Raw genomic sequence first — 115,343 nt, 5'->3', positions numbered from 1 at the left:
TCTAAGATCTGATACTCAGCACCATCACGATGTCCGATCAATGCTTTGTCGCGAATCTCTGTACCTGTATAGAATGCCATCAGGGCAGCCAGTGAAAATGTCAGGTGTGTCGGAAGTTTTCCTTCGTTCTTAATGTACTCTAAGAAGCTCGGCATACATCTTGCGCGCCATTTTGAAACAGAGTTCAGGGAAATGGATAATAATGCATGTTTTACATATGGGTTGTTAAATCTTGTAATAACTGCCTCTGCAAAATCGATCAGATCCTGTTTCGGAAGTGTTAATGTAGGAATAACTTCATCAAAGATCGTTGCTTTCATAAAGTTGAAGATCAATTCATCCTGCATGGACTCTAACACGATATCATTACCACAGAGATAAGATGCCAGTACAAAAGAAGTATGTGCACCATTTAAGATACGTACTTTTCTCTGTTTATAAGGTTTCTGATTGTCAGTAAAGATAACCGGGAGTCCTGCATCCGGAAGTGCAAATTCTTTGCTGATATCTTTTGCACTCTCGATAACCCAGAGAGCAAATGGTTCACCTGTTACAATCAGGTTATCCTGATATCCGAACTCTTTGCAAAGTTCCTCAGCCTCATCTCTTGGGTAACCGGTTACAATACGGTCAACTAATGTGGATGTAAATACACATGCCTCATCTAACCATTTCTTAAATCCTTCTTCTAAATTCCAGAGTACTGCAAGTTTCTCTACACACTCTTTTAAATGGATACCATTATCATCGATCAGCTCAACCGGAAGCATCACAAGACCTTTGTCCATTGCTCCGTTAAAATGTTTATATCTTTCATATAAGAATTTGGTCAATTTACCCGGATAGCTCTTCGGCGGCTCCATCTCTAATCTGTCTGTATCATCATAAACGATACCTGCTTCTGTTGTATTAGAAACAATGTAACGTAAGCTGTCAAGTTTTGCATAATCTGCATATTTCTGATATTCACCATAAGCATCTACTGCATCTGCAACGCTGGTTACGATACGGTTAATACGCTTCGGCTCTCCATCCACGATTCCTCTTAACTGTACTGTATACTGGCACTCCTGATCGTGAAATCTGTCAAGACTTCCGAACTCAATCGGTTTTACAAGTACGATGTCTCCGTTAAATTTTCCCTGCTCATTTGCAATGTCGATCATGTAGTCAACAAACGCACGAAGGAAATTTCCTTCTCCAAACTGTAATACTTTAACTGGTCTTTCTACTTTTCCTGTTTTTTTTCTGTTTAATAAATCCATGATTTCCTCCTGATTATCAGATCATTACTGCACCTTGTCATTTTGTAAGCGTTTACAATTTGTATTCTTACACCTTTTTACCGTTTCGTCAATATGTAATTTTGCACAATTTAGTGATTTTTATTATTTTTCTTTAAAATCGTCACTTTTTCTTCTACATTTTTTCTATATTTTACAAAATCTGATATTGCTTTCTTTTTTTTGTTATTGTATAATCAGACCAGTAGCAATGAAACTGCTTTCATTTTCTTTTACATTTCTTTATAAGATGTAATACAGGAAGCGATTTTAACATATTAAAGGGATTTTATTTATGACAATATACGACATTTCGAAAAAAGCCGGTGTATCCATCGCGACTGTTTCCCGTGTATTAAACGGCAGCGACAAAGTCCGACCTTCTACAAAGAAAAAAGTCATGGATATCATTGAAAAATATGATTATACACCAAACGCTTTTGCACGCGGCATGGGACTTCACTCCCTGCAGACGATCGGTATTCTCTGTGCAGATTCCTCTGATCTTTTTCTTGCAAAGGCGGTTTATTATTTAGAACAGGAACTGCAGGCAAATGGTTATGAGTCACTGCTCTGCTGTACCGGTTATAATTTAGAGATCAAACAGAATTACCTGAATTTGATCCTTTCCAAAAAAGTAGACAGTATCATTCTTGTCGGTTCTAACTTCATCGGTACTACCGAAGATGAAAACCAGTACATTAAGGATATTTCCTCACAGGTACCGATCATGCTGTTAAACGCTTCTTTCGATTATCCAAACGTTTACAGCACTTTATGTGATGACTATACGACCATGTTTGAGGCAACAGAATCTATGTTGGATTCCGGGATTGCCGATCCAGTCTATATTTATAATTCCATTTCATACAGTGGTCGCAAAAAATTAAACGGTTTCAAAGATGCTTTAAAAAAACATGGCATCTCTGATATAGAAAACAGAATCCACAAATACGACGGAGATTCCCAGCAGTTTAACGAAATTGCTGACTTTATGGATCAGGTTGCAAAAGAGGCCCCTCCTTTTCATGGAGTGATCGCTGCCGACGATGTACTCGCCGTCGGTGTAGTCAAATATGCGCAGCGCAATCATATTTCCGTACCCGATGATCTATCCATCATGGGGTACAACAATTCCATGCTGACAACCTGCTGTATTCCGGAACTTACTTCCGTGGACAACCGCCTGGAAACACAGACACATCAGTTAGTGCAGACCTTAGTGGGAGTTCTTTCTGGTGAAGAAATGCCGAAAAAATCTATTTTTTCCGGCAAATTAATTAAACGTGGAACTACCTTATTCTAAAACAAACATAATGGAGGAAAAACAATGAAACAATTTATGGACGAAAACTTCTTGCTTCAGAGCGAGACCGCACAGAAACTTTACCATTCTTACGCAGCAGATGCGCCGATCTTAGATTACCACTGCCACATCAATCCGCAGGAAATCTATGAAGACCGCCAGTTTGAGAATATTACCCAGGTATGGTTAGGCGGCGATCATTACAAATGGCGCTTTATGCGTTCCTGTGGTGTAGACGAGAAATATATCACCGGCGATGCCTCTGACAAGGAAAAATTCTTAAAATGGGCAGAAGTTCTCGGAAAAGCCATCGGTAACCCGCTCTTCCACTGGAGTCATCTGGAGTTAAAAAAATATTTCGGCTACAATGGTGTTTTAAATAAGAAAACCGCTGAGGAAGTATGGGAATTATGTAATAAGAGACTTGCAGAGAAAGATATGTCTGTCCGCAACATTATCAGACAATCCAATGTTACATTAATCTGCACCACAGATGATCCTGTTGATTCCTTAGAGTGGCATAAAAAAATCGCTGAGGATGATTCCTTTGATGTACAGGTACTTCCTGCATGGCGTCCTGACAAGGCAATGAACATTGAAAAAGTTACTTATTTAGATTATATCTCCCAGTTATCTGAAGTTTCCGGTATCAAGATAGATACGTTTGCGGCTTTAAAGAAAGCTCTTTCAAACCGCATGGATTTCTTTGCTTCCATGGGATGCAGCGTATCTGACCATGCTCTGGAATATGTAATGTATGCTCCTGCTTCTGATGATGAGATCGAGGCTATTTTTGCAAAACGTCTTTCCGGCGAAGGTGTTACACGCGCAGAAGAATTAAAATTCAAAACCGCATTTATGTTATTTGTCGGCACAGAATATACAAAACGCAACTGGGTAATGCAGCTTCATTATGGATGCAAACGTGACAACAATACTCCGATGTTTGACCGCCTTGGACCGGATACCGGTTATGACTGCATCAACAACTATGCTCCGTCTTCCGAAATGGCAGATTTCTTAAACTCTTTAAATAAGAATGGCAATCTTCCAAAGACAATCATTTACAGCTTAAACCCGAACGACAACCAGGCAATCGGCACTATCTTAGGATGCTTCCAGGATTCCACCGCTGTTGCAAAGATCCAGCAGGGTTCCGCATGGTGGTTCAACGATCACAAGACCGGTATGCAGGATCAGATGATCTCCCTTGCAAACCTCGGAAATCTTTCCGGTTTTGTCGGCATGCTGACTGACTCAAGAAGTTTCTTATCCTATACACGCCATGATTACTTCCGCAGAATCCTCTGCAACCTCATTGGTGAGTGGGTAGAAAACGGTGAGTTCCCGGCAGATTATGATACATTAGAGGAGATTATCAAAGGTATCTGCTACAACAACTCCGTAAATTATTTCGGATTCAATTTAAAAACCTGTTAATCAGAAAGCCAATCTGTTATGCGCACCGAAATGCGCAGGAAAGGAACATTTTATGGAACTTCGTACTGCAGCATCTCCAAGAGATGTCAAACATTACACAACCGAACGTTTAAGAGAGGAATTTTTAATTGACGACCTGTTTCAGCCGGAAATCATCAAACTTGTATACAGCCATATCGACCGTATCATCACAGGATCTGCTGTTCCGGTAAAAGAGACTTTAAAATTAACCGCCGGCGATGAGCTGCGTGCACAGTATTTCTGCGAACGCCGTGAGCTCGGTGTGATCAATATCGGTGGTGCCGGTGTGATCACGATCGATGGAAAAGAATACAAAGTTGCCCATAAAGAAGGCATGTATATCGGCATGGGTTCAAAGGATATTTCTTTTGCAAGTGAAAACGCAGATTCCCCTGCAAAATTTTACTTAAACAGCGCTCCTGCCCATATGACTTATCCTACCGTACTGATCAAACCGGAGGGTACACCGGAAGACGGTGTTGTCATTGTAAAGGACTGTAACAAAGTTGAGCTCGGTTCTTTAGAGACAGCCAACCACAGAACGATCTGCAAATATATTCTTCCGGGACAGGTAGAAAGCTGTCAGCTTGAAATGGGTATGACAAAACTTGAACCGGGCAGCGTATGGAACACAATGCCATGCCACACACATGACAGACGTATGGAAGTTTATCTGTACTTTGATATGCCAAAAGATGCACTTGTAATGCATTACATGGGCGAACCGACCGAGACAAGACACATCGTTATGCGCAACGAACAGGCTGTTATCTCTCCGAGCTGGTCCATTCACTCCGGATGCGGTACACAGGCATACACTTTCATCTGGGGAATGGTTGGCGAGAATCAGGACTTTGATGATATGGATGATGTTGCAATGAAAGATTTAATGTAATAACCTATCGTATATTTACAGATATACATTTTTAAGAACCAGATATAATGCCGGAATACGGACGTACTGCCAGTATTCCGGCAAAACAATATACCAGCAGTACAGAAATGAGGATATTCATGAAAATTGCATTAATCAACGAAAACAGCCAGGCAGCAAAAAATGAAATGATCTGTGCTACTTTAAAATCTGTCGTAGAACCAATGGGACATGAGGTATTCAACTACGGCATGTATTCTGCAGAAGATACACACCACCTTACTTATGTGCAGAATGGTATTCTTGCAGCAGTTTTATTAAACTCCGGTGCCGCTGATTTTGTCATCACAGGCTGCGGAACCGGCGAGGGCGCTATGCTTGCATGCAACGCTTTCCCACAGGTACTCTGCGGACATATCGAGTCCCCACTTGACGCTTATCTGTTCTCACAGGTCAATGACGGAAACTGCATTGCTCTCCCATTCGCCGAGAATTTTGGCTGGGGTGGAGAATTAAATCTTACCTATATCTTTGAAAAACTGTTCTGTGCTCCGGGTGGCGGCGGATATCCAAAGGAACGTGTCGTACCGGAACAGCGCAATAAAAAAATCTTAGACGAGGTTAAAAAAGTAACTCATCGTGATCTTGTATCTATTTTAAAAGAACTTGACCGCGACCTTGTCATTGGCGCTTTAAGTGGCGATCATTTCAGCGAGTATTTCTTTGCAAACTGTAAAGACGAAGCAATCGCTGCCTGCGTAAAGGAACTGATCGGCTAGCAATCATCACAGCAGAACAGATAATACCCTGCCAGCATACATAAAATCATGAGAACAAACCCACAGAAACGGTTGTGAATCACGATCATCACAAGCATTCCCATTGCAAAGCAAAACAGTGCGAATCCAAGCATCCGTTTCATGGCAGACTCCAATAAAGAAACGCATATATTACTGATAATATATGCGTTTCTTCTTGTTTTTTATACTGTTTTAAAAACTTTTTATGACCATCCACCATTTATGAAACATGAAACCTGTGATTCCTATTTATTCACAGAATCCTTTAAGATATCTTCCATCTCTTTTCCAGCTGCTGCCTTTGCAGCAGCATCTGTCTGATTCTCAGTAACATTCTCAGAAGATGCATCATTTTTTGAAGTAAATTTGTTTACAAAATCCGGCACCATATCAAGCACTTTTGTGATTCCGTCCTGATTCTTAATATTTACCAGTTTGGTTGTACCATTCTGGATCACAAGAACTGCGCTTGGCATGATCTTTCCACCCATACCACCGGCACCGTTATTTTTCTTTTCCTGTGAAAAAGCACCAGCTGCAACACCAAACGAAACATCAACCAGTGGAAGAATGATCGTATCCCCAATATGGATCGCATCCCCTACTACCGTCTTGGTTGTGATAAAACTGTCCATCCCTTTAAATAAAGATTCTACTGTTGTATGAAAACTATTGTCTGCCATAATGAAACCCTGCCTTTCTTTCTGCTATTTTATTTAAAAACTTTCTTTATCAAATTCCGGATATCACGCTCTTTTAACAGGCGGATACCGGATATAAGTACATGTATCAGACGTATATGTCCTTTTACGAAAAAAGTACCTTCCACATACGCTTTATCTGCTTCAAAATCCGGATAGATTCCAACATCATATTGATAAACTGCCGGAAACATTGCGAGGACTCCAAGTGCCTGTCCAGTCGCTGATGGTTCCCATAATGCAAAATTCAATTCTGTATTGATCTTTCGAAAGCGAGAATGTTTCAACAGATATTTAATCTCTCTCCAAACTACAGAAACACTATTACGGTTATGTTCATCGGTCAATACATCTTTTATCTTTCCTGCCCGGTCGGACAGATTTTCCCATTTTCTACGAACACCTTTGATTTTCTCAATGGCACTGTGAAATTTACCGGTTATCTTCTGTCCAGGCGATATCTTTCCAGAAGATGTCTTTTCTGTATTTCTTTGTGCTGCGGAATCCAGCTCCGTTGTCTGTGTGTCATCTTTTGAGTCTTTCTGTTGCAACTCTGCTGTATTTTTCGATTCAGCATCCTGCTGTTGCTTTTTTATATCTGAAAAAATTCCGTTTTCATCCTCTGTTTTTTTCTCATGAACTGCCACGTCTGTGCTGTCTGCAATCGTTTCTTCCGCTTCGTCCTCCATTTTCTCACCCAGAGAAATATTCCTTCCAAACAACTTCAGCTTATAAGAAAGTCCTTCTTCATTATAGGAATACATAAAGGATAAAATATGAAGCATCCAGTGTACTTTTCCCTCTATCCGGACATTTTCTTCAATGATTCCCTCCATCCGGTAACGAACCGGCACCAAAAGCACGAGAAGAACGATCAGTAGAAAAAACGTAAGCAGTGTCAGCAGAATCCATCCGATTATTTTTAATATGAGCAATACAACCGACATTTCAAGCTCCTTAACCCTGTTTTTCTGCAAGATATGTGCGGACGGCAAATGTACCTGTGCTACGGTACACCTCATCTATAATGGATGCTGCGACCTCAACTGCTTCATCGTAACCCTTTGCCAATCCCACGATTACCATATCTTTTTTAGGATATTCCTTTTGCATCAGTTCATATGATGGTATGATATCAAGCAGATTCTGTCTGTTAGAGGCCAATGTGATCACATAAATCCCGATCTGTCCGGCATTGTGCATAATCTTCCACTTGACTTTCTTTGTCTTATGTACAATACTCTCCCCCACATACAAATCCTTATACCATATCATACATCCTGCTCCATCTTTCTGATGTGTTTTGTTTATTCATACCTGTGGCTGCCCCACAGATTATTCTTCTTTAATTCCTGATATTCCTCATACGCTCTCTCTAACATCTGTTTCTCATTCGGAAACTTCAAAAGATGATACGCCTCATGGTATTTGTAATAACCGGAATCGACAAAATACTCTTCACGCTGCGGTTTGCTGTAATAACTGTCTGCCATCATCAGATACCAGTGCACCGTCTTCTCTACAACATCCTCCGGTACTGTAAATGAATACTGGCTTTTTCCGATATATTTCATCAGAGTCGCTTTCACACCAGTCTCTTCATATACTTCCCTCATCGCTGTATCTTTATATTCTTCTCCTGCTTCCACAGTTCCTTTTGGAAGTACCCATCCCTCGTATTTATTTTTGTAATTTTTGTACAAGAGCAATATTTTGCCGCGAAATATTACCACACCACCACAACTTGTTGCCTCGATCATCGCAATACCTCCTGATGTGGTCTTTTATAATACTATCATGTTTATAAGTATAATACTTTTCAAAAGCACATGCAACATTTCATTCATTATAATATGCATCAAAGACCTCTTTTGCAATCGGTACGGCATATTCACTTCCGACACCTGCTTTTTCCACGATTACGGCAATCGCAATATCCGATTTATCTTCCCTGTGTGCATATCCTACAAACCAGGAATGTGAAGAATCTGCTCCGGTAGAATACTCTGCTGATCCTGTCTTTCCTGCCGCCTCGTAACTTTGACCGCTCAATTTCTTACCGGTACCAGTCTCGACCACATAACTCATATAATCCTTTAAAATCGCAGCTTCATCCGTTGACATAAGCGTGCCATATTCTTCCGGCTCGTATTGCTCCACTAAAACTCCGTCGCTGCTTTCTACATGATCTAACACATACGGTTTCATCAGAATGCCGTCATTGTTGATCGCACTTACGATCAGCGCCATATGAAACGGTGTCACAAGCGTCTGTCCCTGTCCAATGGAAGTTGCCATAATTGCAGAAGCTCCATCTGTCTTTTCTAATACAAAACTGCTCTTAGATGCCTGCAGATCCGTCGGCAGACTGGTATTAAACAACATTTTATCACACAACTGTCCAAACCTGTCTACATCAAGCTCCATTCCGAGTGATGCATAAAATGCATTACAGGAGTTGGCAAATGCCTGACGCAGATTCTGGGTTCCGTGGCTCTTATTTCCATAACAGTGAATCGTATGATCTCCCACTGTATAGCTGCCTGTACAGGTATAACTGTAATTTTCATAGTCCGCATGTTCCTGGATATACTCTAAAGTTGTCAGGATCTTAAATGTCGATCCCGGCGGATAAAGTCCCTGTGTTGCACGGTTTAACAGTGCTGCATCTGTGTTATCGTCCGCCGTCAGGTTATCCCAGTCTGCAGCGATCGTGTTTGGATCAAAATCCGGTTTTGATACCATTGCAAGAATCTTGCCGGTAGAAGGCTCTAATACAACGATTGCTCCCTTATAGTATCCTAACGCATCATATGCCGTTGCCTGCAGTCCATAATCTAACGTCGTGACTACATTATCTCCCGGACTTTTCTCACCCTGCATCTCATCTCCGACCTTATCTAAAAAAGCTGTATTGGAACGCAGCAGGTTAAAGTTCGCAAGTGACTCAATTCCTGACTTTCCCTTGGTAGAATACCCGACTATGTGTGAAAATATACTGCCGTATGGATATCTCCTTGTCTCATTTCCCTCATTGTCCGTCACCGTCTCCGCAAGCACCTGACCATCATTTGTCAGGATCTGACCGCGTACGATTTTCTGGGCAAATGTCTCCTGTCTGGTATTGTAAGGATTATTGATAAATTCCTCACTCTTAAAAAATTGAAAGTAGGAAAAATACCCCATCAGGCAGATAAACAATGCCAGAAACGAATACGTGATAACCGCAAATTCCCGGTTTTTTGTATTTTTTTTCTTTTTACCTGTCTTAATAGAGTTCTTCGACCTGTTGTCTCTCATATCCGGTCTTTCGCTGTTTTTTTCTCGCATTGTTCTCTCCTTCATCCTGCCTCAAAATATACAATCCCTGAATCACCGCAAACAGCATCATGGTTGCCAGCAGAGAACTTCCTCCATAGCTTACTAACGGCAGTGTTACTCCGGTTGACGGAATAAATTTTGTCACACCGCCAATGGTAAGGAATACCTGAAACGCATACACTGTTCCAAGTCCTAACGCTACAAGTTTATAAAACTGTTCTTTCATCTGCATTGCAATATTTAAAAACATCAGAAAGCAGCTGATGCACACCATGATCAGGCAGATTGCAAAAATACCTCCTAATTCTTCTGATATTGCAGAAAAAATAAAATCCTGCTCAACAACCGGTATTTTATTTGGTGTTCCCTGATACAATCCTGTGCCAAACCATCCACCGGTTCCGATCGCAAACAGGGACTGGCATATCTGATACCCCTCATTATCAATAACACTGAGCGGATCGCGCCATGCCACAACCCTGACGCGGACATGTGAAAATAATCCATAGGCAGCAACAGCGGCGATGCATCCGACCAGAAGACCGCCGGCAAAATAAAACAATTTTCTGGTCGCAACATAAAGCATAACCAGATAGGTAACAAAAAAGATCAATGCACCTCCAAGATCTCTTGATGCCACTAAGATCAACACATGTACTGCCGCCACGATCGTTGTGATACAGACGGTTTTAAAATCTGTGTTTTTATAAAGCATTCCTGCCACAAAAAACACGAATAGAATTTTCACGAACTCAGATGGCTGTATCGAAAACAGTCCACCGATCGTAACCGAGATCTTCGCACCATAACTGGTAGAACCAAATATGGTAACTGCAGCAAGTCCAATAATACCGATCATTGCATACAGCCACGTCAGTCTTCGTAATGACTGCACTTTCCGTATCAGTACCGGTATCACGATCGTAATGACCGACGCACAGATCGCGATCGCATACTGTCTTATCGCCTTCTCATAAGAAAGCCTTGTCAGCATGATAAAACCGATCATTAAAAGCATGCACATATTATTTGTCACAAGCCTGGATGCCTTAGGATACAATAACTGATAATTAACGATCACGATCGTCACTAAAATTACCTGAAGGAAATAAAGAATGATAAGATTAATTTCATCGGTAACTGTATAGAGCACTAAAAACGCGTCCAGATGGATCAGATACATAAAAAATATCTGCCGGTCAAATATATGATTTCTCTTTTCTGTACTGATTCTGCTGCGGAATGCCGAAAAACACTCATACGCATAACACGCAAACAATATGATCATCAGATATTTTGAAACTTCTACGATAAGATTTTCCATACCGTTATTCTACTCCTCGTTTATAATGTCCACCGGTATATTCTCCCATATACAGTTCCTGCAGACTGTTTTTCCCATTTAAAAAGACTGTTTTATATAAATTTAATATCTGTTTTACCTGTGATTCCTGCTCCGTTGTAAAGCTGATCCTGTATGCATGGATTCCCATTTTTTCCAGTTCATCACGATAAGGGAATAAAATCAGCGGAGCTGTATTATAAATCGTATTGTAACATTCCGTACAATTATTTTTTACCGGAAAATATTTCCCATAACGATCTTTCAGATAGGTGACAGTCCGAACCTTATCACACCCCCGGTCTGCCCCGGCATTGGCATGTACACACTGCGCAGATATCATCAGCGGCAGATTGCCATAAAAAACTATTTCACTCTGTGTATTATCCCTGTTTTGTAATTCTTTCCGGTTAAGTTCAAATGGAACCGTATCACGAACCGGCTGCATATCCCAGAGCTGCCTTTTTGCATAAGAATTCCAGATATAAAGATTGTGATCTAAAATAATATCCGTATCCGGAAGATTTTTCCTGATAAATGCAAGTTCATCATAACTTTTTACTACAAATCCATCTATCCCGGTCTGTTTCATTTCCGACAGATTTTTTTCATAGAAAGAAAGCGTAGGAAAACGAAATACTGCCGGCATAATATAATAAACTTTTTTCCCTGACAAATGAATACGGACTGTATCTTCTTTTAATGCTGCAAACAGGTTTTCTCTTGTATAACAACTGCTGTCAAGATATATGGAATCCACACAGGACTCATCAAGCAGTTTTTTTATAAAACCCCGGTTTTCAATGGAAACCGAAAGCTGTGATTTTCCATTCCCGGATGCTGCATTTTTCTCATTTTGTACAGATACCAATTTCACTGGTCGATCTTCACCCGATATTTTTTCATCTGCCCCGGCTTTATCCCTTCGTGCAGGTGCAGTCAGTGTTTCACTCAGCAATTCCAATGCATTTCTCCGCAATACATTTAAGGCCTGCACCGGGAGGAAAATATCATCATCCATATCTATATCAAGTTTTTCAAACTCATACGGCGTATTCCCGGTCTTTTTTATGCTTGCAGACACTTTTTCTTCTGTAAGCGGCTGTTTTAATGCAGCCTGTACCACATCTCCATCCGCAGAGATCCGGACATCATTCCATGTAATTTCCAGTTTAGCAGGAAAATCTTTTTTTAATCTTAAGGTTCCATTGATTTTTTCTTTTTTTTCAGACCGGACATAACGCTCTTTTATTTCTTCCCAGAGTGCTTCATTTCCTTTTGTATGCGATGGCTTATCAAATGTGATCATCTCTCTGCCATTATGTCTTTTATAGTACCCATCTGTAAATCCACTACGGTTTCCAAAATCATAAAGATGCTGCATATCTTCTTTCGTTACTTTAAAGTCTTTCTTTGCAGTCACCTCATCCGTGCGCAGACATGCATTGATATAACGATCTATGTATTTACGGTAAACAGATACCACACCAGCAGCATATTCTGCCTTTTTCATTCTTCCCTCGATTTTAAAGGAATCAACACCATTTTCGATCAGATCCGGGATCATTGATACGGTACAGAGATCCTTCGGGCTTAAAATATAGATATCACGCTCTTTTTTCCCTGTCTTTACCGGATGCTTCTTTTCATCAAAAACCTCATAGGAAAGACGGCACGGCTGGGCACATCTGCCACGGTTTCCGCTTCGTCCTCCCAGCATACTGCTGAGCAGACACTGACCGGAATAACAGTAACAAAGTGCCCCATGAACAAAGCTTTCGATTTCAATATCCACATGATCTCTGATATCACGTATTTCCGTAAGTGACATCTCACGCGCTGTCACTACACGGTCAGCCCCCATCTCCTTCATCATTGCGGCACCGTAGCGGTTTGTCACTGTCATCTGTGTACTCGTATGTATGGATAATCCAGGGAAAGCCTCTCTCACCATCTGAAAAGCTCCCATATCCTGGATGATAACCGCATCCAGTCCCTGTTTATAATAAGGCAGCAGATATGAATATAAGTCTTCGGTCAGTTCTCGTTCCTTAAACAGGGTATTTACCGTGAGATATACTTTTCTCCCATGGATATGCGCATAATCGATTGCCGAAAGCAGTTCTTCCTCGGTAAAATTATCAGCATAGGCACGTGCCCCGAATCTTCCTCCACCGAGATATACTGCATCTGCACCGGCATTTATTACTGCACGAAAGGTTTCCATGGAGCCTGCTGGTGCTAACAATTCTATATTCTGATATCGTTTATTACTGTTCATTCTGATTCTCTCCATCAAAAACATAAAAGGACGAAAATAATCTCTCCGTCCCCTCACTTTTTCCTGTATGACAGATTTCTGCTGCAGGCATCCATCTGTTATTAATCAGTTGTATCTTTCTGTTCTGTTTCATCTTCATCTGACGCATCTTCTTCGATCTTTCCAAGAAGAGACTCCTCTAATGACGATTCTAAACGCGCCTTATTCAATAGCAATTCACGGTTTTCTGTATCTAAACGCTTAATCTCTTTCTTATCATTTTCGGACTGGATCTGTTCTGCGATCAGATCGTGTTTCAGATCATAAATCTCTTTTTCTTTTGCCTCAATCTCACGTTCTAACTTCTCAGCCTGGGTTTTTGCTTTAAAATAATCATCTGCAATATTAAGCTCTAACAAGGTTGCTTTCATGTCGGCTGGAAATCTCTGATATCCCTCTATACTGTCAAATTCATTTATCTTTCCATTGATATAGACTGCAACCTTCTGAAGATATTCTTCGCTTTCGTATCCGCTTAATGTGTACACTTTTCCGCCGATCACAACTTCTGCACTTGTTTTCTCTGCCATTTATCTTCTCCTCCGGTCTGCTGTACAATATATGGTATATTATAATGACATTCAATGCTAAAATCAACTATTTTGTCAATCCGAAATGCTGATACGCAAAATCAGTTACCACACGTCCTTTGGGTGTGCGGTTGATAAATCCGTTTTTCACCAGATACGGCTCATATACATCTTCGATCGTTCCGGAATCCTCACCGATCGCCGCCGCTAACGTATCAAGTCCCACCGGTCCACCAGAGAACTTTTCAATCATGATCTTTAAAATATTACGGTCGTTCTGATCGAGTCCCATCTTATCAACCTCTAAGAGATCCAGCGCAAAGGCCGCAACTTCCTTTGATATCTTTCCGTCATATTTCACCTCTGCGAAATCCCTGACACGCTTTAACAGACGGTTTGCCAGTCGTGGTGTTCCACGCGAACGTCTTGCAAGCTCAAATGCACCTTCCTCATCAATTTCAACACCCAGTGTTTTTGCAGAATGAAGAATGATCGTCTTTAGTTCCTCCACCGTATAAAATTCCAGATGATGCACCACGCCAAAACGGTCACGGAGCGGTGCTGACAAAAGCCCCGCTCTCGTAGTTGCACCGACTAGCGTAAATTTTGGCAGATCCAGACGGATTGCACGCGCAGTTGCCCCTTTCCCGATCATAATATCGATCACATAGTCTTCCATTGCCGGATAAAGAACTTCTTCCACCTGGCGGTTTAACCTGTGTATCTCATCCACAAACAGGACATCCCCCTCCTGCAGATTGCTTAAGATAGCTGCCATCTCTCCCGGTTTTCCGATTGCAGGGCCACTTGTCACCTTAAGATGTGTTCCCATCTCATTTGCAATGATCCCTGCAAGCGTCGTTTTTCCAAGTCCGGGAGGACCGTAAAAAAGCACATGATCTAAGGACTCTCCCCTTTGTTTTGCCGCCTCAATATATATTTTTAAATTTTCCTTTGCTTTCTGCTGTCCGATATAATCATCAAGCGTCTGCGGACGCAGGCTTTTTTCAATTTTGATATCCTCTTCCTGCACCTGCGTGGAAATGACTCTTTTTTCCATTTAAATTTTCACCACATTTCTATAAAAATGCCATCTTCTTCAATGCCATCTTTAATATTTCTTCCACATCCGTCTCTTCCGTGATCTCAATACCGTTTAATGCCCGAAGAGCTTCGGAAGACGAATAGCCAAGCGCAACCAGAGCCTGTACCGCCTCATTCTTAGTGCCACTGGCATGATTTTCTGTGGACTCACCTGTCTTTTCAAATTTCTGTTCAAATGCATCTTCCAGACTCAGTTTGTCTTTTAATTCAAGAATCAGTCTCTGGGCTGTCTTTGCACCTACTCCCGGTGCCTTAGCGATTGCTTTCGCATCATCACCGAGAACTGCAAACCTGAGATCATCCGTCGTCATCACGGATAAGATCGCAAGTGCTCCTTTCGGTCCGATTCCACTGACACCTAACAGTAACTTATAAATTTTTAATTCGTCCTTTGTCAGAAATCCAAAAAGCAGCATGGCATCTTCCCTGACATGCAGATAAGTATATACTTTTACTTCTTCCCCGACAGAAGGAAGATACCGGAATGTCTGTCCTGTCGTGTAAATATGATAACCGATCCCACCGGTCTCCACCACGATACTCTCCTCGTCCATATCCGTCAAAACACCTTTGATGTATGAATACATGCTAAAATCCTCCTGTTACACCATCCGTTTTCCGATCCGTTTTATCATTTCCTGTGCCGCAATACCGACCAAAAATCCAGTCAGTGCACCGGCGATCAGCAGCACCGGCATATAATAAAAAATATTATAATTTTCCACAACATAAGCAGCCACAACAAGCTGACCTACATTGTGAAAGATTCCGCCACTCACACTGACAGGCAGAACACCAAACCATTTTGTTTTTTTCAGCAGATACATCACAAGAAAACTAAGCAGTCCGCCTGCAAGACTATATAAAATACTGAACATATTTCCAAACAGGAAACCGGAAAGTACAATACGCAGTGCAGACACTGCCAGTGCTTCTTTCGTTCCCACGCAGTAAAGCATCAGAACCACAACTATATTTGTTAGTCCAAGTTTTACACCTGGTATTCCAAAATAAAACGGAATCAGTGATTCCACATAGCTGCAGATGAGTGCCAGTGCCAGGTAAACACCTAAATATGCTGTTTTTTTCTTATCTCGCAATGGAATCCAACTCACTTTCTCCGGCACCGATCACCTGCACCACTACTTTGTTCGGGAGACAGACGATCGTCTCATTTGTTTTTGAAATAGCTTTCTGATGCACACAGAGTTTGTCCGGGCAGTCAGCTTCCGTCACATCAGCTTTTCCATCCTTTATCACAAGCAGATTCGTTGTTTTCCCATCTTTCCGGATTGGAATCTCATCATCCTCATCAAGCGGGTAAGTACCATAAACCTTTCCATCTACCGTAACCTCCACACTTGCACCGGTATTCTGATGTGTCAGGTAAAACCCTGCCGCAAACCCTGCCAGACAAATAAAAATAACACTTAAAAAAATGATATCTCTTTTCTTCATAAAATTTTACACTTACACTGTCTCCCCCATATAGTAGAAGCCAAAGGCTTCTTCTCAGAATTTTATACACACTCCCCCATATAGTAGAAGCCGAAGGCTTCTTCTCAGGATTTTATACACACTCCCCCATATAGTAGAAGCCTTTGCATTCCAGAAGTTTCACATCCACGATTTTTCCTATCATATCCTCTGTTCCCGGCAGATGTACTACCGAGTTATTGCTAAGTCTGCCAGTCACAAGAGCTGCATCCTGCTCATTTTTTTCTTCGATCAGAACCGGAAGTGTCTGTCCGGTCAGCGCTCCGGCTTTTTCTGCGGAAATAGTCTGCACTTCTTTTAACAAACGGTCAAAACGTGCTTTGATCACGTCATCCGGAATCTGATCGTCCATCACAGCTGCCGGGGTGCCGGTACGTTTTGAATAAATAAATGTAAATGCACTGTCATAACGCACTTTACGTACCACGTCCATGGTTTCCTCAAAATCTTCCTCTGTCTCTCCAGGGAATCCGACAATAATATCCGTTGTAAGTGCAATATCAGGCACTGCGGCACGGATCTTATCTACCAGTTCTAAATAATGTTCCTTGTCATAGCGGCGGTTCATCAGTTTTAAAATACGGCTGCTTCCTGACTGTAATGGAAGATGCAGATGTTTACAGATCTTTTTGGAATTTTTCATAACTTCGATCAGATCATCGGAAAGGTCCTTTGGATGGGAAGTCATAAAACGGATACGCTCAATGCCATCTACCTTTTCGATCTCCTGCAAAAGCTGTGCAAACGTCATTGGCTGCTCTAAATTTTTGCCATAAGAATTGACATTCTGTCCCAGGAGCATAATTTCCACAACTCCGTCAGCCGCAAGGCGTTCCACCTCACGGATGATTTCTTTGGGCTCTCTGCTCCGCTCCCTGCCGCGCACATACGGTACGATACAATAACTACAGAAGTTGTTGCATCCAAACATAATATTAACACCTGATTTAAAGGAGTATTTTCTTTCAACCGGAAGATCCTCAACGATCTTATCGGTATCTTTCCAGATATCGATCGTCATGGATGTACCATGACCTGCCGCATGCTCTGAATAACTGTTTTCCAATGCGGTAACGATCAGCTCTGCAAATTTATAGATATTATGTGTTCCAAAGATCAGGTTTACAAAACGGTAACTCTGTTTAATCTTTTCTACCACTGTCGGTTCCTGCATCATACAACCGCACAGTCCGATCATCATAAATGGATTTTTCTTCTGAAAGCCGTTTAAGTATCCCAGTCGTCCGTATACTTTATTGTTTGCATTCTCACGAACTGTACAGGTGTTATAAATAACAAAATCTGCTTCCTCGGAATCTTCCTCCACATAGCCGATCTTTTCCAGAATACCGACTAATTTTTCGGAGTCCCTTGCATTCATCTGGCATCCGAATGTGGATACATGAAAAGTCAGCGGACTTCCTTTTTCCTCGGAAAGCTGTCTTAAATACTCTTTTGCAATATCCATAAAGTAATACTGACGTTCCGGTTCCGTTGCCGGAATCTGGTTTTTGTCTGCGATGCGCAATGTCGGGCGCACTCCCGTTGTAACTTTCTGACTCATAAAACTGTTAAATCCTCACTATTTCTATTGCTTTTTCTTATGGTCTTACCTGACCATTTCCATAAATGATATATTTTGTGCTGGTTAATGCTTCTAAACCCATCGGACCTCTCGCATGAAGTTTCTGCGTGCTGATACCGATCTCCGCGCCAAAACCAAACTCAAAACCATCCGAAAACCGTGTGGATGCATTGACATAGACACAGGCAGCATCCACTTCATCTAAAAACTTCTGTGCATTGGTATAATTTTCCGTAATGATTGCCTCGGAATGTCCTGTATTATAGCGGTTGATATGGGCGATCGCCTCATCCACGGAAGTTACCGTCTTTGCAGAGATCGTATAATCTAAATATTCCCTGCCCCAGTCTTCTTCCACCGCCGGTTTGATCAGTTCTTTATTCAATGCAGCATCGGCTTCTGCTGCCGCAAAACTTCTCTCATCTGCATGCACCTCCACGTTTTTTTTCTGAAGTGCCTCTGTCAGTTTCGGCATAAACGCATCCACGATCTTTTCATGAATGACAAGCGACTCGCAGGCATTACAGACACCAATCCTCTGGGTTTTGGCATTCAGAATGATATTTACCGCCATGTCAAAATCAGCAGACTCATCCACAAAAATATGACAGTTTCCGGTTCCTGTCTCGATCACAGGTATCGTTGCCTGATTCACAACTGCACGGATCAGTCCTGCTCCACCACGTGGAATCAGAACGTCGACATACTGGTTCATTTTCATGAATGCTGTCGCAGTATCCCTTGACGTATCTTCGATCAGAGATGCTGCTTCTTTTGGAATACCAAGCTGCTCTAATGTCTTCCGGATAACCGAAACGATCGCGATATTCGAATAGATCGCATCACTTCCCCCCTTTAAGATCACAGCATTCCCGGTCTTAAAACAAAGCCCGAAGGCATCAACGGTCACATTCGGCCTTGCCTCATAGATCATGCCGACCACACCGAGCGGTACACGTTTTTTTCCGATCATCAGACCGTTCGGACGTTTTTTCATGGAAAGGACTTCCCCGATCGGATCATCTAAAGCTGCTACCTGCTGCAGACCTTCCGCAATCTGTGCGATTCTCGCTTCATTTAGCATCAGACGGTCTAAGAGTCCTTCCGGCATATGATTATTCCTGCCATTTTCAAGATCTTTTTCATTTGCGGCAATGATATCAGCAGATGCAGCAATAAGTGCATCTGCCACTGCGATAAGAGCCTGATTTTTCTCATTGGTGCCTAACGTGGCAAGGGTGCGGGATGCAGCTTTGGCTCCCTGGCATATTTGTTCTAGTTCCATGATGATACCTTTCCTTTCTGTGAAATGTTTATATGGTGTTGCGGCGATTTGGCGAAACTCTGCAATGATTGTATATATTATGGCGATACCTGGGGCGAAACTCTGCGATAGGCTGTGGTTGTCGTGAACCGGGCACCTGTTTAACGAAGGCACGCTCTCGCTGCGTGTCGCTCGTAGCGGTACTAAGCGACCAAAATACGGTCGCTAAGTGCCGACGGCTCCCCAGCACCTTCTTTTAAACAGGTGCCCGGTTCACAACAGTCGAAGGTTTTTGGAGCGTTTCGCTTTGGGTAGCCTCAAATTATCTTATATTCATTTTCTTCAGTATAAATACGATCCATTTTTACATCTGTGTCAAGTGTTTCAAGTTCCGATACAAGCTGGTTCTCGTAAGCTAATGCAAAGCGTTTTAGCTTTGCATATCTTGCAAAATAGCGGTCATAAAAACCTTTGCCGTAGCCGTAACGGCTGCCGGTGGGGGCAAAGACGACACCCGGGACTAAAACTGCAATCTGCTGGTCGTATAAATCCATGGGATTTATACGGCGGCATTCCACAGTTGGTTCCATGACATGAAATGCACCCTCCGATGTCTGTGCGAAAGATGTGATCTCGTAAAATTCCATGGTACAGTCTGTTCCTGTCCGTGGCAGCGCGACATGTTTTCCATCATGTAACGCCTGTCTGAGAAACGTCAGGCAGTCTGCTTCTTTTCCAAGCGGATAATATCCAAAAATCCAGTCTGTTTTGGCATACCAGTCCGATTTTAACAGATTATCACAGATTTTTCTGCTCTTTTCATGTTTTTCAGGTTCTGACATTGCATTTCGGATGGCAAGATGTTTTTTCCGGATTTCTTTTTTATCAGGAAAGCTTTTTCTTATTTCCATATTCTTCGCCAAGGTTTGTGACCGTACCGTCCGGATTTTGCATATCAATGTTATTTAACTGTGCTACAAGATTGCGTTTTACATCCGCAACATAAGCCTTTCGCAGCATTGCCTGTTCTTCTTTTTCCGCCTCGGTAAGCCCTTCTGCCTGTGATTTGCGGTAAAGTGCGTTGATTCTGTCAATCTGTTCCTGTTTCATTAAAATCTCCATTCCTGCGCATGAAAAATTTATTATTCACACAAATCTTTTTCTATCCGATTGTTTCTAATATGAAATCTTCAATACGGAATGTTTCTTTCTTCTGTGCCTTAAAAATGGTTCCCCTAAAGCTGTCATCAAAAATATGATGCAGTACACAGACATCTGCTCCGTTTGCAATGATCATATCTGTCCCGGAAAGTGTCGCGATCTTTGCCGCGGTCAGCTTGGTCGCCATGCCGCCGGTTCCGACATCGCTTCCGGTCGTACTCTTTGCCATTCCAAGAATGTCTGAATCCATCTTTTCGACCACTTCGATCAATTTTGCATCCGGATTCTTATGCGGATCATCCGTAAATAATCCGTCAATATCGGATAACAAAATCAAAAGATCTGCTCCAATCAGGGAAGCAACGATCGCAGAAAGCGTGTCATTGTCACCAAACTGCATCTCATAGGTAGATACCGTGTCATTTTCATTGACAATCGGGATCGCACCTAAACGGAACAATTCATCAAATGTATTTTTGGCATTTTCTCTGGAAACTGGGTTGACCATGGTATTTTTGGTCATAAGCACCTGACCTGCCACCTGGTTATATTCTGCAAACAGCTTCTGGTAGATCATCATCAGTCTTGCCTGTCCGACTGCTGCACATGCCTGTTTTGTAGAGAGTTCCCGTGGCCGCTCTGTCATGCCAAGCGACTGTCTTCCAACTGCGATCGCACCGGAACTGACTAAGCAGACATCCATCCCCCTGTTTCTTAAGTTGCAAAGCTCGCGCACTAAGTGCTCTAGTTTTGTAAAATTCAGACTGCCGGTCTCCTCATAATTTAACGAAGAAGAACCGATCTTAACAACAACTCTTTTTTTCTCATGAAAGTGAAAACTACTCTGGTCCATTTTCCCAACGAATCCCCTTTTATTTCTAATTATGCTGTTTCGAACATATGCACTGTATTATACTCTATCATATCTAATACAAAATATCAAAGGAAAAAAAGAGAATATCTGTTCTGCATTGGCACATCTACAACGAATTGCAGTAAAAATAATATATTATGGTATACTTGTGGCATTTTTATTTTTATGCTAAAGTGTTGTTCGGACAACTCAAGTTGTTTTCCTTGAAAATCAGGTAAAAATGGAGAATTTTATGAAACGAAACTATCGATTATTTTTATGTATACTGCTGTCTATGCCGGTTTTACTGCTATCCGGCTGTGATCTGCCATCCCGGCTCAATTTTGGCAAAACTTCCGGCTCCGGCGAATCGATCTCCAAATCGGGTTTTTATTTTAATACCGTCATTACTGTCACCTTATACGGAACAAAAGACGAATCCCTGCTCGATGATTGTTTTTCTCTCGCAGACACTTATGAAAATTATTTTTCCAATACAATTGCGGACAGTGATGTGTCAAAGATCAATGCAGCAGGCGGTGCACCTGTCACCGTGCATGAAGAGACCGCAGAACTGATCAAAAAAGGTCTTTATTATGGAGATCTGAGCAATGGAAAATTTGATATTACGATTGGAAAATTATCGGATCTGTGGGATGTTTCTACCAAGGCTTTATTAGAGAAAACAGATGCCTCTATGATTCCATCTGATGATGAGATCAAAAAGGCTTTAACGACAGTAGACTATCAGAATGTAGTTGTAGATGGCAATACCGTCACCTTAAAAGATCCGTCCGCTAAAATTGATCTCGGCGGAATTGCCAAAGGATATATTGCAGACCGCATGAAAGATTACCTGAATCAAAAAGGAGCCGCCTGTGGCTATATCAACCTCGGCGGCAATGTGCTCTGTCTTGGTGCAAAACCGGACGGTTCTTCCTATAATATTGGCATCCAGCGTCCGTTTGACGATGAGGGCGCTGCAATGCTCGCTGTATCCGTGACCGACCAGACCATTGTGTCTTCCGGTGTTTATGAGCGCTATTTTGAGGTGGACGGCAAACGCTATCATCACATTTTAGATACTGCTACCGGATATCCCTATGATAACGGACTGCTGGGTGTTTCGATCATCACGGACGAATCCGTGGACGGTGATGGACTCTCCACCACCTGTTTTGCACTGGGTTTAGCTGACGGGATGGCGCTTGTGGAAAGTCTGGATAATACAGAAGCCGTTTTTATTACGGAGGATTATGAATTGCATTTTAGTTCGGGGATGGGGACTAAAATTCCGTATCAGGTGATGGAGTGATGATCTGCCATGGTATGGATTTTATAACTGTATGATCTGATTATTTTCTTCCGTAAAGTTTCCACCATCCATATTCTTTCTCACAAAAGGAACTCCCTTGCGAACATAAAATATATTATCTGTAAGCAGTGCATCCGGGTTTTCGGACGGGCTGATGGTTCCACCTAAATCATCATAACTGACGTTATTACGAAATGTGTTATGAATGGCCTCCTGCATACAAAACATCACACAACCGCCTTCATTTTGCCTGCTGTAATTATACTCATACACCGTTCCATCCCCGGAATCTGCATCGTAAGCCATCCCGTCCTGATTCAGCCGTGTGTCTGCCACTTCATTATAACGAAACAACGCATCTTTACATTTCCATGGCCAGATTGCCGCAGCAACCTTTCCACCACGGTTGCCCGGATTGCAATAAATACGGTCATTGATCTCACATGCCACAGAATCGGTCATATTATGTTCCACAAACGGGCGCAGTGCATACATGACCGTTATTCCATCTCCACCTGCCATTTTCACATAATTATCCCGTATCACAATATTCTCATGACCATATTTCAAAAACCTTTTTTTATCCAGTTCTGCACCCGCAAATTTCTCATGTGCATAACTATACCCGACTGCGATCCCCCAACGGCTCACACGATATACATAGCATCCCTCCACCAGGATATCTGAAAATCTTGCCACTCCTGTCATTGCTTCTTCCGCTGGCTGTAATGCTGTCATATAGATGCCGCCATTATTCATATGCTTGTCATAAACATTTCCATGAACATCATGGATTTTAAGATTTCGAAGTGTGATTCCACATCTTAAACCTTTCTCTTTTGCAACGACTGCAACACCTGTACGCTCCATTTTATCTGCCTGTGAATAATTTTCGCCGATCACTTTATCCGCACTGTTTGTAATCTCAATATCCTGTATGATAATATACTCGGCATCAAATAGAAGTACTGCCGAGGAAACATAACCATGGTAAACATGCGTCGGCGAATCCAGTTCTTTTCCATAATCCTGATACCAGATTCCCTGTCCGTCTGTCTTTATCAGAGGATCTTCACCACATCCATAACTTCCAATTACAATCGGCATCTGCTTTGTTCCGCTGTCACGAATCTGTAAAAACTGTTTTTCAAAAACACTTCCACACGCAAGCAATATGTGATCCCCCGGTTTTAGTGCAAGCCTATTGACGGCAAAAAGACTTGCGAATGCACTGTTTTCACTCAAACCGTCATTGGTATCATTTCCGTTTATCGAATCGACATAATATTTCCTGCACAAGTCTGTCATACACTTCCTCCCGCAATCTTTTTTCAATGATCTGCTCTACCTCTTCATAAGAAAAAAGATCTCCAAAATATCTTCCAAATAAATCTTTATTCCGCTCATAGAAAGCTTTTTTCTGATTTTCTGTAATCTCCGGACTGATTCCTGATTTTCTAATATTTTCTGTCGGCTGTACGAAATCCAACCGGAAACGCGTCAATTCATACTGTAGATACATCGGCAATGAATATCTGCGCGGTCCGTAAAATACCTTTTTCTCCATTTCAAGCCTGGCATTCTCTTCATTTTTTTCTGCACATCTTTTTTCCAACACCTCTATATCGGCGTTTTCAATCAACCCCAGCTTTTCTGCAAGAACAAGTTCGGCTTTCGCATATGCCCACTCTTCTGGTGTAAGGCAGTATCTTTTTCCTATCATTTAACAGCCCCCGTAATTCCATTTGCAAAACTTTTCTGCAGACATAAGAAAATAATCGCCGTCGGAAGTGTACAGATCAGTACACCGAGCATCAACATCCCATAATCAACACTGTAGCCGCTTTTTAAGTTTGCCACAAGCATTGGCATTGTGATGGAATCATTATTTTGAAAGACAATCTTTGGCCACAGATAACTATTCCATGCGTTCATAAAAGTAACCGTCATTGCAGCTCCATATGTTGATTTCATAACAGGCACAAACATCCGGAAAAAAATCTGTATTTCACTTAGCCCCTCCAGACGAGCCGCCTCTATAATATCATGAGGGAAAGACCGCGCCGCCTGACGGAACATCATAATCATAAATGGCGTTGAAATAGACGGCAAAACAAATGCAATCCAGCTATTGACCAGATTCCAGGAAGAGATCATTTTAAAAAGCGGGATCATTATTGCAACAAATGGCAGCATCATGGCTAACAACAATACACTCATCAATATGTCTTTTCCCTTATCATGATAAATTTCAAATCCATAACCTGCAATTGAACAGACCAATAATGTGATAATCGTCATAAGAATCGCATTTCGAAATGAATTGATCATTGCCAGCCCCAGATTCTGATTGGCAATCAATGCCTTAAAATTTTCGACTAAATATGTTCCAGGAAGCAGTTTTCCCCTGACCACATCAATACTTTGATTGGTTGCACCACAAACCATGTAATATAGTGGAAATACAGACAAAAAACTTGCAAAAATCAATACAATATGTGATATACATAATTTTCCTTTACTCACGTTTGTCACCTACTTTCATTTGAATTGCAGACAAAATTGCCACTATAATAAGGATAAACACTGAAAGTGCTGCCGCATAATTAAATTTTGGTGTCTCCACAAAAGAAATGTTATAAATATAATGCGTCAATGTCATTGTTGACTTTCCCGGTCCACCAGCCGTTAAATTTACAGACTCGTCAAACAACTGCAGTGTTCCAGACGTTGACATAATAGCCGTCAGTAATATGGTAGGCTTTAACAGTGGAATGGTGATCTTTGTAAACTGTTGAAACGGTGATGCCCCATCAATACGACTCGCCTCATAGACGGAATAATCAATATTCTGCAGCCCTGCAAGATAAAACACCATATTGTAACCGGTCCATCTCCAGACCAACGCGATTATAATTACAAATCTTGCAGCCCATGCATTCTGAAACCAGTCTACGGTCGGAAGTCCAATCGCAGAAATAACGTGATTTACCAGACCATCCTGCGCAAACAGTGACTTAAAAATCATAGAATACGATACCAGTGATGTTGCACATGGCAGGAAAATCATAGTTCGATAGATTCCTTTTCCCTTTATATTCGGATTGTTCAGTAATTGAGCAAGAACAAGGGCAATGATCAACATGACTGGAACCTGTATGATAAAATAAAATACTGTATTGAAAAGGCACTGCAAAAATGTTTTGTCCTTCAGTATCCTGACATAGTTTGCAAAGCCAACCCACCTTACAGAATCTCCCATACCATTCTTAAATGACAGCATAAGCGCCTGTATCATGGGATAAAAACAAAATACAAAAATCAATATAGCTGCCGGAAGCAAAAACGCCCAACCAGTGAGGTTATGTTTTCTTTCCAGACTTAATTTTCTTTTTTTCTCCATATATTTTCTCCTAATGTAATACCGGGAACATAAAATTTGTTCCCGGTACAAACCACTTTACATATTTAATTTTCAATATTAAATTCTAATGTTTCCTGTGCATTATTCATTTCACCGTCAATATCAGCATTATTCTGAACAACATTTGTGATTGCATCTGTCAATGCACTTCTTATGTCCGAATAGTATGCACCACAGTCAAATGCTGGAACCGAACCTGCATATCCAACGATATCTTTATATACTGCCTGTCCACCATAAAAATCTGATGCCTGATTATATACATCAGACTGTGCAGCCGGAATGTAGCTTGCAATCGCACCTGCATTCGGCAACAGATCATCATATAATTCCACACTGCTTCCAAATGTAGATTTTAAGAAATCAAATGCAAGTTCTGTATTCTTACAGTTAGAAGATACTGCCCAGCTTGCACCACCACAATTTGCATAATTTGTGGCTCCATCAACTCCATCCAGTTTTGGCATGTTTACAATTGCCCATTTTCCTGACTGATCCTCTGCCGCCTGAATGGATGACATGATCCAGCATCCATTGATCACTCCTGCTGTTTTTCCGTCATTCATAGAGGCAATATACTGATCCCAGTCCGTATACTCGGCAATAATACCCTCATCAACTAATTTTTTATAAACTTCCATTGTCTTTTTTAACGCTTCATTGTCTGCAATATGAACCTTTCCGTCAACAATTGGTGAGGCTCCTGCCGACTGCAGCATTTCCATAAGTAATTCGGATCCCCCGGAGGAAGCGATCATTGGCACTCCATTCGCCTCTACTACTTTTTTTGCAAGTTCCTCAAACTGTGACCATGTAGTATCCTTAAAATCGTCAACCGTAAGACCTGCCGCTTCTACCATATCCGAACGAATTGCCATAATCGTTGCACCATTATCAAAAGGAAGTCCATAATTTTTTCCCTCTGCCGTGGAATCTGCAAGTTTTCCCTCTGTAAACTGTGAAAAATCAATTCCGGAATCTGTTAATTCTGTAAAAATTCCAGGAAAATTGGCAATATTTTTATGGAATGAATAATCCTGCATCAGAAAAATATCCGGTAAAGTACTGTAATCTCCTGACGTTGCAGCTGTAATCAGCTTTGTCTCAATATCATTATAAACATTTTCCTGAATATCCAGTTTAAAATCTGGATGGTCTTTCTGATAAATCTTTTCTGCCTGTTCCATGGCATAAATATTAAAAGTGGGATCCCAGCACCATACCGTAAGTGTTTCATCTCCATTTTCATTTGTTTCTGCGGAAACACTCTGCGTATCCTCATTACTGTTCGTAACATTTTCTTTTTCGTTCGTGTTTCCTTCATTTTGGTTCCCACCACATCCGGCAAGCACAGATACTGTCATAGTTGCTGCCAACATGAATCCCAATGCTTTTTTCTTCATAAAAAATACCTCCCTGCAAAAATTATTATTTTTTTATTTTATAAAATATGACGGTATGATACCACTCATAAATTATCAATAGTTACATTGTCTCATTCAACCACCGCATTTCTCCTGGTTCTAGTGTCAACCTTACGATAAAATCGCCATTGATATACAGATCTGTCTGACATTCTTTTCCTGAATTATTTATGACAGCTATTTTTTGCGTTTTCTGAAAAACAGTGACCTCAGTATCTACATTTGTTACGTAATATCGTTTCATCTCCTGTTCCATTCCCGCTGCATAATAGATTGCACGAAGCAGAATACGGCAGTTCTGAGGGGAATACGGCAGTCCTGCAAAGTAAACACCGTGACCTTTTCCGTATTGATTAACAACCAGCTGGCTGTATTCTCCATCCATTGCAAGAATCTGATAATGATCTCCCTGCGCATAAATGCGGGTCGTACCTTCTCCGAAATCAATATCCCCTTCAATATCTTCCAAGATAAAATGCTGCGGATTTTTCTCGTTATATTTATCTGTACTTAGTGAAAAACCCATCTCACGATCTACACCAAGCACATCCGCCAGCTGGAAAAATCTTCCCTGATGCTGATATGCTGTCGGTTCTCCTACTCCGATAAATCCACCACCTTCATCCACAAACTGTCTTAACGTTGTTACAACTGCTTCATCAATCCAATTTTCAGCTCCACTGAATGACGTATATGCATCTCCAACATTGATGATCACCCTGATATCTTTTGGGATTCCTTTTTTCACATCATCAAAAGAGATAAATTCTACATCAAACGGCATTCCACTCAGACATTCCAGCACTCCCTCTGCAGAATAAGTTTCTCTGTGCCATATTGCATGATGCACCTGGTTTGACATCCATTTTCGCAAACCTCCCCAACAGTTTAAAACTGCTACTTTAAATGGTGCAACATAAGATTTCGTCCCGTTCATATTTTCATGTATCTGTCTGAATTCCCCGACAACACTTTGAATCTCTTCTATAAATCCCGGCCATTCACTGGCCAATTTTAAATATCCGCCATATCCGATGCGGTCAAGCGGAGAACGTAAAATTGCCCTTCTCGCTTTCATCCAGTTGTCCTTTGCCTCCCCTATGGGATCTCCGCCTTCTCCAAACACGTCGGGGAAAAAATATGGCAAAAGCCTTCCTTCTGTATATTTAACCCCTTTTATATCTGAAATCATACGGAGTGTCACACCACTGCCAACAGAACCAACTACTGCATCCAGACCAATTTCTGCAAAATATTTTCCGTATGGTTCCGTCCCTATCCAATGATCTCCCAAAAACATCATCGCTTCTTTTCCATAGGAATGAACAATATCTACAAGTTCCTTGGCAAGCGCACAAACTTCCTGCTGCTGGAATTCAATAAAATCCTTAAACTCACGACTTGGCACACGGAACATGCTGTTGTGATATCCCTGATCCACAATAAATTCCGGTCTGAATTTATACCCTGCCCACTTTTCAAATTTCTCTAATATGTATGGACTTACACTTGCACTATATCCAAACCATTCTACAAATTTTTCACGTTTTTTATCATCAAAGGTAAGTGTAAACTGGTGAAAAAAAGTCGTAAATCTTACCACGTCGATCTGCGGGTTTTCTTCACACCAGCGTTTTAATTTTTCTTTTACGTACTTCTGGGTTTTCGGCTGCCGCACATCATATGTCAGTTGATGTGGTGTATCTTTCCAATCATTTGTAATAAAGTTATACATATGTACAGGATCCCATATTAAAAACGCCAGAAAACTTACCGTATATTCATGATAAGGAATGGTTTTTATTTCAACTTCTTCCCGTTCTTTTTTAAATTTCCAGTCATCGACAGAAACCACTTCACCCGTTGTGCGATCAATTACTTCCCACCATCTTTTGGGATCATCCAACGTATTGACTTTTAACTGCTGTGTATGAAATCCTTCCATCAATCTTATACATAGTTTTTCACTTCTTGCAGTTACACGATTGCTGATCAGGTATTCCTGTTGAATCTCTTCTGGATTTTGCTCGGCCCAGGCATTATCCTTTCTGGTCGTATAATACGTTGCATATTTCTTTACCGGCTCATTCAATAACGCATCCGGCATCTCCGTTCCGTCACAGTCACGCAATGCATCTGCTCCAAGAAGATTTTTCAATCGTATTGTTTCCTCGACAATGTCTGCATCGGTCGGCAATGTCAGTCTGCCTGTTTGTTTTGTCATTCCCGTCTTCTCCTTTCTTGTCTCATCACCTGATGTTTTAAGTATATCTGTCTGCATCAACTGCTTCAATTTTTATGTTGCTCTAATTTTTATATATCTTGCTTTATGCTCAATAAAATATTTGCATTTATCATAAATTACTGTATACTTGCAATAAGAAACCCTATTTAATTGCTATTTTATTCATCAGTTTCACAACATTATTTTAGTAATATTGCGGTTTTAATCTATAAGATATAAAATTTGATACAACAGGAAGATAATACAAATGAGTAATGAATTAATTAATTTTGAGTACAAAGGAGTACCCGATCCGGATTTTAAACTTCGTTATATTTCTATTTCTAAATACGAAGGGGATTGGCAAAGCCACCCTCACACCCATCAGTTTTCTGAACTTTTCTATGTTATCAGTGGAAAAGGTGTATTTTACATTGAAAATGATACGGTTTCTGTATGTGCAGACGATCTGATAATCATAAATCCACATATTGAACATACGGAAAAAACGATGTCAAACGATCCTATGACCTATATTGTATTTGGTGTAGAAGGGCTCGCTTTCTATTTTAATTCCCAAAACGCTGCTAACCCAAAAGGATACAGCTACTATAATTATGGTTCCGCCAAAACACACTTTATTAATTTTTCCCAGATTATGATAAAAGAATTTAATGCAAGAAAGCCAGGTTTTGAAGCAATCTGTCATGGTCTCCTACAGGTTTTGCTTGTTTATATTACACGCGAACAGCATCTTTCTGTCATATCTGATACCACTTTGCAAATATCAAAGGAATGTTTTGTTGCGAAAAAATATATTGATGCCAATTATGCAAAAAATATTACTTTAGATCTGCTCGCTGAAATCACCCATATCAACAAATTTTATTTATCACATTCTTTTACGGAGTATGTTGGAACATCCCCCATCAATTACCTGATGGAAACCAGACTCGCTGCAAGCAAAGAACTATTGCTCAGCTCCAGTCGCTCGATTGCAGAAGTTGCATCCAGCACAGGCTTTTCATCACAGTCGTATTTTTCGCAGATTTTCCGAAAGAATACAGGTATGTCACCCCTGCAATACCGTAAACTGAAACAAACAGATTCGAAAACCATGCAGGATGATTCCTATTATATTTGAAAATTTTATAGAAACATATAGACTTAATTGATCATTTCATGCACAAAATGATACACATTTTCTTTATTACGACAAAACTAAAAAAATCCGCCAAAGCCCCACTGCATAGAAATGCAGTCCCGGTCTTTGACGGATTTTCTTATTCATTTTATTTCTGGTTAATATAGTTGACCAGTCCCTCACAGTCAATAATTTTCTGCATGAACGGCGGGAACGCCTGGCCCTGATATGAGGTACCCTTTGTCACATCCGTGATCACTCCTGTGTCAAAGTTGACTTCCACTTCGTCTCCGGCTTCGATCTCTTTTGCTGCCTGCGGACATTCAATGATCGGTAGTCCGATGTTGATCGAATTGCGGTAAAAAATACGCGCAAATGTCTCTGCGATGACACAGCTCACACCAGCTGCCTTGATAGCGATCGGCGCATGCTCTCTGGATGAACCGCATCCAAAGTTTTTATTTGCCACCATGATATCTCCTGCTTTGACATTCTTTACGAAATCTTTATCGATATCTTCCATGCAATGCAATGCCAGTTCCTTCGGATCAGAAGAATTTAAGTATCTTGCCGGAATGATGACATCGGTATCTACGTTGTCTCCGTATTTGAATACATGACCTTTTGCTGCTTTCATGTTTACTCTCCTTTTTCTTAAACCTATGCTACTTCATCCGGTCCGGAAAGTTTTCCGGTGATCGCACTTGCTGCCGCTACTGCCGGGCTGGCAAGATAAATCTCAGACTCCACATGTCCCATTCTTCCTACGAAGTTACGATTTGTGGTGGAAACGCAGCGCTCATGCTCTGCAAGGATTCCCATATAACCACCAAGGCAAGGTCCGCAGGTCGGTGTGCTCACAACTGCACCAGCCTCAATAAAAATCTTAAGCAGTCCTTCTTCCATTGCATCGAGGTAGATCTTCTGTGTTGCCGGGATCACGATCACACGCAGTCCTTTTGCTACTTTTTTGCCTTTTAAGATAGAAGCTGCCACACGCAGATCATCCATCCTTCCGTTTGTACAGGAACCGATCACTACCTGGTCGATCTTGATATCGCCGACCTCGTCGATCGTCTTTGTGTTCTCCGGAAGGTGCGGGAATGCAACGGTAGGTTTTAAAGTACTGAGGTCGATCGTATAAGTCTCCTCGTACTCTGCATCCTCATCTGCCTCATAGACAACATATGGACGTTTGGAATGTGCTTCCATATATTCTTTTGCAAGATCATCTACCGGGAAAATACCATTTTTTCCGCCTGCTTCGATTGCCATGTTTGCGATCGTAAAACGGTCATCCATTGAAAGGTAAGAAATGCCATCTCCAACAAATTCCATTGATTTGTAGAGTGCACCATCCACACCGATCATTCCAATGATATGTAAAATGATGTCTTTTCCGCTGATCCATTTTGCCGGTTTGCCGGTCAGGACAAATTTGATCGCTGCCGGAACTTTAAACCATGCTTTTCCAGTCGCCATACCAGCCGCCATATCGGTACTGCCGACTCCGGTGGAAAATGCACCCAGCGCACCATAGGTACAGGTGTGGGAATCCGCACCGATAATGACATCGCCTGCCACGGTAAGACCTTTCTCCGGCAGCAGTGCATGCTCTATTCCCATCTCTCCTACATCAAAATAATTTGTAATATCATGCCGGCAGGCAAACTCTCTGACGCATTTGCAATGCTGTGCAGATTTGATATCTTTATTTGGCACAAAATGATCTAACACAAGTGCGATCTTATCCTTATCAAAGACACCGTCCACCTTCATTTTATCCATTTCATGAATCGCCACCGGTGAAGTAATGTCATTGCCTAAAACCAGATCCAAATCTGCCTCAATAAGCTGTCCGGCACTGACTGATGGAAGTCCTGCATGTGCTGCAAGGATTTTCTGTGTCATCGTCATCCCCATGGGTATATCCTCCTAAAAAATTAAAATCTGTGTCAGGAATGGTGTGTGCCCGTTCCTTTTTTGTGTGATGTGTGTGTAGAACAACACTCGCTGTCCTATCTGTATGTTATTCTAACACAGGTGTTACTATAATAAAAATACATATTAAATATATTTACCATAACTAAACTTCATGGTATAATGAGAAAAATTATCGATGTATCCAGTATCAGAAAGGAATTTTATCATGAACCAGAATTTATCATCTTACCGGATTTTTTATACCGTTGCAAATACCGGCAACATTTCAAAGGCTGCCAAAGAACTCTACATCAGCCAGCCTGCCATCAGTAAATCCATCCAGAAATTAGAGGAAAGTGTCGGCTGCAAGCTGTTTTCCAGAAGTTCCCGCGGTGTTGTCTTAACCGATGAGGGAAAACTGCTCTACGACCATGTGAGCAGCGCCTTTGAGACTTTAACCCTCGGTGAGGAAAAATTAAAACGCTCCATTGAACTCGGTGTCGGCCACTTAAAGATCGGCGTCAGCGCAACCCTCTGTAAATATCTGCTGCTCCCTTATCTGCAGGAGTTCATACGCCAGAACCCGCACGTCTCTATCTCCATCACCTGCCAGTCTACAAATGAGACACTTGAGCTGCTTGAAGACAATAAAATTGATATCGGTCTGGTAGGAAAACCGGATAATTTAAAAAATATCCATTTTGATTTTCTCGAGGAGATCGAAGATATCTTTGTCTGCACCAAAGACTATCTGCGGAATTTGCGCGCGCGCGGCGTCCACAAGGATCAGATTCTGACAAACTCAACACTGATGCTGCTCGATAAAAACAATATGACACGCCAGTATATCGACGACTATCTTTCCGACAACCAGATTCAGGTCAAAGAATCCATCGATATCTCCAGCATGGATCTTCTGATCGACTTTGCCCGTATCGGTGTCGGCGTTGCCTGCGTCATCAAAAGTTTTGTAAAAGAGGATCTCGCCTCCGGCGCCTTAGTGGAGATTCCGCTTGGCATCCCAATCCATAAGCGTGAGGTCGGTTTTGCCTATAAGACAACAACAAAACCTTCCAAAACACTCGCCGAATTTATCCGGTTTTATAAAAACTTTTAACAGATACAATATAATAGAATGCACGCTCCGCGAACATTCTATTATCATGAACTATACAGCCAGGTTGGCAAAGCGAATTGGCACAACAAACTCTACTTTTTCTCAAAACTATACAGCCATATTCGCAAAGCGAATTGGCGCAACAAACTTTACTTTTTCTCAAAACTATACAGCCAGTTGGCTTTTAAGAAGTAAATCAAAAAGATCACCGAACTGATTGACCAGGTCAATGGGTATGCCCAGAAGATGACCTGGATCTTCGGAATAAAATGCACAGTAACCGTGATGTATGTGATCCTTATGATGCACCAGGATGCAAGCATGACGAACATCGGCACGGCAGATTTTCCCGCACCGCGCATGATACCTGCAATGCAGTGGGAAAATGCTAGGAAACAATAGAAAAAAGCCTCTATATGTGCCTGTTTGGTTGCAAATTCAACGACCTGTGTTTCACTGTTGAACGCTGCAGCAAGCTGCGGTATCGTAAAAAATACGATCACACCAACCACTTCCGCAAGCAGTGTCGAACAGGTAATGCCAAAATACGCACCTTTTTTTGCTCTGTCGTACTGCCTCGCGCCAAGATTCTGTCCGATGAATGTTGTAAGTGACATAGCAAAACAGGTGATCGGCAGAAATGCAAAGCCTTCTATTTTTGAATAAACACCACATCCTGCAACCGCCATCACTCCAAATTTGTTAATATTCGTCTGTACAATAATATTTGCAAATGAAATGATGGAATTCTGCATACCGGACGGCAGTCCGATCCCTATGATCTGTCCTAACATTCCCTTATGAAAACGTATCTGCGAGATCTGCACCTGATAAACATCTTTGGTCCGCATCAGACGCATCATACATAAAAATGCACTGGAAAACTGTGAAATAATCGTTGCAAGTGCTGCAGCACCGACACCAAATCCTAACAATCCGACAAATAATAAATCCAGTATAATATTAACGATGGATGAAAAAATCAGATAATAAAGCGGATGTCTGCTGTCTCCGACTGCCTGCAAAATCCCCATCACGATATTGTACATAACAAAAGCGATCGATCCGGCAAAATATACCCTGAAGTATACAATAGAATTTGGCAGTACCGACTCCGGCGTTCCCATCAGAACAAGGATCTGGGGAGCTAGGATCATCCCGATCGCGGTCAGAATACAGCCGGACACCAGACCAAATGCAATATTGGTATGTACCGCTTTTTTCAATCCTTCATAATCTGCTGCTCCAAAATATTTCGAAATGACAACGCCGGCACCAACTGCAATTCCATTAAAAAAACCGACCATCAGAAATATCAGACTACCGGAAGAACTGACAGCTGCAAGAGCATCACTGCCAAGAAAATTACCGACGATCAGAGAATCGGCGGTATTATATAACTGCTGAAACAGGTTTCCTAAAAAGAGGGGGATTGCAAATGACACAATCCCCTTCCAGATGGAACCCTCTAATAAGTTTGTTCCTTTTTTCATCTTATTTCATTACAATATTGACAATTCTTCCCGGAACGTAAATCTCTTTTACAATGTTTCCAGTCAGCTTATCTGCAATTGATTCTTTTGCTTTTGCAATAACATCATCTTTTGCGTCATTTCTGCCGATTGCCAATGTTCCTTTCGTTTTTCCATTGATCTGTACTGCGATCTCAACCGTATTTTCAACTGTTTTTGCCTCGTCAAATTCCGGCCATTTCTGCTGGTATACATAACCTGTTCCGCCAATGATCTGCCAGAGTTCCTCTGTGATATGCGGAGCAACCGGGTTTAACAGAATTAAGAGTGTCTCATACTCGCCCTTAGTCACAGCATTTTTCTTATAGAACTCGTTAATCAAAGCCATCATTGCAGCGATCGCGGTATTGTATTTCAGATTCTCATAATCGCTGCTGACTTTCTTGATGGTCTGATGCATCTTTGTCTCAAGTTCTTTGGAATATCCGGTTTCATCTGTCATGATGTCCTGTAACTTCCATACACGCTCTAAGAAACGACGGCAGCCTTTTACACCATCCTCAGACCAGGATGCACTTAAATCAAATGCTCCGATAAACATTTCATATGTTCTTAATGTATCTGCACCATACTCTCTTACGATATCATCCGGATTTACGACATTTCCTCTGGATTTTGACATCTTCTCTCCGTTCTCACCAAGGATCATACCATGGGATGTACGTTTCTGGTAAGGCTCCGGACATGGAACTACTTTCTCATCATACAGGAATTTGTGCCAGAATCTGGAATATAACAGATGAAGTGTTGTATGCTCCATACCTCCATTGTACCAGTCAACCGGCATCCAGTATTTTAATGCTTCCGGACTTGCAAGCGCCTCATCATTATGCGGATCGGTATATCTTAAGAAATACCAGGAAGATCCAGCCCACTGCGGCATGGTATCTGTCTCTCTCTTTGCAGGACCACCACAGCAAGGACAGGTTGTATTTACCCAGTCTGTCATCGCAGCAAGTGGAGACTCTCCATTATCCGTCGGCATATAACTTTCTACCTCTGGAAGCATCAATGGCAGTTCACTCTCATCGATCGGCACATAACCACATTTATCACAGTGAACGATCGGAATCGGCTCACCCCAGTAACGCTGACGTGAGAATACCCAGTCTCTTAATTTATAGTTGGTCTTTGCTGTACCAATGCCTTTTTCCTCTAAAAATGCAATCATTTTTGCCTTTGCATCTTTTACTTCCAGTCCGTTTAAGAACTCAGAATTGATCAGAACACCGGTTGCAACATCTGTAAATGCCGCTTCGTTGATGTCAACTTCCTCACCATTTTTTGCAACAACCTGTACCATTGGAATATTGAACTTTTTGGCAAATTCCCAGTCTCTCTCATCATGTGCCGGTACTGCCATGATCGCGCCTGTTCCGTAAGACATTAATACATAATCGGAAATCCAGATCGGGATTTCTTTTCCGGTTACCGGATTGACTGCCATAAGACCGTCAATCTCCACACCCGTCTTATCTTTTGCAAGTTCTGAACGTTCAAAATCGGATTTCTTTGCAGCTTCCTCACGGTATGCAGCAATCGCATCCCAGTTCTTTAACTCGTCTTTATATTTATCAATGATCGGATGCTCCGGGGATACAACCATGTAAGTAGCACCAAATAATGTATCACAACGTGTCGTATAAACACGGAGTTTGTCCTCTTTTCCGGCGATCGCAAAATCTACCTCTGCACCCTGTGATTTACCGATCCAGTTTTTCTGGGAAACCTTGACACGCTCGATATAATCTACATCATTTAAGCCCTCTAACAGTTTCTCAGCATAATCAGTGATCTTTAACATCCACTCACTCTTTACTTTGCGGACAACCGGAGCACCACAACGCTCGCAGACACCGTTCACAACTTCCTCGTTTGCCAGGCCTACTTTACAGGAAGTACACCAGTTGATCGGCATCTCTTTTTTGTAAGCAAGTCCTGCTTTAAATAGTTTTAAGAAAATCCACTGTGTCCATTTGTAATAACTCGGATCTGTAGTGTTGATCTCTCTGTCCCAGTCGAATGAATAGCCTAAAGAATGAAGCTGCTCTTTGAAACGTTTTACATTGTTTTCAGTTACGATCTTCGGATGAATCTTATTTTTGATCGCATAGTTCTCAGTCGGAAGTCCGAATGCGTCCCATCCCATCGGATAAAGTACGTTATAGCCCTGCATTCTGCGCTTTCTTGCAACAATATCAAGTGCTGTATAAGGTCTCGGATGACCTACATGAAGTCCCTGTCCTGACGGATACGGAAATTCTACCAATGCGTAATATTTTGGTTTGCTGTAGTCGTCTGTCGCAGCAAAAGCCTTATTATCATCCCAGACTTTCTGCCATTTTTTCTCAACGACTTTGTGATTGTAAAGTTCTGACATATAATCCTCCTTGTTTTCCGAAGGAAAATGCGAGTTCTCTGACGAGCAGAGGATTTTCCTCCTTGTTTTGCGAAAAAAAACTTCGTCTCGGAAGATATTTTCAAATAAAAATATCTTTAGAGACGAAGTCTGTCTTACTCCGTGGTACCACTCTAATTCGTATTCTTATGATTTCATAGAAAATAAAAATACGCTCTTATGATCCTTAACGCGGACAACACGCTTTTGCTTACTCACTGTAACTGGCAGCTTGGGCAAAAGGACTCAAAGGTGAGTTGGGAATTTCACTTTACTGCCTCACAGCATCCGGCAGCTCTCTGAGAAAGCAAAAAATTCTTACTATTCCTTATCAAAGTCTGATGTATTTTATTCACAACATGATTTATTTTATCATATACCCTGTTTTTGTCAAGTATTGAAACAAAAAAGAGCCACCACAAACAGTAACTATGTGATGACTCTTTCAATCGATTCAAAATTAGTTGTTGATTAATTTATCTTCTTCATTGTTCCAGCTATACAGTTTACGGATCTCTTTACCAACCTGCTCTGATGGATGCTCTGCAGCTTTCTTTCTCATAGCTTTGAAGTGAACCTGACGTCCTGCCGGAGACATATCCAGTAAGAAGTCTTTTGCAAATGTACCATCCTGAATATCGGAAAGGATCTGTTTCATTGCCTTCTTTGTATCCTCTGTGATGATCTTCGGTCCTGTAATGTAATCACCATACTCTGCTGTGTTGGAGATAGAATATCTCATTCCCTCGAAACCTGACTGGTAGATTAAGTCTACGATCAGTTTCATCTCATGGATACACTCGAAGTATGCATTTCTTGGATCATAACCAGCTTCGCATAATGTCTCGAAACCTGCCTGCATTAATGCACAGACACCACCGCAAAGAACTGCCTGCTCACCAAAAAGGTCTGTCTCTGTCTCGGTACGGAATGTTGTCTCAAGAACACCGGCTCTTGCTCCACCGATACCAAGTGCATATGCTAATGCAAGATCCTGTGCTTTTCCTGTTGCATCCTGCTCAACAGCGATCAGACAAGGTGTTCCTTTTCCAGCCTGATACTCAGAACGTACTGTATGTCCCGGAGCTTTCGGAGCGATCATAGTAACATCTACATCCTTTGGAGGTACGATACATCCGAAATGGATATTGAAACCATGTGCAAACATTAACATATTGCCTGCCTCAAGGTTTGGCTCGATATCTTTTTTGTACATATCTGCCTGTTTTTCATCGTTGATCAGTATCATGATGATATCAGCTTTCTTTGCTGCCTCTGCTGTTGTATATACTTCAAATCCCTGCTTCTCAGCTTTTGCCCAGGATTTGCTTCCTTCATAAAGACCAATGATAACATGGCATCCGGAATCTTTTAAGTTCAATGCATGTGCATGTCCCTGACTGCCGTAGCCGATAATTGCGATCGTCTTTCCGTCTAAAAGTGAAAGGTTACAGTCTTCCTGATAAAATATTTTTGCTGCCATAATTAATTTCCTCCAGTTTTGGTTTCTTAATAAAAAATATGCATTTGCATATTCTTATCTGCTTATTTTGTTATAATGATACTCTTTTGCCGTCTTCGTCTAACATAACGACATCGGAAATGCCTCTCGACAATCCGGTCAGTCCGGTACGTGCAAGCTCTAATATCTCATATCCGGACAAAAGATCAAGGAAAGCATCTAACTTATCCTGATGTCCTGTCAGCTCGATCACCATCGAATCATGGGTCACATCTACAACTTTTCCATGAAAGATCTCCGTTACATTTAAGATTGGCTGGCGTTCTGTATCTTTCGCACGAATCTTAACCAAGATCAGTTCTCTTGTCACTGACGAGCCATTTTCAAGTTTTTTGATATCAACAACATCTTCCAACTTTGCAAGCTGTTTCTCAATCTGCTCTAAGATCTGCTCATCACCGGTCGCAACGATCGTAATCCTTGTATATCTCGGATCTGCGGTCACACCGGAAGAAAAACTGTCAATGTTGTAACCTCTTCTGCTGAAAAGTCCTGAAATATGACTTGTCACACCCGGGTTATTCTCCACTAATAGAGATAATACCTGTTTTCTCATTCTGCATCTCCAATAGTTTAATACTTTAATCACACATCACACTAAAGCTATGATATCACATCGAAATTTTTTGTCAATAAACAATTTTTTTGTCCAGTCAAAAACATAGTCTCATTTTCAGATAAATTTTGCGGTAATGATCCATATAACCGCAGCAGCAACAAACCAGACACCAATCTGTCTGATCCGCTTTTCGGCATTCAGATCACCCCTCTGGTCTTTTCTTGTACATACTCCTGGCACGATTGCCATAAGAAGTCCTGTAAAAAGTAATACCATCCGAATCAATAACATTTTTTACTCCCTATATCTTATATCACAAAACTTTAGATTGCAGTGCACGTCCGAAAAATCAATGATTTTCCGGACTGACGGGCATTTGCCCTATCACATGAAAATAAAGCAAAAAAATGTCTGCAAGCAGCCATTTTTTGCTTTACTTTCATGTGGCACTGCTCATTGCTTACTCATATCATAATCTCTGTATTTTCTTTGCTCTTCTCAATGATATGGTTCAATTTGCGGAACGGTATCGCTACAAGAAGTCCAATGACCAGTGAAATAACCAGATAAATTGCAAGTTTTCCGACATAGATCCAGTAATTCATCTGATAGATTCCGCCAATTGTCTCTCTCATGGCATTCATTCCATATGGGAACGGCAGGTATTTATAAAGCGACTGGTAAACCTGCGGCAGCGTCTCAATCGGGAATGTTCCACCCGCACCGGCTACCTGAATAACCATGACAACAATCGCAAGTGCCTCACCGACATTTCCAAATGCAACCGTGAGTGAATAGATAAACAGTGTGAAAACAAAACTGCTGACTGCGGCAGCAACCCAGAATAAAAACGGATTATGACACTGTATCCTTACATAAAACAGATCTCCAAGTACTGTGATCAGCGTCTGCACCTGCCCTACCAGGAAAAAGAGAATATAACGCCCGAAATATGCCTGGTATGGTTTGATATCTGTGATTCCTTCTTCCGGTTCTACTTTTACATGAATGATCGCCACCAGGATCAGAGCCCCTACCCACAGTGCCAGTATCGTATAAAATGGAGCCATGGCAGATCCATAATTTTCAATCTCATAAATTCCAACCGTATCAAGGTTTACCGGAGATGAGATAAAGTTTCCAAGCTGCTGCGGATCTGTCTCGAGTATCTCCATAAACTGTTTGTACTGTTCATCCTGACGCAGTGTCGTAAAATCTGTGATGATCTGCGTAAGTTTATTAAATAATTCCTGTGCCATTTCCAGTGATTCATACAAATCTGCACTTCCGTTTGCAAGTGTATCTTCGTATTTTGAAAGTACTTTTTCCACATCACCAAAATCTGCATTGATACCATTTAAAATCGATGTTGTCGCAATCATGGAATTCTGCATTGCATTCATTGTAGAGTCAAGTTGCGGTTTTACAGAATACTCAAATGCATGCTTCAATGCATCCAGCGCTGTCTTACAGTTTTCGATCTCTGTTGTTATCTGACTCTTTAAGGTACTGATATCTTCCGCTGTTGCAGTTCCATTTTCTGCAAGTCCGTTCAGTTCAAGTTCGATCATCTTTAACCTGTCACGGACATTCTGAATCTGCATCCTCGTTTCATCATCAGCTGTGCCCTCCCAGCTCGAAACTGAATCATTAAACATTTTTTCCAGATAAGGTACCACGGATATTGTTGCATTCAGTCCGTTTCCTGCTGCATCCTCGTATTTTTGCAGTTTTTCCATGTCATTTAACACAACCATTGACACATTGTTTAAGCTGTTCTCAACCAGATCAAAACTGTATGTAACCATCTGCGTCACCGTATCTGTCGTCGCATTTCCGGCAAGGATCAGACTTTCCATGCTGTTTACTGTATCCTGACCGGTGGAAACCATTGAATCAAGTCCCGGAAGCATGACCTGACTGGTCGCAACAATACTCTGTGCAGAATTTAAAATACTTGCAAATGAATTCAGGATATTAATGTAACTCTGCAGATCACCACTTACGTCATTCAGCCGTTGCGTAATCGTATCTGCAAGAGAACCTCCGTCAACATCCGTCCCTGCAACTGCATCCCCAACCTGCATCATTGCCTCTGCAAGTGTGCTCACAAAACTTGAATTCACCTGTTCCTGAACCGAAGTTTTTGCTTTTGATGTAATTTTAGGAGCTATTGCATTTTTCTTTTCATTTTCGTAATAGATGATGTCCGGATGTTCAATCTGCCCGCCAAGAAAACTGATCATTTCCTCAGTAAAGTCGTCCGGGATAACAAGAGCTGCATAATATTCGCCACTGTAAACGCCATCTACCGCCTCATCAGATGTGTCGGTAAATACCCAGCCCATAGCTTTGTTTTCCTGTAACGCTTCGACAACAGATGAACCAATGTTGACAGAAATACCAGCCACACTCACACCTTCATCTTCGGATACCACTGCAACTTTCAGGTTTGAAGTTGCACTTGGTCCGTATGGATCCCAGTTTGAAAGTATATTAAACCATGCATAAAGGCATGGAATCACACAAAGTCCCATGATAACCACAACAGCAACCACGTTCTGAAAGATCCTTTTCATATCGGAGATAAAGATTTTAAATATATTTTTCATTCCGTTTTCTCCTCGTTCTCTGCTATCTTCTGAATCTCTGCCTCAGAATTAAACTTTTCGTCCAATTTCTGAATGGCATTTTTAATATTTTCCTCAACTTCATCAAGCTGTTTTCCCATAAGAACATCCACAGATTTATCCTCTTCATCCCGCAGCTCATTTAATTTTTCCTGCAGGTTATAATCTACATACTCGACAAGGATCAGATAAGTTGCAAGTGCAAATAATGATACGATCCATAAGATCAGGAAAACTACCTTGTTACTGTCTGTCCAGAATAAAAGGATCAAAAATATAGGCGGAATGATTGCAATACATTTAAGACCGATCTTGATCCGTTTTTGATTCTGTAAATGGATATTCTGTTCGTACGCAACGAGTTTTCCGTACATTTCCTCGTATCTGCTTTTTTCTTCCATTCTTTTTTCTCCAATTCTGCTATCTATAACAAAATTATTTTTCGTTATGCTTCTGTTACATCATTTTTGTATCTTCCATTCGTTTTTCCACAAAATGATTCAGTTTCACAAATGGAATACGGATCACCAGTCCGATCAAGAGACCTACGACGGCAAAGATCATCAATTCTGACAGATTCTTCATATAGTCGCTGCCATACATACCACCGATCGTTTCACGCATCGCATTGATTGCATACGGGAACGGGAAAAATATGTATATATTCCGGTAAACCGCCGGCAAAAGTTCAATTGGGAATGTTCCTCCTGAACCCGCGATCTGGATTACCATGATCACAACCGCAAGGGCTTTTCCCACATCACCAAACGAAAGTGCAAGGGAATAGATCAGTAATGTAAACGTAACACTGGCAAGTGAAGCAACCAGCCAGAACCATCCCGGATACAAAATCTGACAGTGCAGGATATAGATATCTCCTAATACTATGATCAGCGCCTGTAACTGTCCCATCACAAAAAACAACAGATATCTTCCGAAAAAGAGCTGATATGATTTTACATTCTCTAAATCTTTTGGTTCTGCTTTTACCTTGATCAGGGCAACAAGGATTGTTCCTCCAACCCAGATTGCAAGAATTGAGTAAAACGGTGTCATTGCTGAACCATAATTTGGAATCGGATAAACTTCCTCCGTTGTAACCAGCACCGGCTGTGAGAAGAATTCTCCATAGCCTTCCGGGTCACCCTTCATAAACTCGATAAACGCCTGTACCTTTTCGTCATCCTCAACCGAATTCAGACGTTCTAACAATTTCGTTAATTTTTCACTTACCCCGTCAATAACAGTCTGAATCTGCTCTAAACTGTCATTTGCACCTGTCACAGTTGTCTCAATTCCGGAAAATACAGAATTCATATCTCCTAAAGTGTCATCTAATCTGGTCAGAATATCTGATACATTATTTAACATCTGACTCATACTGTCGATCACATTATTTAACTGTGGGACAAGACTTGTCGTATACATCTCCTGCATATTTGCGATTGCCTGGGAACAGGTAGTTAAAACCTGTGTCATATCCGACAAAGACTGATTGATCGCATCTGCAACCATACTTCCTGACACCTGCGTATTGATCGCATCCGTCTGGGAATCTCCTGAAAATCCCATTGCGATCTGGTTAATGCTGCTGATTGCCTTCTCAATATCCGTTGCGCCACCATTGATCGACTCTATCGTCTCAATGATCTTCTGAATGACAGCACGGTCATCATCCGACACGCTCTCCTCAACAATCACCTTTTTTAAATGTTCCTGCAGACGGTTCAGTTCCCGTTGCAATTCCACTGCGTCCAATGCCGCCTGATTCAGACTGTCCGCCGTCTGCTGTGCATCTCCTGCAAGATTCGTTGCATTAATGCTGTCCCGAATCCTGTTCATAGAGTCATTGATACTTGTCATTGTCTGATTTACATTTTCACTGAACGAATTTAATGACGTTTTTGTATCATCCAGACTGCTTCTTGCCGTACCAAAACTCTTTGCGCCATCTGATACTTTATTACTGAGACCCGGAATACTGCCTTTTGCCTCTGCAACTGCCTGTGAAAGTTCTCCGTTGCCGGCAATAAATGTGTCGATCATCTTACTGTACCCGATCAGATTTTCATTCAGGTTCTCTAGTTTACTCTGAAAATAGGCAAACTTATCATTTTCTTCCATCTGTTCTGAAATATGATTTGTCTGCTCAAATATATTGCTTGCAAGCACTTCTATAAACTGTTCATTGATACTCTGTTTTAAGGTTGATACTGCAGAATCCGTGATCTTTGTTGCTACGGCATTCTTTTTTTCGTTCTCATAATAAGAAATAGTCGGCCCCTTAAAATCTTCCCGGAACACGTTATACATACTATATGTAAAATCAGAACTGATGATGACTGCCGCATAATATTCGCCACTATAGACGCCTTCTAAAGCCGCATCTTTCGTGTCTGTAAATACCCATCCGATCTTATCATTTTCCTTTAAGCTCTCAATGACCGAATCACCCATATTCACAGTGGTTCCATCATCCATCTGATATCCTGCATCTTCCGTAGCTACCGCAATTTTGATATTTTTTGTATTCGCATACGGATCCCAGTTCGAGTAAATATTAAACCATGCATATAGCGATGGTATGATACAAAGACCTATTGCGATTATCAGTGCAAAAGGATTGCGCACCAGTCTCTTCATATCCCCGCTAAAAATATGCCATATATTTTTCATGCCTCACAAGCTCCTTAACTTTTCCATATTCTTCTTCAATAGCGCAAAAGTCCCTATTATCGGGAAATTATACCATCCGGAATATCGATTGTCAAATTTACCGCTCTTATCCCTTCACTCTGCATCTTTAAATATTTCACCGTCTATTTCAAAAATAAATTGCAGGGGAACTTCCGTTCTATCCTCAAATATAAGTCTGTGATGACAGGTATCTATTTTCCGCACTCTGCCACAGTGTGTAACATAGGCCCCGCCGTCTTTCTTTTCATCCGGCACAAAATAAGTAAGCGTAATCTCCGGTTTTTCCGTAAAATGTTCCAGTAAACAGCGCATTTTTTCATCAAGCTGTTCTTTTTTATCCTCATCAAGTTCTAAAAAATCTTCTGTCCGTCTTGCCGTCTCACGGATTGAATCCTCATGTCCTGTCAGTGCTGCAAAAGGAGAAAATTGCGCTGCTCTGTCTAACAATGCCATCTGCGGATGTTTTACAGAAACATGGTGTGGCAGATGGATGATATCATCATATTTGTGTGTTTCTTTTTCTTTAAACAGATTTTGTTCCCTCATGCTTTGTGTCCCCCGATCTGCCTGTTACGTTCTATGCTTGTAGCGCCTTCCTGAAGATTCATCCCCTTTAACATGGCATTTTTCCCATATTTCTTTTTTACACTGAGAACTGCCTCCTGAAGTTTTCTCTCTTTTTCCATTTTTTCCTTTTCCGCCTGCTTTTTTTCTTCTAATGCCGCATAATCCGTAAACAGATCCAACTGTTCAAATGTATCATCCTGTCTTGCTGAAGTTTCATCCGACAGCCTGCAGGCGACAACATAAATCCGGCGGATCAGAAGATCTGGATCTACGATACGGTCATATAACTCCATAACAGCATCCATAATCTGTTTGGTCGATGAAGTCCGGCTTTTCAGATTGATCGTACCGTGAGCGTGTTTTGGCACTTTTCTTCCATAACGGTCAATGGTCACTTCCCCATGATATGCATTTTTACGCTTCGGATCAGTCAGATTATCGATATCATAACCGATGGTAAGTACCATCTGATCTGTAACCAGATGTTTGTCCACAAGATCCAGTACAAGCAGATCCGTCATTTCCCGGACGATCAGCTTTCCCTTTTCAAATTCATATGGACACTGTAATACCTGCCCGGAACTAATGCTGTTTGTCTCCGGCTTGTACGCCTTGATCAGATCGATCGTGGTCGGCTCATACCCCCATGCATGATCGATCAGAAGTTCTGCATTGATGCCAAACATCCTGTATAGCAGATCTTCGTTATAAAAATCCTGTTCCCTCCCCAATGAACAGCGGGCAACATCTCCCATTGTATACAGTCCTGCCGCCTCTAATTTTTTCCGGTATCCACCGCCAACCCTCCAGAAATCTGTCAGCGGTCTGTGATCCCACAGCAGCCGGCGGTAACTCATCTCATCAAGCTCTGCGATCCGCACTCCATTTGCATCCGGTGTCACATGTTTTGCAACAACATCCATCGCAACCTTGCACAGATAAAGATTCGTACCGATACCGGCGGTTGCCGTAACACCGGTTTCTTTTAAAACATCCTGAATCATTTTCTCTGCAAGCTCCCTTGCACTCATCTGATATGTTTTCAGATAATGCGTTACATCCATAAATACTTCATCCACGGAATAAACATGCATATCTTCCGGTGCTACATATTTTAAATAAATATCATAGATCCGGTTACTTTCTTCCATATAAAGCGCCATGCGCGGTGGTGCTGTAATATAAGTCAGTTCCAGTGCCGGATTATTTTTCAGTTCCTTGTCATCTGCTGATTTTCCTGTAAACATTCCACCGGCAATCCGGCTTCTCCGCTCCTTATTGACCTGTTTTACTTTCTGCACCACTTCAAATAATCTTGCACGTCCCGGAATACCGTATGCCTTTAATGACGGTGATACCGCAAGGCAGATCGTTTTCTCCGTTCTGCTCTCGTCTGCCACGACAAGATTTGTCGTCAGCGGATCATATCCTAATTTTACACATTCTACAGATGCATAAAAAGATTTCAGATCGATTGCAATATAAATATGGGATGAATCATTCATGTCCGGACGCCGCCTCTCTTTCTGCTTCTGGTTATAGATATTATTATAGCAGAAAATATGTTCGATTATCACCCTGTTTTGGAAAAAATTGAAAATATCGGACTATATTAAAATAATGGTACTGATTCTAATAAATCATCCAAAAATAGCCACCTGGATAGTTAGTCCAAATGGCTTATAAAAAATATATCACTTTAATCTATAGATAATCTTTTTCTACAAAATACCCCTCTTCGAAACGTCCTATCAGGCTTTAAAACTGTCTTCTTCCTGCATTCCCTTTTCAAAATACTCTTCTGCTATCATTTTAAATTTATAAAAAACATCATAATACACTGTTGTTATCTTTTCAAAATTTTCTCTTGCAACTGCACCATCATAATCATGAGCAAGCAGATTTCTTGTTCTCAACATTTGCAGCCAAACATCATCATCAATCAATTTGTTTGAAAATGCCGCCTGTAAATTCGCTCTTGGCGATCCAAGCGCTATATCATTAATACCCAATACTTTGACTAAAATATCCTTCATCACTTTCCATGATAAATCAAATGTTAAATTATAATTTTGAGCAGTACCTTCTAACACAAAATCAGCATCCGGGTCTGCTGTTTTACTTTTTTTTAAATTATTCAAACTTCTGCAAAAATTTTTATATCTGTTAATATATTTGTTTTCCATACTTTGCGATATCCTCCAAAAGATACTGGTTTCGAATTGTTTTATATTCCAAAATATCTATCTTACGTAAAGTTTCTATTTTTTCTAGATCCTGTTCAAGTTTATCCATATCCACATCACCATAAACTACAAAATCAATATCACTATATGGAGTTGCTGTATCTGTTGCGAATGAACCTATAAGAACCAATTTTTTTACACCATTTTTTTTACATATTTCTGCAACTTTTGTAATTAATATATTTACGGGCATTACATTCATGATTCTAAACTAACCCTCCCGTTTCTCAAAACATTTAGAATTCTGATAAAAGTATAAATCATATTCAAATAAATTTATACAGAAAAAGAAACGGGATTCTTGCAAATACAAAAATCTCGTTTCTTTCTATGCTTTAAATTTATCTTAGAACTTACCAGCCTTATGAGCTTCCTCAACGGAAACTGCAACAGCAACTGTAGCACCAACCATAGGGTTGTTACCCATTCCGATCAGACCCATCATCTCAACGTGAGCCGGTACGGAAGAAGAACCTGCGAACTGTGCATCAGAGTGCATACGTCCCATGGTATCTGTCATACCGTAGGAAGCAGGACCTGCTGCCATGTTGTCCGGGTGAAGTGTACGTCCTGTACCACCGCCGGAAGCAACTGAGAAGTATTTCTTACCCTGCTCGATACATTCTTTTTTGTATGTACCTGCAACCGGATGCTGGAAACGTGTTGGGTTTGTAGAGTTACCAGTGATGGAAACACCTACGTTCTCATGATGCATGATCGCAACACCTTCCTGAACGTCATCTGCACCATAGCATTTTACAGTTGCACGAAGTCCGTTAGAATATGCTTTCTCATATACAACATTTAATTTTGCAGCTTTGTAATCATACTGTGTTTCAACAAATGTAAATCCGTTGATACGGGAGATGATCTGTGCAGCATCTTTTCCAAGTCCGTTTAAGATAACACGTAATGGTTTCTGACGTACTTTGTTTGCTTTCTCAGCGATACCGATCGCACCCTCAGCAGCTGCGAATGACTCATGTCCTGCTAAGAAGCAGAAGCACTCTGTCTCTTCCTCTAATAACATTTTACCAAGGTTACCATGTCCAAGACCTACTTTTCTGTGGTCTGCAACAGAACCCGGAATACAGAATGCCTGAAGTCCCTCACCGATTGCTGCAGCAGCATCAGCAGCTCTTGTACATCCTTTTTTGATTGCGATTGCAGCACCTACAGTGTAAGCCCAGCAAGCGTTCTCAAAACAGATTGGCTGGATTTTCTTTACCTGATCATATACATCAAGTCCAGCATCTTTTGTAATTTTTTCAGCTTCTTCAATAGAGCTGATACCATAGCTGTTTAACACAGCGTTGATCTGGTCAATTCTTCTTTCATATCCTTCAAATAATGCCATTTTCGTCCGTCTCCTTTCCTACTCTTCTCTCGGGTCGATGATTTTAACAGCATCTGCCACACGGCCGTACTGTCCTTTTGCTTTTTCCCATGCAGTGTTAGGATCATCGCCTTTTTTAATGAAGTCAGTCATTTTTCCAAGAGAAACGAACTGATATCCGATAACTTCGTTATTCTCATCAAGAGCAATACCGGTTACATAACCTTCTGCCATCTCTAAGTAACGAACACCTTTCTCTTTGGTAGCGTACATTGTACCAACCTGGGAACGAAGTCCTTTACCTAAATCCTCAAGACCAGCACCGATTGCAAGACCGTCATCAGAGAATGCACTCTGTGTACGACCATAAACGATCTGTAAGAATAACTCTCTCATTGCTGTATTGATTGCATCACAAACAAGGTCTGTGTTTAATGCTTCAAGAATTGTTTTGCCCTGTAATACCTCTGCTGCCATAGCTGCGGAATGTGTCATACCAGAGCATCCGATTGTCTCAACTAAAGCTTCTTCGATTACACCATTTTTTACATTTAATGAAAGCTTGCAGGCACCCTGCTGAGGAGCACACCAGCCAACACCGTGTGTAAAACCTGAAATATCTTCAATTTTTTTAGAATGAACCCATTTGCCTTCTTCCGGAATTGGAGCTGGTTCATGTTTTGCGCCCTTTGCTACAGGACACATGTTTTCGACTTCCTTAGTGTAAATCATTTTAAGACTCCTTTCACTTAATAGAACTGTATGTATCAGACTTTGTTATACATTTAACATACCTTACTTATTTTCGCACATTTTGTTGAAATCTACAAGTCCTAATCGAAAAAAATTATCTTTATTCCGTGTATTTGTTTTTATACACTAGTCAAAGTAATTTAACTCCGAAAAAACTTCCGTGCCGGGTCTGCCGACGTTGCTGACATTTTCACCATCCACATGGATGTACCCTTCTGTTCCGTCTTTTGCACGCACATAGATCCATTCCTTTGCATCAGAGCTGATAAAGAACACATCCTGCCCGGACGAAACCGTTACCTGTTCCGAATTCTGATCCATAGCTTTCCACAACGGAAGATCCACATATAATCTGTGCGGTGTGAAATACTTGTATTGATGCATACCGCCATCCATATATTCCAGTTTCCGTGCATTGCTGTCATACCACCAGTATCCATTAAGATATGCGGTTTCAAGAATATCTGTACGGATTGTTCCATTGATTCCGTTTTGCCCGGTAAAACCATTGATTCCGCCATTCTGCTCCTTAAAAGGGAAACCATCCACTTCCCCGATAAACGCCAGCGCACTTCCGTCATACCGGTAAAAATAAGTCGCATAATCGGCACTTGGTCCATCGTCTAATACCGCGATTTCCAGAGAATTATCATATTCATCCATGTCTGTAACATAAAAGCTTTCCGTTTCTGGTGTCACCATAGCTGCATATTCACACAGTTCATATGCTGTTCCATTAACCGTAAGGACACAGGAATAACCTGAATAATCACTACTCTCTTTCACATCATAACGGATCTCTTCTTCGCTGCCATCTCCATTAAGATCCACCATAATATTCTGTCCTGTTTTATATTCTTTCGGATACGGATGCTCCTGTTCATATGCTGTTTCAGCTTCCTGTATTACCTTTAAGTTGTCTTTTTCTGTCTGGCTCAGCACAGATTCATCAAATGCATCTGCTTCTTCACTTTTTTCATACCAGGAACATGCATTAAAATAACTCTGCAGATATTCATTGGTAAAACCCCGTCCATGTCTTGCATAGATTTCATTGCGTGCTAACCATAAATCATTGTCCGACATATTGATAAGACTGTCTGCCGAAATTGTCTGTGTCATACTGACCGGAATGATATACTGGTCAGCATCTTTGTGCAGGTTCTGTGTATCAATGACCGCATTCTGTACTACCGTATCTGACTGCTGCATCATCCCTTGATATTCATTTAAAGTATCCTCATTTTCCACATCGCAGCTCACATCCGTAGGCCTCACAACCTCATATAACACTCCATCATCGGTATATCCTAAAATACTTACACCGGCAGCATCCGGATACCATTCCGTGTCTTTGGTAATTCCAAAAAGAAACCCCGTCCCACTTTCTTTCTCATAGGATTTTTTCTGAAAAACAGAAAAACCGGTATCATCTTCTAAAATTACATACTTATCTTCCCAGCTCTCCGGGAACTGCAGCGTGATCTCTTTCCAGATATATTTTTCTTCGGCTGCTTCCATTTTTTCAGACGCACTGCTGTCTATTTCGGATTCTGTTTCATCTGTATCTGAAATTCCTGCTGTTTTCTGCTCATTGCTGTTTATTTTATTTTGTGCCATATCTGGCTCACCACACCCTGCTGTAAAAAGCAAAAGTGCGGCTGTAAACAACCACACTTTATTTTTCATATAATTATGCATTCCTTTCTGTCAGTGCAAAAACTTTTTTATATCATCTGCCGTACTGTGAATTTTCTCTACCGCATTCTGAACCTGTTTTGCAACATCAAGGTTTTCTTCACTGAGTGTATGTACCTGTTCTGCACTCGCCGTAACTTCCTCAGTCGCTGCCGAAAGCTGCGAGCAGTTTACCACAATCTTATTGTTGGAATCTGAAAGTCCGCTTACCTTTTTATTGACCTCTTCAATATGGGCAACCAGCTCACCTATATTTTTATTAAGCAGATTAAATGTTTCTGACGCAGCAAGAATCTTTTCTTTCTGATCTTCCGTTGCCTGTACAGAACCTTCTACTGATACAACCACATCATTTGCATTTGCATTCAGTTCGTTTGTAATTCTCGTGATCTCTTCCGTCGAATTTTTTGTCTGTTCCGCAAGCTGTCTGATCTGCTCTGCTACAACCGCAAAACCTCTTCCGGCTTCTCCGGCACGTGCACTCTCAATAGATGCATTTAACGCCAGCAGGTTTGTCTGACTTGAAATATTTAAGATCATACCTGCAATCTCTTCTACTTCTTTTGTCTTATCCTGAAGTTTGGTCATTGCCTCAGTAACATCATGATTTGTATTTGTGATCTGCTCTGCCTGATCTTTCAACGCATCCATCACACGCATATTTTCCTGAATGCTGTCATTTGAATTCATTGCGATATCCACCATCTGTTTTGATCGCTCACTTGTTTCCTCGATCGCATCCTGGATCGTTGCAGTCATGGTATTCTGTTCTTCGATGCTGTTTGCATTCATTCCGGAAGCCGTTGTAATCTCCTGCATACTGCCAGTTACAGAATTGGTCGTCTCGACCAGTTTTCCGATCAGGCTGCTGCTCTTAACTGATTCTTCCTGAACAGTTTTGGAAATCTCAAGCACTCCCTGTAAAATTTCATTCTGCTTTTTGTGTTCCTCATCTATGGATCCAAGTGCATCTGCGTTAAACAATAATGTGATCTTTCCAATTCTTGAAACCATAAATAAAACGCCAAGCACGCCGACCACAGAACATATTGTATCCACGTTCAATACAGTAATACCCTTTATTCCCTGAACAATCGTAACGATCACGTAGAGAATACTCACTCCCACACAGGTTCTTTTTAATCCACCTTCATCATAGTACGGAATCTGTAACGCAACTAAAACGATCAGTACATACGTAATAAAATGTGCATCTGTCTGTACTCCGACTAACAGATACTCTAATCCCATCTCAAGCGTAGCAATCACTTTTAATTTTGCTGTTACATGATCTTTATGATAAATAATCGTGTTCAAAACTGATGCGCCTATTATTAATGCAGTATTCCCATATACTACTGCATTTACCAGATTCTGATTTGCCATGCGGAGCCACAGATACAGTAAAAACAATATTCCAAGAAATATGGTTGCACCTATATAGAACCGGTTCATCTTTCTGATCCGTTCCGCTTTATCATTATAAATATATTTCTTTTCTTCTTCCATATATTTTATCTCCCTGTACTTAAAATATGATCAATATTTTCTGCCATAACTTATCCGACCTGTCCGGATCTTAAGTTTAAGAATATCATGCTTCTTTTTTCTGTACAACCTCGCCCGGTTTCTTAAAAATTGAGTTTGCCGGGATCACTCCCCTGACACTTGAAAGCGGATATACATTTGTATGTCTGCCGATCACCGTTCCAGGATTTAATACAGAATTGCATCCAACTTCAACAAAATCTCCAAGCATTGCACCAAATTTCTTTAATCCGGTTTCAATTTTTTCATCACCATCTTTTACCACAACCAGTGTCTTATCTGATTTCACATTTGATGTGATTGATCCTGCACCCATGTGTGACTTATAACCCAGAATAGAATCACCAACATAATTGTAATGCGGCACCTGAACGGAATTGAAAATAATATCATTTTTCAGTTCTGTGGAATTGCCGACAACAGAACCCTTTCCTACGATCGCACTGCCGCGGACAAATGCGCAGTGACGGATTTCTGCATCCTCATCAATGATCAGCGGACCGTTTAAACATGCTGTCGGTGCCACTTTTGCACTCTTTGCAACCCAGATATCCTCGCCTCTTTTTTCAAACTTTTCCGGATCTAATGTTGGTCCAAGCTTTTTTATGAACTCACTGATCCCTTTTAAAGCCTCCCATGGATATGTAAACTGTTCTAAATATTCTTTTGCGATTGTTTCATCCAAATCATATAAATTGCTGATTTTTGCGTTTTCCATCTTTTCCTCCATCCCAGAATGTCTCTGTCACATGGATATGAATCCAGTGTGATCCTTGCATTTCTGTTTGCATACTGGTTCTATTGTAAAACGTTTTCACAGATCTGTCAAAATAATATTCGAACACTGCAAAAAAATCTCCGGACAGACAAGAATTTCTGTCTGCCGGAGATCGCTTACGGCATAAACTCATCTAAAAAATTGCTTCCTGCGATCCATTCCTGCTCTTCTTCCTCCTGGAACGCCGCAGCCTCATTTGCCATAGCGGCATAGAAATCATCTGCACCATCCGGTTCAGAGTCCGTCCGTTGTGACTGCTGTGTCTCTGTGCCACCCTGTTCTGCCTGCTGCATCTGCTGTGCCCCATTCTCCTGCACAGCCGTCTGCACTTCTGACTGCCCCTCTGTCTCCTGTTTTTGCAGAGACTGGCTTCCCGGATTGTCAAAATCAAAACTGATCCGCTCATCCTCATATTTTAAACATGCATCAAATACATTTCCTGCTTTCGAGTTAAATCCAGTCACTTTTTCCTTTGTCTTTCCGGTTTCCAACAGTTCTTTTATGATTGCTTCCGAAAGCGGCACTTTCGCAACCGTATGCCCTACCTTAAAACCGCAGTCACACTCATAATACCATTGGCTTTTCTTTAAGAGTTCCCCACATTTCGGACACTTTACCGTCGTCTCGACCGGCTTTGGTTTCTCCGGGAAATCAAAGGTGATCTGCCCCTCTTTGGTCAGTTTTAACGGCGCATCAAATTTCATTCCGGTCTTTGCGATAAATCCTTCGATCACACCGGTTTTTCCATTGGTTAAAAGTTCTTTGACCTGTGCTTCTTTTAATTTTACTCCTGCGATCTGTCCAACCGAAAAACGACAGCTTTCCGGATCATCTTTTTTATAATTCGCACAGCCATAGCCGAACGGCGTTTTTACCATATCCCCACCGCAGACCGGACATTTCACATCTTTTAATTTTGGCGCTTCCACATCCGAGAAATCGTATTTCAGTCCGATCACCTTGCCGGATTCGTCTCTATTTAAAGCAATCCTTGCATCAAACTTCTTTCCTGTCTTTGACTTAAAACCGCGAATCGTTGCTGTCCGGCCTTCTGTCAGAAGCTGTTTCACCTGTGCCTCATTTAACGTTTTTTCTCCCATCTTTCCAATGGAAAAACGGCAGCTTTCCGGGTCATCTTTTTTATAATTCGCACATCCGTAGCCAAACGCTGTCTGTACGATATCACCACCGCAGAGCGGGCAGACTACATCTTTTATCTTCTTTGCCTCCACATGGTCAAAGTCAAATTTTAAATACTTCCGACCGGTTTCATCCGTCTCTAACGCCACACAGGCATCAAATTTTTTCCCGGTCTTCGACTTAAAACCGCGGATTGTCTCCGTTCTGCCGTCGGTCAGAAGTGCTTTCACCTGAGTCTCTGTCAGGTCACGTCCCGCAAGTGTACCGATGGCAAAGCGGCAGCTCTGCGGATTTTGCTGGTCGTAATTCATACAGCCATAACCAAATGATGTTTTCTGGATCTGTCCGCCGCACATCGGGCAGACTACATCTTCTAATATCTCTGCCTCATTCTTTGAAAAATCAAATTCGACTGTTTTTCTGCCATCCTCTCCTGTTTTCAAAAGCAATGCCGCCGAAAACTTCTTTTTATTTTTTGCGGTAAACCCTTTTAAGACCTCCGTCTCTCCTTTTTGCAGCAGATCAGTCAGGTCATCCACACTAAGGGATTTTCCCGCGATTTTTCCAATGGAGAAATAACAGCTTTTCGGATCTTCACGGTGTTTCACACAACTGTAACCAAAAGAAGTGATTTCCATATCAGAACCGCAGACCGGACATTTCACCCCTTCTAATATTTCAGGTTCATTTTTGGAAAAGTCAAAATTGACTGATGCTTTTCCATTCTCATCTTTTTCAAGTACCAGTGCAGCAGAAAAGCGTTTTCTGGACTTTGAGATAAAGCCGGACAATACCTCTGTGTGTCCTTTGGTCAGAAGCTCCACCACTTCGTCTTTCTCTAAGTCTCTTCCTGCTATGGTTCCGATGGCAAACTTGCATCCGCTTCCATCTTTTTTATAATTACTGCATCCATAACCGAATGGTGTCGTTTCCATATCCCCGCCGCAGACCGGACAGACCGCCTCTATTTTTTTTCTGGCTGCAAGTCCTCTTCCACCTTTTCCGACAAATGGATGTATCCTTGCAGCAAGATTTCCGGTCAGATCATGCTCGATCATGGAAACCGTTTCTTTCCGGATAAAATCCTCCAGTTTCCCGCGATAATCTTCCATAACGACTGTTCCGCGCGTAATACCGTCAAGTCCTTTTTCCCAGGAAGCTGTCATTTTCGGATTCAAAAGCGCAGGCACAGTCATACTTACCACCTCAAACACCATCTCACCGATTGCTTCCGGACTTAATACCTGTGTCTTTTTATTCAGGTTAAGATACCCGATGCGCACCAGTTTACGGATGATCTCAGCTCTTGTCGCAGACGTTCCAATCCCTGATCCCTTGATCTGTTCTCTTAACTCTTCCTCCTCAATAAGCTGTCCGGCATTTTCCATTGCAAGCACCATGGAACCGGACGTGTAACGTTTTGGCGGTGCCGTTTTCCCCTCTTTGATCTCGTAACCATCCACATTCAGCGGATCGCCGGTCTTTAACTGTCCCGCCAGTTTTAAAAGTCCCGCACTCTCTTCTTCCTTATTGTCTTCATTTGCCGGTCTTCCCATAATTTCAAGGAATCCCGGATTTTTAAGTGCCTTTGCAGATGCAAAAAACTGCTCTGCTTCCACCTGTACCACAAGTTTGACTGTCTCATACTCTGCCGCCGGATAAAAAATACTTAAAAAGCGGCGTACGATAAGATCGTATACTCTTCGCTGCAGGTCATTTAACGAATGAAGTTCCGTAAGCTGCCCGGTCGGAATGATCGCATAGTGGTCTGTGATCTTTGAGTCGTCGGTATACTGTGTACGTGCAATATTCCGGTAGCTGCCTTCTTTTAGAATATGTTCCGTATAAGTTTTGGTCGGCTCATAAGTTTTCAGGCGGTTTAAATTTTTACCGATTTCCTTTGCTACCGCTGTTGACAGAACTCTCGCATCTGTTCTTGGATAAGTCGTGAGTTTTCTCTCATATAAATCCTGTGCCACCTGCAATGTCTCGTCCGGACTGATCTTGTATCGTTTGGAGCACTCTGCCTGCAACTCTGCAAGATTAAATAACAGTGGTGCTTTCTTTCTGGATGTACCGCGCTCCATAGATTTTACAAACGCCATTTTCCCGTCAAGTTCACCGATCAGTTTTTCTGCACTCTCACGCTTTTTGAATCCATTTTCCTTATATAAAAGCGGCGATTCAAAATATCCAGAACCCTCAACCGCTTTCCACTCTGCAGCAACTGACACCTCATTTTCAGCACCTTCCGGTAAAAAGTCTCCCACCACACGATAAAATGGAGTCTCAGTAAAATTGCGTATCTCACGCTCACGGATCACAACCATCCCAAGTACACACGTCATGACACGTCCCACAGCGATCGCTGTGTAACTCTTTGTCGCCGCGGCATCATTTAATAATTTCCCGTATTTTACCGACATGGCTCTGGAAAAATTGATTCCCATCGCATAATCTTCAATCGTACGCATGATACCGGATTTTGCCAGATTGTCATACTCTGACATCGGCTTTGCCTCGCGGATTCCGCGCAGGATTTCTTCCTCGGTCTGGGAATCGATCCAGACACGAAGTTCTTTCATTCCTTCCCTGACACCACCGAAACGTCTGATATTCTCCTCGATCGTCTGTCCTTCTTTTCCGGCATCACCTGCCCAGTAGACGGTCTCTATATCCTCTCTGAAAAGCATTCTGTGCACGGTATCATACTGCTTGCTGACATCTGGTATTACATTATATTTATATTCTTCCGGCAGAAATGGCAGATCCTCCAACCGCCATCTTTTGTACTTTTCATCATATGCTTCCGGATAGACCATTTCCACTAAATGTCCGACGCACCATGTGATGACATAGTCATCATTTTCAATGTATCCGTCTTTTCTCCCGTTCACGCCAAGAATCCTTGCAAACTCCTGCGCCACGCTTGGTTTCTCCGTTATTATCAAAGACTTTGCCACTAAAATATTTCTCCGTTTCTGATTACTTAACCTTTATTTCGCATAAGAGAAATTATAACATTTTTAAATTTTTTAGGCAATATAAAACGCCATCGGAAATCCTCCGATGACGTTTCTATCATCCATGTTTTATTTATTTCTTTGTAATATATCCCTGTGCTTTCAGCAGTTCTGCGCAAAGTACTGCACCGCCTGCTGCACCACGGACTGTGTTATGGGAAAGTCCGACAAATTTCCAGTCGTATACGGTATCCTCTCTTAATCTGCCGACTGAGATACCCATTCCGTTCTCGTAATTAACATCTAAGGAGACCTGCGGTCTGTTGTCTTCCTCTAAGTACTGGATAAACTGCTTTGGTGCGCTCGGAAGACCTAACTCCTGCGGAACACCGCTGAAGTTCTTCAAAGCCTCGATCAGCTGCTCTTTTGTCGGGTTTTTCTTAAATTTAACAAATACTGCTGCTGTATGTCCGTTTAATACCGGAACACGGATACACTGACAGGTAATGACCGGTGATTCTGCCGGAACGATCGCTTTTTTCTCGTCATCAACATAACCCCAGATACGAAGCGGCTCTTTCTCAGATTTTTCTTCCTCACCACCGATGTAAGGAATGATGTTTCCTACCATCTCAGGCCAGTCTTTAAATGTCTTTCCGGCACCTGAGATTGCCTGATAGGTTGTAGCAACCACTTCATACGGCTCGAACTCTTTCCATGCAGTAAGTACCGGTGCATAGCTCTGGATGGAGCAGTTTGGTTTTACAGCAACGAAACCGCGTTTTGTACCAAGACGCTCTTTCTGGTACTTGATGACTTCCATATGCTCCGGGTTTACTTCCGGCACTACCATAGGAACATCCGGTGTCCAGCGGTGTGCACTGTTATTGGAAACAACAGGTGTCTCTGTCTTTGCGTAATCTTCCTCGATCTTTTTGATCTCCTCTTTGGTCATATCCACTGCGGAAAATACGAAATCAACCTCTGCTGCTACCTTCTCCACTTCATTGACATTCATGACAACGATATTTTTTACTGCCTCCGGCATCGGTGTATCCATTTTCCAACGTTCACCAACTGCCTGCTCATAAGTCTTTCCGGCGCTTCTAGGACTTGCTGCAATGGTTGTCACCTCAAACCATGGGTGATTTTCCAGAAGAGAGATAAATCTCTGTCCTACCATACCTGTTCCGCCAAGAATACCAACTTTTAACTTTTCGCTCATTTTGCTCTAATCTCCTCGTCCCTTATTCTCTGTTTGTCCGTCTGTCGCAAACATGTGTCTTTCATAGTAAATATATTATGCTATTTTCCCGAAAAAAGCAATGCTTATTTTGTCAAAGTTTCCTGTATTTTTAGCAAAAACTTGTACATTTGTCACAACAACACGTCAGTGTACAAAAGTGTTACATCCATTCTTTGCTCAGATATTCGCGCTCTTTTTCAATGACTTTCTCCATTGCTTCCCTGCCAGGTGCGCCAATCGTCAGACGTTTATTGACACATGTTTCCATGGAGATCGCATCATAGATGTCCTCCTCGAATACCGGACTGATCGCTTTTAATTCTTCCAGACTCATGTCATCGATCGGAATCTTTTTATCAAGGCAGTAAAGTACGATACGACCAACGATTCCATGTGCATCACGGAATGGAACGCCATGATTTACCAGATAATCTGCTGCATCTGTTGCGTTTGTAAATCCATGATTTGCAGACTGACGCATTCTTTCTTTATTAAAACGCATGGTTGCAAGCATTCCATTGAATAATGCAACACATCCCTTTACTGTGTCCATCGCATCAAAAGAAAGCTCCTTATCTTCCTGCATATCTTTATTGTATGCAAGCGGGATTCCTTTCATTGTCGTAAACAAAGACATCAGCGCACCATAGACACGTCCGGTCTTACCACGAACCAGTTCTGCGATATCCGGGTTTTTCTTCTGTGGCATGATACTGCTTCCGGTACTGTACGCATCATCGATTTCAACAAACTGATATTCGTTGGAGTTCCAGATGATCACTTCCTCAGAAAAACGGGAAAGATGCATCATGATCGTTGCACACGCAGATAAAAACTCGATCAGATAATCGCGGTCTGAAACGCCGTCCATACTGTTTAAAGTTGGTCCATAAAAGCCAAGCAGTTCCGCAGTATACTCGCGGTCTAACGGATAAGTTGTACCGGCAAGCGCCCCGGAACCGAGCGGGCAGTAATTCATACGCTCGTAAATATCATGCAGACGCAGACGGTCACGCTTGAACATTTCAAAATAAGCACCCATATGATGTGCCAGCGTGATCGGCTGTGCTTTCTGCAAATGGGTAAAGCCCGGCATGATCGTCTCTGTATTTTCTTCCATAATATGTAAGATCGTGGTCAGAAGTTCTTTTAACAGTCCATCCACTGCGAGCACCTCGTCTCTGGTGTAAAGACGCATATCAAGTGCCACCTGGTCATTACGGCTGCGTCCGGTATGAAGCTTTTTACCGGTATCACCGAGACGGTCGATTAAATTTGCCTCCACAAAACTGTGAATATCTTCGTATTCTGATGTGATCTCTAATTTTCCGCTCTCCACATCTTCTTTGATCTCCTGCAGTGTCGTGACGATATCGTTCATTTCCTGTTCTGTTAAAATACCCTGTTTTCCAAGCATTTTTACATGTGCGATACTGCCCTCGATATCCTGTTTATAAAATTTCTGATCAAATGCGATAGACGCATTGAAATTATATACAAGCTGATCTGTTGCCTTTGTGAAACGTCCTCCCCATAACTGTGCCATATCTAAATCCTCACTTTCGTTGTCATAATTACATTTCATTCTACATGAAGTGCTGCATCCCTGCAAGTCCCTGTTGTATTTTTATGCACCGGCTATACATGCTGTCATGCATGCTTCTCCGCTTCCTTCGCCGCGATCTGCGCATCCCTTTCCTTTTTTGAAAAAACACAGCCGCAGTAATACTGGCGGTACATGCCATATTCTTCGGAAAGCTCCACGGAACGCTTGTATCCGTTTTTCTTTTTAAAATCAGAATTTAAGTATGAAATCCCATATTCCTCAGATAAACGATCCCCGATCTCATTTAATTTTTCTGCATTTTTAAGCGGACTGATGGATAATGTCGTTGTAAAATAATCCATATGAAGTTTATTTGCAATCTCTGCCGATTCCCGGAGCCGCAGTTCATAGCAGCGGAAACACCTCTCACCGCCCTCTTTCACGTCCTCTAGTCCCTGCGCCATCTGATAAAAACGTTCTTTATCATAATTTCCTTCCACAAAGGAAACCGGATATTTTGCCGGCAGTCTCTCGATAAAGCGCTGCTGCTCTTTTACACGCTTGAAATATTCCTCTTCCGGATAAATATTCGGATTATAATAAAAAACCGTGATTTTAAAATACTGTGACAGATACTCTAAGCAGTAAGAACTGCAGGGTGCACAACAACTGTGTAACAGCAGGGTGGGCACTTTGTTCTCACTCTGGTTTTTCGCTATGGTCTCCTCAAGCATTTTCTGATAATTCTGTTTCAATTTTCTGCCTCCCATGACAATATTTCTTCTGCCCGCGCCCTCCAGGTATGCCCGGTACAGAATGTCTGATATGCATTGTCCCGGATCTTTTCCCGAAGTCTGTCATTTTCCATCAGTTCTCCGGCAGCTTCCGACAGCGAACCTATTTCTGACAGCGAATAAAACATCAGATCCTCCCTGTTTTTAAAATGCGAACTCCTGTACGGATTCTCGTCTGTCAGCACCACAGTACGGTTTGCCATCCCGGCGATCGCCCTGTCATGGATGCCCCGGTTAAAAATCGGCGAAACATCAAGCATGATCTGGTCTCTTGCAATTTTCTCAAAAGAAAGATCAAAGGTAACCGGCTTTTCGATCGTCAGATATTTCTCATAGGGAGTCTGATATTTTTCCCATCCCTCACCGACTAACCGTACCGGTATCTTTCTTTTTAAAAGCTCATCAAGTGCCGCTTTCCTGAAATAATCCCTGATATAGGCATCCGATGCATACATCGTATTCATAAAAAGAGCAAACTGCGCACTGTCAAGTTCCATGTCATTTTCTTTCAGACATGCCCGAAATGCTTCCTCCATCGGAAGTTCCGGCGTCCCGATCCGCATTTCTATGATCCTTTTCATCATTCCGCAAAAAGGCTCCGGTGCTGCATTCACAATATCATATACCTTATCCGGTGCATCATAAGTTCCTATAAAAAGGATCCGATCCGCAGGATTTTTTTCCCCGTCAAATAATGCAACCGTCGCTCCAAGCGGGAGCATATGCACGCTCTTTACATTTGGATGATATTTTCTGACATAATCAGCCTGTCCTTCATCCAGCACGATTACATGAAAATTTTTTGCCTGTGTCATCAGACAGTTATAATGAAATAATGGATGATCCAAAATATAATCGTAAAATGGACCATCGATCAGGTCTGTCACCGGTGTCCCGTCATCCATCGCAAGTCTTGGAAGCAAAGAGTTAAAGTCAAAAACTGCACGATATTTTTTTCCAAAAAATGGAGAAAGTACCTTATCAAGATCATCTTTGGATGTAAACTCACATACTGTCGTCTCATAGCCTGCTTCTTCAAACGCACCTGCAAGCTGATGGGCAAAAAAGTTTCCCGACAAATAACAGATTTCCCTGGAACAGAATACTAAAATCTTTTCCTGTGCTTTCATCCGTTTTTCCTCCCGTAAAATACAAACGGACTCCTGCTAAAAGTCTCCCCAAAGCAAAAGTCCGTTTTCATTCTCATTCCTTACTCTCTTACATAACGCAGGCACAAAATTCCAACTAAATATTCTACCACGCAAAGCACCATAAAAACAGTTGCTCCGGCGAAAACCCCTGCTACGATCTGAGCGATCACAGCAATCGCATGCAGCCAGACCGGTACATCATGCAGGCAGCAGGCAATCCCTGCTTCTAACAATACGATCAGACAAACCGGAACAACCGGCATATGCAGAGCAATAATTCCTGCCAGAATAACCGCAAGTGCTGCAACAATGACTGCAAACAGCATCAGCATACTCTGATTCTCTGCAAATAACGTTCCAAGGATACCCCCTATACTCTTTTTTCTGCGCTGCTTTATGGATACGCGTGGCTCCTCTTTTTTTACATAATTTTCAGGTTCACTCATACCTTAATACCTCTCCTCTTTCTGCTATAATGTCATCCGGTCAAATGATCTGCTTACCGGAAAACACGTCATCTTTCTGCATTATATCAATTTATATAAAAAAGAACAAGTAGTTTTCACTTTACCCTCTTTCAAAAAGGATGTATACTGATACAACGAAAATAATTATCTGACAGAAATGGAGAACCCGATGAATCATACAACGATCAACAAACCTGATACATGGTGTTCCATGTGGGGAAATGCAGTTTCAATCGCAGAACACCGGCCGGAAAGCTATGCAAAAGATATTACACTCCGCTATCCGGTCTATGCGCCATTTGACGGAACATCTTTAAGATTTACCTTTGACAATTACTGTGGAAGCGAACCTGTCTCTATCACAAAGGCAACCGTCTCCGTCGCGGACTTCAATACCAACAGCGATTCTGCCCCCAAAATTAATCTGTCCTGCCCGCAGAAGAAATCGACAACAACACAGATTACTTTTTGGGGCAATCCTTCTGTGACACTTGATGCACACAAGCGTATTGTAAGCGATGAAGTTTCCTTTCAGGTTCAGGCAGGACAGACACTTTGTGTCAATCTTTATTTTGCAGACTTTACGCTGATGCAGTCCGCTGTTCTGATCACAGGTCCTCTCTCGAAAGGATTTTTCTCACTGGGTGATCAGACATTAACAGAAGAGCTTCCTCTTGATACAAGCAAAACGACAAGCTGGTTTTATTTTTTAAGCAATATCGATATTTTAACATCATCCGACAACCATGCTGTGATCTGCTATGGTGACTCCATTACCGCACAGGCATGGCCGGATGAACTAACGCTACGTTTAAGACGTGAGGGCAGAAAACACACTTCCATCATCCGACGCGCTGCAAGCGGTACCAGAATCCTGCGCCAGTATGACTGCATTACCTATGATTCCTACGGTTTAAAAGGAAGCAACCGCTTTTTGCATGAAATACCGACCGCCGGTGCCGATACTATCATTATCCAGCAGGGGATCAATGATATCATTCACCCGGTTGGAACAGATATCAATCCGTTCCGTCCCATGAGCGATCTTCCAACAGCAGAAGAACTCATAGACGGTCTCAAATGGTACACTGACCAGGCACACTCTCTTGGATTGTCTGTCTATATCGGAACACTGCTTCCGATCGAAGGCTGGCGTACCTATGCCCCGTTCCGTGAAGAACTGAAAAACAAAGTCAATGAATGGATCCGCCAGGCGGACGGCTTTGAAGGCTGCATTGATTTTGACCTTGCCGTACGTGACAGCACCAATCCTGCTGCATTCAAAGCAGGCTATGACAGTGGCGACCATCTTCACCCAAGCAGTGCCGGTTACAAGGCAATGGCTGATGCTGTATCTTTACGCTTCCTCTAAATGCTTTCTTACTCTCTGGATCAGCATCTCCAATGCAACCGCATTTTCGCCACCCTCCGGGATTATGATATCTGCACGGCGTTTACTCGGTTCCACAAACTGTTCATGCATCGGTTTTACAGTCGTTAAATACTGATTTATGACACTGTCTAAGGAGCGTCCACGGTCTTTTACATCTCTTACGATCCTTCTTAGAATACGCACATCCGCATCCGTATCTACAAATACACGGATATCCATCAGTTCACACAAGGCCGGCTCGGCAAAGATCAAAATACCCTCAAGTACGATCACCGGTGCCGGCTCCACAAGGATTGTCCTGTCGGAACGGTTGTGAACCGTATAATCATAGACCGGCATCTGCACGGCATTGCCCTTTTTCAGCTCTTTGATATGTTCACATAACAGTTCTGTATCAAATGCATCCGGATGATCATAATTTAACTTTGAGCGGTCTTCATAACTCATCTCATCATGGCGTTTATAATAATTATCATGACGCAGAATACTGACTTCATCACGTCCAAAGCTGTCAACCACTTTATCTGCCAGCGTCGTTTTCCCGCTTCCTGTTCCTCCTGCAATTCCAATTAAAATCGTATTTTTCTCTGCCATAATACCGTTTCCTTTCACATTCTGATATATAAAAAAGAATTTTCCTATTACAAAAAAAGCAAGCGGAACTTTTCAGAAACCACTTGCTCTTATCTGTCCGGACTTCCGGAAGTTATAAGCCAATAGTCGGACTCGAACCGACGACCTACGCATTACGAATGCGTTGCTCTACCAACTGAGCCATATTGGCAATTAATGTGGACTGTCTTTTGACTTGCGCCACACTCGACTAGTATATACATATATTATAAAAAATGCAATACCTTTTTTATATTTTTTTCTAAATTTTTGCAATATTTTATTTTCTATTGACTTTTCCTATGAAATGCATAAAATAATCTTGTTTACTTATTGTAAACAAAACATATATTTTTACAGTTACTATAAAACATCGCAGAAATGAGGATTATTATGGATATCGGAAAGCGTATGAAAGAACTGCGTATCCAGTATGGCCTGACACAGCAGGAACTCGCCGACCGCTCCGAACTGACCAAGGGATTTATTTCCCAGTTGGAACGTAACCAGAACTCTCCGTCTATTGGTACACTGCTCGATATCATACAGTGTCTCGGCACAACACCTGCCGAATTCTTTACGGACGAAGAACCGGAACAGATCGTATTTGAAAAAGATGACTATTTTGAAAAAATCAGTGAAGATGGAAATAAAATGATCGAATGGATCATTCCAAATGCACAGAAAAACAGTATGGAACCGGTACGCCTTACCTTAAAACCCGGCGGCTCCTCCGACACACACCTGCCACATACAGGGGAAGAATTTGGCTATGTATTAAAAGGAACTGTGCGTGTACTATATGGTGGAAGGGCTTATACCGTCCGCGCTGGCGAATCTTTTTATTTCCAGGCCGGTAAAAAACATCGTCTGGAAAATAATGGAAACCGCGATGCCATCTTAATCTGGGTATCTACGCCGCCGAGTTTTTAATTTTATCATGTAACCACTTAGAAAGGGATCATGTTTCTTCTGCTACCAATTAAGAAACGTTTTGAACACAAATGAGCAAAAAACTAATTAATCTGACAGGTATTTCAAAATCTTACGGCGACCATGTCGTATTAGATGATTTAAATTTATATATCCGTGAAAATGAATTTATCACACTTCTCGGTCCATCCGGCTGTGGAAAAACAACCACCCTTCGTATCATCGGCGGTTTTGAGACACCGGATGCCGGCAGTGTCATTTTTGACGGCAAAGATATCACATCATTACCTCCAAATGAGCGCAATTTAAATACTGTTTTCCAGAAATACGCACTTTTCCCGCATATGTCGATTGCAGAAAATATTGCATTCGGACTGCGTATTAAGAAAAAAAGCAAAGAATATATCAATGATAAGATCCGTTACGCCTTGAAGCTGGTAAATCTTGAAGGATTTGAAAACCGCTCTATCGACTCATTAAGCGGCGGTCAGCAGCAGCGTATCGCGATCGCGCGTGCCATTGTAAATGAGCCAAAAGTTCTTCTTTTAGATGAACCGCTCGGTGCTCTCGACCTAAAGCTCCGTCAGGACATGCAGTACGAACTGATCCGTCTGAAAAATGAGCTTGGCATTACATTCGTATTTGTTACCCACGATCAGGAAGAAGCACTTACCATATCTGATACGATTGTCGTTATGAATCAGGGTTACATCCAGCAGATCGGCACCCCCGAAATGATCTACAACGAACCTGTCAATGCATTTGTGGCTGATTTTATCGGTGACAGCAACATTATAAACGGAACCATGATCAAAGATAAGGTCGTGGAAATTTTAGGTGTAAAGATTCCATGTGTTGACGAAGGTTTCGGATGCAATACTCCGGTTGATGTCGTGATCCGTCCGGAAGATGTTGAGATCACGGAACCTGGCGCCGGTTTTATGGATGGTGACATTGTCTCTATTATATTTAAAGGTGTACACTATGAGATCAGTATCATGGCAAATGGTTATGAATGGCTTGTCCACACGACGAAAATGTATCCGGTCGGCACACATGTCGGCATCAACGTAATCCCGTTTAATATCCAGATCATGAACAAACCGGAATCTGAGGACGAGGAGGCTGTAGAGATCGATGCGTAAATTAGGCAGACAGCTTTTAGCAGGACCTTATCTTGTATGGATGATCGGATTTATCCTGCTGCCGATCGTTATTATCTTATATTATGCTTTTACAAACGCTTCCGGTACATTTACCTGGGATAATATTGCAGCGATCGCAGATCCGGTGCATGTAAAATCCATCCTGCTTTCCCTGAAACTCGGATTTTTCTGTACAATAGTCTGCCTGCTGCTTGCCTATCCGCTCGCCATGATCCTAAACAGTTTTCATTTTAAGCATCAGAGTTTCGTTGTATTTTTATTTGTACTTCCAATGTGGATGAACTTTATGCTGCGCATCCTTGCCTGGAGACTTTTACTTTCTAACAACGGTATCGTAAATGCCCTGTTTGGTTTCTTCGGTTTCGGTCCGGTAAAAATGTTAAACACACCGACTGCCGTTGTTTTCGGTATGGTATACGATTTTCTGCCGTTTATGATCCTGCCGATCTATAACTCCATGGTGCGCATCAAACCGGATGTCATTGAAGCTGCAAAAGACTTAGGAGCTGATTCAAAAATCGTACTGCTCCGTATTATTTTTCCGCTGACTCTCTCTGGTGTCATCAGTGGGATCGTAATGGTCTTTGTTCCGGCTCTCACATCTTTCGTGATCTCCGATCTGCTCGGTGGCGGTAAAGTGCTCTTGATCGGAAATGTCATTGAACAGGAATTTATGCAGGGAAGTAACTGGAACTTAGGTTCCGGGCTTTCCGTAGTACTTATGATTTTCGTCATCGCAAGTATGGCGGTCATGAATATCTTCGATAAAGATCAGGGAGGAACTGCTGTATGGTAAAGAAGGCTGCATCCCGCATTTATCTTGCGGTCATCTTTTTATTTTTATATCTTCCGATTCTTGTTTTGGTCATTTTGTCTTTCAATAATTCCAAATCAAGAGTTGTATGGGGTGGATTCACTTTAAAATGGTACGCTTCCTGTTTTACAGACGAAACGATCATGAATGCACTGACCATGACACTTCAGATCACATTCACTGCCGCAGTACTCTCAACCCTGATCGGCACACTTGCTGCCATCGGGATCAGTGCCATGAAAAAACGTGGCACAACCCTGATGCTCGGTGCAACCAATATCCCGCTGTTAAACGCAGACATTGTGACCGGAATATCCCTCATGCTGCTTTTTGTAAAATTTTTAAATCTTGGATTTGTGACAGTACTCATCGCACATATTACATTTGATATTCCATATGTAATTTTGAATGTACTTCCAAAATTAAAGCAGATAAACAGAAACACATATGAAGCTGCCTTAGATCTTGGTGCCTCCCCGCTTTATGCCTTTTATAAAGTAACCTGGCCTGACATCAAATCCGGTGTATTTTCCGGATTTTTAATGGCAGTTACCATGTCGCTGGATGATTTTTCCATCACCTTTTTCACGAAAGGAGCCGGTGTAAATACGCTTTCTACTATGCTCTATACAGAACTTCGGAAAGGTGTACGTCCGGAACTTTATGCACTTTCCACACTGTTGTTTTTTGCTGCATTTCTGCTGCTTCTTATTATGAACCGCAGATCTGATAAGACAAACTGATATCTTTTTGGTGTGGCAATCTCTGCAAATATATTTTATTACTGATACGCCGTATTATCCGGCAGAACGCGAGGCTTTCATGAAAAAATATATTATTTTTCCGTTATTATTTTTGAGCACCCTTTTTATGGCAGGATGTGGAAATAAAGACACCACTGATGACAATTCGCTGGTTGTTTTAAATTATGGAAAATATATGGACAGTTCTGTTTTAAAATTGTTCGAACAGGAAACAGGCATTCACGTCAAATTAGAGGAATACGAAAGTCCGGAAGAAATGTATACCAAATATAAAGCCGGTTCCATCGGTTATGACTTAATCTGCACTTCCGACTACATGGTAGAACGTCTGATCTCCGAAGGAGAGGCAAACAAAATCGACTTTGATCACTTTTCTTATTACCAGAATATAGATCCGTCGATCATTAATGCTGCAAGGATTTTTGACCCGGATGCATCCTATTCCATGCCATATTTTTATGGAACTCTTGGTATCCTCTACAATACCACAATGGTCACAGATGACGAAGTATCGTCCTGGAACATTCTGTGGGATGAAAAGTACAAAGATTCCATTATCATGCAGAATTCTGTCCGCGATTCGTTTGTACCGGCTCTTCGTCTGTTAAATTATGACATCAACACAGAAAATGAAACGGAACTAAATAACGCAGTAGATCTTTTGATCAGGCAAAAACCGCTTGTCTACGCCTACTACGTAGATGAGACCGCTGATGAGATGGCCGCCGGCAATGCAGCAATGGCGCTGGTTTATTCCGGGGAAGCTGCCACTGCGATGGAATTAAACGATGATCTCTCCTATACAGTTCCAAAAGAGGGTTCAAACCTATGGATCGATTCCTGGTTTATGCCAAAGAGCTGCAAGAATCAGGAAAATGCCGAAAAATTTCTTGATTTTCTGTGCCGCGAGGATGTAGCTATGACTAATTTTGATTATGTCTGCTATGCCACACCCAATCTCGCCGTGATTGATGCGCTAGATGATGAAACCTTAAGTGATACCACGATTTTTCCACCACAGGAAACTTTAGATAACTGTACTGTGTACAAACAGTTTGACGAATCTACAATCTCTCTTTACAGTTATCTCTGGAAAAAATTAAAATCCGAATAATTTTTCTTGCATTTGTAGTATGTATATGATATAGTAAGTCCACGCAGTTTTTTGCGTGGACTTTCCCCATTTATAGGCAGTAATATCTTCTCCTGCACCACAGGTATATCTCATATAACTCAGACATATCTGTATTTACAGGAGGTCATTATGACATATCAGACATTTAAACAGCAGATCAGACAATCTTTACAGGACGCATTCGGTTCTGATGTTTCCATTATCCTGCAGGATATTTTAAAAAATAACAATACCCACTTAGACGGTCTGACCGTTTTAACTCCGGGCTGTAATATTTCACCAACCATTTATCTGAATGACTACTTCCGCGAATATGAAAAAGGCCGATCTTTTCCTGATATCTGCGCCGAAATTCAAACGATCTATCAACAGAACAAGCCTTCCCACAGTGTTGACATTTCCTTTTTCACATGCTATGAGAAAGTACAGTCCCGCATTATCTTTAAGCTGATCAATTACGAGCGCAACAAAGCACTGTTATCTGACGTTCCCCATTTCCGCTTTCTCGATTTAGCGATCGTGTTCAGCTGTCTGATCAGTATTTATCCCGACGATATCATCGAGTCTTTTTCGGAAGAAAATAACCCTGCCACTGACTCTTTCACACACGCAGGGAGCTCTGCCACGATTCTGATCCACAACCATCATCTTTCTTTCTGGAATATCACAAAAGATGATCTTTATGCACTCGCATGTAAAAATACACCGGATCTTTTGCATTATGAACTTCGAAATATGAGTGACGTACTAAAAGAACTTCTTTCCGGTGACGACAGTGCTGCTCTCCTCGCTCCGCCGGCGCCTTTTCCCATGTATGTGCTTTCCAACCATACAAAATTAAACGGCTCTGCCTGCATTCTGTATCAGGATCTGTTAAAAAACTTCGCAGACCGCTTAAGAAGTGATCTCTACATCCTTCCAAGCAGTATCCACGAAGTTCTTATCATTCCTGTCAGTTCTTTTTCCTTACCATCTGATCCTCTGCTTTCATCCGGGAATAAAACCAGGGATACCACACAGGAATCCTACCGGGAGCTTTCGGAAATGGTATGTGAGGTCAATTCCACCCAGCTATCTGTGGAAGATATTCTCTCTGACCATGTATATTATTATTCAAGAGAAAGCAGCCGTATTACCATGTAAATTTCGTCATCAGACCATCATATAGTTTTTCATACTCTACAACCGATGCATTCCAGGAGAAATCCTGACTCATGCCATGTTTTACCAGTATATCCCAGTCGTTTTTATGCTGATAAAATACAGATATCGCATAGCGGATCGTTTCTAACATCTCGTGCGCATTATAATTTGCAAAAGAAAATCCTGTTCCCTCTTTTGTATATTCATTGTACGGAATGACGGTATCCTTAAGTCCTCCCGTTTCACGTACGATAGGAACAGTACCATAACGAAGACTCATTAACTGGCTTAAACCACACGGTTCAAACAAGGACGGCATCAAAAATGCATCACAGGAGGCATAAATCTGATGTGCGAGTTCTTCTGAATATCCGATATGTACTTTCATCTTATCCGGATATTTTCCTGCGAAATAAGACAGCATATCCTGATAGCGTGCCTCCCCGGTCCCCGCCACAACAAACTGAACACGCTCCGTACTGAGCAGCTCATCCATGATATATGCGATCAGATCAAAGCCTTTCTGATCTGTCATACGCGATACCATGCCGATCAGAAATACATCTCCATCCACAGGTAAGGAGTCATTTTTCTGCAGACGCGCCTTGTTGAGCGCTTTTCCTTCTTTATAATTCATTTCATTATAATGATTGGACAGATAGATATCTTTCTGTGGATCATACTCAGTATAGTCAAGACCATTCAATATGCCGGAAAGTTTGTTTCTGCACGCATACATAAGCCCTTCTAATCCTTCGCCTCCCTCCGGTGTAGTGATCTCATAGGCATAGGTCGGACTGACGGTAGTGACCGCATCTGCATAGACCACACCGCCTTTTAAGTAATTTGCCTCACCGTAAGACTCTAACTTATCCGATGTAAAAATCTGCTCCGGCAATCCGGTAATATCCATAACAGCAGGCAGTTTCCATCTTCCCTGAAACTTCAGATTATGAATCGAAAATACCGTCTTTATACCTGTATAGTATTCCTCATCCCCATATAAAGTCCGCAAAAATACCGGAATCAGTCCTGTCTGCCAGTCATGACAATGTATGACATCCGGACAGAAATCCAGATACGGCAATGCCTCCAACACTGCCTTTGAGAAAAATGCAAACTTTTCTACATCCTCATAAATATTGTTATATGGTGCATTTCCGGCAAAATAAAATTCATTGTCTACCAGATAATAGGTAATTCCATCGTACGTTGTTTCAAAAATGCCGACATATTGTTTTCTCCAGCTTAAATTCACATAAAAATGGCATAAAAAATGAAGCTGTCCTTTCCACCGTTCATCCATGCAGACATATTTTGGAAGAATAACCCTTACATCATAATTCGTCTTATCAAAATATTTCGGCAATGAGCCTGTTACATCTGCAAGTCCACCGGTTTTCATAAAAGGCACAGCTTCTGAAGCCGTAAATAATATTTTTTTCATGTCATAAACCCTCCAGCCCCAAAAATTTATTTTTCTATAAACTTTTGAAAATCTAAAGAATATTATAACTCTTTTTCGCTTTTCTGAAAAGTATTAATACATTTTATGTTCCAGTCTGATACGATCCGTGATCAGTGCAATAAACTCTGAATTGGTCGGTTTTCCCTTTCCATTGTGGATCGTATAGCCAAACATCTCATCAATTGTATCCATTTTCCCCCTGCTCCATGCAACTTCAATCGCATGGCGGATTGCTCTCTCCACTCTGCTTGACGTCGTCTGATACTTCTTTGCAATGGTCGGATAAAGGATCTTTGTGATAGAATTCAGCATCTCCATATCATTTACGGACATAACGATAGCATCCCTTAAATACTGATATCCTTTGATATGTGCCGGAACACCGATCTCATGGATGATCTCCGTTACGTCTGCTTCAAGACTGCGTTCACTGACCGGTTCTGCTTTCTCATATGCGTTTATCTTGCGTTTTTCCATTCCCGGTACACTGCGGTTTTTGATCCGTTTGATCCGGTCAATGATCATATCATTGTCAAATGGCTTCATAATGTAATAAGATGCCCCCATATTGATCGCATCTTCCGTGATACGATCCTGTCCGATCGCACTGATCATGATAAATGCAGGGTGTTTTTTTATTGTTTTATCCTTGTTCACACGGCTAAGTACTCCAAGTCCATCCAACTTTGGCATCACAATATCGAGAAGTACGATATCAGGTTCTTTTGTTTTTATCACACGATAAGCTTCCTCACCGTCTTTTGCTGTCCCCACCACATTCAATTCGTCATCACTTTCGATAATATCTCCTAATAACTGTAACATTATCTCATTATCATCAGCAATTGCTACACTTAATTTTTCCATTTCAAGCCCTCCTGTGACAAAAATCATAAATTATTTGCAATTTGATGATACTTATTTCCGGTCAGATTATTTGTCGAATGTAGTCGTCAAGCGCAAAAAACACATAAAATATGGATTATTCTACAATAATACGGAATCCATCTCTTCCATTTTCTTTTACTTCATACAATGCTTTATCTGCATGTTCGATCAGGCTGTTCCTGTTCTCCTGTTTGTCCGGCAAAAAGCTGGCATATCCCTGGGAAATCGTGACCGTCACCTGTCTGCCTGAACCCTTATCTTCTATATGTAACTGTTGTAAATTTTCTTTGATCGTCCGGGCAATTCCTGTAATTGCATCTTCCTCGCCATTCTGGATCATTAAGACAAACTCATCTCCGCCATATCTGTATGCCTTCCCACATCCTGCCACGGCTGCTTTCAATACATCTGCAACCAGCTGCAGACAACGATCCCCCTGAATATGTCCATATGTATCATTGTGCTGTTTAAAACAATCAATGTCAAGTATGCCTACCGCAATCTTTTTGCCTGTCTTTATTGCCTGACCGATCACATCCACAGCATCTTTCTCTAACATGTACCGGTTGCCCAGTCCGGTCAGCGCATCCTGATTCGAACGTATCTCTGCATGTCTACGCTGTTCTTCTTTTTCCTGAAGTTCAATCTTTAAATCGATCGCGCGTGCACGTTCCTCATTATCCGCTTTTTTCTGCTGCTGTGACACTTCTACGTAATGAATACACAGCTTCACATATTGCTCTGTGTCACCGAGTTCTTTATAGTACTCTAACCACATTTCTGTAAGCAGCATTTCATAATAAACGCTGTGCTGCTTTTTAACATACTGTTCAAACACCAGAATAACTTTCTTCCACTTGTCAAACTCACGCATATCCTTTAACAATGCACACAAATCACTCATGTCTTCAATATAATCTGCTGCATTTGAATCATCAATGCCGCCTTTGATCAATTCGTCCAGATGCTCATATACATATTCTTTTCTTCCAATGCTCCAGTAAAGTCTTGATTTCAATGTCAGATACGAGTAATAATACATCCCATCCATAACATCTTTGCTGCATTTTTCTAATTTAACAAGCTCCTCACATGCATCATCCAGCCTGTCAAGCTCTCCATATGATTTCATCAGATTCATATGTGTAATCAGATATCTTATCTGAAAATTTTCATTCTCCGTATCCGTAACTTTTTCAAGTTCATCAGCAGACTTTTCAAAATAATCAATCGCTTTCCCATGCTGCTGCAGTTCCTGATATCTCGATCCTATGTTATTATAGGCTAATGCCAGAACTGACGTTACGCCATGTCTTTTCGAACATTCCAGTACTTCCAGATAACAATCCATTGCTGCTGATTCATTGCCAAGCGAAATATAGATAACGCCCATCATATTCTGCGCATATGCGTACTGTTCGTAATTCTTTTCTGTCCGATATATATCAATCGCATTCTGCGTTAACGCTGCTGCCTTATTTAATTCTTTTGAAAAGAAGGCAGTCCGGCCTTTTTCCATATATTCTGCTGCTAATTTCTCTGTTTCACTCTCTGAATACATGTGTTCACCTACTTATGCAAACTGTTAATTTGCTTTAATAATATCATATTTAATTATGATAGGAAAGCATTTTCTCAACGAATATCCCATATCCCCTGGTCGGATCATTCACGAGCACATGAGTCACTGCTCCGATCAGTTTTCCATCCTGTATGATCGGGCTTCCACTCATTCCCTGTACGATTCCTCCCGTCAATTCCAATAGCACAGGATCCGTAACCCGGATCAGAATTCCTTTATTTTCATCATTCCCCTTATAATCAACGCTTTCCACCATTACTTCATACTTTTTACTTTCCCCGGAAACAGATGATACAATAAATGCGCTTCCAATCCTGATATCCTGTTTATAACGCACTTCATAGCACTCACCTGTTTCTAACCACTTCAAGTTTCCATTCAGGATGCCATGAATGCCAAGATCTGTATTTTGCATGATCGATCCTATTTTTGTATTGTCTCCATACTGGATAATACCGGAAAGTTCTCCGGGAGTTCCCACCTTTCCCTTTTTTATGCCTACAATGTCCGTATGGTAAAGATATCCCTCCGACATATTCATGATCGTTCCGGTATCACTGTCACTTACCGCATGTCCAAGTGCCGCATAAGTTCCATCCGGCTTATAATACGTAAGTGTACCCACTCCCGCAAGATCATCCCTGACCCAGATACCAAGCATGTATTTTCCGCTGACACTTTTAACCGGATCTAAGGAAACTTCAATGTATTCTTCGCCACGCATGATTCCAAGAACATCTTTTCCCCCACCTGCCTCATTCACTGCTGCTGCAAGATCTTCCTTCTCATTAACTGCCTTTCCGTTTACACTTACAATATAATCCCCGCTTTTTACAAGATTTTCTGATGGTTTTACCTCACGTCCATCTATCTTTTCAACTTCTCCATTTCCTATTACAAGAACACCCTTTGTTTTTGCATAAATCCCAACCGGCATTCCACTTGCATAAACGGTTTCCGGCTCCACCAGCATGACCGTGATATCCTTAACAGGAAAAATTCCAAATAATCTACAGTTCACACGATACGTAAGCGTTGAATCTTCTGTCAGATAATCAAATACCTCCGTGCCATCCTGCTTTAATACAATGCTGACCGGTACTTTAAAATCATATGATACTGTTTCTCCTGCCCTCACATATATCTCATCCGGAACAGCATTCTGAAATGATCTCACAGCAAAAATCAGCGTCAAAAAGAATCCCATACAGGTAAGATTTTGTATAATTTTATAATAAACACTTATTTTTTTCATTTTTTCTCTCCTGTTTTACCCATATTTCGCAAAAAAAGAAGATATCCTGTTTTTGATATCTCCTTTTTATTATATGTGCTTTTTTCTTTTTCACGCTGTTATTTATCCAAACTGTACTGCCACTTCTTTACAATCCAGCCTCTTTTTGGAATTTTTATTTTTTCTTTTTTAAAGCAAGCTCTTTCATTTCTTTCGCACTCTCTCTTACCTTATCCGTGATCTCGACACCTCCAAGCATACGTGAGAGTTCATCCACGGTCTCTGCAGGATCAAGCATTCTGATCTTCGATACTGTTGAACCGTTTGAGACAGCTTTTTCGATCAGATAATGTGCATCTGCCATCGCGGCGATCTGCGGAAGATGTGTGATACAGATGATCTGGTGTGTACGTCCTAAAAGGTTCATCTTCTCAGAAACCATCTGTGCAGTACGCCCGCTGATCCCGCTGTCAATCTCATCAAAGATCAGTGTCTCAACCTCATCCTGATCGGCAAGCACTGTTTTTATTGCGAGCATGATCCTCGAAAGTTCTCCACCGGATGCTACTTTTCCGAGAGGACGCACCGGCTCACCCGGATTGGTAGAGATCATAAACTCTGCGTCATCATACCCGTTGGCAGTATAACTTGATAACACACCAAACCGCATTTCAAACACAACATCCAAAAAATTCAGATCTTTCAATGCGTCTGTCACTGCAGCAACCAGTTTATCTGCATGTTTTTTACGGACAGCAGACACTGTCTCACATTTTTTCTGCAGATTTTTCTCTGCACTTTTTACTTTTTCTTTCAGATCAGCCAGATAAGTATCATAATCCTTTAAATGAAGCAGACGTTCCTGTTTTGCTTCGTATGCGTTTAAGATTTCCTCAATGGAACTGCCATATTTTGACTTTAAATGGTTGATCTCATCTAAACGCTTTTCCAGCTGATAAAATGTTTCTTCGTCAAAATCCGTATCTTCCAGATAATCTGCGATCTCACGGTTAAAATCGTTGAGCAGATTGTCGATCTGTGTCAGCATCTCTTCCATATCAGCAATTTTATCATCATATGCAGATACACCTGAAAGCTCTCTTAGTGCCCGTCCGGTCAGTTCCGATGCCTGATCATTTCCTCCGGTATACTGATATGCCTGATTCAGTGCTTCCACGATCTTTTTTCCATTGATGAAACGCTTATACTGTGTCTCTAATTCTTCATCTTCGCCTATGGTAAGCCCTGCTTCTTCAATCTCACCAACTTCATATTCCAGAAAAGAGACCTCCCTTAAGCGTTCTTCTTCATCCACATCCGCTTCGTTTAACTCTGCTACAAGTCTTTTATATTCCTTGTACGCGTCTGCAAGCTCCTTTTTCGGCCGTTCGATCTCTTCCTTTGCATAACTGTCAAGAATCTCTAAATGCTTTTTTTTCGATAAAAGAGACTGGTGCTCGTGCTGTCCATGAATATCGATCAGAACTGAGGCGATCTCTTTTACTTTTGAAACAGGCACACTTTCTCCATTAATCTTTGAAACACCTCGTCCACCAGTGATCTTACGGCTTAAGATAACCTCATCGTCCTCAATCTCCACCTCAAGCTGTTCTAAAAGCATTTTCTGTTTTTCTGTAACAGAAAAAATAAGCTCCACAAGTGCTGTTTTTTCCGGATCACGCAGCATCTCTTTTGAAACCTTTCCTCCAAGTGCAAGATTGATCGATCCGATGATAATGGACTTTCCGGCTCCCGTCTCACCGGATAAAATATTTAACCCCTCTTCAAAATCGACCTCCGATTCATCAATCAGTGCTAAATTTTTCACATGTAGATTTTGTAACATAGAATCTCCTTCCTGCGCTCTCACGCGCATTCTCTCCCGGAAGTATCTCCTTTTTTCTGATAGCCTGTTATTCTTCTACAATCTTGCGCAACCGTCCCATTACTTCAACAGTTTCCTGTACACTTCTGACTGCACACATAATCGTATCATCCCCTGCGATGCATCCCACCACTTCATGCAGATGCATAGCGTCTAATGCCGCAGCCACCGCCATTGCCATTCCTGAAACAGTCTTTATCACAAGGATATTCTGTGCCATATCCATGGAAACAAATCCATCTCGGAATACCCTTGTAAATTTCTCGGACAGATCTTCATTTGCCTCCATCAGCGCAACATACTTCTGCCTGCCCCCGTTGATTGCGACTTTCGTCAGCTTTAACTCCCGAATATCCCTTGAAACCGTTGCCTGGGTTACCTGATACCCTTCTCTCTCTAAGTAATCTGATAATTCCTCCTGGGTTTCAATGTTATTCTTTTTTATCAGTTCAAGTATTTTTTCCTGTCTTTTTGTCTTCATACTTTCTCCTGTTCTAAAGATAGATCCACTATTATGTATAAGCACTCATCTTTCTGCGCAGTATTTCAAGAAAACTCTCACTGCTTAATTTGCAGATCTTAGCCGTATCTTCTGCCCTGCGCACCACAAAACGGTCACCAACTTCCAAACGCACTTTGCTGTCTCCGTCAAAGCTGACTTCTACCATCTCGTCTTTCTGCGACCGGCGCTTTCCAAGTTCTACGGTAACCTCCTCATCTGCACTGATCACAATACTTTTTGAACTTAGATTATGATCATTGATCGGTGTGATCAGCATCATCTGTGCCTTCGGATCCACGATCGGACCACCCGCAGACATATTATACCCGGTTGAACCGGTCGGCGTCGATATAATAATTCCATCAGCGCGGAATGTATTCAGATACTCCCCATTGACATAAACGATCAAATTTACTACCGAGAGTGCCCCGGTTCGGTGAATTACCACATCATTGAGTGCAATATCCGCAGACAGGATCTCTCCGTTTTTGATTCCATATCCACCAAGCATCATCCGCTCCTCGACCATGTAATCATCTTTCATGAGTTTGTCAACTGCCTCAAATACATCCTTTTCTTCAAGTTCGCACAAATATCCTAATGTTCCAAGATTGACACCGATCAAAGGCAGCCTGCTCTTTACCAAAGCTGCTGCAGCCCGGATCAGCGTGCCATCCCCGCCAAGCACTAAAACGCCCTGTGTGTCCGCAGGAATGTTTTCTTTATGTGGTGCCGCCTCCCCCGGTGTCTCTCCATTACTGAAAAAAACACTGCAGAAACCACCTTTATTTTCGATATATTCTTTGATGCGGTTCGTCAGTCTTGCCTCTGCGTCCTTATAATAGTTTGTAATGATCAGAAAATTTTTCATTTATTTATCCAGTTCCCCATGTGCAGCTTCTACCACTTTTTGTACATCGACGTTTTCTTCCATGCCTGCCTGTTCCACATCCTGTTCTTTCTTTAAATGCACCAGATATTCAATATTTCCCTCCGGTCCCTTGATCGGCGAATATTCAAGATGAAGAACCAAAAATCCGATTGAAATGGCAAACAAAATAACCTTATCGATTACTTCCTCATGAACGGATTTGTCACGTACAACACCTTTTTTTCCTACTTTTTCTCTTCCTGCTTCAAACTGTGGTTTGATAAGACAGACCATCTCACCGCCATCTGCAAGCAGTTCTCTTGCCGGTCCAAGCACCTTTGTCAGTGAAATAAATGAGACATCAACCGATGCAAAATCCAGCACATCATCAATATCCTGTGGTGTCACATAACGGATATTTGTTTTTTCCATACAGACTACTCTCGGATCCTGCCTTAACTTCCATGCAAACTGACCATATCCGACATCAACAGAATATACCTTTTTTGCGCCATTTTGAAGCATACAGTCTGTAAATCCTCCGGTCGATGCCCCGATGTCCATACAGACCTTATCATTTAACTCTATATCAAAATGTGTCATTGCTTTTTCAAGTTTCAGACCACCTCTGCTCACATACTTTAACGTATTTCCTTTTATCTCGATCTTTGCTTCCGTATCAAACATGGAACCAGCCTTGTCCTCGCGCTCATTCTCTACGAACACATTGCCTTCCATAATCATTGTCTTCGCTTTCTCCCTGGACGGTGCCAGTCCTCTGTTTACCAACAGTAAATCCAATCTTTCTTTCAATGAATCTGTATCCTTTCTGCCTTATAATGGATGATAAACTTCTTTGATCCGTTTTAATATAGTATCCGCATCAATACAAACTTCGTGGTAGAGAATATCAACATTTCCATGCTCCACATACTCATCCGGAATCGCAATGTTGAGTACATTCACATAAATCCCCTGTTCATTATAGAACCTTGTAATATGTTCTCCAAAGCCGCCATTTATGACATTCTCTTCCATAGTGACTATAAGTGTATGTTTTGATGCAGCTTCCATTAACATCTGTGTATCTAATGGTTTCGCAAAACGGGCATTGATAAGACTTGCCGGAATCCCTTCTTCCTTTAATGCCGCATGCACAGTCTCGGCCGTCTTAACCATTGATCCTAACGCCACAAGTGCAATCTCCGATTCGCGGTAAATCCATTCGCTTCTGCCAACGGATATCGGCTGCCTGTATTCTTTCAGTCCGTCATATGCCTCTCCCCGCGGATATCTTACCGCAACCGGCGTTGGAAAATCAACGGCATATTTGATCATATCAGAAAGCTCCCATTTGTTTTTTGGCGCCATGATCGTCATATTCGGAATCGTAGACAGGTAAGATATATCAAAAATACCCTGATGCGTCTCTCCATCACTGCCTACAAGCCCTGCCCGGTCAATTGCAAAAACAACCGGCAGATTCTGAATACACACATCATGCAGAATCTGATCATAGGCACGCTGCAGGAAAGATGAATATACCGCAAATATCGGTTTCAATCCCGCTGCTGCAAGTCCGGCAGCAAATGTGACTGCATGCTCCTCCGCAATTCCAACATCAAAGAAACGATCCGGGAACATATTATGAAACCGTTTCAGACCCGTACCATCCGTCATTGCCGCCGTAATAGCTACTACTTTTTCATCGCGGTCACCGAGTTTGCGCATCACAGTCGAAAAAATATCTGTGTAATTTGCTTTTACTCTCGGCTTACTCGGCAATCCGGTTTCAATATCAAACGGCTCTGTCCCATGAAATCTTGCCGGATGACGTTCTGCCGGCAGATACCCTGCACCTTTATGCGTCAGGACATGCACCATAACCGGTCCTTCAATATTAGATGCTTCTTTCAGCAGCCGCAATATTCCCTTCATATCACTGCCATCAACAGGGCCTAAATAAATAATTCCCATCTCTTCAAAAAGCATGCCCGGAATAAGCAGTTGTTTGATCCCGCTTTTCGTCTTCCGGATTCTCTCTACCATTTTATTTCCATAAACCGGAATCTTATTCAGGGAATTCATGACACCCATTTTCAGATCCAGATAAGCGTCTGCTGTACGGAAACCGGATAAATAGGTTGAAAGTCCTCCAACATTTTCAGAAATAGACATATTGTTGTCATTCAGCACAATAATAAAATTTGATTTTAGCTGTGCTGCATTATTTAAAGCCTCAAAAGCCATACCTCCGGTCAGTGCTCCGTCTCCGATCACAGATACTACTTTGTAGTCCTCGCCCGAAATTTCTCTGGCGTGGGCATAGCCAAGTCCTGCCGAAATCGAAGTAGAACTGTGTCCCGTATCAAAACAGTCACAGTCACTCTCTTTTCTTTTTGGGAAACCGCTCATCCCGCCATATTTGCGGAGTGTATCAAAGTTATCCTTCCTCCCTGTCAGAAGTTTATGCGTATAAGACTGATGACCAACATCCCAGATCAGCTTGTCCTTTGGCAGATCTAAAAACAGATGAAGTGCCATGGTAAGCTCTACAACCCCCAGATTCGATGCTAAATGTCCACCGGTAACCGATATTTTCTGAATTAAAAATTCGCGGATCTCATCCGCTAATATCGCCAACTCTTCCTCGCTGAGTTCTTTGATATCATTTTCTTTTTTTATTTTTTCCAATATCATACTGACTTCCTCTGTTTCCCGGTTCTCTTTTCGTACCGACTATTATTCATGACAATAGAATGTTCACAGAGCGGACATTCTATTATTTCTCACGCGAGATCAGATAACGCAATAATTCTGTCAGGAATTCATTTTTTACAACAAGTGTTTCCATCTGTGCAATCGCCTGTTCTGAAAGGTCTGCAACGTCCCTTCCTGCTTTCTCGATACCCTCATACGTCACATACGTACTCTTGTGATTTTTTTCATCACTGCCGATCGGTTTTCCAAGTACTTCCATCGTACTTGTCACATCAAGAATATCGTCCTGTATCTGAAATGCCAGACCGACTTTAGATGCCACTTCTTCCACGATCTTTTGCTCATTTCCGGTTGCTCCCGCAAGAACGGCTCCGATCATCATAGATGCCTCGATCAGTGCACTCGTCTTGAGACGATAGATAAAATCAAGTTTCTCTTTTGTCATATCGCAGGTGTTTTCCGACTCTACATCCACAGTCTGACCGCCAACCATTCCATAAATTCCCGCTTTTGCAGATAAAATACGGATTGCTTTTCCAATTCCCGGATTCTGCGGTTCGATGTCAAGTGCCTTTGTTGCTGTCTCAAATGCATATGTTAAAAGGGCATCCCCGGCGAGGATCGCCATCGCCTCCCCATACACCACATGTGTTGTCTTCTTGCCGCGGCGGTATTCGTCATTGTCCATCGCCGGCAGATCATCATGCACCAGTGAATATGTATGTATCATCTCGATCGCTGCCATAAACGGCTCGATCACTTTTGACCTTCCGCCAAACAGCCGGTAAGTCTCTAACATCAGAATCGGCCGTAATCTTTTTCCTCCTGCAAGAAAACTGTAATTCATAGCTTCGATCACCGTTTTCTGATATCCTTCCTCTTTTGGCAGATAGGAACTTATGATCTGTTCTGCCTCATCCGTATGTCTGCCTATTTCCGCTTTGATATCCATATCTGCTCCTCCATATGCACCGTCTGTATTTAAAAATCTGCCAGTTCACCTTTTGCGTTTAAAATCTGCATCTTTTTCTCTACAGTGTCTAACATCACATTACATTCTTTTAATTTCTCCACACCGCTCTGATACAGTAAAAATGACTGTTCCAATGAAATTTCCGGCTGTTCCATCTGTTTTAAAATATCCTCAAGCTCTGCAAAATTATCTTCGAGTGCAGGCTTGTTTTTTGTCTCATCACTCATGCAAAACCTCCGTTACCTCTGCTTCTAATGCACCTTTTAAAAGACGGATCTTTACGTGATCACCTGTTTTTATACCTTCTGTATCTGTCAGCGTATGCCCATCTTCATCCGTCACATAAGAATATCCCTGTGCAAGTTTTTTGACCGGCGATACGCCTTCTAATCTTTCTGAAAGTAATGCCAGTCTGTGCCTGCGCAGTTCGATCATATGTTCCATACAGTTTCTTAACTGTTCTTCCAGATCCATGGCATATTTTCGTTTTTCACGCAGCTGCCCCTCCGGGCTCAGATAAGAAAGTCTGTCTGATGCATGTTTTAATTCTTTTCGCATCTGCTGCACACGCTGCATATTTAAAAGGAACATTCTGTCTTTTATTTCATCCAGCCTTCCTGCCACTGCTGCATAGTCAAACACCGCAAGTTCTGCAGCCGCTGACGGTGTCGGTGCACGAAGATCTGCCACAAAGTCTGCGATCGTCCAGTCTGTCTCATGACCAACCGCTGAGATAATTGGTGTTTTACACTCAAAGATAGCACGCGCCACCTCTTCCTCATTGAATGCCCACAGATCCTCAATCGAGCCACCGCCCCTGCCGACGATCATAACATCCACACCAAGTGCATCTAAGGCATGGATGCCATTTATAATGCTTTCGGCTGCACCATCTCCCTGCACCAGTGCAGGATATAAAATAAGCTGAACGAACGGGTTGCGCCTCGCAGAAATATTGCGGATATCCTGCACGGCTGCACCGGTCGGTGCTGTCACCACACCGATCTTCATTGCGTATGATGGGATTGGCTGTTTATATTCGGCAGCAAACATTCCCATCTCTTCTAATTCCTGTTTTAATGCTTCAAACTTCTGATAAAGGTTTCCGGCTCCATCCAGTTTGATCTCTCTAGCATAGATCTGATACTTTCCATCGCGTTCATACACTTCCACCGAACCGGTCACTACAACCTGGTCGCCCTCTTTCATCTGAAACTTCAGACCTTTTCTGCTTCCTGCAAACATTACCGCATTCAGTGTTCCAGCTGCGTCCTTGATCGTAAAATAAATGTGCCCGGAGGTATGATATTTGCAATTCGACACCTCACCTTTTACACTAATCCTCTGTAACATAAAATCCTGGGCAAACATATTCTTGATATATGTATTGACCTGCCCTACGGAATATACGTTTTTCATCATACCAGTTTTGCCAGTACACCGTTTACAAATGAAGGTGAATTATCTGTACCATACATTTTTGCAAGTTCCACAGCCTCATTGATCGCAACTTTTGCAGGAACATCTTCCTCATACAGCATCTCATACACAGCAAGACGGATCAGTGTCAGATCTACTTTCCCCATTCTTCCTGTCTTCCAGCCTTCGGAGACCTCATTGATCTTTGCATCGATCTCCCCGATCTTTTCGGAAATCTTTTCTACTTTATCAAAAATATATGTCTTGTCTTTTTCTTTCCAGTCACAGGCATCATCCTCGCACAGCGAAAGCTGCTCTGACATTTCCTCCTGATTATAAAATTCCACACGGAACAGCATTTTAAAAACCTGCTCTCTTATCTCTCTTCTGGTCATATTGTTTTCTTCTGTCATCCTTTCTAATTATAATTTTTACGCATAAGGAAAAAGGATGTCGCTTAAGACACCCTCTTTTCCTTAGAATAGCATTATTTATTATTGCCCATGTCCACGCTTGCGATACGGATGTTCACTACGGATACTTCAAGTCCTGTCATATTTTCAATCGCATTTTTTACTCTGTCCTGTACTTTGGCTGATACTTCCGGAATTGAATAACCATAAGAGATATTCAGCGCAACGTCTACATTGACGGTTCCCTCAAGCACCTCTACGCGAATGCCTTTGGAAAGATTCTTCATGCCAAGCTTACTAACAAGTTCATTTGTAATGTTGCCAGCCATGGAACCTACCCCTTCAACCTCAGTAGCGGCAAGCCCTGCAATGATGGCAACTACCTCATCTGCTATCTTCACTTCTCCCAAATTACCATCCTTTATTTTAAATGTTTTTCTATCCTCACCCATCGCTAATTGCCTCCTAAGTGATATTATGAGTCTATTATAACAGACTATTCTTATTTTGGAAACTAAAATTTGTATAAAACTGTGGAGTGAACTGTGAAGTAGTTTTATCAGCCTCTCCTTCATTTAAATCAGTTTGATATATGCATCTAGCTGCTCTTCTTCCAATTCAGCCACTAAATCTGTGAATCGTTCAAGTTCTCCCTGTACCGCATAAACTTCTAAAGCGTTATAATAATCCAATCGATTTTCTTTTGCTATAGATACTGGCAAAAACCCTGCCGACATAAGCTGATAAATCATCAGCAACCTTGAAATTCTGCCATTTCCGTCAATAAATGGATGAATGCGCACAAATTCCGCATGTGTCCATGCTGCATATTCAACAGGATTCAATGCATCCTTTTTCCGTCCTAAATCATCATAAAAATTTTTAATTTGAATAAACATATCATTTCCAACTGGTGGAACGTGACCCGCACCACTGATCCGTACCTCCTGATTCCGGTAAATGCCGCCCACTATAATATTTTCTGTCAAAATTGCATGAATATCCTTTACAATATGCTCATCCAAGACTTTTCCTTCTGCTATACACTTTTTAACATACTGATATGCCTTCTTATGATTGACAACCTCATATATTTCCCGCAGTTCTTTTCCACCTACAGCAATTCCATCTTCTAAGACTACCTTTGTTTCCATCAACGTCAATGTATTTCCTTCTATAGCCGTGGAATTATGCGTAAAAGTCAGTTCAAAGTCCTTTTCATAGGAAGATAATGTGACTGTGTCTATCTTATCTTTTCCCTGACTATATATTTTTTGTTTTTCTAAAATTCTATTCAGATTCATAATAGACCTCTTTGATTTGCGTTCATGCATTTCTCATATATATTATTGTATCGCAAACTAATTTTTACATTTCATCATAGTCATCTCCAAGATTTTTCATTTTTCCAAAAAATAAAACACCTCAATATAATAATTATACCAACGCCCCTGCCTTTTGTAAAATCAAAGTTTCGTATTCAAAAATACTGTTAAATTTTAAAACTCCCTTTTCGGAAATGTGTTCCATATGTTTGCCAAATAATGTAACAGCTCCTTATTTACTCACAAATAAAACAAATCCTATAATTATATGAATCCTGTACAATATATCGCACAAAAAAGGCGGAAAATAAGGCATATCAGATAACCTAATATCTAATATGCCCTAACTGCCTGATTTGTATCATTTTATACAATTTTATAATTTTCTGAAACCCAGGTAAAATCAGCGTGAAGCCAGTATTTCCGCCGTATCAATAAACTCATACGGTGTCGTCTGGTACACATAATAATTCAGCCAGTTTGAATAGAGGGTATTTCCATGTGACCGCCACTCTAATCTAGGTTTCTTCGTATCATCATCATCCGGATAATAGTTGACCGGGAGATCGATCGGCAGTCCCTTTGCTTTATCACGTTTGTATTCCTTATCAAGTGTGACACGGTCATATTCCGGATGTCCCATGACAAAAATACGTCTGCCTTCATCTGCGATTGCAAGGAAAACGCCTGCTTCATCTGACTCAGCAAGGATCGTCAGATCCGGTATTTTCCGGATATCTTCTGCACGGACTTCCGTGTGTCTTGAATGAGGCGCCATAAAATAATCATCAAAGCCACGGACTAACGGCACTTTACGGTTCATGACATGATGTTCAAACACACCAAATACTTTTTTATCCAGCAGATGCTTTTTTAGTCCATAATGATAATAAAGTCCTGCCTGTGCACCCCAGCACAGATGCATTGTGGATGTTACATGTGTCTTTGTCCATTCAAAAATATCACACATTTCCTTCCAGTAATCCACTTCCTCAAACTCCATCTGTTCCACCGGAGCACCTGTAATGATCAGTCCATCAAAATAACGGTTCTTCACTCCATCAAATGTCTCATAAAACTTGTTTAAATGACTCATGGATGTATTTTTTGACTCATGGGATGATACCGTAATAAATGTCACATTGATCTGTAACGGTGTGTTAGACAATGAACGCAGAAGCTGCAGCTCTGTGTCTTCTTTTAACGGCATTAAATTCAGGATTCCGATCTCAATGACACGGATATCCTGGTGTGTTGCACGACTTTCATCCATAACAAATATATTTTCCTTTTCCAATATCTCTTTTGCCGGTAAATCACTCTGTGTCTTAATTGGCATAATTATACTCCATTCTCTGAGCAATTTGTTGGGAAGCGGCGACGCAAATGTCAGATTTGTGTCTGCCATAAAAAGTATTTGTTTTGCCCAGAAACAAATACCTGTGTGATAAATAAGCTATCGAACTTATTTATCGCACTGTACTCCCATTCTCTGTATTAATTCCAAGCAGGGCAAACAGTTCTGCTTCCGTAAGCACGGTTATTCCAAGTTCCTGTGCTTTTGTCAGTTTACTGCCCGCACTTTCTCCCGCAACAACATAATCTGTCTTTTTTGATACGGAACCGGATACTTTTCCGCCGTATTTTTCCACCAGCTCTGCTGCTTCTTTTCTTCCCAGTGTCGGCAAAGTACCTGTAATAACTACTGTTTTTCCGCTGACTGCCGAATCGATCGTCTCTGTTTCTTCCGCTTCCATATTTACACCTAACGACTTTAAACGATTGATCATCGCTCTGTTTTTTTCGTCATGGAAGAAACGGAAAATGCAGTCTGCACTCACTTCTCCGACATCATCCACCTCCATTAGAGTTTCCCGATCGGCTTCCTCTAAATCTGTGATCGAGGAAAAACGTTTCATGATCGTCTTTGCTGCCGCTTTCCCAACATTTGGAATACCAAATCCGGTAAGAAGCATATACGCATCATTTTCCTTTGCCTTTTCGATCGTATCTAAAAGTTTGTCCGTATTCTTTTCTTTTCCGATAATTCCCTGTTCGATCAGTTCTTCTCTGTGATCTTTCAGTTCAAATATGTCAGCAATATCTCTAATATACCCCAAACGCACAAGTTCTTCAATATAAACCGTACCAAATCCCTTGATATCCATGGCATCTCTGCCGACAAAGTTAATGATATGACGTTCTAACTGCGCCGGGCAGTTTGGCGACGTACATTTGATATCTGCTGTATCTTTTTCGCGTTCCGTCTTTGCACCGCAGACCGGACAGACATCCGGAATCATAAAACGCTTCCAGCCGTCCGGTCTTTTTTCCTTGCGGACTTCTTTGACCTTTGGAATGATCTCTCCGGACTTATAAACAACGATCGTATCACCAATTCCCACATCAAGATCATCAATAAAATCCTGATTATGCAATGTTGCTCTTGAAACAGAAGTTCCACACAGGCGCACCGGTTCAAAAACCGCTGTCGGCGTGATTCTTCCTGTTCTTCCAACGGAAAGCTCAATATCAAGCAGTTTCGTTTCTTTTTCTTCCGGCGGATATTTGTATGCGATCGCCCATTTCGGGACTTTCGAGGTATTTCCCAGCAGTTCCCTGTCTGAATAACGGTTGATCTTAATGACTGCCCCGTCAATATCATAGCCAAGATTTCCACGATTCTCTCCGATTGCCGTGATGGCATCCCAGACTTCGTCTGCAGTCTTACATACTTTGTAATCTTCGATGATCGGAATCCCCTGTTTCTTTAAAAATTCATATCCTTCGGTATGCGTTGCAATCTCCATGCCACGCACCTGCTGGATATTAAATACAAACATGGACAGTTTTCTTTCTTTTGTCACACGGCTGTCAAGCTGGCGCAGCGTTCCTGCAGCGCAGTTTCTTGGATTTGCAAAAATCTTTTTACCGAGCAGTTCCTGTTGTTCATTGACTCTGTCAAAGTCCTCATTTTTCATATAGACTTCACCACGGATCTCCAGATATTCCGGGTGGTCTTTCAGTTTCTTTTTAACATCTGAGATCACTTTTGCATTTGCTGTCACATCTTCGCCAAAGTTCACCCCATCACCACGCGTCAGCGCAAGGGCAAGTTCGCCATTTTCGTAGCGGAGTGCCATAGATAATCCGTCAATCTTATATTCCACCACAAACTCAGGATCATCTAACTGCTCTTTCATCTGCTCCACAAAATCAACGACTTCCTCCTTCGAAAATACATCCTGAAGACTTAACATCGGGACATTATGGTGCACCAGAATACCTGCTGTACGCTTTGCCGTACCACCGACATGCTGTGTCGGCGAGTCTTCAGTTACAAGCTCCGGATGTTCTTTTTCCAGCCGTTTTAACTGCTGCATCAACATGTCAAATTCATAATCTGAGATTTCAGGATTATCCTGATTATAATATCTGTCGCTATGATAATTGATCTTATCTCTTAATTCTTTGATCTGTTCTTCCGGTGTCATCTGTCTCCTCCATCCCGTCTGTGAATCACTGTCGTGTTTGATGAATCTTTTACAAGCCGCATCAGTTCATCATATTCCTGTGATGTTACTTCGCGGTAATTCCCGGCTTTTAAATCTCCCAGTTCGATATTCATAATACGGGTTCTTACCAGTTTTTCCACTCTGTATCCAAAATATTCGCACATACGGCGGATCTGCCGGTTCAATCCCTGTGTCAGGATGATGCCAAACTGCCTTTTTCCTGTCCGCCAGACTTTACATTTACGTGTGGTAACATTCAATTCCACCAGCGGCACGCCACCTGCAAGTCCCCGCAGAAAACCGTCCGTCACAGGTTTATTAACGGTAACAATATATTCTTTTTCATGCATATTTCCGGCACGCATAATGCGGTTTACAATATCACCATTGTTTGTCATAAGCAATAATCCTTCGGAATCTTTGTCCAGTCTTCCGATTGGATAGATCCGTTTGGGATAGTTGATATAATCCACCACATTATTTTTTTCTCTCTTTTCTGCAGTACATACGACTCCTGTCGGTTTATGAAATGCCAGAAGTATCATTTCATCTTCTTTTTTTACCGGCTTTCCACAAAAAAGAACCGTCTGTCCCGGCAATACTTTTGCCCCCATGGATGCAGCCACACCGTCTATTGTCACATTTCCGGCTTCCACCTGGCGGTCTGCCTCTCTTCTGGAACACACTCCTGCCTCGCTGAGATATTTATTGATTCTGACTGCCTCCTGCATTTTTCACCTTTCTCTTTCTGCACAAAAGCGGAGACTTCTTTTTAAAGTCTCCGCCATTTTTACTATGACAACAAGTCTGTTGCTGGAATCCTGCTACACATCATATATTCAGCAGTTACTGCAACAGGGAAGTTTTAATATATCCGGTCTGACCATTCCATGTCACCTTTGTCCAGCCTTCTGCATAACTCATGACCACCGTTACTTTCTCGCCTGTAAATGCGGTTCCTATCTTGCTGTCTGACTCACTCATTCCAGAACGTACATTTACAGAATCCTTTAATGTAATAACTGTTCCCTCTGCTATGAAATCACCTGCAGATGTCTGTTCATCATTACCACCATTATCTGTTTGTCCATTGTCTGCTTCAGAATCAGCATTCTTTGTAGTCAGATATTCTGTTTTGATATATCCGGTCTGACCGTTATAATTAACAATACTCCACTCACCATCTGTACCTGTTCTTGTAAGTGCTGTACCCTGCTCTAACGTACCAAGTTTTTCTGATTCGGTATCTGCTGCTGCCCTTACATTTACCGTATCTACTGCATAAACTGTATCCGGTTCGCTCTGCGTCGGTCCATTTTCCTCAGGCTGGTCTGTATTCTCTTCCGGCGTTTCAGTCTGCTCTGCCTCCGTTGTTTCTTCCGGTACCTGCTCAGTACTTTCTGTTTCGGTATTCTGGCTTACAATCGTACCTGCCCACTCAGTGATCGCATTCGGAATTGTCGTCTGGATCATCTCGCTCAGCTTATCATCTGACGCAACTGCCGTGTCATATTTGTCCTGGACTTCTTTCTGGAGTGAATTGACATCTTCACTTCCCTCATACTCACTGATCAGGTTCTGGATGCTTGTATCTAACGCATTTTCTTTTATCTTTAAATTGTACTGGCTGTAAAGGTTATCAATATATACACTGCCATCATCATTCGTGCGCACATAGAAGAAATCCAGTCCCGGTGCAACTGTATCTACATCCTTAAATTTTACTTCCACATAAACAGACACAAGATATGAAGATGCATCAAGCCCCTGTTTGGTATAACATTTGATATTCTGGTATGCATCAACATACTGACTGAATACAGAAATATAGCTTTTCTCATTTTCTGACAATGGAGTGGCGATTGTCTGAAGAGTATCCGTATCTCCTGCTGCATATGCGGTGTAATACTGGTTGATTAATGTATTTACATCCTCATGTGCATCCACTTCAAATTCCTGCACTGCATCATTCGATGCCTCTGACGTAACTTCTGTTGCCGCAACATCCTGTCCGTTCTGTGACTGTTTCGGTGATCCGGCTTTCACTAAAATAAGCACAAGTGCAAGGAATAATACACCTGCTGTGATATACCGGACATTCTGTTTTATGAACATAAGGATCTTATTTGTCCCACTATTTTCTGTTTTATTACCTGTCTCTTTATTTTCTGTATCATTTTTTAATTTATCATCAACATTCGAAGAAGCCATTGTATTTTCCATCCCTTTCCATTTGTTATATAAAACTTCACAAAAATATGTAACAGGCGAAACATATAGTATGCCGCCTGCTATCTGACTGTCAAAATGCACCCGGCGGGAATCGAACCCGCATTGCCGGAGTCGGAGTCCGGTGTTCTATCCATTAGACTACGGTTGCCTGCTCTTACTATTCATATAAGGGATCTACAACGCAAAAACACTTTTTCACGCACGTTTTATCATAACAGACCCTAAAATAATTGTCAACAAAAAATGCCGGCACAGGTTACCGTGTCATTCCGCACGCTTGTATTTTCCTGTTCTCCGGCATTTCTTAAAATTTAATGAAGATCTTTTAATATACGATTCAGAAGATCCTTTTTTTCACTATCCGATTCTTTTCCTATCATAACTGCCACCCAGACGGCAGTCCCCGATATTTTTTCTTTTTTCAGGAAACAGATATCCTCTGTGCTCTGACTGTCTTCGCGGTACCTGCTTACAATCCGGTTTAATTCTGAGAAAATTTCTATCAGCCTGTCGAAATCATTTTCCCTCTCCAGGATCATTGTTTCTCCATGGCACCTTTCCTCCCCTGCGGTTGCAATGATCTGCATACAAAGATGCAATTCACCTGTGATATCCGACGCCTCCATCAATACATCCGGCCGCATTTCTCTTGTTTCCAGAAAAATCTTTTTTGCCAGATCAACATCACGTTTTCTGAAACATTCGGCAAGTCTTTGTTTTAATTCACCTGTTTCTGCCTTTTCTCCAAGCATTCCCACCTTACATTCATACACACGCAATTTCTTAACGGTAGCCCAAACAAGCAATAGAAATTCAGAAATAAATCCAAATACTCTTTTATGGTAGGCATCTTCTCCCGTCTCCAGTTCAATCCGCTCTGCCACTTCAAAAAAAATGGAAAACAGCCAGGACGCATATTCATCAAATAATTTTTTTGATGTGACAAGAATATTTCCAAAATAAGTCTGTCTGCCATTTACCAGCGTGTCAAACGCATCTGCATATTCCGGGTATTTCTCTGCTATGACTTTTCCTGTCATTTCAAGCGCCCGTATATTATGATTTGCCGAAAATCCATCATAGTAAGAATTATTTAACTGAACCTTTTTCGTTGTGACCAGGTCATATTTCTTTAACAGTTCCCGGTATTCCGCCTCCGTATAAATCTGTTCCTTTTCATTGATCAGATATCTTCTGTAATGGCAGGTACCGACATAATCCACATCATGACAATTTTTCCAGATCCAGTAAAATCCTGTCAGTTCACTGTAATAACAGTTCAATGCCGAGATCTGTTCTCCTGTATCATCTCCCTGATATCCAAAATCTTCCCCACATGCCCTTCCGACATGGAGCGGTACATACAGTTTATCCGACAGCGGCGTGAATTTTTTGTGTGTCATGGTATATATGCGCATGGACATGATATGTCCCTCCTCTTTTGTGTTGTGCTCTGCATAAATAAACTATAACACAATTATCCTTCTTTTTTAACCGATCCCATGTTCTTTTTTTATCATCTCTTTCATTTCATTCAAAATGTCTGCCGAATTTTTTAACTGGATTTTTTCTTCATCATCCAGCGAGATCGGTATCACATCCTCCACTCCGTCTTTTCCAACAATGGCAGGCATACTGATCACGACGTCCTCCATCCCATAAATGCCACGCATCATGGATGATACCGGCAGGATCGACTGTTCATTTCTTATGATACATTCACAGATCCTCTTTACCGCCATTGCGATTCCATAATACGTGGCGTGTTTCCGTTCAATGATCTCGTAAGCACTGTTTCTTACTTTTTCATAGATACGGTTTTCTGATTCTTCATGCATAAAATGTCCCCGCATTTCACAGAAATCGCTAAGTCTCACGCCTGAAATATTTGCATTTGACCATGCTGCAAGTTCACTGTCTCCATGTTCGCCGATGATAAACGCATGTACACTGCGGTTGTCCACCCCTAAATGCTCCCCGATCAGATATTTTAACCGGGCAGTATCAAGCACCGTTCCCGAGCCGATCACACGGTGTTCCGGAAAACCAGAGAGCTTTAATGCCGTATAGGTAAGAATGTCTACCGGATTTGACACGATAAGGAGGATTCCCTCACAGTCTCTCTTTGCAATTTCCGGAATGATCTGTTTATAAATTTCTACATTTTTATGGATCAGATCAAGCCTCGTCTCATCCGGCTTCTGGTTTGCTCCTGCCGTGATGATAATGATCCCGGCATCTGTGATATCATCATAATCCCCGGCATATATTTTTACCGGTCTTGCAAATGGAAGTCCATGGCTTAAATCCATCGCTTCTCCCTCTGCCTTTGCATGATCTGCATCGATCATAACCATTTCTGAAAAAATACCGCTCTGCATCAGCGCAAATGCCGATGATGCACCTACAAATCCGCAACCGATCATCGCTGCTTTTCTGATATTCATTTTTCCCATATGATTTTCCTGCTTTCTGCCATGTAAACATGGCTTTTTTTATAATATTTCCTGATCGCAGAAAAATTTATACATAAAAAGGGATGCCGCCATATGACGACATCCCTTTATGATCCATGACAATAAAATGTTTACGGATCATTCATTCTATTATTTCAGGCAACAACATCCTCAAACTGTGAATTATAAAGATTTGCATAAAATCCGTTTTTCGCAAGCAGTTCTTCATGATTTCCCTGTTCCACGATATCCCCATCCTTCATGACAAGGATCAGATCTGCATTACGGATCGTTGATAATCTGTGTGCAATGACAAAACTGGTTCTGCCACGCATTAGGTTATCCATTGCCTTCTGGATCGTAACCTCAGTTCTCGTATCAACCGAAGAAGTTGCCTCATCGAGGATCAAAATCTTATTATCTGCAAGAATTGCCCTTGCGATCGTAAGGAGCTGTTTCTGTCCCTGTGAAACATTGCTTGCATCCTCATTTAATTCCATCTGATAACCACCCGGAAGCGTCTTGATAAAGTGATCGGCATGTGCTGCTTTTGCTGCTGCGATCACTTCCTCATCCGTGGCATCTAAACGTCCGTAACGGATATTTTCCATGATCGTTCCTTTAAACAGCCATGTATCCTGCAATACCATTCCAAACGCATCCCTTAATTCCCTGCGGTTAAACTCTCTTACATCATGACCGTCTAATTTGATAGAACCGCTGTTTACATCATAAAAACGCATTAAAAGTTTTACCATCGTGGTCTTTCCTGCTCCGGTCGGACCTACAATAGCGATCTTCTGTCCCGGTTTTACATGAGCACTGAAATCTTTGATGATCGTCTGATCCGGATTATAGCCAAACTGTACATGATCAAAATCAACCGTTCCTGTCACTGTACTCACATCTGCCGGATTTTCTGCAGTCTGATCTTCCTCTTCCTCATTTAAAAAATCAAACACACGCTCGGATGCTGCCGCCATCGACTGCACCTGGTTGATGACCTGTGCGATCTGCTGGATCGGCTGCGTAAAGTTTTTTACATACTGGATAAATGCCTGGATATCACCGATTGTGATCGTTCCACGGATCGCAAACAGTCCACCGGATAATGCCACGGCTGCATAGCCAAGGTTTCCGACAAACATCATGATCGGCTGCATCATTCCGGACAAAAACTGGGATTTCCATGCTGACTGATACAGAATTTCATTTGTACGGTTAAATTCATCGATCGTATCTTTTTCACGGTTAAATGCTTTGATAACTAAATGTCCGCCATAAACTTCCTCGACCTGTCCGTTGATGTGACCTAAATATTCCTGCTGGTCTTTGAAGTATTTCTGGGATTTCTTAACCACAAATGAGATCAGTGCCATGGAGATTGGCAGGATCACGATCGCGATCAGTGTCATCAGCGGAGAAATACTGAGCATCATGATCAGTACACCGATCAAAGTAGCAACCGATGTAATGATCGTTGTGATACTCTGGTTTAATCCCTGACCTAAAGTATCGACATCATTGGTGATCCTTGATAAAACCTCTCCATAAGTACGGCTCTCAAAATATTTCATCGGCATGCGGTTGATCTTTTCAGAGATTTCTTTACGCATCCGGTAACAGATCTTCTGTGTCACACCTGTCATGATCCAGCCCTGGATAAAGTTAAAAGCTGCACTACACACATAAAGTCCAAGCACAAACAAAAGAATCTGTCCGATATAAGTAAAATCAATGCCTCCAGTGCCCTGAATCTTTGCCATCAGTCCTTCAGAAAGCGCTGTTGTTGCTTTTCCTAGAATTTTAGGGCCGATTACATTAAATACCGTAGAAGCTGCCGCAAAAATCATGACCACAATAATCGCTGCTTTAAAACTTCCAATATAAGATAACAGTTTTCCTAAAGAACCTTTTAAATCTTTTGGTTTTTCTCCCGGCTGCATGCCATGTCCCATCGGTCCTCTGCCACGGCGCTGCATTCCTGTTCTTTCTCTTTCATTACTCATTGACAGACACCTCACTTTCCTCGATTCCAAGTTCTTTTGCAGAAAGCTGTGAACGTGCGATCTGCCGATAGGTCTCACAATTTTTCAGCAATTCCTCATGTGTACCTTTTCCGACGATTCTGCCATCATCCAGTACAAGGATCTGTTCTGCATGCAGGATCGTACTGATTCTCTGTGCCACAATGATTACCGTACTGTCCTTAACTTTTGATGCAAGTGCCTTTCGAAGTGCTGCATCCGTCTTTAGATCAAGTGCAGAAAAACTGTCGTCAAACACATAGATCTTTGGCTGTTTTGCAATCGCACGTGCAATGGCAAGACGCTGTTTCTGTCCTCCGGAGACATTGCTTCCACCCTGTGCGATATCGCTGTCATATTTTTCCTGTTTTTCTTCGATAAAATCTGTTGCCTGCGCGATTGCTGCTGCTTCTTTGATTTCCTCATCCGTAGCATCCCGCTTTCCAAAACGCAGGTTCGAAGCAATCGTACCGGAAAACAATACACCTTTCTGCGGTACAAAACCAATCTCTTCTCTCAAATCTTCCATGCGGATATTCCGGATATCCTGACCATCTAGTGTAACACTTCCGTCCGTAACATCATAAAGCCGCGGGATCAGATTGACCAGTGTAGATTTTCCGCATCCGGTACTTCCAATGATCGCCGTTGTCTTACCTGGCTCTGCAGTAAAATCAATATCTTCAAGTACATCTGCCTCTGCACCCGGATAACGGAAGCTGACATGTGAAAAACGGATCACTCCTTTATGTTCTTTTAACTCTTCCGGAGTCTCTGCATCTTCTATGGAAGATTCTGTATTGATAACCTCATCGATGCGCTCTGCTGCGACTGCTGCACGCGGAAGCATGATAGACATTGCTGTCAGCATCAAAAATGCCATAACGATCATCATCGCATACGTAATAAATGCTGTCATCGATCCAACCTGCATAGAACCTGCATCAATCTTATGAGCTCCTACCCATACGATACCTACGGTCAGAAGATTCATGATCAGCATCATTCCAGGCATCATAAATGTCATGACACGGTTCGTAAACAGCATTGTTTTTGTCAGGTCTTTATTCGCATCATCAAAACGCTTTTCTTCCTCTGTCTCCCTACCGAATGCACGGATAACAGAAAGTCCTGTCAAAATCTCCCTTGATACCAGATTGATCTTATCCACAAGTTTCTGCATCAGTTTAAAACGAGGCATCGTAACTGCCATCAATACCATAACATATCCGAGGATCACAAGGATTGCAAGAATAATGATCCATCCCATTCCTGCTCCCGTCTGGATGATTTTTAAGACACCACCGATACCAAGGATCGGCGCATATGCAACCATACGGATCATCACGGCAGAAACCATCTGGATCTGCTGGATATCATTGGTACTTCTTGTGATCAGGGATGCCGTGGAAAAACGATCCATCTCCGCATTCGAAAAACGTACCACACGTCCGAATATTTTTCCTCTGAGGTCACGTCCGATCCCTGCACCGATACGTGCACCAACAAATCCTACCAGAACCGTTGCAACCCCCATAAGCAGCGCCATCGCAACCATTCTTACTCCGGCTGACCAGAGGTAAGATGTCTGTATCTTATCAATATCCAACCCTGCCTGCGTATCGCAGTTAACCGCATAAGCAATTCCCATTGATTTTACCAGAGAACTTCCCATCGTATCAATCGTATCGGAAACGGTATCACGCATAGATAAGATCTGGTCTTCTGTCATTGCCCCGGATGCTTTCATGGCTAAAAAAATCGTGCGCATATCCACGCAATTTGTGGCTACGGTATTTCCATCATCATCCTCTATCTCTTTTTCAAAAGAAGTAAGCGGCACGCCCATGGACTCCCCGATCTGTTCAATGCTCATATTATCAAGCATTGCCTGATCCATTCCGGTCTGTTTTGCCACACTCTCTTTAAAGGTCTGCTCATCCACCGATGACATCTGATAATTCATCAGGAGTGGTAAAAGCAGTGTATCATCCAGCTCCTCTAACTGTTTTTTATCTGTAACAGTCAGACGGTAAACCTCTCCATCCTGTTCGTAGCTGTTCTCCCAGCTTTCTTTTTCCTCATCTGTCATAAAAAGCTGTACTAATGTAAATTCATCTTCTGTTACTGCTTCCGGCAGTACATGCTCCACACCTTTGTTCTGGATACCGACATCAATAATATCCGATGTATATGCCGGAAGTGACAGATCACACCATGCCTGAACAATCAACAGCGCGATTACTATGATCAATCCCTTCCAGTATGGGAGCATATTTTTAAATATTTTGCTCATATTCTACTCTCCTTTTTGTCTCATTTTCCGGTCTGCAATTTCTTCTTTGGCTGCCTCATACAGTTCGTTCAGACAGTCTATCATACCTTCCATATCATCCCTGTCCATTTTTGAAATAACCGCATGTGCAAAATTACTCATGATCTGCTCGCACTCCTCTGTTTTCTTTTTCCCGGAATCTGTCAGTTTCACATACGTATTTCGTCTGTCCGCCTTATTGACATCACGCTCAATATATCCTTTATCCTCTAATGTCTTTAAGGTACGTGAAACTGCGGGTCCCTTCGCTTTCAACTTCGCAGTCAGTTCAGATACCGTCAGTTCTTCCTTTCCCATTTCCCCGTTGCAATGCCTGATCGCCAACATCGTCATACCTTCAATTTTGGTGATATCCGGCACAAGATCGCCCATATGCAGTTTATGGAACTGATACAGTGCAGAGAAAAATCTTGTAAATAAATCATCCATTTTTGTTTTTCTCACCTCGTTATTTAATATTGTTATATATTCTCTTTGTTATGTATTCTCTTTGTTATTTATTTACAGTGGCATATATTAACACAGGGAAGATACTACGTCAAGTATCTTCCCTGCACTTTATCCATTCTTTATATTTTCTTTATATTCTTTTTTTATTTTTACTCACACACCTGATGCATCATATCAATTGTCCGTCTCATTTCTTCGAGATCAAACTGCCCCGGTGCACTTTTCTTTTTATGTGATGCAAACGTCACGCAGGAGCCAAATGTCTCCCCGCTTACTCTGCTGATCTCACCTAATTTTCCCATTGCCACAGTGATAATCGGAGTTTCTTTGTTTTCACAGTGAAATTCAGATGTGACCGCAAGAAGTCTTAAAACATCCTCCGGCGTTTTGGGAGTTACAACCAGTTTGACAATATCCGCTCCGCCTTCACACATACGGTCCAGCAGCATCCGCATAACTTCCATCTGTGGTGTTCCTTCCAGGTCATGATGTGATGCTACGATTTTCTTCCCTTTTTTCTGAATTTTCCGGATCTGCCTTGCAGTGTGTTCCTCCTCAAAAAATTCCAGATCGATCAGATCCACACATTCTGATTCTGTCGCAAGATCATGCAGATCTGTTAATGTTTCCCGGTCAACCGATGCCATTCCACCCTGTCTTGCAGTACGAAATGTATATAAAAACAATTTTTTCTTTAGCAAAGGCGCTGCCTGCTGCAATATCTCCCGCACTTCATTATAATCCGTAAAATGTTCAAATGCATCCAGCCGCCATTCGATCATGTCTGCAGCGGATTCTGCAAGATATTCTATTTCATTTATAACTTCCTCTTTTGTTTTTTCAAGCACCGGAACACAGACCAGCGGACGCCCCGTTCCAACTTCGGTTTCTCTTATTTTCATGCCTGACACCTCCCATTACCTCTTACGTCATTGCTATAATTTTCATTATAACCATCACTTCTCTGTTATGCAAATATTTGACATCTTCTGCTATATCATTTAATATATTTTTGATTTTATCAAATACAAGCGACAGCGCATGTACTTTGGCGCTTAGAATGGAGTTTTATTATGAGTTTTACATTTTTAAACCAGCTTCCTTCTCCGGCAGAGATCAAACGTGATTTTCCGCTGTCAGAAGAATTAAAACAGTTAAAAAAAGAACGCGATGCCATGATCTCTGACGTCATCACAGGAAAAGATGACCGGTTTTTAGTTATCATCGGACCTTGTTCTGCTGACAGGGAAGACGCAGTCTGCGATTATGTCAGCCGCCTCACAAAAATTCAGGAGGATGTTGCTGACCGCCTGATCATCATTCCACGCGTTTATACAAATAAGCCCCGTACTACCGGCGAAGGCTACAAAGGTATCGCATCCCAGCCAGATCCTGAAAAAGCACCGGATATGATCGAAGGTCTGATCGCCATGCGAAAAATGCACATCCGTGCGATCAAAGAGAGCGGTTTAACCTGTGCAGATGAGATGCTTTATCCGGAAAACTGGGGATATGTAGAAGATCTTCTCTCCTATGTCGCTATCGGCGCACGTTCTGTTGAAGACCAGCAGCATCGTCTGACCGTCAGCGGTTTTGATGTTGCATCAGGTATGAAGAACCCGACCAGTGGTGATTTCTCCGTTATGCTCAACTCCGTATATGCAGCGCAGCACCCACATCATTTTGTATACCGTGGCTATGAAGTCGAGACAAGCGGTAACCCTCTTACGCATGTTGTTCTGCGCGGTGCAGTCAGCAAACACGGCAACTCCACACAAAATTATCATTATGAGGATCTGATCCGTCTGTGCGACATGTATGAGAAAATGGATCTTGTAAATCCGGCAGCCGTTGTGGATGTAAACCATTCCAACTCCGGCAAAAAACACAGAGAACAGATCCGTATTGTAAAAGAAGTCATGCACAACCGTCAGGTTTCTTCTGAGATCAGAAAAATGGTCAAAGGTGTCATGATCGAAAGTTATATTGAGGAAGGTTCCCAGAAGATTGGCGAACATATCTACGGAAAATCTATCACAGATCCATGCCTTGGCTGGAAAGATTCCAAAAATCTCATTTACACGATCGCAGATATGTGCAATTAATTGATACCTTCTGATAGTATAAATACTACATAAAAAAGAGGAACTCCAAATCTGTGGGTTCCTCTTTTATAGTCTGCATCTTTTTTAACTGTTATCCTCTTGGATGTGCTTTTAAATATACCTCTCTTATTCTTCCCTGTCCCATCTGCGAATAAATCTGTGTCGTTGAGATATCAGAATGACCTAACATCTCCTGGACAGATTTTAAATCCGCTCCATTGCTGATCATATGTGCCGCAAATGAATGTCTTAATGTATGAGGTGTGATCTCCGATTCGATCCCCGCCTTTTTCCCATAAAACTTGATCAGCTTCCAAAAACCCTGACGGCTCATGGCACCACCGGTACAGTTTGTAAACAGCCACGGACAGTCTTCCTGGCTGACCAGATGTTCTCTTCCATCCTGTATATATTTTGCTAATGCTTCCTTTGCAACATTTCCAAAGGGAATAATACGTTCTTTGTGGGTGTCCGTACAGATCACATACTCCATCTGAAGATTCAGATCCGAAATCTTCAGTGATATCAGCTCCGACACGCGTATCCCTGTTGCATAAAGCAGTTCCAACATCGCTTTATCCCGCAGTTCCTTCGGAGTATTGCCGGATGGCTGCTCCAGTAAGAGTGTCACCTCTTCCGTGGTCAGAATGCGTGGCATTGTTTTTTCAATCTTAGGTGCTTTCAACCTCCATGCCGGATCTGCTTCAATTCTCCGCTCCCGCTCAAGGAAATGAAAAAAAGCCTTCATTGATGCTATACTTCTCGAAACAGTCGCTGGTTTCCGTCCCTCGCGCTCTAAAAACATAACATATGCATTCAGATTTGTCTCTGTAACAGCAGCTGCATCACATATATTCTGCCCTGCCAGATATTCATTCAGTTTACGAAGATCACGCTCATAAGAAACCTCTGTATTCTTCGATGTCTGTTTTTCATTGTGAATATATTCTATAAAATCCATAATGTCACGTGTCATGTTTTTTCCTGACTTTCTTTTTATCCTGTGTATTTTTTCATTATAATAACAAGCAAACTAAAAAGCAATCTTTTCAAAAATTTTTTACAAGCATCTTAAGGATCGGATTATTGATATAAGTTTCCGCAAAAACACCGCCAACCATCAGTGCAACTGCTACTCCATAAAACGAGACAGATTCAAATATTTTTTTCATGCGGCTTTTCAGATCACAGTTAAATGACCGATACTGCATTTTGTTTTTTCCACAGAACCTGCACCATAGCACCGCTGCCACATATAAAAATGCATGCGGGAAAACACTGACGAACGCAAATGCAACACCCCGGATTCCAAGATCTGCAATCGCCATTGTAAGGAAAAACCCAAAAGTTCCTGTCAGCAGGCACAAACATGCTGTTGATGCCACCACGTATCCACACCATTCTCCAAGCAAAAAAGAGAAAAAAGCAAACTTTCCCCTTTTCCAAAACAACTGCCAGAATAGTCTTTCCAGCGAAATACTGCTATATGCAAACTGTTCTAAAATCCATATGTTTAATATCCGGCAAAGATTCCCCTCTTTGTACTTTAACAGGTTTGCAAGAAAAACACCCGCAAAAAACACCGCAAAAAACAGGAATCCTTCTTTTTTCATGCACACCGCACATCCTTTTTCTTTAGTTTATGCGTTTTTCTCCTGATTCAGAAGATTTTTGTATGCAAGAAGTGCAGAAACTGTTTTCGCATCCTGCAATTTTCCATCATAGATCATCTGACACAATTCATCTATCTCATATGCCTCAACATCTATATACTCTCCCTCATCTAAATGCTGATGACCCGGTTTTAAATTGCGTGCCAGATACACATCAATGAACTCATTGCAAAATGCTACTGTGGTCTTAAGGGATAAAAGACGCGTGAGATCATCACTGCGATATCCTGTCTCCTCCTCTAATTCCCTTGCTGCACATACTTTTGTGTCTTCTGTGACACTATCTCTCGATCCTGCCGGTATCTCAAGTGTCATTCGGTCGATCGCATTCCGGTATTGACGTACCATCAGAATCTTTCCATCTTCTCTCACCGGTACAACTGCTGCTGCACCTTTTCTGTGCGAGATAAAATCCCATTCCTCAAGTTTTCCGTCCGGAAGCTGCATGGTATCCGTATATATATCCAGAATTGCTCCATTTTTCACCAGTTCTCTTTTTATTCTCTTGACCTGTTTATCCATAATGATATTCCTCCACAAATCCTGTCTTCTTTTGTTCTTATTCTTTCTGCTGTTATTTTACCACCCGCTTCGTCTATTTTCCATCAGTTTTTTATATCCTGACATCAGATAAATAAAGTGTTAAAACTTTCCCATTCTCTTTTCAAAAAGGATTAAAGAATGCGCAAATTTCTCCTCCATATAACAAATACTGTTATACTGATAACATCTTATCTACAGGGAGGAGACCAGCTATGACAATTGCTGAAATTATTTTTTCTATTATCGGTATTGGCATTATGATCGGAGGTTTTGTTTACGGAATTTATGATTCCTACTGTCAGTCGAAAAAATATCGTACATCCAAATAATAGAATGACATTATATTATCCAAGAAACAATCCTGCCCGGAGGGTTTTTTATGTAATAGGTAATTTCAACGAATTTACCTATTACATAAAAAACAGACCGCACATATCTGTGTGCAGTCTGTTTTTTTCAACCTTCTTTTTCTGTTATGCCATCATCTGCATGCCATTTACACTCGTCTGGCTCTCTAACATCCGGTATCCTACCCTCGGGATCGTTGTTATATACTCCGGTTCCAATGGAGATCTTTCGATTTTTTTTCGGATATTTGTCATATTAACACGAAGTATCCTGCTGTTCTGCTCTGCATACGGTCCCCATATTTTTTCCAAAAGCATCTGGTATGTTACAACCGTGCCAGCATTTAACGCAAGACTTTCTATGATCCGATACTCCACTGGCGAAAAATGAATTTCCATACCTCCAAGCAGAACTTGTCTTTTTGTGAAATCAACTTTAAGATTTCCTGCCTCATAGTATGTATGTGCACCTGTCGAAATTCTTCTTCTCAATGCCGAAAAAATCCGTGCTGCCAGTTCCTTTTCATGAAACGGCTTTACCATATAATCATCTGCTCCGGCATATAATGCCTCTACTTTATCAAGATAGCTGTTCTGTTCCGATAAAACAATAATCGGAGCATCCGTCCACTCCCTAAACCATTGAATTAACGCCAGTCCCTCCATATCAGAAAATTTATTATCCATCAGGATCAGATCCGGGCAGATACCGGTACTCATCTCCATCCCCTGTTTTCCTTTTCCCGCAGTATATATCTTATAATTTTCTTTTTCCATTGCCCTGCGGATCAAATAGGAAATACTCGCATCTTCATCAATCAGTAATATTTTTGCTCTGTCACTTATTCTGTTTTCATTCACGTTAAAGCGCCTCCTGTAATATATTTTTATTTGATTACAGGAAAATGTTTTGCCTTCTTTCCATCTACCAGATGGATATATTTGATATTCTGCCACAGCATGATCATATGGCTGCCAAAACGCTTCAATGCCATATGCAAAATAACAGCCGGTATCACAATAAGTACGTATACTTCTACAAGAAAACGTAAAATCTGAAACCTGCTCTGTCCCTGTTCTCCAAGAACGGCATCGCTCTGCGTTGTTCGCGCAAATGCGGATGCCGGTATATTTTCAGGAACGTTACACGCCTGATGTTCCGCTATCCCTGGCTCCATCAGCCAGTCTGTCTGATATTGCTCTATTCCGCCATCAGGCAGTATATCTGCAGCCAGCTTTAAATTCTGTGATGTCGTTTCCAAATGCAGTGTGTCTGTCTGTGGTAAAAACTGAAAGAAAGATATGATCATAAATCCGATCAGAAGGAATAAAATCCACTTATGTTTTTTCACACTCTGCATTTGCCACACCACCTTTCTTTCGCTCTTTTTCAGATGTATTTTAACATATATTTTACATTCTGGCACTATTTTTTTAGGATTTTATCTTCATGGATATGGAATTATGGATTGCAATTTCCATATATACAAGAAAGAATCCTGCCCGGAGTTTTTTTGATTCATAGGACGTGAGATTTCCTATGAATCAAAAAACTGCCGTACCGGTCATTTCTGACTCTGGTACGACAGTCTCTTTATTTTTTTCCAATAATAAAATGCACGTTCTGTAAACATTCTATTACCATGAACAATGGCCTGCACGCTTCGCGAGCAAAACTATTGTCACGAATCATTTCGCATAATCCGTTACTCTTGATTCTCGAATAACATTTACCTTAATCTGTCCCGGATATTCCAATTCAGCCTCGATCTGTTTTGAAATATCACGTGCAAGCAATACCATATCGGCATCGCTGATCTGTTCCGGAACAACCATGATTCGAATCTCCCTGCCCGCCTGAATAGCAAAGGATTTTTCTACACCCTTAAATCCGTTAGAAATATCTTCTAACTGTTTCAGTCTGTTTGAATATGTTTCAAGTGTCTCTCTTCTGGCACCTGGTCTTGCTGCACTGATCGTATCTGCAGCCTGAATGATACATGCAATTAATGACTCCGGTTCTACATCACCATGATGCGCTTCTACCGCATTGATGATAATTGGTGATTCCTTGTATTTTCTACATAAATCCACACCGATCTGAATATGGGAACCTTCCATATCATGGTCGACAGATTTACCGATATCATGCAATAATCCTGCCCGTTTTGCAGTTCTTACATCTACACCAATCTCAGCAGCAAGTAATCCGGAAAGCTGTGCTACTTCAATAGAATGTTTGAGAGCATTTTGTCCGTAGCTCGTCCGGAATTTCATTCGTCCTAAAAGACGTACAAGTTCTGGATGAATTCCATGAACACCAACCTCTAAAGTTGCCGCCTCACCTTCCTCACGAATCATTGTCTCGACTTCTTTCTGAGCCTTCTCAACCATTTCTTCGATTCTTGCCGGATGAATACGTCCATCCACAATCAGTTTTTCCAAAGCAATTCTGGCAACTTCTCGACGAATCGGATCAAAACCTGATAAAATTACCGCCTCAGGCGTATCATCAATGATCAGGTCAACACCTGTCAACGTTTCTAAGGTACGGATATTACGTCCCTCACGTCCGATGATTCTTCCTTTCATTTCGTCATTTGGAAGCTGAACAACAGAAATCGTCGTCTCGGCAACATGATCTGCAGCACACTTCTGAATTGCAGTGACTACATACTCTTTTGCCTTCTTATCAGCTTCTTCCTTTGCCTTGTGTTCCATTTCTTTGATCAATTTTGCAGTATCAATTTTAACGTCTTCTTCAACAGTCTTTAAGAGATAATCCTTTGCCTGTTCGGAGGTTAAACCGGAGATCCTTTCCAGTTCTTTCACACGCTCTTCATTGAGCTTTGCGACCTGCGCTTTCTGTCTGTTGATCTCTTCTTCCTTGGCTGCAAATCCCGCCTCACGTTTTTCGATCGCTTCTAACTTTTTGTCCAGATTTTCCTCTTTCTGAACAATGCGTCGTTCACTGCGTCCGATCTCTGCTCTCCGCTCTTTTACCTCCTTGTCTAAGTCATTCTTGACACGGATGGATTCTTCCTTCGCTTCAAGCATTGCTTCACGCTTCTTGGTCTCTGCCGTCTTTACCGCTTCATCAATGATCTCACGCGCTTTTTCATCTGCATTTCCGATCTTAGCCTCTGTTACTTTTTTATAGTAAGCAGTTGTGACGAAATATACAACGACCGCGGTAACCAGTAGAGTGATCACAACAGCGATAATCACACTTCCCACAGGAGCACCTCCTTTATTAAATTTTCATTGTACATATAACATTAAAACATGGATTGTTATCTGTCATAATTACAACATATAAATTTTATTCTATTTTAATATTTATGTCAAGTAGATAACTGTTCAATGTGCATAATATTGCATTTTTATTTTGCTCCAATACAACATATTGTACCAAAAATCCAGGTTTTACTGCATTCTTATTCCTCGTATCCGTCCCAGATCTTCATAACATGTAAAATATCGCTGCCCTTAAATCCACGACGCATCAGATACTGGTATGTTTTTTGCTTTTCTTTGCGATCACATTCCTTTGGATCATAATGCTTCTTCTCTAAAAGCTGACGGATCTTTATCTGTTCATCACTGTCAAACGCTTCATCCAGCGCCTGTTCTATCACGTTTTTGTCAATTCCTTTTGTTAAAAGATCTATTTTTAATTTCTGACGGCTCTTCCTCTTCTGCTGATATGAAATATAATTTGTTGCATAACGCAGATCATCAATATAATGATATTTTTTTACATAGTCTATTGCAAGATCCACACAGACCGCAGGATATCCATTCTGCATCAGTTTATCTCTCAGCTGATGCTCTGTCCTGTCCATTTGTTCCAACAGAAACATTGCGCGTTTCTTTGCCCTTGTTCCAAGTATTTCATAAATGATCTCATCATATTTTTCCCGGGATATGACAGTTTGCTCCTGTAAACCTAATTTTCTTACCTCACCTTTATATAAAAGGACTTCCATCCCGTTGTCAAAACGAATGGAAGTCCTTCCTTTTTCCCGGGGAATTACTTCAGTGACAAGTAACTCCTGCATCTTTTATTCCTCCGCTTCTGATGACGCAGCCTTCTCGATCGCCTCAGCTTTTTTTGCAATCGCTTCAGCAGCCTTTATACTCTGTGCCTCAGTCTCGTTTTCCTTTGCTTCTTCAGATTCTTCGGTTCCGTCAACCTTTAACATCTCTCTGACTTTTGCCTCAATCTCCTCACAGATCAGTGGGTTATCTTTCAGATACTGCTTTGCATTCTCACGTCCCTGGCCAATCTTATCTCCATTATATGCATACCATGCTCCGGACTTGTTAACAACCCCTTTATCTGCCGCAAGGTCTAAGATATCACCTTCTCTTGAAATACCCTGTCCAAACATGATATCAAACTCTGCTTCACGGAATGGTGGTGCCACCTTATTCTTAACGATCTTTACTCTGGTACGGTTTCCAACAACCTCCCCGCCCTGCTTTAATGCCTCAATCCTTCTGACATCCATACGGACAGAGGAATAAAACTTTAACGCACGTCCACCGGTCGTTGTCTCTGGGTTACCGAACATTACACCTACTTTTTCACGTAGCTGGTTGATAAAGATAACCACACAGTTTGACTTGCTGATAACAGAAGTCAGCTTACGAAGTGCCTGGCTCATCAGTCGTGCCTGAAGTCCTACATGTGAATCACCCATATCTCCATCAATCTCTGCCTTTGGAACAAGTGCTGCCACGGAGTCAACGATCACAATATCTACCGCACCGGAACGCACCATGGTCTCAGTGATCTCAAGTGCCTGTTCTCCGCAGTCCGGCTGTGATATGTACAAATTATCAATATCAACGCCGATATTCTTTGCATAGACCGGATCTAAGGCATGCTCTGCGTCAATGAATCCAGCAATGCCTCCTCTTTTCTGTACCTCTGCAACCGCATGCAGTGCAACTGTCGTCTTACCACTAGACTCCGGTCCATAGATCTCAATGATTCTTCCCTTCGGGAGTCCGCCTAAACCTAATGCAATATCAAGACTTAAAGAACCGGTAGGGATCGTCTCCACATTCATATGTGCGGAATTATCTCCGAGCTTCATTATAGATCCCTTGCCATACTGCTTCTCAATCTGTGAAATTGCAGCATCTAATGCTTTTAGTTTATCATTTTTTACTGCATTGATCTCTTTATATTTATCTTCCTTTGCCATTTCTTTCCTCCGTGCGAACTTATGTTCGTTTTTCTGTTCTAATAGTATTATATTTTTTCTGAAATGTCAACCATAAAATTGTCTGTATTCCCCCACACGCTCTACGACAGGTTTATGGCTGCCTGCAAAACACATTTTCCCCAACAGCACTTATTTTTATTTACAGGATTACCGGCAGATTGATGCCCGTGGATCGCCTCTTCAGGCGGTATAGATTTATATCTGACAACCTCATCGGAAATGAACTTCCTTGTCGACAAGTGTATCATAGTATACTTTCAATTACAAGTGCTTTCTTTTATTAAACAAACGCCCCGATAAATGCTGGTTTGCGGGTGACATGAGTTCCCCGGCTAAGGGTGGTCTCACAGGCTTTTGATTGGCAAATTGCATCAAGCCGGGACTGTTTTGTTCCGTTGTACGAAAATAAGGCAAGTCTAAGTCAGCCTGATTTAATGTTTCTCGGAGTGACGTGTGCGTCTTAAACGCCCCGTCCGGGGGCATTAAGACTTGTGCTGCCGTCCGTGGCAGCACAACACTGTGTTACGAACAGGCAGACTAAGATTGCCTAATTTTCTCCCAAAGTCACAAAACGAATCCCGGCTTGATGCGATTTGCCAGCCACTAAGTTGTGATCCACCCTTAGCCGGGAAACTCATTTTACAACCTTGGGGGTGCGTAAATTTTTAGTGTTTGTGTCTGAATCAGATTAAAAAATATTTCCAAATAACTATATTTAATAGATTATTATTGGTTTGATAATACTGGAAAACCTCAATATATCCCATTATGCCTATGTTTATTGCCATACACATTTGAAAACATATTCTGTGTTATTTGGTCTGACAATTTACGAAATAATTCATGTAATACAATGTAGCAGATGGAAATTCTGGGAAGTCATTAGGCTGAATATCAGTGATACAGCACATTAGGATTTTAAGCATATTTTCAGTTGTGCGAATATCAAAAATCCGCACTTACGCCCCCAGATTTTGAGATGAACCGCCCACCCAAATGGTGTTCACAACCTGAAGACTGGCATCTTGCGCAAAGCCGGAGCTGATTTTGTGACTTTGGGAGAAAATTAGAAAATCTTAGTGTGTCTGTAGGTACACAGTGATGTTCTGCCACGGATGGCAGAACAAGGCTTCACGAGCCACGGATGGCTCGTTGAACGCCGGTCACGTCACTCCGAGAAAATCTAATTCAGACACACTTAGACTTTTCTTATTTTCGTACAATGGAACCAAAATTAACTCCAGCTTTGCGCAAGATGCCACTCACAGACCTGCGACACACCATTTGGACGAGCTATTTATTTCATAAACAAACCAGCAATTACTGTTTTCACTTGTGCTGACATTCCATAATAATATAAAGGAGTTACTATTACTAACATATCTGCTTCGAAAAGTTCTTTTCCAATCCTATATTTTTCTTCATAGTCTTTGTCCTCTCTTTCTTTATTGCTCAAAATGAATATCATGCAGCCTGTGCACTTTCTATTTTTCTCATCCAATAACATGACTCCCTGCTCCGGGTTTTTATCAATTGCTCCGATGACTGGATGTGGCACATACATTTCTTCCAGATAAGCAACGTCCTCATCCGCTAAATGTATATCAAGTGCACCCACTGCATCATCAATATATTTCACCTTCGTTGCCCCGATAATCGGAGACTCCACGCCTTTTGCTGCCATCTGCAGCCTCCTGCTTTGTCATCCTCTTATCCTCTCATAGTCCCATATTTCTTCTAATATAACCCCCTGACTAAGGAGTATTATACGAAACAAAGAGTCGCCTGCGACTCTTTCGCGCCCGAGTGGTGCTGTTTACAGCTAATTAAAAAGATGCTCCTTTCGGAACACCTTCATTTTACTTTCATATATATGTTATGTCTAATACCCATTATAAATTGTGAGCAATGCTTATAAGGCATTTTTAACAAACTGTAAAAATAACCGCAGTGTGTCAGCATGCGCCTGATTTTTCTTCCATACCAGAACTGAGCCCGTTTCCAGTTGTGGGGTAAACGGAATGAATCGTAACTCTCCATACATCATCCCAAGATCAAAACAAACCGCTGTCCCCACGCCTTCCTTTACTGGCTGCATTCAGAATAAGATTATAAGTAGCTGCCACATCTAATTGTTCATAAATATCGCCAAACCAGTTTGCCAGTTCATTTTTTACAGAATTTCTCTGTACCATGATAAGCGGAATACCTGATAAGTCAGCAGGTGATACACTTTCTTTTACATACAACGGAGAATCCGGATTTACTAACACGCCCCATCTTTCTTTGCCCAGCATACGAATAAATTCATACTTTGATATATCAACAGGCTCTGTTAAAAGTCCAATATCGAGCAATCCTTTCTCTATACACTCTTTAATGTCATCCGCTGTGGCACTGTATATATGAAACTGTACCAGAGGATAGATTTCTCGAAAATTTCTGATATTTTCGGACAAAATCTCCATACTTCTCGTTTCGCCGCACCCAATAAATATCTCCCCTGAAAGCATATCACCTTTATTTTTCAATTCTGAAATCGTTTTCTCTGATAATGCTGCAATCTCCTGTGCCCGCCTGCGAAGTAACATGCCATCTTCTGTCAAGGTTACGCTATGTTTTCCTATGTGAAAAAGCCGCACTCCCAATTCCTCTTCCAACTGCATGAGCTGACGGGAAAGTGTCGACTGCGTTACATGAAGCAGTTGTGCTGCTTTTGTAATATTTTCTTCTCTGGCAACCATTAAAAAAAATTTAATACTCTAAGTTCCACGCTACACCTCTGGATTTATATGCTCTTAGTATAGCAAAATCAAACGTATTTTTTAAATTAATACAATTTTACATACCGCAGCAGCCAAAACGATCACACCCTCGCACACTGTCACAAAATACCCTTCGGTATCCCCGGTAATACCGCCGAGTTCCTTTTTGCATTTTTTATAATAATACCAAAAAGTAATGCCGGCACCCACTAAAACGGCTGCACCGGTAATGCCGTCTATATATAGCATCAACACTGCTGCCGACAGTGTCTGCAAAAAAAGTGCTGCCTTTACTGTCCGTTCATGTGCCCTGCTCGTAAACATATATAAAAGTCCCTCTTTTTTAGCGCCTGGAAAGGTCACTGCTGCTATACCGCTTAGACATCTCGATAAAAAGAATCCGACTGCTGCAATTTCTATCTGCCGCACAGCATTTATTTCTGAATAAGCTCCGATATAAATCAGTTCATAAAGCACCAGACAGATCACGGAAAAAGCACCTATGTGGGAATCTTTTAAGATCTCAAGTTTCCGCTCTCTCGGCTGATAGGAATGGAATGCGTCCATCGTATCCATAAAACCATCCACATGAAATCCACCGGTAACTGCAAGCGGGATTGCTGCACCTATCATGGCAAATGCCATATTTCCAACCGAAAACTTTCCGCAGAACCACCACCAGAACATCGTGATTCCACCGATCGCTGCTCCCACCCATGGAAAAAAACAAAATGCATATTTCATTTCTTTTTCCTGCCAGGTAAACTGCGGCATTGGGATCTGCGAATACATGGAAAATGCAATGATAAATGCTTTTAATGCTGTTGTCATAATCGTCTCCATTTCCGGGTTATTTTACAAGAAGCGGGATTCCCGCAACAACCTCAACAACTGAATCTGCCATTTCTGCCAGCAACTGATTGATCTGCCCAAGATTTCTGATATATTCCGTCGTCCCCGGCTCATAAGTGATTCCGTCCTCAAAAATCTGGTTGGTTACGACCACTAAATGAGCGGTCTGATCTCTCAGATGCCTGATCTGACGGATTATATTTTGGGCACAGCTATTTGTCTCTTTCTGTTGTTTCTTTGTTATATATACATCATTTTGTTCTGCGGGATTTTCTTCCTCCATACAGCCTCTCTCCTGCTCATCTCCAGGCTCCGGAAACATCTCGTTTGCGACAAGATTGGACATACACTCCAGCAAAGCCACCGGCATAGATGATTTTCTGCCGAATTCATCCCCTACGCACATAAGAATTTCTGAAAATGCTTCGTCCACATTTATGGGACACTCCACTGTATAAAATCCCTTTCCTGCGCGCAATTTTCTGTGCCTCTCCACCCGGCGCATGCCCTCTTCTCCATACACACGCATCGTCGCAAGATAATACAACTTATGACTTTCCGCTGACAGATATCCATCACAGATTTCTGATGCGTGGTCCGCATCCGGGATTTTATTTCCAGTATCCTGATTCTTTTTCCCTGCCAGCTTCACTGCCAGATTTTCCGCATATTCCGACTTTCCGCTGCCGCTTGCACCTGTTACCAATATCATCATATTTCCGTAAACCTCCGGTATGCTTCCACCCTGATATCTGAAAAAGTTGTCCTGTTATCATAGACAGCATGTACCGTATCCAGAAGTCCAAACATCAGAACTGCGCCTGTTCCCTCACCGAGTGCTAACGCACCATCAATGACCGGATGTACTCCAAGTTCCTGTAAGATCAATGCCGCAGCAGGCTCTCTGCTTTTATGGGAGGCGATCAAAAAATCTTTTACCCCCGGCACCAGCCGTTCTGCCACAAGTGCAGAAACTGCACTGATCACACCGTCTAACACAACAGGAACACCATAAACTGCTCCTCCGATACACACACCACATAAGCCGGCAATATCAAGTCCTCCAACCGAACACAGAATCCGGAATGTCTCTTTGGAATCAAACTGATATTTTTCCCGTGCTGCATTGATGACTTCTATCTTGTGCTGTAATCCCTCATCACTTAACCCTGCACCTTTTCCGGTAATATCTGCAGTCCCACAGTCCAGCAGTGCCGCAGCCACAGCACTGCTGGTTGTTGTATTTCCAATTCCCATCTCACCGGTTGCAAACAGCATCACGCCATCTTCTTTACATTTTTTGACGCTTTTAATCCCTGCTTCAATCGCAGCTAGTGCTTCCTGCTCTGTCATCGCAGGCTGTTTTAAGAAGTTTTTGGTACCAGGGCATACTTTTTTGTTCCAGACACCCTCCGGTGTTTTTTCTGCTGCGATACCAATATCGATTGGTATCACCTCGGCATTCACCTGTGCTGCCATAAGACAGACAGAACTTTTTCTTTTTCCCATGGATTCTGCAACCTGATACGTGACCTCCTGTCCGGACTGGCTGATGCCCTCCTCGACGATTCCATTGTCTGCACACATCACGATAACTGCCTTTTTCTGTATCGGAACACTCTCATCGCCCGTCACTGCACCGATCTGCATAAATATCTTTTCAAAAATTCCCAGACCGTCTAAAGGTTTCGCCAGGGAATCCCAATTTTCCTGCACTTTTTCCCGTATGTTCTCATCTGGTTTTCTGATTTTGATTTGCTTAAGCTGCTGGTTTGTCATGTATTTTTTTGTCCATTTCTATAATATCTATATTTTTATAAGCTCCCAACAAATACTGGTTTGTTGAGGCATGCGTCGCCCATCCAAATGGTGTTTCGTAGGCTTGTGAGTGGCGTCTTGCGCAAAGCCGGAGTAATTTTGGTTCCGTTGTACGAAAATAAGAAAAGTCTAAGTGTGTCTGAGTTAGATTTTCTTGGAGTGACGTGAACGGCAACAACGAGTCATCCATGACTCGATGCTGC

The 115,343-nt window shown here is 41.7% G+C and carries 105 protein-coding genes, 2 tRNA genes and 1 other annotated feature (1 of these 108 running past the window's edge); of the genes, 15 read left to right on the top strand and 92 right to left on the bottom strand.

The window, feature by feature from the left end; genetic code table 11:
* Window positions 1-1,265, bottom strand: the 5' portion of a protein-coding gene (locus tag DW650_RS00535) for a tagaturonate reductase (protein WP_117921857.1). 202 nt of this gene lie to the left of the window's left edge; the window shows 1,265 of its 1,467 coding nt (coding positions 1-1,265); it begins with the start codon at window positions 1,263-1,265; its stop codon lies off the left edge, out of view.
* A 313-nt stretch (window positions 1,266-1,578) separates the two neighbouring features.
* Here DW650_RS00535 and DW650_RS00530 point away from each other — a divergent pair, with 313 nt between their 5' ends.
* From DW650_RS00530 to DW650_RS00515, 4 genes are all read left to right on the top strand, one after another.
* Entirely contained in the window at window positions 1,579-2,589 is a 1,011-nt protein-coding gene (locus tag DW650_RS00530; protein ID WP_117921856.1) for a LacI family DNA-binding transcriptional regulator, read from the top strand.
* A 24-nt stretch (window positions 2,590-2,613) separates the two neighbouring features.
* On the top strand, window positions 2,614-4,029 hold the full coding sequence (gene uxaC / locus DW650_RS00525) for a glucuronate isomerase (protein WP_118208807.1): 1,416 nt from the start codon (window positions 2,614-2,616) through the stop codon (window positions 4,027-4,029).
* Window positions 4,030-4,081: 52 nt separating this feature from the next.
* Complete coding sequence (gene kduI, locus DW650_RS00520) at window positions 4,082-4,945, top strand: 5-dehydro-4-deoxy-D-glucuronate isomerase (RefSeq protein WP_117921854.1); 864 nt, start codon at window positions 4,082-4,084, stop codon at window positions 4,943-4,945.
* A 119-nt stretch (window positions 4,946-5,064) separates the two neighbouring features.
* Complete coding sequence (locus tag DW650_RS00515) at window positions 5,065-5,703, top strand: RpiB/LacA/LacB family sugar-phosphate isomerase (protein ID WP_118209027.1); 639 nt, start codon at window positions 5,065-5,067, stop codon at window positions 5,701-5,703.
* Here DW650_RS00515 and DW650_RS19645 read toward each other — a convergent pair.
* From DW650_RS19645 to proB, 18 genes are all read right to left on the bottom strand, one after another.
* Window positions 5,700-5,846 (bottom strand): hypothetical protein, encoded by a 147-nt coding sequence (locus tag DW650_RS19645; protein ID WP_006856007.1) that lies wholly within the window; start codon window positions 5,844-5,846, stop codon window positions 5,700-5,702. The two genes, DW650_RS00515 and DW650_RS19645, sit on opposite strands and share 4 nt — an antisense overlap.
* A 123-nt stretch (window positions 5,847-5,969) precedes the next feature.
* The gene (locus DW650_RS00510) at window positions 5,970-6,407 is read right to left on the bottom strand and encodes a GerW family sporulation protein (RefSeq protein ID WP_117921853.1); all 438 of its coding nucleotides are present in this window, start codon (window positions 6,405-6,407) and stop codon (window positions 5,970-5,972) included.
* A 29-nt stretch (window positions 6,408-6,436) separates the two neighbouring features.
* On the bottom strand, window positions 6,437-7,372 hold the full coding sequence (locus DW650_RS00505; protein ID WP_118208806.1) for a hypothetical protein: 936 nt from the start codon (window positions 7,370-7,372) through the stop codon (window positions 6,437-6,439).
* 10 nt (window positions 7,373-7,382) lie between these two features.
* Complete coding sequence (locus DW650_RS00500; RefSeq protein WP_117921851.1) at window positions 7,383-7,700, bottom strand: hypothetical protein; 318 nt, start codon at window positions 7,698-7,700, stop codon at window positions 7,383-7,385.
* 32 nt (window positions 7,701-7,732) lie between these two features.
* Complete coding sequence (locus DW650_RS00495; protein ID WP_006856003.1) at window positions 7,733-8,185, bottom strand: NUDIX hydrolase; 453 nt, start codon at window positions 8,183-8,185, stop codon at window positions 7,733-7,735.
* 79 nt (window positions 8,186-8,264) lie between these two features.
* On the bottom strand, window positions 8,265-9,755 hold the full coding sequence (locus tag DW650_RS00490; RefSeq protein WP_118208805.1) for a peptidoglycan D,D-transpeptidase FtsI family protein: 1,491 nt from the start codon (window positions 9,753-9,755) through the stop codon (window positions 8,265-8,267).
* A complete protein-coding gene (locus tag DW650_RS00485) occupies window positions 9,694-11,070 on the bottom strand; it encodes an FtsW/RodA/SpoVE family cell cycle protein (protein ID WP_118208804.1) in 1,377 nt (458 codons plus the stop codon). Before DW650_RS00485 ends, DW650_RS00490 begins: the two co-directional genes overlap by 62 nt.
* A 4-nt stretch (window positions 11,071-11,074) precedes the next feature.
* Entirely contained in the window at window positions 11,075-13,369 is a 2,295-nt protein-coding gene (locus tag DW650_RS00480; protein WP_243102825.1) for a U32 family peptidase, read from the bottom strand.
* Between the two features lie 101 nt (window positions 13,370-13,470).
* Complete coding sequence (locus tag DW650_RS00475) at window positions 13,471-13,938, bottom strand: cell division protein ZapA (protein WP_117921847.1); 468 nt, start codon at window positions 13,936-13,938, stop codon at window positions 13,471-13,473.
* A 67-nt stretch (window positions 13,939-14,005) separates the two neighbouring features.
* Entirely contained in the window at window positions 14,006-14,998 is a 993-nt protein-coding gene (gene ruvB / locus DW650_RS00470; RefSeq protein ID WP_117921846.1) for a Holliday junction branch migration DNA helicase RuvB, read from the bottom strand.
* 19 nt (window positions 14,999-15,017) lie between these two features.
* On the bottom strand, window positions 15,018-15,629 hold the full coding sequence (gene ruvA, locus DW650_RS00465) for a Holliday junction branch migration protein RuvA (RefSeq protein ID WP_117921845.1): 612 nt from the start codon (window positions 15,627-15,629) through the stop codon (window positions 15,018-15,020).
* Window positions 15,630-15,644: 15 nt separating this feature from the next.
* Window positions 15,645-16,142 (bottom strand): Gx transporter family protein, encoded by a 498-nt coding sequence (locus DW650_RS00460; RefSeq protein ID WP_117921844.1) that lies wholly within the window; start codon window positions 16,140-16,142, stop codon window positions 15,645-15,647.
* Window positions 16,132-16,500, bottom strand: a complete 369-nt coding sequence (locus tag DW650_RS00455; protein WP_117921843.1) for a NusG domain II-containing protein — start codon at window positions 16,498-16,500, stop codon at window positions 16,132-16,134. The genes DW650_RS00460 and DW650_RS00455 overlap by 11 nt, the downstream gene beginning before the upstream one ends.
* Before the next feature lie 112 nt (window positions 16,501-16,612).
* A complete protein-coding gene (gene miaB, locus DW650_RS00450) occupies window positions 16,613-18,103 on the bottom strand; it encodes a tRNA (N6-isopentenyl adenosine(37)-C2)-methylthiotransferase MiaB (RefSeq protein ID WP_118208802.1) in 1,491 nt (496 codons plus the stop codon).
* Between the two features lie 37 nt (window positions 18,104-18,140).
* A complete protein-coding gene (locus DW650_RS00445; RefSeq protein ID WP_118208801.1) occupies window positions 18,141-19,409 on the bottom strand; it encodes a glutamate-5-semialdehyde dehydrogenase in 1,269 nt (422 codons plus the stop codon).
* Between the two features lie 296 nt (window positions 19,410-19,705).
* Entirely contained in the window at window positions 19,706-20,299 is a 594-nt protein-coding gene (locus DW650_RS00440; protein WP_118208800.1) for a 5-formyltetrahydrofolate cyclo-ligase, read from the bottom strand.
* A complete protein-coding gene (locus tag DW650_RS00435; RefSeq protein ID WP_015560603.1) occupies window positions 20,274-20,498 on the bottom strand; it encodes a DUF896 domain-containing protein in 225 nt (74 codons plus the stop codon). The genes DW650_RS00440 and DW650_RS00435 overlap by 26 nt, the downstream gene beginning before the upstream one ends.
* A gap of 52 nt (window positions 20,499-20,550) precedes the next feature.
* Entirely contained in the window at window positions 20,551-21,402 is an 852-nt protein-coding gene (proB, locus tag DW650_RS00430; RefSeq protein ID WP_118208799.1) for a glutamate 5-kinase, read from the bottom strand.
* Between the two features lie 253 nt (window positions 21,403-21,655).
* Between proB and DW650_RS00425 the strand changes: the two genes are divergently transcribed.
* Window positions 21,656-22,717 (top strand): FAD:protein FMN transferase, encoded by a 1,062-nt coding sequence (locus DW650_RS00425; protein WP_118208798.1) that lies wholly within the window; start codon window positions 21,656-21,658, stop codon window positions 22,715-22,717.
* Window positions 22,718-22,738: 21 nt separating this feature from the next.
* On the opposite strand, the gene DW650_RS00420 is transcribed toward DW650_RS00425, so the two are convergent.
* The 6 genes from DW650_RS00420 to gnpA all read right to left on the bottom strand — a co-directional run bounded on the left by DW650_RS00420 (window position 22,739) and on the right by gnpA (window position 29,789).
* Entirely contained in the window at window positions 22,739-24,025 is a 1,287-nt protein-coding gene (locus tag DW650_RS00420) for a hypothetical protein (RefSeq protein ID WP_022112722.1), read from the bottom strand.
* The gene (locus DW650_RS00415) at window positions 23,976-24,440 is read right to left on the bottom strand and encodes a hypothetical protein (protein ID WP_118208797.1); all 465 of its coding nucleotides are present in this window, start codon (window positions 24,438-24,440) and stop codon (window positions 23,976-23,978) included. The genes DW650_RS00420 and DW650_RS00415 overlap by 50 nt, the downstream gene beginning before the upstream one ends.
* Complete coding sequence (locus DW650_RS00410) at window positions 24,437-25,165, bottom strand: carbohydrate ABC transporter permease (RefSeq protein WP_006858775.1); 729 nt, start codon at window positions 25,163-25,165, stop codon at window positions 24,437-24,439. Before DW650_RS00410 ends, DW650_RS00415 begins: the two co-directional genes overlap by 4 nt.
* Before the next feature lie 70 nt (window positions 25,166-25,235).
* Window positions 25,236-26,120, bottom strand: a complete 885-nt coding sequence (locus tag DW650_RS00405; RefSeq protein WP_006858763.1) for a carbohydrate ABC transporter permease — start codon at window positions 26,118-26,120, stop codon at window positions 25,236-25,238.
* A gap of 65 nt (window positions 26,121-26,185) precedes the next feature.
* Window positions 26,186-27,544, bottom strand: coding sequence for an ABC transporter substrate-binding protein (locus DW650_RS00400; RefSeq protein ID WP_118208796.1), 1,359 nt, complete (start codon window positions 27,542-27,544; stop codon window positions 26,186-26,188).
* Between the two features lie 82 nt (window positions 27,545-27,626).
* The gene (gene gnpA, locus DW650_RS00395) at window positions 27,627-29,789 is read right to left on the bottom strand and encodes a 1,3-beta-galactosyl-N-acetylhexosamine phosphorylase (RefSeq protein ID WP_118209026.1); all 2,163 of its coding nucleotides are present in this window, start codon (window positions 29,787-29,789) and stop codon (window positions 27,627-27,629) included.
* A 268-nt stretch (window positions 29,790-30,057) separates the two neighbouring features.
* Here gnpA and DW650_RS00390 point away from each other — a divergent pair, with 268 nt between their 5' ends.
* A complete protein-coding gene (locus DW650_RS00390) occupies window positions 30,058-30,933 on the top strand; it encodes a helix-turn-helix domain-containing protein (protein WP_006858760.1) in 876 nt (291 codons plus the stop codon).
* Between the two features lie 148 nt (window positions 30,934-31,081).
* On the opposite strand, the gene leuD is transcribed toward DW650_RS00390, so the two are convergent.
* A complete protein-coding gene (gene leuD, locus DW650_RS00385) occupies window positions 31,082-31,570 on the bottom strand; it encodes a 3-isopropylmalate dehydratase small subunit (protein ID WP_118208795.1) in 489 nt (162 codons plus the stop codon).
* Between the two features lie 23 nt (window positions 31,571-31,593).
* Complete coding sequence (gene leuC / locus DW650_RS00380; RefSeq protein WP_117918919.1) at window positions 31,594-32,856, bottom strand: 3-isopropylmalate dehydratase large subunit; 1,263 nt, start codon at window positions 32,854-32,856, stop codon at window positions 31,594-31,596.
* Window positions 32,857-33,082: 226 nt separating this feature from the next.
* On the opposite strand from leuC, the gene DW650_RS00375 reads away from it, so the two are divergent.
* A complete protein-coding gene (locus DW650_RS00375; protein WP_199654165.1) occupies window positions 33,083-33,973 on the top strand; it encodes a LysR family transcriptional regulator in 891 nt (296 codons plus the stop codon).
* A gap of 149 nt (window positions 33,974-34,122) precedes the next feature.
* Here DW650_RS00375 and DW650_RS00370 read toward each other — a convergent pair whose 3' ends face one another.
* The 23 genes from DW650_RS00370 to DW650_RS00255 all read right to left on the bottom strand — a co-directional run bounded on the left by DW650_RS00370 (window position 34,123) and on the right by DW650_RS00255 (window position 63,523).
* Window positions 34,123-35,466: an MATE family efflux transporter gene (locus DW650_RS00370; protein WP_118208793.1), complete on the bottom strand. Its 1,344-nt coding sequence runs from the start codon at window positions 35,464-35,466 to the stop codon at window positions 34,123-34,125.
* Between the two features lies 1 nt (window position 35,467).
* Window positions 35,468-37,885 carry a leucine--tRNA ligase gene (gene leuS, locus DW650_RS00365; RefSeq protein WP_022112728.1) on the bottom strand — a complete coding sequence of 806 codons (2,418 nt, stop codon included), beginning with the start codon at window positions 37,883-37,885 and terminating at the stop codon, window positions 35,468-35,470.
* A gap of 115 nt (window positions 37,886-38,000) precedes the next feature.
* Window positions 38,001-38,247 (bottom strand) — a binding site (T-box leader).
* A 116-nt stretch (window positions 38,248-38,363) separates the two neighbouring features.
* Window positions 38,364-39,386, bottom strand: a complete 1,023-nt coding sequence (gene ilvC / locus DW650_RS00360; RefSeq protein ID WP_117918928.1) for a ketol-acid reductoisomerase — start codon at window positions 39,384-39,386, stop codon at window positions 38,364-38,366.
* Window positions 39,387-39,456: 70 nt separating this feature from the next.
* On the bottom strand, window positions 39,457-39,981 hold the full coding sequence (gene ilvN, locus DW650_RS00355; RefSeq protein ID WP_006858753.1) for an acetolactate synthase small subunit: 525 nt from the start codon (window positions 39,979-39,981) through the stop codon (window positions 39,457-39,459).
* 117 nt (window positions 39,982-40,098) lie between these two features.
* Window positions 40,099-40,275: a permease gene (locus DW650_RS00350; protein ID WP_241070681.1), complete on the bottom strand. Its 177-nt coding sequence runs from the start codon at window positions 40,273-40,275 to the stop codon at window positions 40,099-40,101.
* Between the two features lie 173 nt (window positions 40,276-40,448).
* Window positions 40,449-42,596 (bottom strand): YhgE/Pip domain-containing protein, encoded by a 2,148-nt coding sequence (locus DW650_RS00345; protein ID WP_118208792.1) that lies wholly within the window; start codon window positions 42,594-42,596, stop codon window positions 40,449-40,451.
* Window positions 42,593-43,015: a hypothetical protein gene (locus DW650_RS00340; protein WP_117918932.1), complete on the bottom strand. Its 423-nt coding sequence runs from the start codon at window positions 43,013-43,015 to the stop codon at window positions 42,593-42,595. Before DW650_RS00340 ends, DW650_RS00345 begins: the two co-directional genes overlap by 4 nt.
* Before the next feature lie 55 nt (window positions 43,016-43,070).
* Complete coding sequence (locus DW650_RS00335) at window positions 43,071-45,290, bottom strand: YhgE/Pip domain-containing protein (protein ID WP_118208791.1); 2,220 nt, start codon at window positions 45,288-45,290, stop codon at window positions 43,071-43,073.
* Between the two features lie 114 nt (window positions 45,291-45,404).
* Window positions 45,405-45,857: a hypothetical protein gene (locus DW650_RS00330; RefSeq protein WP_117918936.1), complete on the bottom strand. Its 453-nt coding sequence runs from the start codon at window positions 45,855-45,857 to the stop codon at window positions 45,405-45,407.
* The gene (locus DW650_RS00325; protein ID WP_118208790.1) at window positions 45,854-47,383 is read right to left on the bottom strand and encodes a Y-family DNA polymerase; all 1,530 of its coding nucleotides are present in this window, start codon (window positions 47,381-47,383) and stop codon (window positions 45,854-45,856) included. The genes DW650_RS00330 and DW650_RS00325 overlap by 4 nt, the downstream gene beginning before the upstream one ends.
* A gap of 246 nt (window positions 47,384-47,629) precedes the next feature.
* The gene (locus tag DW650_RS00320) at window positions 47,630-48,064 is read right to left on the bottom strand and encodes an HI0074 family nucleotidyltransferase substrate-binding subunit (protein WP_118208789.1); all 435 of its coding nucleotides are present in this window, start codon (window positions 48,062-48,064) and stop codon (window positions 47,630-47,632) included.
* Window positions 48,045-48,326, bottom strand: coding sequence for a nucleotidyltransferase family protein (locus DW650_RS00315; RefSeq protein ID WP_117918942.1), 282 nt, complete (start codon window positions 48,324-48,326; stop codon window positions 48,045-48,047). Before DW650_RS00315 ends, DW650_RS00320 begins: the two co-directional genes overlap by 20 nt.
* Before the next feature lie 144 nt (window positions 48,327-48,470).
* Window positions 48,471-49,481 (bottom strand): GGGtGRT protein, encoded by a 1,011-nt coding sequence (locus DW650_RS00310; RefSeq protein ID WP_006858744.1) that lies wholly within the window; start codon window positions 49,479-49,481, stop codon window positions 48,471-48,473.
* Between the two features lie 18 nt (window positions 49,482-49,499).
* Entirely contained in the window at window positions 49,500-50,192 is a 693-nt protein-coding gene (locus DW650_RS00305) for an iron-sulfur cluster assembly scaffold protein (RefSeq protein WP_006858743.1), read from the bottom strand.
* Between the two features lie 147 nt (window positions 50,193-50,339).
* Complete coding sequence (locus DW650_RS00300; RefSeq protein ID WP_118208788.1) at window positions 50,340-51,902, bottom strand: YARHG domain-containing protein; 1,563 nt, start codon at window positions 51,900-51,902, stop codon at window positions 50,340-50,342.
* Between the two features lie 21 nt (window positions 51,903-51,923).
* Window positions 51,924-53,420 carry a methyl-accepting chemotaxis protein gene (locus DW650_RS00295; RefSeq protein ID WP_117918944.1) on the bottom strand — a complete coding sequence of 499 codons (1,497 nt, stop codon included), beginning with the start codon at window positions 53,418-53,420 and terminating at the stop codon, window positions 51,924-51,926.
* A gap of 85 nt (window positions 53,421-53,505) precedes the next feature.
* Complete coding sequence (locus DW650_RS00290; protein WP_182384816.1) at window positions 53,506-54,177, bottom strand: UDP-N-acetylglucosamine pyrophosphorylase; 672 nt, start codon at window positions 54,175-54,177, stop codon at window positions 53,506-53,508.
* A gap of 176 nt (window positions 54,178-54,353) precedes the next feature.
* A complete protein-coding gene (locus DW650_RS00280) occupies window positions 54,354-58,340 on the bottom strand; it encodes a DNA topoisomerase III (RefSeq protein WP_117918950.1) in 3,987 nt (1,328 codons plus the stop codon).
* A gap of 133 nt (window positions 58,341-58,473) precedes the next feature.
* Complete coding sequence (asd, locus tag DW650_RS00275) at window positions 58,474-59,565, bottom strand: aspartate-semialdehyde dehydrogenase (RefSeq protein WP_118208787.1); 1,092 nt, start codon at window positions 59,563-59,565, stop codon at window positions 58,474-58,476.
* A gap of 181 nt (window positions 59,566-59,746) precedes the next feature.
* Complete coding sequence (gene argH / locus DW650_RS00270; protein WP_118209024.1) at window positions 59,747-61,132, bottom strand: argininosuccinate lyase; 1,386 nt, start codon at window positions 61,130-61,132, stop codon at window positions 59,747-59,749.
* A 104-nt stretch (window positions 61,133-61,236) separates the two neighbouring features.
* Window positions 61,237-61,902 carry an epoxyqueuosine reductase QueH gene (locus tag DW650_RS00265; protein ID WP_117918954.1) on the bottom strand — a complete coding sequence of 222 codons (666 nt, stop codon included), beginning with the start codon at window positions 61,900-61,902 and terminating at the stop codon, window positions 61,237-61,239.
* Window positions 61,884-63,056, bottom strand: a complete 1,173-nt coding sequence (locus DW650_RS00260) for a glycosyltransferase (protein ID WP_118208786.1) — start codon at window positions 63,054-63,056, stop codon at window positions 61,884-61,886. The genes DW650_RS00265 and DW650_RS00260 overlap by 19 nt, the downstream gene beginning before the upstream one ends.
* A gap of 80 nt (window positions 63,057-63,136) precedes the next feature.
* Entirely contained in the window at window positions 63,137-63,523 is a 387-nt protein-coding gene (locus tag DW650_RS00255; protein WP_117918958.1) for a hypothetical protein, read from the bottom strand.
* A 190-nt stretch (window positions 63,524-63,713) separates the two neighbouring features.
* Here DW650_RS00255 and DW650_RS00250 point away from each other — a divergent pair, with 190 nt between their 5' ends.
* Complete coding sequence (locus DW650_RS00250) at window positions 63,714-64,916, top strand: GDSL-type esterase/lipase family protein (RefSeq protein WP_243102824.1); 1,203 nt, start codon at window positions 63,714-63,716, stop codon at window positions 64,914-64,916.
* Here the strand turns inward: DW650_RS00250 and udk are convergent.
* Together udk and DW650_RS00240 are read right to left on the bottom strand one after the other, a co-directional pair.
* Window positions 64,902-65,531: a uridine kinase gene (gene udk / locus DW650_RS00245; protein WP_186898705.1), complete on the bottom strand. Its 630-nt coding sequence runs from the start codon at window positions 65,529-65,531 to the stop codon at window positions 64,902-64,904. The two genes, DW650_RS00250 and udk, sit on opposite strands and share 15 nt — an antisense overlap.
* Before the next feature lie 117 nt (window positions 65,532-65,648).
* Window positions 65,649-65,721 (bottom strand) — tRNA-Thr (locus DW650_RS00240).
* A gap of 221 nt (window positions 65,722-65,942) precedes the next feature.
* Here DW650_RS00240 and DW650_RS00235 point away from each other — a divergent pair.
* The 6 genes from DW650_RS00235 to DW650_RS00210 all read left to right on the top strand — a co-directional run bounded on the left by DW650_RS00235 (window position 65,943) and on the right by DW650_RS00210 (window position 71,504).
* Complete coding sequence (locus DW650_RS00235; protein ID WP_186898704.1) at window positions 65,943-66,482, top strand: cupin domain-containing protein; 540 nt, start codon at window positions 65,943-65,945, stop codon at window positions 66,480-66,482.
* Between the two features lie 71 nt (window positions 66,483-66,553).
* Window positions 66,554-67,627, top strand: coding sequence for an ABC transporter ATP-binding protein (locus tag DW650_RS00230; protein ID WP_117918966.1), 1,074 nt, complete (start codon window positions 66,554-66,556; stop codon window positions 67,625-67,627).
* A complete protein-coding gene (locus DW650_RS00225; RefSeq protein WP_118208784.1) occupies window positions 67,620-68,444 on the top strand; it encodes an ABC transporter permease in 825 nt (274 codons plus the stop codon). The genes DW650_RS00230 and DW650_RS00225 overlap by 8 nt, the downstream gene beginning before the upstream one ends.
* The gene (locus DW650_RS00220) at window positions 68,438-69,205 is read left to right on the top strand and encodes an ABC transporter permease (RefSeq protein ID WP_118208783.1); all 768 of its coding nucleotides are present in this window, start codon (window positions 68,438-68,440) and stop codon (window positions 69,203-69,205) included. Before DW650_RS00225 ends, DW650_RS00220 begins: the two co-directional genes overlap by 7 nt.
* Before the next feature lie 79 nt (window positions 69,206-69,284).
* A complete protein-coding gene (locus DW650_RS00215; protein ID WP_118208782.1) occupies window positions 69,285-70,340 on the top strand; it encodes an ABC transporter substrate-binding protein in 1,056 nt (351 codons plus the stop codon).
* Window positions 70,341-70,490: 150 nt separating this feature from the next.
* Entirely contained in the window at window positions 70,491-71,504 is a 1,014-nt protein-coding gene (locus DW650_RS00210; RefSeq protein WP_118208781.1) for a DUF5688 family protein, read from the top strand.
* Here the strand turns inward: DW650_RS00210 and glgA are convergent.
* The 26 genes from glgA to aroD form a co-directional block, all read right to left on the bottom strand.
* A complete protein-coding gene (gene glgA / locus DW650_RS00205) occupies window positions 71,494-72,951 on the bottom strand; it encodes a glycogen synthase GlgA (protein ID WP_117918976.1) in 1,458 nt (485 codons plus the stop codon). The genes DW650_RS00210 and glgA overlap by 11 nt on opposite strands.
* Window positions 72,952-73,044: 93 nt before the next feature.
* Entirely contained in the window at window positions 73,045-73,839 is a 795-nt protein-coding gene (gene spo0A, locus DW650_RS00200) for a sporulation transcription factor Spo0A (protein ID WP_015520632.1), read from the bottom strand.
* 115 nt (window positions 73,840-73,954) lie between these two features.
* The gene (locus tag DW650_RS00195) at window positions 73,955-75,421 is read right to left on the bottom strand and encodes a GGDEF domain-containing protein (RefSeq protein WP_243102823.1); all 1,467 of its coding nucleotides are present in this window, start codon (window positions 75,419-75,421) and stop codon (window positions 73,955-73,957) included.
* Between the two features lie 49 nt (window positions 75,422-75,470).
* Window positions 75,471-76,697 (bottom strand): SpoIVB peptidase, encoded by a 1,227-nt coding sequence (gene spoIVB / locus DW650_RS00190; RefSeq protein WP_118208780.1) that lies wholly within the window; start codon window positions 76,695-76,697, stop codon window positions 75,471-75,473.
* Window positions 76,698-76,851: 154 nt separating this feature from the next.
* Window positions 76,852-78,522 carry a DNA repair protein RecN gene (gene recN, locus DW650_RS00185; protein WP_199654163.1) on the bottom strand — a complete coding sequence of 557 codons (1,671 nt, stop codon included), beginning with the start codon at window positions 78,520-78,522 and terminating at the stop codon, window positions 76,852-76,854.
* A gap of 67 nt (window positions 78,523-78,589) precedes the next feature.
* Entirely contained in the window at window positions 78,590-79,042 is a 453-nt protein-coding gene (gene argR / locus DW650_RS00180) for an arginine repressor (protein WP_118208778.1), read from the bottom strand.
* Window positions 79,043-79,073: 31 nt separating this feature from the next.
* On the bottom strand, window positions 79,074-79,934 hold the full coding sequence (locus DW650_RS00175) for an NAD(+)/NADH kinase (protein WP_117918984.1): 861 nt from the start codon (window positions 79,932-79,934) through the stop codon (window positions 79,074-79,076).
* Window positions 79,935-80,747: a TlyA family RNA methyltransferase gene (locus DW650_RS00170; protein ID WP_118208777.1), complete on the bottom strand. Its 813-nt coding sequence runs from the start codon at window positions 80,745-80,747 to the stop codon at window positions 79,935-79,937.
* A gap of 21 nt (window positions 80,748-80,768) precedes the next feature.
* On the bottom strand, window positions 80,769-82,634 hold the full coding sequence (gene dxs, locus DW650_RS00165; protein WP_118208776.1) for a 1-deoxy-D-xylulose-5-phosphate synthase: 1,866 nt from the start codon (window positions 82,632-82,634) through the stop codon (window positions 80,769-80,771).
* A gap of 82 nt (window positions 82,635-82,716) precedes the next feature.
* The gene (locus DW650_RS00160) at window positions 82,717-83,607 is read right to left on the bottom strand and encodes a polyprenyl synthetase family protein (protein WP_118208775.1); all 891 of its coding nucleotides are present in this window, start codon (window positions 83,605-83,607) and stop codon (window positions 82,717-82,719) included.
* A gap of 29 nt (window positions 83,608-83,636) precedes the next feature.
* Window positions 83,637-83,855, bottom strand: a complete 219-nt coding sequence (gene xseB / locus DW650_RS00155; RefSeq protein ID WP_117918993.1) for an exodeoxyribonuclease VII small subunit — start codon at window positions 83,853-83,855, stop codon at window positions 83,637-83,639.
* Complete coding sequence (gene xseA / locus DW650_RS00150; RefSeq protein ID WP_118208774.1) at window positions 83,848-85,050, bottom strand: exodeoxyribonuclease VII large subunit; 1,203 nt, start codon at window positions 85,048-85,050, stop codon at window positions 83,848-83,850. Before xseA ends, xseB begins: the two co-directional genes overlap by 8 nt.
* Window positions 85,047-85,442 carry a transcription antitermination factor NusB gene (gene nusB / locus DW650_RS00145; protein WP_186898694.1) on the bottom strand — a complete coding sequence of 132 codons (396 nt, stop codon included), beginning with the start codon at window positions 85,440-85,442 and terminating at the stop codon, window positions 85,047-85,049. Before nusB ends, xseA begins: the two co-directional genes overlap by 4 nt.
* A gap of 92 nt (window positions 85,443-85,534) precedes the next feature.
* On the bottom strand, window positions 85,535-85,912 hold the full coding sequence (locus DW650_RS00140) for an Asp23/Gls24 family envelope stress response protein (RefSeq protein ID WP_006857647.1): 378 nt from the start codon (window positions 85,910-85,912) through the stop codon (window positions 85,535-85,537).
* Window positions 85,913-86,035: 123 nt separating this feature from the next.
* Window positions 86,036-86,764, bottom strand: coding sequence for a Fic family protein (locus tag DW650_RS00135; RefSeq protein WP_118208773.1), 729 nt, complete (start codon window positions 86,762-86,764; stop codon window positions 86,036-86,038).
* 424 nt (window positions 86,765-87,188) lie between these two features.
* Window positions 87,189-88,124, bottom strand: a complete 936-nt coding sequence (metA, locus tag DW650_RS00130) for a homoserine O-acetyltransferase MetA (protein WP_118208772.1) — start codon at window positions 88,122-88,124, stop codon at window positions 87,189-87,191.
* 130 nt (window positions 88,125-88,254) lie between these two features.
* Window positions 88,255-90,279, bottom strand: a complete 2,025-nt coding sequence (gene ligA / locus DW650_RS00125; RefSeq protein ID WP_118208771.1) for an NAD-dependent DNA ligase LigA — start codon at window positions 90,277-90,279, stop codon at window positions 88,255-88,257.
* Window positions 90,276-91,031, bottom strand: coding sequence for a 23S rRNA pseudouridine(2604) synthase RluF (rluF, locus tag DW650_RS00120; RefSeq protein WP_117919003.1), 756 nt, complete (start codon window positions 91,029-91,031; stop codon window positions 90,276-90,278). Before rluF ends, ligA begins: the two co-directional genes overlap by 4 nt.
* A 115-nt stretch (window positions 91,032-91,146) precedes the next feature.
* On the bottom strand, window positions 91,147-92,511 hold the full coding sequence (locus DW650_RS00115) for an SH3 domain-containing protein (protein WP_243006719.1): 1,365 nt from the start codon (window positions 92,509-92,511) through the stop codon (window positions 91,147-91,149).
* A 97-nt stretch (window positions 92,512-92,608) separates the two neighbouring features.
* Window positions 92,609-92,680, bottom strand: a tRNA-Arg gene (locus DW650_RS00110).
* 163 nt (window positions 92,681-92,843) lie between these two features.
* Entirely contained in the window at window positions 92,844-93,956 is a 1,113-nt protein-coding gene (locus DW650_RS00105; protein ID WP_117919007.1) for a DUF4422 domain-containing protein, read from the bottom strand.
* Window positions 93,957-94,022: 66 nt separating this feature from the next.
* On the bottom strand, window positions 94,023-94,988 hold the full coding sequence (locus DW650_RS00100; RefSeq protein ID WP_117919008.1) for an L-lactate dehydrogenase: 966 nt from the start codon (window positions 94,986-94,988) through the stop codon (window positions 94,023-94,025).
* A 155-nt stretch (window positions 94,989-95,143) separates the two neighbouring features.
* Window positions 95,144-96,997 carry an ABC transporter ATP-binding protein gene (locus tag DW650_RS00095; RefSeq protein WP_117919010.1) on the bottom strand — a complete coding sequence of 618 codons (1,854 nt, stop codon included), beginning with the start codon at window positions 96,995-96,997 and terminating at the stop codon, window positions 95,144-95,146.
* Window positions 96,990-99,311, bottom strand: coding sequence for an ABC transporter ATP-binding protein (locus DW650_RS00090; protein ID WP_117919012.1), 2,322 nt, complete (start codon window positions 99,309-99,311; stop codon window positions 96,990-96,992). The genes DW650_RS00095 and DW650_RS00090 overlap by 8 nt, the downstream gene beginning before the upstream one ends.
* Before the next feature lie 3 nt (window positions 99,312-99,314).
* Entirely contained in the window at window positions 99,315-99,779 is a 465-nt protein-coding gene (locus DW650_RS00085; RefSeq protein ID WP_243006720.1) for a MarR family winged helix-turn-helix transcriptional regulator, read from the bottom strand.
* A 170-nt stretch (window positions 99,780-99,949) separates the two neighbouring features.
* Window positions 99,950-100,702: a type I 3-dehydroquinate dehydratase gene (gene aroD, locus DW650_RS00080; RefSeq protein ID WP_118208770.1), complete on the bottom strand. Its 753-nt coding sequence runs from the start codon at window positions 100,700-100,702 to the stop codon at window positions 99,950-99,952.
* A 171-nt stretch (window positions 100,703-100,873) separates the two neighbouring features.
* On the opposite strand from aroD, the gene DW650_RS00075 reads away from it, so the two are divergent.
* Window positions 100,874-101,905 carry a 3-deoxy-7-phosphoheptulonate synthase gene (locus DW650_RS00075; RefSeq protein ID WP_118208769.1) on the top strand — a complete coding sequence of 344 codons (1,032 nt, stop codon included), beginning with the start codon at window positions 100,874-100,876 and terminating at the stop codon, window positions 101,903-101,905.
* Between the two features lie 91 nt (window positions 101,906-101,996).
* Here the strand turns inward: DW650_RS00075 and xerD are convergent, their stop codons facing one another.
* From xerD to DW650_RS19845, 14 genes are all read right to left on the bottom strand, one after another.
* A complete protein-coding gene (gene xerD / locus DW650_RS00070) occupies window positions 101,997-102,881 on the bottom strand; it encodes a site-specific tyrosine recombinase XerD (RefSeq protein WP_117919020.1) in 885 nt (294 codons plus the stop codon).
* Window positions 102,882-102,954: 73 nt separating this feature from the next.
* Window positions 102,955-103,518: a hypothetical protein gene (locus DW650_RS00065; protein WP_118208768.1), complete on the bottom strand. Its 564-nt coding sequence runs from the start codon at window positions 103,516-103,518 to the stop codon at window positions 102,955-102,957.
* Between the two features lie 27 nt (window positions 103,519-103,545).
* The gene (locus DW650_RS00060; protein ID WP_118208767.1) at window positions 103,546-104,100 is read right to left on the bottom strand and encodes an NUDIX hydrolase; all 555 of its coding nucleotides are present in this window, start codon (window positions 104,098-104,100) and stop codon (window positions 103,546-103,548) included.
* 494 nt (window positions 104,101-104,594) lie between these two features.
* Complete coding sequence (locus DW650_RS00055) at window positions 104,595-105,329, bottom strand: response regulator transcription factor (RefSeq protein ID WP_117919026.1); 735 nt, start codon at window positions 105,327-105,329, stop codon at window positions 104,595-104,597.
* 26 nt (window positions 105,330-105,355) lie between these two features.
* Window positions 105,356-105,829 (bottom strand): hypothetical protein, encoded by a 474-nt coding sequence (locus DW650_RS00050; protein WP_118208766.1) that lies wholly within the window; start codon window positions 105,827-105,829, stop codon window positions 105,356-105,358.
* 328 nt (window positions 105,830-106,157) lie between these two features.
* Window positions 106,158-107,705, bottom strand: coding sequence for a ribonuclease Y (gene rny / locus DW650_RS00045; RefSeq protein WP_022112858.1), 1,548 nt, complete (start codon window positions 107,703-107,705; stop codon window positions 106,158-106,160).
* 200 nt (window positions 107,706-107,905) lie between these two features.
* Window positions 107,906-108,529, bottom strand: coding sequence for a regulatory protein RecX (locus tag DW650_RS00040; RefSeq protein WP_118208765.1), 624 nt, complete (start codon window positions 108,527-108,529; stop codon window positions 107,906-107,908).
* Between the two features lie 3 nt (window positions 108,530-108,532).
* Entirely contained in the window at window positions 108,533-109,684 is a 1,152-nt protein-coding gene (gene recA / locus DW650_RS00035; RefSeq protein ID WP_117919032.1) for a recombinase RecA, read from the bottom strand.
* 1,318 nt (window positions 109,685-111,002) lie between these two features.
* Window positions 111,003-111,389, bottom strand: a complete 387-nt coding sequence (locus DW650_RS20385; RefSeq protein ID WP_118208764.1) for an NAD(P)H-dependent oxidoreductase — start codon at window positions 111,387-111,389, stop codon at window positions 111,003-111,005.
* 370 nt (window positions 111,390-111,759) lie between these two features.
* Window positions 111,760-112,449 carry a LysR family transcriptional regulator gene (locus DW650_RS00025; RefSeq protein ID WP_334294414.1) on the bottom strand — a complete coding sequence of 230 codons (690 nt, stop codon included), beginning with the start codon at window positions 112,447-112,449 and terminating at the stop codon, window positions 111,760-111,762.
* Window positions 112,450-112,530: 81 nt separating this feature from the next.
* Window positions 112,531-113,301, bottom strand: coding sequence for an adenosylcobinamide-GDP ribazoletransferase (locus DW650_RS00020; RefSeq protein ID WP_117922675.1), 771 nt, complete (start codon window positions 113,299-113,301; stop codon window positions 112,531-112,533).
* A gap of 19 nt (window positions 113,302-113,320) precedes the next feature.
* Window positions 113,321-114,037 (bottom strand): bifunctional adenosylcobinamide kinase/adenosylcobinamide-phosphate guanylyltransferase, encoded by a 717-nt coding sequence (locus tag DW650_RS00015; protein ID WP_118208763.1) that lies wholly within the window; start codon window positions 114,035-114,037, stop codon window positions 113,321-113,323.
* Window positions 114,034-115,101, bottom strand: a complete 1,068-nt coding sequence (gene cobT / locus DW650_RS00010; RefSeq protein WP_118208762.1) for a nicotinate-nucleotide--dimethylbenzimidazole phosphoribosyltransferase — start codon at window positions 115,099-115,101, stop codon at window positions 114,034-114,036. Before cobT ends, DW650_RS00015 begins: the two co-directional genes overlap by 4 nt.
* The coding region (locus DW650_RS19845; RefSeq protein WP_207662848.1) for a hypothetical protein at window positions 115,082-115,343 on the bottom strand (262 nt) is incomplete at its 5' end. The genes cobT and DW650_RS19845, both read right to left, overlap by 20 nt.

Source organism: Roseburia sp. AM23-20, from assembly GCF_003470905.1.
Lineage (GTDB): Bacteria > Bacillota > Clostridia > Lachnospirales > Lachnospiraceae > Roseburia > Roseburia rectibacter.
The sequence above is the reverse complement of the archived record's forward strand: the minus strand, read 5'-3'. Positions and strand labels throughout refer to the sequence as shown.

Excerpts from the sequence above, each read along its gene's own strand:
- DW650_RS00530 (WP_117921856.1), top strand. The coding sequence starts at position 1,579 with ATGACAATATACGACATTTCGAAAAAAGCCGGTGTATCCATCGCGACT.
- uxaC (WP_118208807.1), top strand. The coding sequence starts at position 2,614 with ATGAAACAATTTATGGACGAAAACTTCTTGCTTCAGAGCGAGACCGCA.
- kduI (WP_117921854.1), top strand. The coding sequence starts at position 4,082 with ATGGAACTTCGTACTGCAGCATCTCCAAGAGATGTCAAACATTACACA.
- DW650_RS00515 (WP_118209027.1), top strand. The coding sequence starts at position 5,065 with ATGAAAATTGCATTAATCAACGAAAACAGCCAGGCAGCAAAAAATGAA.
- DW650_RS19645 (WP_006856007.1), bottom strand. The coding sequence starts at position 5,846 with ATGAAACGGATGCTTGGATTCGCACTGTTTTGCTTTGCAATGGGAATG.
- DW650_RS00510 (WP_117921853.1), bottom strand. The coding sequence starts at position 6,407 with ATGGCAGACAATAGTTTTCATACAACAGTAGAATCTTTATTTAAAGGG.
- DW650_RS00505 (WP_118208806.1), bottom strand. The coding sequence starts at position 7,372 with ATGTCGGTTGTATTGCTCATATTAAAAATAATCGGATGGATTCTGCTG.
- DW650_RS00500 (WP_117921851.1), bottom strand. The coding sequence starts at position 7,700 with ATGATATGGTATAAGGATTTGTATGTGGGGGAGAGTATTGTACATAAG.
- DW650_RS00495 (WP_006856003.1), bottom strand. The coding sequence starts at position 8,185 with ATGATCGAGGCAACAAGTTGTGGTGGTGTGGTAATATTTCGCGGCAAA.
- DW650_RS00490 (WP_118208805.1), bottom strand. The coding sequence starts at position 9,755 with ATGCGAGAAAAAAACAGCGAAAGACCGGATATGAGAGACAACAGGTCG.
- DW650_RS00485 (WP_118208804.1), bottom strand. The coding sequence starts at position 11,070 with ATGGAAAATCTTATCGTAGAAGTTTCAAAATATCTGATGATCATATTG.
- DW650_RS00480 (WP_243102825.1), bottom strand. The coding sequence starts at position 13,369 with ATGAACAGTAATAAACGATATCAGAATATAGAATTGTTAGCACCAGCA.
- DW650_RS00475 (WP_117921847.1), bottom strand. The coding sequence starts at position 13,938 with ATGGCAGAGAAAACAAGTGCAGAAGTTGTGATCGGCGGAAAAGTGTAC.
- ruvB (WP_117921846.1), bottom strand. The coding sequence starts at position 14,998 with ATGGAAAAAAGAGTCATTTCCACGCAGGTGCAGGAAGAGGATATCAAA.
- ruvA (WP_117921845.1), bottom strand. The coding sequence starts at position 15,629 with ATGTATTCATACATCAAAGGTGTTTTGACGGATATGGACGAGGAGAGT.
- DW650_RS00455 (WP_117921843.1), bottom strand. The coding sequence starts at position 16,500 with ATGAAGAAAAGAGATATCATTTTTTTAAGTGTTATTTTTATTTGTCTG.
- miaB (WP_118208802.1), bottom strand. The coding sequence starts at position 18,103 with ATGAGTCAGAAAGTTACAACGGGAGTGCGCCCGACATTGCGCATCGCA.
- DW650_RS00445 (WP_118208801.1), bottom strand. The coding sequence starts at position 19,409 with ATGGAACTAGAACAAATATGCCAGGGAGCCAAAGCTGCATCCCGCACC.
- DW650_RS00440 (WP_118208800.1), bottom strand. The coding sequence starts at position 20,299 with ATGGAAATAAGAAAAAGCTTTCCTGATAAAAAAGAAATCCGGAAAAAA.
- DW650_RS00435 (WP_015560603.1), bottom strand. The coding sequence starts at position 20,498 with ATGAAACAGGAACAGATTGACAGAATCAACGCACTTTACCGCAAATCA.
- proB (WP_118208799.1), bottom strand. The coding sequence starts at position 21,402 with ATGGACCAGAGTAGTTTTCACTTTCATGAGAAAAAAAGAGTTGTTGTT.
- DW650_RS00425 (WP_118208798.1), top strand. The coding sequence starts at position 21,656 with ATGAAACGAAACTATCGATTATTTTTATGTATACTGCTGTCTATGCCG.
- DW650_RS00420 (WP_022112722.1), bottom strand. The coding sequence starts at position 24,025 with ATGACAGACTTGTGCAGGAAATATTATGTCGATTCGATAAACGGAAAT.
- DW650_RS00415 (WP_118208797.1), bottom strand. The coding sequence starts at position 24,440 with ATGATAGGAAAAAGATACTGCCTTACACCAGAAGAGTGGGCATATGCG.
- DW650_RS00410 (WP_006858775.1), bottom strand. The coding sequence starts at position 25,165 with ATGGTTTGTGGTGCAACCAATCAAAGTATTGATGTGGTCAGGGGAAAA.
- DW650_RS00405 (WP_006858763.1), bottom strand. The coding sequence starts at position 26,120 with ATGGAGAAAAAAAGAAAATTAAGTCTGGAAAGAAAACATAACCTCACT.
- DW650_RS00400 (WP_118208796.1), bottom strand. The coding sequence starts at position 27,544 with ATGAAGAAAAAAGCATTGGGATTCATGTTGGCAGCAACTATGACAGTA.
- gnpA (WP_118209026.1), bottom strand. The coding sequence starts at position 29,789 with ATGACAAAACAAACAGGCAGACTGACATTGCCGACCGATGCAGACATT.
- DW650_RS00390 (WP_006858760.1), top strand. The coding sequence starts at position 30,058 with ATGAGTAATGAATTAATTAATTTTGAGTACAAAGGAGTACCCGATCCG.
- leuD (WP_118208795.1), bottom strand. The coding sequence starts at position 31,570 with ATGAAAGCAGCAAAAGGTCATGTATTCAAATACGGAGACAACGTAGAT.
- leuC (WP_117918919.1), bottom strand. The coding sequence starts at position 32,856 with ATGGGGATGACGATGACACAGAAAATCCTTGCAGCACATGCAGGACTT.
- DW650_RS00375 (WP_199654165.1), top strand. The coding sequence starts at position 33,083 with ATGAACCAGAATTTATCATCTTACCGGATTTTTTATACCGTTGCAAAT.
- DW650_RS00370 (WP_118208793.1), bottom strand. The coding sequence starts at position 35,466 with ATGAAAAAAGGAACAAACTTATTAGAGGGTTCCATCTGGAAGGGGATT.
- leuS (WP_022112728.1), bottom strand. The coding sequence starts at position 37,885 with ATGTCAGAACTTTACAATCACAAAGTCGTTGAGAAAAAATGGCAGAAA.
- ilvC (WP_117918928.1), bottom strand. The coding sequence starts at position 39,386 with ATGGCAGCAAAAATATTTTATCAGGAAGACTGTAACCTTTCACTTTTA.
- ilvN (WP_006858753.1), bottom strand. The coding sequence starts at position 39,981 with ATGAGAAAACAGGTATTATCTCTATTAGTGGAGAATAACCCGGGTGTG.
- DW650_RS00350 (WP_241070681.1), bottom strand. The coding sequence starts at position 40,275 with ATGTTATTGATTCGGATGGTATTACTTTTTACAGGACTTCTTATGGCA.
- DW650_RS00345 (WP_118208792.1), bottom strand. The coding sequence starts at position 42,596 with ATGAAAAATATATTTAAAATCTTTATCTCCGATATGAAAAGGATCTTT.
- DW650_RS00340 (WP_117918932.1), bottom strand. The coding sequence starts at position 43,015 with ATGGAAGAAAAAAGCAGATACGAGGAAATGTACGGAAAACTCGTTGCG.
- DW650_RS00335 (WP_118208791.1), bottom strand. The coding sequence starts at position 45,290 with ATGAAAAATATATGGCATATTTTTAGCGGGGATATGAAGAGACTGGTG.
- DW650_RS00330 (WP_117918936.1), bottom strand. The coding sequence starts at position 45,857 with ATGAGGGAACAAAATCTGTTTAAAGAAAAAGAAACACACAAATATGAT.
- DW650_RS00325 (WP_118208790.1), bottom strand. The coding sequence starts at position 47,383 with ATGAATGATTCATCCCATATTTATATTGCAATCGATCTGAAATCTTTT.
- DW650_RS00320 (WP_118208789.1), bottom strand. The coding sequence starts at position 48,064 with ATGGAAAACAAATATATTAACAGATATAAAAATTTTTGCAGAAGTTTG.
- DW650_RS00315 (WP_117918942.1), bottom strand. The coding sequence starts at position 48,326 with ATGAATGTAATGCCCGTAAATATATTAATTACAAAAGTTGCAGAAATA.
- DW650_RS00310 (WP_006858744.1), bottom strand. The coding sequence starts at position 49,481 with ATGGCATTATTTGAAGGATATGAAAGAAGAATTGACCAGATCAACGCT.
- DW650_RS00305 (WP_006858743.1), bottom strand. The coding sequence starts at position 50,192 with ATGATTTACACTAAGGAAGTCGAAAACATGTGTCCTGTAGCAAAGGGC.
- DW650_RS00300 (WP_118208788.1), bottom strand. The coding sequence starts at position 51,902 with ATGAAAAATAAAGTGTGGTTGTTTACAGCCGCACTTTTGCTTTTTACA.
- DW650_RS00295 (WP_117918944.1), bottom strand. The coding sequence starts at position 53,420 with ATGGAAGAAGAAAAGAAATATATTTATAATGATAAAGCGGAACGGATC.
- DW650_RS00290 (WP_182384816.1), bottom strand. The coding sequence starts at position 54,177 with ATGGAAAACGCAAAAATCAGCAATTTATATGATTTGGATGAAACAATC.
- asd (WP_118208787.1), bottom strand. The coding sequence starts at position 59,565 with ATGAGCGAAAAGTTAAAAGTTGGTATTCTTGGCGGAACAGGTATGGTA.
- argH (WP_118209024.1), bottom strand. The coding sequence starts at position 61,132 with ATGGCACAGTTATGGGGAGGACGTTTCACAAAGGCAACAGATCAGCTT.
- DW650_RS00265 (WP_117918954.1), bottom strand. The coding sequence starts at position 61,902 with ATGGGAGGCAGAAAATTGAAACAGAATTATCAGAAAATGCTTGAGGAG.
- DW650_RS00260 (WP_118208786.1), bottom strand. The coding sequence starts at position 63,056 with ATGAAAGCACAGGAAAAGATTTTAGTATTCTGTTCCAGGGAAATCTGT.
- DW650_RS00255 (WP_117918958.1), bottom strand. The coding sequence starts at position 63,523 with ATGAGTGAACCTGAAAATTATGTAAAAAAAGAGGAGCCACGCGTATCC.
- DW650_RS00250 (WP_243102824.1), top strand. The coding sequence starts at position 63,714 with ATGAATCATACAACGATCAACAAACCTGATACATGGTGTTCCATGTGG.
- udk (WP_186898705.1), bottom strand. The coding sequence starts at position 65,531 with ATGGCAGAGAAAAATACGATTTTAATTGGAATTGCAGGAGGAACAGGA.
- DW650_RS00235 (WP_186898704.1), top strand. The coding sequence starts at position 65,943 with ATGGATATCGGAAAGCGTATGAAAGAACTGCGTATCCAGTATGGCCTG.
- DW650_RS00230 (WP_117918966.1), top strand. The coding sequence starts at position 66,554 with ATGAGCAAAAAACTAATTAATCTGACAGGTATTTCAAAATCTTACGGC.
- DW650_RS00225 (WP_118208784.1), top strand. The coding sequence starts at position 67,620 with ATGCGTAAATTAGGCAGACAGCTTTTAGCAGGACCTTATCTTGTATGG.
- DW650_RS00220 (WP_118208783.1), top strand. The coding sequence starts at position 68,438 with ATGGTAAAGAAGGCTGCATCCCGCATTTATCTTGCGGTCATCTTTTTA.
- DW650_RS00215 (WP_118208782.1), top strand. The coding sequence starts at position 69,285 with ATGAAAAAATATATTATTTTTCCGTTATTATTTTTGAGCACCCTTTTT.
- DW650_RS00210 (WP_118208781.1), top strand. The coding sequence starts at position 70,491 with ATGACATATCAGACATTTAAACAGCAGATCAGACAATCTTTACAGGAC.
- glgA (WP_117918976.1), bottom strand. The coding sequence starts at position 72,951 with ATGAAAAAAATATTATTTACGGCTTCAGAAGCTGTGCCTTTTATGAAA.
- spo0A (WP_015520632.1), bottom strand. The coding sequence starts at position 73,839 with ATGGAAAAATTAAGTGTAGCAATTGCTGATGATAATGAGATAATGTTA.
- DW650_RS00195 (WP_243102823.1), bottom strand. The coding sequence starts at position 75,421 with ATGTATTCAGAGAGTGAAACAGAGAAATTAGCAGCAGAATATATGGAA.
- spoIVB (WP_118208780.1), bottom strand. The coding sequence starts at position 76,697 with ATGAAAAAAATAAGTGTTTATTATAAAATTATACAAAATCTTACCTGT.
- recN (WP_199654163.1), bottom strand. The coding sequence starts at position 78,522 with ATGTTACAAAATCTACATGTGAAAAATTTAGCACTGATTGATGAATCG.
- argR (WP_118208778.1), bottom strand. The coding sequence starts at position 79,042 with ATGAAGACAAAAAGACAGGAAAAAATACTTGAACTGATAAAAAAGAAT.
- DW650_RS00175 (WP_117918984.1), bottom strand. The coding sequence starts at position 79,934 with ATGAAAAATTTTCTGATCATTACAAACTATTATAAGGACGCAGAGGCA.
- dxs (WP_118208776.1), bottom strand. The coding sequence starts at position 82,634 with ATGATATTGGAAAAAATAAAAAAAGAAAATGATATCAAAGAACTCAGC.
- DW650_RS00160 (WP_118208775.1), bottom strand. The coding sequence starts at position 83,607 with ATGGATATCAAAGCGGAAATAGGCAGACATACGGATGAGGCAGAACAG.
- xseB (WP_117918993.1), bottom strand. The coding sequence starts at position 83,855 with ATGAGTGATGAGACAAAAAACAAGCCTGCACTCGAAGATAATTTTGCA.
- xseA (WP_118208774.1), bottom strand. The coding sequence starts at position 85,050 with ATGATGAAAAACGTATATTCCGTAGGGCAGGTCAATACATATATCAAG.
- nusB (WP_186898694.1), bottom strand. The coding sequence starts at position 85,442 with ATGACCAGAAGAGAGATAAGAGAGCAGGTTTTTAAAATGCTGTTCCGT.
- DW650_RS00140 (WP_006857647.1), bottom strand. The coding sequence starts at position 85,912 with ATGGGTGAGGATAGAAAAACATTTAAAATAAAGGATGGTAATTTGGGA.
- DW650_RS00135 (WP_118208773.1), bottom strand. The coding sequence starts at position 86,764 with ATGAATCTGAATAGAATTTTAGAAAAACAAAAAATATATAGTCAGGGA.
- metA (WP_118208772.1), bottom strand. The coding sequence starts at position 88,124 with ATGCCAATTAAGACACAGAGTGATTTACCGGCAAAAGAGATATTGGAA.
- ligA (WP_118208771.1), bottom strand. The coding sequence starts at position 90,279 with ATGACACCGGAAGAACAGATCAAAGAATTAAGAGATAAGATCAATTAT.
- rluF (WP_117919003.1), bottom strand. The coding sequence starts at position 91,031 with ATGCAGGAGGCAGTCAGAATCAATAAATATCTCAGCGAGGCAGGAGTG.
- DW650_RS00115 (WP_243006719.1), bottom strand. The coding sequence starts at position 92,511 with ATGGCTTCTTCGAATGTTGATGATAAATTAAAAAATGATACAGAAAAT.
- DW650_RS00105 (WP_117919007.1), bottom strand. The coding sequence starts at position 93,956 with ATGTCCATGCGCATATATACCATGACACACAAAAAATTCACGCCGCTG.
- DW650_RS00100 (WP_117919008.1), bottom strand. The coding sequence starts at position 94,988 with ATGGGAAAAATGAATATCAGAAAAGCAGCGATGATCGGTTGCGGATTT.
- DW650_RS00095 (WP_117919010.1), bottom strand. The coding sequence starts at position 96,997 with ATGAGTAATGAAAGAGAAAGAACAGGAATGCAGCGCCGTGGCAGAGGA.
- DW650_RS00090 (WP_117919012.1), bottom strand. The coding sequence starts at position 99,311 with ATGAGCAAAATATTTAAAAATATGCTCCCATACTGGAAGGGATTGATC.
- DW650_RS00085 (WP_243006720.1), bottom strand. The coding sequence starts at position 99,779 with ATGGATGATTTATTTACAAGATTTTTCTCTGCACTGTATCAGTTCCAT.
- aroD (WP_118208770.1), bottom strand. The coding sequence starts at position 100,702 with ATGAAAATAAGAGAAACCGAAGTTGGAACGGGGCGTCCGCTGGTCTGT.
- DW650_RS00075 (WP_118208769.1), top strand. The coding sequence starts at position 100,874 with ATGAGTTTTACATTTTTAAACCAGCTTCCTTCTCCGGCAGAGATCAAA.
- xerD (WP_117919020.1), bottom strand. The coding sequence starts at position 102,881 with ATGACACGTGACATTATGGATTTTATAGAATATATTCACAATGAAAAA.
- DW650_RS00065 (WP_118208768.1), bottom strand. The coding sequence starts at position 103,518 with ATGAAAAAAGAAGGATTCCTGTTTTTTGCGGTGTTTTTTGCGGGTGTT.
- DW650_RS00060 (WP_118208767.1), bottom strand. The coding sequence starts at position 104,100 with ATGGATAAACAGGTCAAGAGAATAAAAAGAGAACTGGTGAAAAATGGA.
- DW650_RS00050 (WP_118208766.1), bottom strand. The coding sequence starts at position 105,829 with ATGCAGAGTGTGAAAAAACATAAGTGGATTTTATTCCTTCTGATCGGA.
- DW650_RS00040 (WP_118208765.1), bottom strand. The coding sequence starts at position 108,529 with ATGCAGGAGTTACTTGTCACTGAAGTAATTCCCCGGGAAAAAGGAAGG.
- recA (WP_117919032.1), bottom strand. The coding sequence starts at position 109,684 with ATGGCAAAGGAAGATAAATATAAAGAGATCAATGCAGTAAAAAATGAT.
- DW650_RS20385 (WP_118208764.1), bottom strand. The coding sequence starts at position 111,389 with ATGGCAGCAAAAGGCGTGGAGTCTCCGATTATCGGGGCAACGAAGGTG.
- DW650_RS00025 (WP_334294414.1), bottom strand. The coding sequence starts at position 112,449 with ATGGTTGCCAGAGAAGAAAATATTACAAAAGCAGCACAACTGCTTCAT.
- DW650_RS00020 (WP_117922675.1), bottom strand. The coding sequence starts at position 113,301 with ATGACAACAGCATTAAAAGCATTTATCATTGCATTTTCCATGTATTCG.
- DW650_RS00015 (WP_118208763.1), bottom strand. The coding sequence starts at position 114,037 with ATGATGATATTGGTAACAGGTGCAAGCGGCAGCGGAAAGTCGGAATAT.
- cobT (WP_118208762.1), bottom strand. The coding sequence starts at position 115,101 with ATGACAAACCAGCAGCTTAAGCAAATCAAAATCAGAAAACCAGATGAG.